117 protein-coding genes and 1 tRNA gene (2 of these 118 cut by a window edge) are annotated in these 108,726 nt (G+C 70.7%); 40 read left to right on the top strand and 78 right to left on the bottom strand.

Going from position 1 to position 108,726, the window contains the following annotated elements; translation table 11 throughout:
• Together ACZ5KW_RS06355 and ACZ5KW_RS06350 are read right to left on the bottom strand one after the other, a co-directional pair.
• On the bottom strand, window positions 1–214 hold the beginning of the coding sequence (locus ACZ5KW_RS06355; protein ID WP_464388588.1) for an FKBP-type peptidyl-prolyl cis-trans isomerase. Its footprint begins 233 nt before the window's first position; 214 of the gene's 447 nt are visible here — the first part of the coding sequence; its start codon is at window positions 212–214; the stop codon falls past the left edge of the window.
• A 145-nt stretch (window positions 215–359) separates the two neighbouring features.
• Window positions 360–713, bottom strand: coding sequence for a hypothetical protein (locus ACZ5KW_RS06350; protein WP_343778779.1), 354 nt, complete (start codon window positions 711–713; stop codon window positions 360–362).
• A gap of 83 nt (window positions 714–796) precedes the next feature.
• Between ACZ5KW_RS06350 and ACZ5KW_RS06345 the strand changes: the two genes are divergently transcribed.
• Window positions 797–1,633 carry a VOC family protein gene (locus tag ACZ5KW_RS06345; protein ID WP_343778781.1) on the top strand — a complete coding sequence of 279 codons (837 nt, stop codon included), beginning with the start codon at window positions 797–799 and terminating at the stop codon, window positions 1,631–1,633.
• A gap of 127 nt (window positions 1,634–1,760) precedes the next feature.
• Here the strand turns inward: ACZ5KW_RS06345 and ACZ5KW_RS06340 are convergent.
• Window positions 1,761–1,835 (bottom strand) — tRNA-Glu (locus ACZ5KW_RS06340).
• 158 nt (window positions 1,836–1,993) lie between these two features.
• Complete coding sequence (locus ACZ5KW_RS06335; protein ID WP_343778783.1) at window positions 1,994–3,067, bottom strand: M28 family peptidase; 1,074 nt, start codon at window positions 3,065–3,067, stop codon at window positions 1,994–1,996.
• A gap of 127 nt (window positions 3,068–3,194) precedes the next feature.
• Between ACZ5KW_RS06335 and ACZ5KW_RS06330 the strand changes: the two genes are divergently transcribed.
• The gene (locus ACZ5KW_RS06330; RefSeq protein ID WP_343778784.1) at window positions 3,195–4,295 is read left to right on the top strand and encodes a zinc-dependent metalloprotease; all 1,101 of its coding nucleotides are present in this window, start codon (window positions 3,195–3,197) and stop codon (window positions 4,293–4,295) included.
• A 28-nt stretch (window positions 4,296–4,323) separates the two neighbouring features.
• Here the strand turns inward: ACZ5KW_RS06330 and ACZ5KW_RS06325 are convergent, their stop codons facing one another.
• Window positions 4,324–4,752, bottom strand: coding sequence for an SHOCT domain-containing protein (locus ACZ5KW_RS06325; protein ID WP_343778785.1), 429 nt, complete (start codon window positions 4,750–4,752; stop codon window positions 4,324–4,326).
• Between the two features lie 126 nt (window positions 4,753–4,878).
• Here ACZ5KW_RS06325 and ACZ5KW_RS06320 point away from each other — a divergent pair, with 126 nt between their 5' ends.
• Entirely contained in the window at window positions 4,879–5,550 is a 672-nt protein-coding gene (locus tag ACZ5KW_RS06320; protein WP_343778786.1) for a non-canonical purine NTP pyrophosphatase, read from the top strand.
• Window positions 5,551–5,580: 30 nt separating this feature from the next.
• On the opposite strand, the gene ACZ5KW_RS06315 is transcribed toward ACZ5KW_RS06320, so the two are convergent.
• Complete coding sequence (locus ACZ5KW_RS06315; protein WP_343778787.1) at window positions 5,581–6,921, bottom strand: aminotransferase class III-fold pyridoxal phosphate-dependent enzyme; 1,341 nt, start codon at window positions 6,919–6,921, stop codon at window positions 5,581–5,583.
• A 113-nt stretch (window positions 6,922–7,034) separates the two neighbouring features.
• Complete coding sequence (locus tag ACZ5KW_RS06310) at window positions 7,035–7,253, bottom strand: hypothetical protein (RefSeq protein WP_343778788.1); 219 nt, start codon at window positions 7,251–7,253, stop codon at window positions 7,035–7,037.
• 245 nt (window positions 7,254–7,498) lie between these two features.
• On the opposite strand from ACZ5KW_RS06310, the gene deoC reads away from it, so the two are divergent.
• Entirely contained in the window at window positions 7,499–8,146 is a 648-nt protein-coding gene (gene deoC / locus ACZ5KW_RS06305) for a deoxyribose-phosphate aldolase (protein WP_343778789.1), read from the top strand.
• Here deoC and ACZ5KW_RS06300 read toward each other — a convergent pair.
• Together ACZ5KW_RS06300 and ACZ5KW_RS06295 are read right to left on the bottom strand one after the other, a co-directional pair.
• Window positions 8,143–10,524 (bottom strand): methyl-accepting chemotaxis protein, encoded by a 2,382-nt coding sequence (locus ACZ5KW_RS06300; protein ID WP_343778790.1) that lies wholly within the window; start codon window positions 10,522–10,524, stop codon window positions 8,143–8,145. The two genes, deoC and ACZ5KW_RS06300, sit on opposite strands and share 4 nt — an antisense overlap.
• Window positions 10,521–11,669: a BMP family lipoprotein gene (locus tag ACZ5KW_RS06295; protein WP_343778792.1), complete on the bottom strand. Its 1,149-nt coding sequence runs from the start codon at window positions 11,667–11,669 to the stop codon at window positions 10,521–10,523. The genes ACZ5KW_RS06300 and ACZ5KW_RS06295 overlap by 4 nt, the downstream gene beginning before the upstream one ends.
• Before the next feature lie 160 nt (window positions 11,670–11,829).
• Here ACZ5KW_RS06295 and ACZ5KW_RS06290 point away from each other — a divergent pair, with 160 nt between their 5' ends.
• A complete protein-coding gene (locus ACZ5KW_RS06290; protein ID WP_343778794.1) occupies window positions 11,830–12,054 on the top strand; it encodes a hypothetical protein in 225 nt (74 codons plus the stop codon).
• Between the two features lie 89 nt (window positions 12,055–12,143).
• Window positions 12,144–12,323, top strand: a complete 180-nt coding sequence (locus ACZ5KW_RS06285) for a hypothetical protein (RefSeq protein WP_343778795.1) — start codon at window positions 12,144–12,146, stop codon at window positions 12,321–12,323.
• A gap of 22 nt (window positions 12,324–12,345) precedes the next feature.
• On the opposite strand, the gene ACZ5KW_RS06280 is transcribed toward ACZ5KW_RS06285, so the two are convergent.
• The 4 genes from ACZ5KW_RS06280 to ACZ5KW_RS06265 all read right to left on the bottom strand — a co-directional run bounded on the left by ACZ5KW_RS06280 (window position 12,346) and on the right by ACZ5KW_RS06265 (window position 15,438).
• A complete protein-coding gene (locus ACZ5KW_RS06280; protein ID WP_343778796.1) occupies window positions 12,346–13,155 on the bottom strand; it encodes an ABC transporter ATP-binding protein in 810 nt (269 codons plus the stop codon).
• Window positions 13,143–13,946, bottom strand: a complete 804-nt coding sequence (locus tag ACZ5KW_RS06275) for an ABC transporter permease (protein ID WP_343778797.1) — start codon at window positions 13,944–13,946, stop codon at window positions 13,143–13,145. The genes ACZ5KW_RS06280 and ACZ5KW_RS06275 overlap by 13 nt, the downstream gene beginning before the upstream one ends.
• Entirely contained in the window at window positions 13,946–14,974 is a 1,029-nt protein-coding gene (locus tag ACZ5KW_RS06270) for an ABC transporter substrate-binding protein (RefSeq protein WP_343778799.1), read from the bottom strand. The genes ACZ5KW_RS06275 and ACZ5KW_RS06270 overlap by 1 nt, the downstream gene beginning before the upstream one ends.
• Before the next feature lie 242 nt (window positions 14,975–15,216).
• Window positions 15,217–15,438, bottom strand: coding sequence for a hypothetical protein (locus tag ACZ5KW_RS06265; RefSeq protein WP_343778801.1), 222 nt, complete (start codon window positions 15,436–15,438; stop codon window positions 15,217–15,219).
• Between the two features lie 94 nt (window positions 15,439–15,532).
• Between ACZ5KW_RS06265 and ACZ5KW_RS06260 the strand changes: the two genes are divergently transcribed.
• Both ACZ5KW_RS06260 and ACZ5KW_RS06255 read left to right on the top strand, forming a co-directional pair.
• Entirely contained in the window at window positions 15,533–16,171 is a 639-nt protein-coding gene (locus ACZ5KW_RS06260) for an IS6 family transposase (protein WP_371153062.1), read from the top strand.
• 145 nt (window positions 16,172–16,316) lie between these two features.
• Window positions 16,317–17,120: an SDR family NAD(P)-dependent oxidoreductase gene (locus ACZ5KW_RS06255; protein ID WP_343778808.1), complete on the top strand. Its 804-nt coding sequence runs from the start codon at window positions 16,317–16,319 to the stop codon at window positions 17,118–17,120.
• Window positions 17,121–17,184: 64 nt separating this feature from the next.
• On the opposite strand, the gene ACZ5KW_RS06250 is transcribed toward ACZ5KW_RS06255, so the two are convergent.
• From ACZ5KW_RS06250 to ACZ5KW_RS06240, 3 genes are all read right to left on the bottom strand, one after another.
• The gene (locus ACZ5KW_RS06250; RefSeq protein WP_343778810.1) at window positions 17,185–17,772 is read right to left on the bottom strand and encodes a PadR family transcriptional regulator; all 588 of its coding nucleotides are present in this window, start codon (window positions 17,770–17,772) and stop codon (window positions 17,185–17,187) included.
• A gap of 80 nt (window positions 17,773–17,852) precedes the next feature.
• The gene (locus ACZ5KW_RS06245; RefSeq protein WP_343778811.1) at window positions 17,853–18,695 is read right to left on the bottom strand and encodes an ABC transporter permease; all 843 of its coding nucleotides are present in this window, start codon (window positions 18,693–18,695) and stop codon (window positions 17,853–17,855) included.
• On the bottom strand, window positions 18,692–19,783 hold the full coding sequence (locus tag ACZ5KW_RS06240; RefSeq protein WP_343778813.1) for an ABC transporter ATP-binding protein: 1,092 nt from the start codon (window positions 19,781–19,783) through the stop codon (window positions 18,692–18,694). Before ACZ5KW_RS06240 ends, ACZ5KW_RS06245 begins: the two co-directional genes overlap by 4 nt.
• Window positions 19,784–19,929: 146 nt before the next feature.
• On the opposite strand from ACZ5KW_RS06240, the gene ACZ5KW_RS06235 reads away from it, so the two are divergent.
• From ACZ5KW_RS06235 to ACZ5KW_RS06225, 3 genes are all read left to right on the top strand, one after another.
• Complete coding sequence (locus ACZ5KW_RS06235) at window positions 19,930–21,519, top strand: heme-binding protein (RefSeq protein WP_343778814.1); 1,590 nt, start codon at window positions 19,930–19,932, stop codon at window positions 21,517–21,519.
• A 70-nt stretch (window positions 21,520–21,589) separates the two neighbouring features.
• Window positions 21,590–22,054, top strand: coding sequence for a universal stress protein (locus tag ACZ5KW_RS06230; RefSeq protein WP_343778815.1), 465 nt, complete (start codon window positions 21,590–21,592; stop codon window positions 22,052–22,054).
• 103 nt (window positions 22,055–22,157) lie between these two features.
• On the top strand, window positions 22,158–23,399 hold the full coding sequence (locus ACZ5KW_RS06225) for a DHH family phosphoesterase (protein WP_343778816.1): 1,242 nt from the start codon (window positions 22,158–22,160) through the stop codon (window positions 23,397–23,399).
• Between the two features lie 146 nt (window positions 23,400–23,545).
• Here ACZ5KW_RS06225 and ACZ5KW_RS06220 read toward each other — a convergent pair whose 3' ends face one another.
• The 4 genes from ACZ5KW_RS06220 to ACZ5KW_RS06205 form a co-directional block, all read right to left on the bottom strand.
• Complete coding sequence (locus ACZ5KW_RS06220; RefSeq protein WP_343778817.1) at window positions 23,546–24,448, bottom strand: DUF106 domain-containing protein; 903 nt, start codon at window positions 24,446–24,448, stop codon at window positions 23,546–23,548.
• 117 nt (window positions 24,449–24,565) lie between these two features.
• A complete protein-coding gene (locus ACZ5KW_RS06215) occupies window positions 24,566–25,189 on the bottom strand; it encodes an adenylate kinase (RefSeq protein WP_343778818.1) in 624 nt (207 codons plus the stop codon).
• 95 nt (window positions 25,190–25,284) lie between these two features.
• Window positions 25,285–25,851, bottom strand: a complete 567-nt coding sequence (locus ACZ5KW_RS06210) for a GNAT family N-acetyltransferase (protein ID WP_343778819.1) — start codon at window positions 25,849–25,851, stop codon at window positions 25,285–25,287.
• Entirely contained in the window at window positions 25,848–26,216 is a 369-nt protein-coding gene (locus ACZ5KW_RS06205) for a universal stress protein (RefSeq protein ID WP_343778820.1), read from the bottom strand. Before ACZ5KW_RS06205 ends, ACZ5KW_RS06210 begins: the two co-directional genes overlap by 4 nt.
• 93 nt (window positions 26,217–26,309) lie before the next feature.
• On the opposite strand from ACZ5KW_RS06205, the gene ACZ5KW_RS06200 reads away from it, so the two are divergent.
• Genes ACZ5KW_RS06200 through ACZ5KW_RS06190 form a run of 3 tightly spaced genes read left to right on the top strand, consistent with a single transcriptional unit; the run spans window position 26,310 to window position 29,484 of the window.
• Window positions 26,310–26,948 (top strand): IS6 family transposase, encoded by a 639-nt coding sequence (locus ACZ5KW_RS06200; RefSeq protein ID WP_371153062.1) that lies wholly within the window; start codon window positions 26,310–26,312, stop codon window positions 26,946–26,948.
• Between the two features lie 56 nt (window positions 26,949–27,004).
• The gene (locus ACZ5KW_RS06195; protein ID WP_343775256.1) at window positions 27,005–27,823 is read left to right on the top strand and encodes a DUF5806 family protein; all 819 of its coding nucleotides are present in this window, start codon (window positions 27,005–27,007) and stop codon (window positions 27,821–27,823) included.
• Entirely contained in the window at window positions 27,820–29,484 is a 1,665-nt protein-coding gene (locus tag ACZ5KW_RS06190; protein WP_343775259.1) for an ATP-binding protein, read from the top strand. Before ACZ5KW_RS06195 ends, ACZ5KW_RS06190 begins: the two co-directional genes overlap by 4 nt.
• A 52-nt stretch (window positions 29,485–29,536) precedes the next feature.
• On the opposite strand, the gene ACZ5KW_RS06185 is transcribed toward ACZ5KW_RS06190, so the two are convergent.
• The 8 genes from ACZ5KW_RS06185 to glyA form a co-directional block, all read right to left on the bottom strand.
• Entirely contained in the window at window positions 29,537–31,258 is a 1,722-nt protein-coding gene (locus ACZ5KW_RS06185) for an aldehyde ferredoxin oxidoreductase family protein (protein WP_343775262.1), read from the bottom strand.
• 75 nt (window positions 31,259–31,333) lie between these two features.
• The gene (locus ACZ5KW_RS06180; RefSeq protein WP_343775265.1) at window positions 31,334–31,753 is read right to left on the bottom strand and encodes a universal stress protein; all 420 of its coding nucleotides are present in this window, start codon (window positions 31,751–31,753) and stop codon (window positions 31,334–31,336) included.
• Between the two features lie 103 nt (window positions 31,754–31,856).
• Complete coding sequence (locus ACZ5KW_RS06175; protein WP_343775268.1) at window positions 31,857–33,026, bottom strand: inorganic phosphate transporter; 1,170 nt, start codon at window positions 33,024–33,026, stop codon at window positions 31,857–31,859.
• 140 nt (window positions 33,027–33,166) lie between these two features.
• A complete protein-coding gene (locus ACZ5KW_RS06170; protein ID WP_343775271.1) occupies window positions 33,167–33,709 on the bottom strand; it encodes a metallophosphoesterase in 543 nt (180 codons plus the stop codon).
• Between the two features lie 66 nt (window positions 33,710–33,775).
• Window positions 33,776–34,777, bottom strand: coding sequence for an ornithine cyclodeaminase family protein (locus ACZ5KW_RS06165; protein WP_343775274.1), 1,002 nt, complete (start codon window positions 34,775–34,777; stop codon window positions 33,776–33,778).
• 91 nt (window positions 34,778–34,868) lie between these two features.
• Complete coding sequence (locus tag ACZ5KW_RS06160; protein WP_343775277.1) at window positions 34,869–35,081, bottom strand: DUF8015 family protein; 213 nt, start codon at window positions 35,079–35,081, stop codon at window positions 34,869–34,871.
• A gap of 215 nt (window positions 35,082–35,296) precedes the next feature.
• Window positions 35,297–35,707 carry a DUF3054 domain-containing protein gene (locus ACZ5KW_RS06155; protein ID WP_343775280.1) on the bottom strand — a complete coding sequence of 137 codons (411 nt, stop codon included), beginning with the start codon at window positions 35,705–35,707 and terminating at the stop codon, window positions 35,297–35,299.
• Between the two features lie 101 nt (window positions 35,708–35,808).
• Window positions 35,809–37,056, bottom strand: coding sequence for a serine hydroxymethyltransferase (gene glyA, locus ACZ5KW_RS06150; protein WP_343775282.1), 1,248 nt, complete (start codon window positions 37,054–37,056; stop codon window positions 35,809–35,811).
• Window positions 37,057–37,321: 265 nt separating this feature from the next.
• Between glyA and tbsP the strand changes: the two genes are divergently transcribed.
• From tbsP to ACZ5KW_RS06125, 5 genes are all read left to right on the top strand, one after another.
• Window positions 37,322–38,149 (top strand): transcriptional regulator TbsP, encoded by an 828-nt coding sequence (gene tbsP / locus ACZ5KW_RS06145; protein ID WP_343775285.1) that lies wholly within the window; start codon window positions 37,322–37,324, stop codon window positions 38,147–38,149.
• 235 nt (window positions 38,150–38,384) lie between these two features.
• Complete coding sequence (locus tag ACZ5KW_RS06140; RefSeq protein ID WP_343775288.1) at window positions 38,385–40,076, top strand: YcaO-like family protein; 1,692 nt, start codon at window positions 38,385–38,387, stop codon at window positions 40,074–40,076.
• 99 nt (window positions 40,077–40,175) lie between these two features.
• Entirely contained in the window at window positions 40,176–40,514 is a 339-nt protein-coding gene (locus tag ACZ5KW_RS06135; RefSeq protein WP_343775290.1) for a cupin domain-containing protein, read from the top strand.
• 135 nt (window positions 40,515–40,649) lie between these two features.
• Window positions 40,650–41,927, top strand: a complete 1,278-nt coding sequence (locus ACZ5KW_RS06130; RefSeq protein ID WP_343775293.1) for an aminotransferase class V-fold PLP-dependent enzyme — start codon at window positions 40,650–40,652, stop codon at window positions 41,925–41,927.
• A 224-nt stretch (window positions 41,928–42,151) separates the two neighbouring features.
• Complete coding sequence (locus tag ACZ5KW_RS06125) at window positions 42,152–42,718, top strand: response regulator (protein WP_343775296.1); 567 nt, start codon at window positions 42,152–42,154, stop codon at window positions 42,716–42,718.
• A gap of 111 nt (window positions 42,719–42,829) precedes the next feature.
• On the opposite strand, the gene ACZ5KW_RS06120 is transcribed toward ACZ5KW_RS06125, so the two are convergent.
• Window positions 42,830–42,991 carry a DUF7331 family protein gene (locus ACZ5KW_RS06120; RefSeq protein ID WP_343775298.1) on the bottom strand — a complete coding sequence of 54 codons (162 nt, stop codon included), beginning with the start codon at window positions 42,989–42,991 and terminating at the stop codon, window positions 42,830–42,832.
• A gap of 113 nt (window positions 42,992–43,104) precedes the next feature.
• Between ACZ5KW_RS06120 and ACZ5KW_RS06115 the strand changes: the two genes are divergently transcribed.
• From ACZ5KW_RS06115 to ACZ5KW_RS06105, 3 genes are all read left to right on the top strand, one after another.
• Window positions 43,105–44,208, top strand: a complete 1,104-nt coding sequence (locus ACZ5KW_RS06115) for an NADH:flavin oxidoreductase/NADH oxidase (protein ID WP_343775300.1) — start codon at window positions 43,105–43,107, stop codon at window positions 44,206–44,208.
• Between the two features lie 95 nt (window positions 44,209–44,303).
• Window positions 44,304–45,584, top strand: coding sequence for a GNAT family N-acetyltransferase (locus ACZ5KW_RS06110; RefSeq protein WP_343775303.1), 1,281 nt, complete (start codon window positions 44,304–44,306; stop codon window positions 45,582–45,584).
• A gap of 78 nt (window positions 45,585–45,662) precedes the next feature.
• Window positions 45,663–46,547 carry a DUF7547 family protein gene (locus tag ACZ5KW_RS06105; protein ID WP_343775306.1) on the top strand — a complete coding sequence of 295 codons (885 nt, stop codon included), beginning with the start codon at window positions 45,663–45,665 and terminating at the stop codon, window positions 46,545–46,547.
• A 9-nt stretch (window positions 46,548–46,556) separates the two neighbouring features.
• On the opposite strand, the gene ACZ5KW_RS06100 is transcribed toward ACZ5KW_RS06105, so the two are convergent.
• The 7 genes from ACZ5KW_RS06100 to ACZ5KW_RS06070 all read right to left on the bottom strand — a co-directional run bounded on the left by ACZ5KW_RS06100 (window position 46,557) and on the right by ACZ5KW_RS06070 (window position 52,947).
• Window positions 46,557–47,306, bottom strand: a complete 750-nt coding sequence (locus ACZ5KW_RS06100) for a sugar phosphate isomerase/epimerase family protein (RefSeq protein WP_343775309.1) — start codon at window positions 47,304–47,306, stop codon at window positions 46,557–46,559.
• A gap of 44 nt (window positions 47,307–47,350) precedes the next feature.
• Window positions 47,351–48,424 (bottom strand): methionine synthase, encoded by a 1,074-nt coding sequence (locus ACZ5KW_RS06095; RefSeq protein ID WP_343775311.1) that lies wholly within the window; start codon window positions 48,422–48,424, stop codon window positions 47,351–47,353.
• Entirely contained in the window at window positions 48,424–49,440 is a 1,017-nt protein-coding gene (locus tag ACZ5KW_RS06090; RefSeq protein WP_343775313.1) for a 5-methyltetrahydropteroyltriglutamate--homocysteine methyltransferase, read from the bottom strand. Before ACZ5KW_RS06090 ends, ACZ5KW_RS06095 begins: the two co-directional genes overlap by 1 nt.
• 78 nt (window positions 49,441–49,518) lie before the next feature.
• On the bottom strand, window positions 49,519–50,142 hold the full coding sequence (locus tag ACZ5KW_RS06085; RefSeq protein ID WP_343775315.1) for a HemK2/MTQ2 family protein methyltransferase: 624 nt from the start codon (window positions 50,140–50,142) through the stop codon (window positions 49,519–49,521).
• A complete protein-coding gene (locus ACZ5KW_RS06080) occupies window positions 50,139–51,344 on the bottom strand; it encodes a mechanosensitive ion channel family protein (RefSeq protein WP_343775317.1) in 1,206 nt (401 codons plus the stop codon). The genes ACZ5KW_RS06085 and ACZ5KW_RS06080 overlap by 4 nt, the downstream gene beginning before the upstream one ends.
• A gap of 1 nt (window position 51,345) precedes the next feature.
• Window positions 51,346–52,245, bottom strand: coding sequence for a 16S ribosomal RNA methyltransferase A (locus tag ACZ5KW_RS06075; RefSeq protein WP_343775320.1), 900 nt, complete (start codon window positions 52,243–52,245; stop codon window positions 51,346–51,348).
• 69 nt (window positions 52,246–52,314) lie between these two features.
• Window positions 52,315–52,947 carry a DUF655 domain-containing protein gene (locus ACZ5KW_RS06070; protein ID WP_343775322.1) on the bottom strand — a complete coding sequence of 211 codons (633 nt, stop codon included), beginning with the start codon at window positions 52,945–52,947 and terminating at the stop codon, window positions 52,315–52,317.
• Between the two features lie 103 nt (window positions 52,948–53,050).
• Between ACZ5KW_RS06070 and ACZ5KW_RS06065 the strand changes: the two genes are divergently transcribed.
• Window positions 53,051–53,899, top strand: coding sequence for a hypothetical protein (locus tag ACZ5KW_RS06065; RefSeq protein ID WP_343775325.1), 849 nt, complete (start codon window positions 53,051–53,053; stop codon window positions 53,897–53,899).
• Window positions 53,857–54,573: a class I SAM-dependent methyltransferase gene (locus tag ACZ5KW_RS06060; protein ID WP_343775328.1), complete on the top strand. Its 717-nt coding sequence runs from the start codon at window positions 53,857–53,859 to the stop codon at window positions 54,571–54,573. The genes ACZ5KW_RS06065 and ACZ5KW_RS06060 overlap by 43 nt, the downstream gene beginning before the upstream one ends.
• 69 nt (window positions 54,574–54,642) lie before the next feature.
• Here the strand turns inward: ACZ5KW_RS06060 and ACZ5KW_RS06055 are convergent, their stop codons facing one another.
• Together ACZ5KW_RS06055 and ACZ5KW_RS06050 are read right to left on the bottom strand one after the other, a co-directional pair.
• Window positions 54,643–54,999, bottom strand: a complete 357-nt coding sequence (locus ACZ5KW_RS06055) for an RNA polymerase Rpb4 family protein (protein ID WP_343775331.1) — start codon at window positions 54,997–54,999, stop codon at window positions 54,643–54,645.
• A gap of 1 nt (window position 55,000) precedes the next feature.
• Window positions 55,001–55,294 (bottom strand): 50S ribosomal protein L21e, encoded by a 294-nt coding sequence (locus ACZ5KW_RS06050; RefSeq protein WP_343775334.1) that lies wholly within the window; start codon window positions 55,292–55,294, stop codon window positions 55,001–55,003.
• Between the two features lie 225 nt (window positions 55,295–55,519).
• Here ACZ5KW_RS06050 and mptA point away from each other — a divergent pair, with 225 nt between their 5' ends.
• Window positions 55,520–56,446 carry a GTP cyclohydrolase MptA gene (mptA, locus tag ACZ5KW_RS06045; protein ID WP_343775336.1) on the top strand — a complete coding sequence of 309 codons (927 nt, stop codon included), beginning with the start codon at window positions 55,520–55,522 and terminating at the stop codon, window positions 56,444–56,446.
• Window positions 56,447–56,547: 101 nt separating this feature from the next.
• Here mptA and ACZ5KW_RS06040 read toward each other — a convergent pair whose 3' ends face one another.
• The 3 genes from ACZ5KW_RS06040 to ACZ5KW_RS06030 all read right to left on the bottom strand — a co-directional run bounded on the left by ACZ5KW_RS06040 (window position 56,548) and on the right by ACZ5KW_RS06030 (window position 59,573).
• Entirely contained in the window at window positions 56,548–57,354 is an 807-nt protein-coding gene (locus ACZ5KW_RS06040) for a TrmB family transcriptional regulator (protein ID WP_343775337.1), read from the bottom strand.
• Window positions 57,355–57,512: 158 nt separating this feature from the next.
• Window positions 57,513–59,171 carry a DUF255 domain-containing protein gene (locus tag ACZ5KW_RS06035; RefSeq protein WP_343775338.1) on the bottom strand — a complete coding sequence of 553 codons (1,659 nt, stop codon included), beginning with the start codon at window positions 59,169–59,171 and terminating at the stop codon, window positions 57,513–57,515.
• Window positions 59,172–59,351: 180 nt separating this feature from the next.
• Complete coding sequence (locus ACZ5KW_RS06030; RefSeq protein ID WP_343775339.1) at window positions 59,352–59,573, bottom strand: DUF8028 family protein; 222 nt, start codon at window positions 59,571–59,573, stop codon at window positions 59,352–59,354.
• 281 nt (window positions 59,574–59,854) lie between these two features.
• Between ACZ5KW_RS06030 and ACZ5KW_RS06025 the strand changes: the two genes are divergently transcribed.
• Window positions 59,855–60,964 (top strand): asparaginase domain-containing protein, encoded by a 1,110-nt coding sequence (locus ACZ5KW_RS06025; RefSeq protein WP_343775340.1) that lies wholly within the window; start codon window positions 59,855–59,857, stop codon window positions 60,962–60,964.
• Window positions 60,965–61,063: 99 nt separating this feature from the next.
• Complete coding sequence (locus ACZ5KW_RS06020; protein ID WP_343775341.1) at window positions 61,064–62,311, top strand: hypothetical protein; 1,248 nt, start codon at window positions 61,064–61,066, stop codon at window positions 62,309–62,311.
• Window positions 62,312–62,348: 37 nt separating this feature from the next.
• On the opposite strand, the gene ACZ5KW_RS06015 is transcribed toward ACZ5KW_RS06020, so the two are convergent.
• The 9 genes from ACZ5KW_RS06015 to cheB form a co-directional block, all read right to left on the bottom strand.
• Entirely contained in the window at window positions 62,349–63,599 is a 1,251-nt protein-coding gene (locus ACZ5KW_RS06015) for an ATP-dependent ribose-1-phosphate kinase (protein WP_343775343.1), read from the bottom strand.
• Window positions 63,596–64,567, bottom strand: coding sequence for a ribose 1,5-bisphosphate isomerase (locus ACZ5KW_RS06010; RefSeq protein WP_343775344.1), 972 nt, complete (start codon window positions 64,565–64,567; stop codon window positions 63,596–63,598). Before ACZ5KW_RS06010 ends, ACZ5KW_RS06015 begins: the two co-directional genes overlap by 4 nt.
• Before the next feature lie 91 nt (window positions 64,568–64,658).
• A complete protein-coding gene (locus ACZ5KW_RS06005) occupies window positions 64,659–65,348 on the bottom strand; it encodes a class II aldolase/adducin family protein (RefSeq protein ID WP_343775345.1) in 690 nt (229 codons plus the stop codon).
• Window positions 65,345–66,058, bottom strand: coding sequence for an HAD family hydrolase (locus ACZ5KW_RS06000; RefSeq protein ID WP_343775347.1), 714 nt, complete (start codon window positions 66,056–66,058; stop codon window positions 65,345–65,347). Before ACZ5KW_RS06000 ends, ACZ5KW_RS06005 begins: the two co-directional genes overlap by 4 nt.
• Before the next feature lie 108 nt (window positions 66,059–66,166).
• Window positions 66,167–67,039, bottom strand: coding sequence for a CheF family chemotaxis protein (locus tag ACZ5KW_RS05995; protein WP_343775349.1), 873 nt, complete (start codon window positions 67,037–67,039; stop codon window positions 66,167–66,169).
• Entirely contained in the window at window positions 67,040–68,251 is a 1,212-nt protein-coding gene (locus tag ACZ5KW_RS05990) for a HEAT repeat domain-containing protein (RefSeq protein ID WP_343775352.1), read from the bottom strand.
• On the bottom strand, window positions 68,251–69,075 hold the full coding sequence (locus ACZ5KW_RS05985) for a CheR family methyltransferase (RefSeq protein ID WP_343775355.1): 825 nt from the start codon (window positions 69,073–69,075) through the stop codon (window positions 68,251–68,253). Before ACZ5KW_RS05985 ends, ACZ5KW_RS05990 begins: the two co-directional genes overlap by 1 nt.
• Complete coding sequence (locus ACZ5KW_RS05980; protein WP_343775358.1) at window positions 69,072–71,444, bottom strand: chemotaxis protein CheA; 2,373 nt, start codon at window positions 71,442–71,444, stop codon at window positions 69,072–69,074. The genes ACZ5KW_RS05985 and ACZ5KW_RS05980 overlap by 4 nt, the downstream gene beginning before the upstream one ends.
• On the bottom strand, window positions 71,444–72,538 hold the full coding sequence (gene cheB, locus ACZ5KW_RS05975; RefSeq protein ID WP_343775360.1) for a chemotaxis-specific protein-glutamate methyltransferase CheB: 1,095 nt from the start codon (window positions 72,536–72,538) through the stop codon (window positions 71,444–71,446). Before cheB ends, ACZ5KW_RS05980 begins: the two co-directional genes overlap by 1 nt.
• Before the next feature lie 102 nt (window positions 72,539–72,640).
• Between cheB and ACZ5KW_RS05970 the strand changes: the two genes are divergently transcribed.
• The 4 genes from ACZ5KW_RS05970 to ACZ5KW_RS05955 all read left to right on the top strand — a co-directional run bounded on the left by ACZ5KW_RS05970 (window position 72,641) and on the right by ACZ5KW_RS05955 (window position 74,968).
• Entirely contained in the window at window positions 72,641–73,114 is a 474-nt protein-coding gene (locus ACZ5KW_RS05970; RefSeq protein WP_343775362.1) for a chemotaxis protein CheW, read from the top strand.
• A 114-nt stretch (window positions 73,115–73,228) separates the two neighbouring features.
• Complete coding sequence (locus ACZ5KW_RS05965) at window positions 73,229–73,924, top strand: RAD55 family ATPase (RefSeq protein ID WP_343775366.1); 696 nt, start codon at window positions 73,229–73,231, stop codon at window positions 73,922–73,924.
• On the top strand, window positions 73,924–74,316 hold the full coding sequence (locus ACZ5KW_RS05960) for a hypothetical protein (RefSeq protein ID WP_343775368.1): 393 nt from the start codon (window positions 73,924–73,926) through the stop codon (window positions 74,314–74,316). The genes ACZ5KW_RS05965 and ACZ5KW_RS05960 overlap by 1 nt, the downstream gene beginning before the upstream one ends.
• 43 nt (window positions 74,317–74,359) lie before the next feature.
• Window positions 74,360–74,968, top strand: a complete 609-nt coding sequence (locus tag ACZ5KW_RS05955; protein WP_343775371.1) for a DUF7504 family protein — start codon at window positions 74,360–74,362, stop codon at window positions 74,966–74,968.
• Window positions 74,969–75,030: 62 nt separating this feature from the next.
• On the opposite strand, the gene ACZ5KW_RS05950 is transcribed toward ACZ5KW_RS05955, so the two are convergent.
• Window positions 75,031–75,621, bottom strand: coding sequence for a hypothetical protein (locus ACZ5KW_RS05950; protein ID WP_343775373.1), 591 nt, complete (start codon window positions 75,619–75,621; stop codon window positions 75,031–75,033).
• A gap of 111 nt (window positions 75,622–75,732) precedes the next feature.
• Between ACZ5KW_RS05950 and glmM the strand changes: the two genes are divergently transcribed.
• Complete coding sequence (glmM, locus tag ACZ5KW_RS05945; protein WP_343775375.1) at window positions 75,733–77,097, top strand: phosphoglucosamine mutase; 1,365 nt, start codon at window positions 75,733–75,735, stop codon at window positions 77,095–77,097.
• 177 nt (window positions 77,098–77,274) lie between these two features.
• Window positions 77,275–77,565: a hypothetical protein gene (locus ACZ5KW_RS05940; protein WP_343775377.1), complete on the top strand. Its 291-nt coding sequence runs from the start codon at window positions 77,275–77,277 to the stop codon at window positions 77,563–77,565.
• Between the two features lie 51 nt (window positions 77,566–77,616).
• Here ACZ5KW_RS05940 and ACZ5KW_RS05935 read toward each other — a convergent pair whose 3' ends face one another.
• The 8 genes from ACZ5KW_RS05935 to ACZ5KW_RS05900 all read right to left on the bottom strand — a co-directional run bounded on the left by ACZ5KW_RS05935 (window position 77,617) and on the right by ACZ5KW_RS05900 (window position 82,439).
• Window positions 77,617–78,324 (bottom strand): Sjogren's syndrome/scleroderma autoantigen 1 family protein, encoded by a 708-nt coding sequence (locus tag ACZ5KW_RS05935; RefSeq protein WP_343775380.1) that lies wholly within the window; start codon window positions 78,322–78,324, stop codon window positions 77,617–77,619.
• A gap of 83 nt (window positions 78,325–78,407) precedes the next feature.
• Complete coding sequence (gene sufU, locus ACZ5KW_RS05930) at window positions 78,408–78,830, bottom strand: Fe-S cluster assembly sulfur transfer protein SufU (RefSeq protein ID WP_343775381.1); 423 nt, start codon at window positions 78,828–78,830, stop codon at window positions 78,408–78,410.
• A gap of 85 nt (window positions 78,831–78,915) precedes the next feature.
• Window positions 78,916–79,314, bottom strand: a complete 399-nt coding sequence (locus ACZ5KW_RS05925) for a thioredoxin family protein (protein WP_343775383.1) — start codon at window positions 79,312–79,314, stop codon at window positions 78,916–78,918.
• Window positions 79,315–79,404: 90 nt separating this feature from the next.
• A complete protein-coding gene (locus tag ACZ5KW_RS05920) occupies window positions 79,405–79,656 on the bottom strand; it encodes a DUF7542 family protein (RefSeq protein WP_343775385.1) in 252 nt (83 codons plus the stop codon).
• 91 nt (window positions 79,657–79,747) lie between these two features.
• Entirely contained in the window at window positions 79,748–79,963 is a 216-nt protein-coding gene (locus tag ACZ5KW_RS05915; protein ID WP_343775387.1) for a CbaC protein, read from the bottom strand.
• Window positions 79,960–81,750: a b(o/a)3-type cytochrome-c oxidase subunit 1 gene (locus ACZ5KW_RS05910; RefSeq protein ID WP_343775389.1), complete on the bottom strand. Its 1,791-nt coding sequence runs from the start codon at window positions 81,748–81,750 to the stop codon at window positions 79,960–79,962. Before ACZ5KW_RS05910 ends, ACZ5KW_RS05915 begins: the two co-directional genes overlap by 4 nt.
• Complete coding sequence (locus ACZ5KW_RS05905; protein WP_343775392.1) at window positions 81,747–82,256, bottom strand: cytochrome c oxidase subunit II; 510 nt, start codon at window positions 82,254–82,256, stop codon at window positions 81,747–81,749. Before ACZ5KW_RS05905 ends, ACZ5KW_RS05910 begins: the two co-directional genes overlap by 4 nt.
• 6 nt (window positions 82,257–82,262) lie before the next feature.
• Window positions 82,263–82,439: a hypothetical protein gene (locus ACZ5KW_RS05900; RefSeq protein WP_343775394.1), complete on the bottom strand. Its 177-nt coding sequence runs from the start codon at window positions 82,437–82,439 to the stop codon at window positions 82,263–82,265.
• 97 nt (window positions 82,440–82,536) lie between these two features.
• Between ACZ5KW_RS05900 and ACZ5KW_RS05895 the strand changes: the two genes are divergently transcribed.
• Window positions 82,537–82,737 carry a hypothetical protein gene (locus ACZ5KW_RS05895; RefSeq protein ID WP_343775396.1) on the top strand — a complete coding sequence of 67 codons (201 nt, stop codon included), beginning with the start codon at window positions 82,537–82,539 and terminating at the stop codon, window positions 82,735–82,737.
• A 74-nt stretch (window positions 82,738–82,811) separates the two neighbouring features.
• On the top strand, window positions 82,812–85,295 hold the full coding sequence (locus tag ACZ5KW_RS05890) for a heavy metal translocating P-type ATPase (RefSeq protein ID WP_343775399.1): 2,484 nt from the start codon (window positions 82,812–82,814) through the stop codon (window positions 85,293–85,295).
• A gap of 313 nt (window positions 85,296–85,608) precedes the next feature.
• Here the strand turns inward: ACZ5KW_RS05890 and ACZ5KW_RS05885 are convergent, their stop codons facing one another.
• The 5 genes from ACZ5KW_RS05885 to ACZ5KW_RS05865 form a co-directional block, all read right to left on the bottom strand.
• Window positions 85,609–85,851 carry an Rdx family protein gene (locus ACZ5KW_RS05885; protein ID WP_343775401.1) on the bottom strand — a complete coding sequence of 81 codons (243 nt, stop codon included), beginning with the start codon at window positions 85,849–85,851 and terminating at the stop codon, window positions 85,609–85,611.
• A 57-nt stretch (window positions 85,852–85,908) separates the two neighbouring features.
• Entirely contained in the window at window positions 85,909–86,988 is a 1,080-nt protein-coding gene (locus tag ACZ5KW_RS05880) for a sensor histidine kinase (protein ID WP_343775403.1), read from the bottom strand.
• A gap of 89 nt (window positions 86,989–87,077) precedes the next feature.
• Complete coding sequence (locus ACZ5KW_RS05875) at window positions 87,078–88,481, bottom strand: heme o synthase (protein ID WP_343775406.1); 1,404 nt, start codon at window positions 88,479–88,481, stop codon at window positions 87,078–87,080.
• Between the two features lie 78 nt (window positions 88,482–88,559).
• Window positions 88,560–89,012, bottom strand: coding sequence for an FAD synthase family protein (locus ACZ5KW_RS05870; RefSeq protein ID WP_343775408.1), 453 nt, complete (start codon window positions 89,010–89,012; stop codon window positions 88,560–88,562).
• A complete protein-coding gene (locus ACZ5KW_RS05865; RefSeq protein WP_343775410.1) occupies window positions 89,009–89,524 on the bottom strand; it encodes a Mov34/MPN/PAD-1 family protein in 516 nt (171 codons plus the stop codon). The genes ACZ5KW_RS05870 and ACZ5KW_RS05865 overlap by 4 nt, the downstream gene beginning before the upstream one ends.
• Before the next feature lie 164 nt (window positions 89,525–89,688).
• Between ACZ5KW_RS05865 and ACZ5KW_RS05860 the strand changes: the two genes are divergently transcribed.
• Entirely contained in the window at window positions 89,689–91,629 is a 1,941-nt protein-coding gene (locus ACZ5KW_RS05860) for a DHH family phosphoesterase (protein ID WP_343775412.1), read from the top strand.
• Window positions 91,630–91,653: 24 nt separating this feature from the next.
• Here ACZ5KW_RS05860 and ACZ5KW_RS05855 read toward each other — a convergent pair whose 3' ends face one another.
• The gene (locus tag ACZ5KW_RS05855) at window positions 91,654–93,390 is read right to left on the bottom strand and encodes a phospholipase D-like domain-containing protein (protein WP_343775414.1); all 1,737 of its coding nucleotides are present in this window, start codon (window positions 93,388–93,390) and stop codon (window positions 91,654–91,656) included.
• 85 nt (window positions 93,391–93,475) lie between these two features.
• Window positions 93,476–94,945, bottom strand: coding sequence for a HEAT repeat domain-containing protein (locus ACZ5KW_RS05850; protein WP_343775416.1), 1,470 nt, complete (start codon window positions 94,943–94,945; stop codon window positions 93,476–93,478).
• 248 nt (window positions 94,946–95,193) lie between these two features.
• On the opposite strand from ACZ5KW_RS05850, the gene ACZ5KW_RS05845 reads away from it, so the two are divergent.
• Window positions 95,194–96,669 (top strand): MATE family efflux transporter, encoded by a 1,476-nt coding sequence (locus ACZ5KW_RS05845; protein WP_343775418.1) that lies wholly within the window; start codon window positions 95,194–95,196, stop codon window positions 96,667–96,669.
• A gap of 34 nt (window positions 96,670–96,703) precedes the next feature.
• On the opposite strand, the gene ACZ5KW_RS05840 is transcribed toward ACZ5KW_RS05845, so the two are convergent.
• The 5 genes from ACZ5KW_RS05840 to ACZ5KW_RS05820 form a co-directional block, all read right to left on the bottom strand.
• Window positions 96,704–97,255 (bottom strand): cysteine hydrolase family protein, encoded by a 552-nt coding sequence (locus ACZ5KW_RS05840; RefSeq protein WP_343775421.1) that lies wholly within the window; start codon window positions 97,253–97,255, stop codon window positions 96,704–96,706.
• Window positions 97,248–98,105, bottom strand: coding sequence for a YqcI/YcgG family protein (locus ACZ5KW_RS05835; RefSeq protein WP_343775424.1), 858 nt, complete (start codon window positions 98,103–98,105; stop codon window positions 97,248–97,250). Before ACZ5KW_RS05835 ends, ACZ5KW_RS05840 begins: the two co-directional genes overlap by 8 nt.
• Before the next feature lie 211 nt (window positions 98,106–98,316).
• Window positions 98,317–98,781 (bottom strand): hypothetical protein, encoded by a 465-nt coding sequence (locus ACZ5KW_RS05830; protein WP_343775427.1) that lies wholly within the window; start codon window positions 98,779–98,781, stop codon window positions 98,317–98,319.
• Window positions 98,782–98,880: 99 nt separating this feature from the next.
• Window positions 98,881–100,365 carry a sodium:solute symporter family protein gene (locus ACZ5KW_RS05825; protein WP_343775429.1) on the bottom strand — a complete coding sequence of 495 codons (1,485 nt, stop codon included), beginning with the start codon at window positions 100,363–100,365 and terminating at the stop codon, window positions 98,881–98,883.
• Complete coding sequence (locus ACZ5KW_RS05820; protein ID WP_343775431.1) at window positions 100,362–100,616, bottom strand: DUF3311 domain-containing protein; 255 nt, start codon at window positions 100,614–100,616, stop codon at window positions 100,362–100,364. The genes ACZ5KW_RS05825 and ACZ5KW_RS05820 overlap by 4 nt, the downstream gene beginning before the upstream one ends.
• Before the next feature lie 176 nt (window positions 100,617–100,792).
• Here ACZ5KW_RS05820 and dnaG point away from each other — a divergent pair, with 176 nt between their 5' ends.
• A complete protein-coding gene (gene dnaG, locus ACZ5KW_RS05815; protein ID WP_343775433.1) occupies window positions 100,793–102,382 on the top strand; it encodes a DNA primase DnaG in 1,590 nt (529 codons plus the stop codon).
• 39 nt (window positions 102,383–102,421) lie between these two features.
• Here the strand turns inward: dnaG and ACZ5KW_RS05810 are convergent, their stop codons facing one another.
• Window positions 102,422–103,432: an A24 family peptidase gene (locus tag ACZ5KW_RS05810; protein WP_343775435.1), complete on the bottom strand. Its 1,011-nt coding sequence runs from the start codon at window positions 103,430–103,432 to the stop codon at window positions 102,422–102,424.
• A gap of 112 nt (window positions 103,433–103,544) precedes the next feature.
• On the opposite strand from ACZ5KW_RS05810, the gene ACZ5KW_RS05805 reads away from it, so the two are divergent.
• On the top strand, window positions 103,545–104,072 hold the full coding sequence (locus ACZ5KW_RS05805; protein WP_343775437.1) for an HPP family protein: 528 nt from the start codon (window positions 103,545–103,547) through the stop codon (window positions 104,070–104,072).
• 6 nt (window positions 104,073–104,078) lie between these two features.
• On the opposite strand, the gene ACZ5KW_RS05800 is transcribed toward ACZ5KW_RS05805, so the two are convergent.
• Complete coding sequence (locus ACZ5KW_RS05800) at window positions 104,079–105,368, bottom strand: DUF6498-containing protein (RefSeq protein WP_343775439.1); 1,290 nt, start codon at window positions 105,366–105,368, stop codon at window positions 104,079–104,081.
• 103 nt (window positions 105,369–105,471) lie between these two features.
• Here ACZ5KW_RS05800 and ACZ5KW_RS05795 point away from each other — a divergent pair, with 103 nt between their 5' ends.
• Window positions 105,472–105,672: a hypothetical protein gene (locus ACZ5KW_RS05795; RefSeq protein WP_343775441.1), complete on the top strand. Its 201-nt coding sequence runs from the start codon at window positions 105,472–105,474 to the stop codon at window positions 105,670–105,672.
• Window positions 105,673–105,736: 64 nt separating this feature from the next.
• On the opposite strand, the gene ACZ5KW_RS05790 is transcribed toward ACZ5KW_RS05795, so the two are convergent.
• The 5 genes from ACZ5KW_RS05790 to gatD all read right to left on the bottom strand — a co-directional run.
• On the bottom strand, window positions 105,737–106,003 hold the full coding sequence (locus tag ACZ5KW_RS05790; protein ID WP_343775443.1) for a hypothetical protein: 267 nt from the start codon (window positions 106,001–106,003) through the stop codon (window positions 105,737–105,739).
• 77 nt (window positions 106,004–106,080) lie between these two features.
• Complete coding sequence (locus tag ACZ5KW_RS05785) at window positions 106,081–106,932, bottom strand: SDR family oxidoreductase (RefSeq protein WP_343775445.1); 852 nt, start codon at window positions 106,930–106,932, stop codon at window positions 106,081–106,083.
• A 73-nt stretch (window positions 106,933–107,005) separates the two neighbouring features.
• The gene (locus tag ACZ5KW_RS05780; protein WP_343775447.1) at window positions 107,006–107,218 is read right to left on the bottom strand and encodes a hypothetical protein; all 213 of its coding nucleotides are present in this window, start codon (window positions 107,216–107,218) and stop codon (window positions 107,006–107,008) included.
• A 55-nt stretch (window positions 107,219–107,273) separates the two neighbouring features.
• Complete coding sequence (locus ACZ5KW_RS05775) at window positions 107,274–108,383, bottom strand: GNAT family N-acetyltransferase (RefSeq protein WP_343775450.1); 1,110 nt, start codon at window positions 108,381–108,383, stop codon at window positions 107,274–107,276.
• A protein-coding gene (gene gatD, locus ACZ5KW_RS05770) for a Glu-tRNA(Gln) amidotransferase subunit GatD (RefSeq protein WP_343775453.1) crosses the window boundary here: on the bottom strand, window positions 108,380–108,726 show its end. Its footprint extends 979 nt past the window's final position; 347 of the gene's 1,326 nt are visible here — the last part of the coding sequence; the start codon falls outside the window, past its right edge; the stop codon is at window positions 108,380–108,382. The genes ACZ5KW_RS05775 and gatD overlap by 4 nt, the downstream gene beginning before the upstream one ends.

Here is a 108,726-nt window from a genome sequence, read left to right as displayed (position 1 = left end):
GGGGGATGGTCAGGGTTTCAGTCGCGCCCTCCTCGAGGCCGACGAGGCCCTCGTCGAGCCCCTCGATGATCTCTTCGTCGCCGATCTCGACCGTCAGCGGCGCGTACTCTCGGTCGGGCTGCGCCTCCGCCAGCCCGGTCTCCTCGGCGACGGACTGCCGAGAGGTGTCGAACACGGTGTCGTCGTCCAGTCGTCCGGTGTACGCAAAGGTCACGGAGTCGCCGGTTTCAATCGACATACGGGCCCGATGAGTGCCACACGGAAAGGGTGTCGTATTGAGGGCGACGAGAGACGTTCCGAGCCGCGGTGGCGTGCGCCCGCGACGACGGCCGGCCCGGTGCGATCGCGGTTCCCGGTGGTTACGCCCGTGACCCGTCGGTGTCGGGGGAGACGGTGTCCGTCGTGTCGTCCGGGGCTTCGAGGTGGACGGGATGGTGCGTGTGGCGCGCGTGAGCGGTCGCCCACCGCCGCGCGGGGCGTTCCGACAGGAACTGCTCGCCGTCGGGACAGCGCCGGCACCGAACGATCCACGGCGTCACGTCGTCCGGGAAGTGGCCGGTGTGTCGCTCGTGATCGAGCGCGAACTGTTCGACCGCGCGGTTGCCGGCGCGGAGGTCGTCTAACTCGTGATCGAGGTCCCAGTCGCGGCCGCAACGGGTACACGAGACGGTCGGAACGCCGGAGTCGTCGGGGGCGGACGGGTCGTCGGTCACGGGTCGGAGTTGCGCTCTATCCACTTGAACGCCGGTCACGACGCCCCCGAAACCGCTTTGATCGTCGGCGCGCGCTCTTCGGCATGGACCACAGGATCGATCACGTCACCGTCGCGGGGCGTGATCTCGACCGCCTCGCGGAGGCGTTCTCGGCGGCCGGACTCCCCGTCGAGTACGGTGGTCGCCACTCGAACGGTGTCACTCACATGGCGATCGTCGGCTTCCCCGACGGGAGCTACGTCGAACTCATCTCGAAGCACGCACCCGACGCGACCTCGCCGTGGTGGGAGGCGGCGATCGACGGCGACGCCGGTCCGTGTGCGTGGGCCGTCGGCGTCGACGACGTCGAGACGGCGACCGCGACGCTTCGCGACCGCGGCGTGACCGTCGACGGCCCCACGGCCTACGAGCGGGAACGCGACGACGGAACGCTCGTCGAATGGGACCTCACGTCGCTCGAGGGCGGTGACCCCGGGACTCGCCTCCCGTTCCTGATCGCGGATCGCACCCCGCGGGAACGGCGGGTACGGCCAACAGTCGATCCGGCCGCGTCCCCGCTGCGAGGGGTCGAGGCCGTCGTCGTCGGGGTCCCGGACCTCGCGACCGCAGCCGACGCGTTCGCGACCGCCTTCGACGCCCGAGAGCCGACGCGAACGGCGTGCGCTGACCTCCGCGCCGCCGTCGCCTCGTTCCCCGACCTGCCGGTGACGCTCGCGGAACCCACCGGCGACGGCTGGCTCGCCGAGCGCGTCTCCCGGACCGGCGCGTCGCCCGCCGCGTACCTCATCGGGTACGAACGCGGCGCCGACCACGCCTTGGAGACGCTCGGCACGGCCTCGATCGGCGACCGATCGGTCGCGTGGCTCCCCGTGACCCGTCCCGTCGGCCGTCCGTATATCGGGTTGGTCGCGAACGAGTGATCGGGCCGTCGCGGACGGCGCTCCCGCCGTCGCTTCGCCTCGTCGCGTCGCTTTCACCCCGTTTTCGACCTGGTATATCACCGGTCGTGGCCGGGGCTGGGACCGTGAGACTGCGGCGGCAAAAGGATGCTCCGGCTGGGATTCGAACCCAGGTCATCACCGTGAGAGGGTGATATGATTGGCCGGACTACACCACCAGAGCGCACGTCCGTTCGACGCGATTTAGGGTATGAAAGGAGATTGTAAAACAGTTCCGTTTCGACGCCGCCGTGCCCCGGTTTGTCGTGGTGAGCGGGCCGAACGCGGGCGGGAACGCAGGTGTGGCGTCGACGGCGCTCGGGCGGGTTTCGGCGGTGAGCGTCAGACCTCGACGGCGAACGGCTCCGCCCCGCCTCCGGCGTCGCCCGCCGCCGAGACGACCGCGGCGAGGAGGTCCGCGACCGCGTCGAGGTCCCCGGTGTCGATCACTTCGACCGGCGTGTGCATGTACCGGTTCGGGATCGAGACGGTGAGCGCGGGGACGCCGCTCCGGGCCGTGTAGAACGCGTCCGCGTCGGTGCCGGTGCGCGTCCCGGCCGCCTGGATCTGTACGTCGACCTCGGCGTCGGCGGCCGCGTCGCGCGCGAGGTCGACGAGGACCGGGTGGTTCGCGCTGCCGCGGCCGATCACCGGTCCGCCGCCGAGTTCGACCGGCCCGCGGCGCTCGCGGTCCACGTCGGGGTTGTCGGTCGCGTGCGTCACGTCGACCGCGACGAACGCGTCGACGGCGTCGAGGTCGGCGCCGACCATCCGCGCCCCCTGAAGGCCGACCTCTTCTTGGACCGTCGAGACCGCGTAGACCGTGGCGTCGACGCCTGCCTCGGTCGCGCGGCGGAGCCCCTCCGCGGCCGCCCACACGCCGGCCCGGTTGTCGACCCCCCGAGCCGCGATGCGGTCGCCGACCAGCTCGCGGACGCCGGTGGAGAAGGTGACCGGGTCGCCGACCTCGACGTGGTCGCGCGCCTCGGCCGCGTCGGCCGCGCCGATGTCGACGAACTGCCCGGCGACGTCCTCGTACTCCTCGTCGCCGTCGCGTAGGTGGATCGCGGTCTGCCCGACGACGCCCTGGACCGGCTCGTCGGCGTGGACCGTGACGTGCTGGCCCTTCGAGACGGTGCGGTCGGCGCCGCCGACCCGCGAGATCCGGAGGAACCCCTCGTCGAGCACGTCGCGGACCATGAACCCGATCTCGTCGGCGTGGCCGGTGACGGCGACCGTCGGCGCGTCGGGGTCGCCCTCGTGGACCGCGACGGCGTTGCCGTAGGCGTCGGTCTCCACGCGGTCCGCGAACTCGCTGACGTAGTCGGTCCAGACCCGCTGCGCGGCGGTCTCGAAGCCCGAGGGGCTCGCGGTCGAGAGGAGGTCGTCGAGGAACGCTCGGTGCGCGTCGTCCATATCTCGGGGAATCTCGGGCCGGGCAAGAAGACACCGGTGTCGACCGCGGTCGGAGTCGGCGGGAGAGAGCGGCGCTCGCGGGAGCACCCGACACAAGCGCTTTGAGGCGTCCGGCCGTCCGATCCGTATGGACATCCTCCGAAGCGTCCGCGCCGTCGCCGAGGCCGACGGACCGGGCGTCGTCGACTGGGACCGGGCCGCGGCGGCCGCGAAGGCGGGGACCGACCCCGGATCGCTCGCGCTCACCGACGCGGAACGCGCCGGCTACGCCGCGGACGTCCGGGACGCCCGGGCTCGGCTGGCCGAGGTCGCCGGGATCGAGTTCGACGTGCCCGACAGCATCGAGGTTCAGAACCGCCACCACTGGATCGACGCGAGCGTCGACACGTTCCGCCGCGTGATGGAGCCGATCGAGGCGGCCGCGGTCGGGGACGCCGGCGGCGACCTCGGCGGAGGCTCCGTCGACCCCGTCGACGCCGGCGCCGGAAGCGACTCGCTCGACGTGATGCCGGACCCCGCGTCCGGACCGCTCGGGCCCGCGCCGGGGGCGGCGATCGCACAGGACCTCTCTCGGATCGCCAACACGGGCTCGATGGCGTTCGCGCTCGGCTTCCTCGCGCGCAACGTCCTCGGCCAGTACGACCCGCTCCTCCTGGCGAACGAGCCGGACGCCGACCACGGCCTCTACTTCGTCCACCCGAACATCGTCGCGGTCGCCGCGGCGCTCGACGTGGACTACCCCCGGTTCCGTCGCTGGATCGCGTTCCACGAGGTCACCCACGCGGCCGAGTTCGGCGCGGCGCCGTGGCTGCCCGAGTACCTCGAATCGCGCGTCGAACGCGGCGTCGAGGGGATGGTCGGCGGCGGGGGCGGCGCGGCCGGCGGGCTCGACCCCGACGCCTTCGCGGAGCTTCAGGCCGCGATGACGGCGGTCGAGGGGTACGCCGAGGTGCTGATGGACCGCGCGTTCGACGAGGAGTACGACGACCTCAGGCGAAAGCTCGACGACCGGCGCGGCGGCGGCGGTCCCGTGCGCCGGCTCGCACAGCGCCTCCTCGGGCTCGGGCTCAAGCGGCAGCAGTACGAGCGCGGCGCCGCCTTCTTCCGGCACGTCGCCGACGAGCGCGGCATCGAGGCCGCCGGGGCCGTCTGGGCGGACCCGGAGCACCTGCCGACCGCAGCGGAGATCGACGACCCCGAGGCGTGGATCGTTCGCGTCGATCCCTGAGGCAGGCCTGTCGCCCCGGCGCGGACGGTCACTCCAGGTCGAACTCGCGCTCCCGGTTCCCGGTCGACTCCGCGATCCGCGACCCGTCGGAGCCGACCTCGTCGAAGCGCTCGTCGACGTCCTCGGTCGCCAGCAGGCGGTCGAGCTTCCGTTCGAACTCCGCCTCGTCGATCTCACCGGTCGCGTAGCGGTCGCGCAGCGTCGCGACGGGGCGGTCCGCGCTCGCGCCGACGGCTACCGCCCCGTCGGCCGGTTCGTCGTCGGACGCGACGAGCGGGAACCGATCGCCGAGCAGGCCGACGAGCGGGATCAGGATGAAGAACCCGGTGATGAACGTGGCGGGGATCAGCGGTCCGAGAACGGTCGGAAGGAGGACGGCGAGAAGCGCCGTAAGCCCGAACGTGAGGACCCCGATGAGTGCGATGAGCCGTTTCTTCTCGAACGTTGGGAGGGCCATACGTCACCGATGTTATCTCGTCGACAAAAACGTACTGTTGCGGTCGGTCCGCTCGGCGCGTCACCCGGACGGCGAGGACCGCCCGCGACCGACGGCTATTCGTCGCGCGCGCACCCACGCCGATCCGTGCTCAGGTACGTGACGACGAACCCGGGGAAGGTGCGCGAGGCGGAGCGGTACCTCCCGGACGGATCGGTGGAGCGGCTCGACTTCGACTACACGGAGATACAGGCCGACGAGCTCGGCCCGATCGCGGCGCGGGGCGCCCGCGAGGCGTACCGCCACGCCGACGGCCCGGTCCTCGTCGACGACGCGGGGCTGTTCGTCGAGGGGCTGGACGGCTTCCCGGGCCCGTACTCGTCGTACGTCCACGAGACGCTCGGGGTCGAGCGCGTCCAGGAAATCGCGAGCGAACTCGACGACCGCCGAGCGGCGTTCCGGTGTACGCTCGGCTACTGCGACGGCGAGGGGTTCGCCGCGAGCCCCGACCCCGTCGACCGCGCGGACCGCGACACCGCCGCCGCGGCGGGGCCGGACGCGGGCGAGTCCGACGCCGACGGAGGCGGCGACGAAGACGAGGCGGCCGACGCCGACGCGGACCCGCTCCCGGTCAAGCTGTTCGAGGGGTACGTCCCGGGCCGCATCGTCGCGCCGCGGGGCGACGGCGGATTCGGGTACGACCCGATCTTCGAACACGACGGCGAGACGTTCGCGGAGATGGACACGGACCGCAAGAACGCGGTTTCACACCGCGGCCGGGCGTTAGAGAAGTTCGCAGAGTGGTACGCGGACCGCTGAGGACGGCGACCGCGGATCGCGGCCGACGGCTCAGACCGCGTCGGCGACGGCCGCGGTCAGGAGGTCGGCGCCGAGGTCGATCTCGCGTTCGGTGACGTCGAGCGGCGGGAGGATACGGAGCACCTTGTGGCCGCACGCGAGCGTCAGGAGTCCGCGAGAGAAGGCGTTCTTCACGACGGCGTCCCGACGCTCGTTCGTGTCGAACTCGACGGCGAGCAACAGCCCCTTCCCGCGAACGTCGTCGACCGGGTCGAGGTCGGCGTCGCGAAGCGTCTCTTTGAACTGCCGGCCGCGGACGACGGCGTTCTCCATGAGGTCGGCCTCCTCGATGGCGTCGAGCGTGAGCGCGCCCTGCGCGGAGGCGATCAGGTCGCCGGCGCCCCACGTCGAGGAGAGGCGGCCGGTCTCCTCGGGGAACACGTCGTCGCGCGAGACCGTCGCCCCGACGCGGAGGCCCTTCGCGCTCGCTATCACGTCGGGCTCGTAGGCGTAGTGGTCGGAGCCCCACATCTCGCCGGTCCGGCCGACGCCCGACTGGATCTCGTCGGCGATCAGCGTGACGTCGTGTTCGTCGGTGAGCGCCGCGATCTCGTCCGTGAACGCCTCGGAGGGGAACCGGTAGCCGCCCTCGCCCTGGATCGGTTCCATGATCAGGTAGGCGATGTCGTCCGGGTGGACGTTCCCCCGCTTCGGGTCGAGCTTCTTCCGGAGCCGGGAGACGCCGTCCGCGAAGAAGCCGCACGAGCAGGTCTCGGGCGAGCAGGTCCGGTCGTCGCAGTAGGGCATCTCCATCACGCCGCTGACCTCCGGGAAGTCGCGGCGGTACACCGCCTTCGAGCGGTTGAGCGAGAGCGCGCCCAGCGTCCGTCCGTGGAACGCCCCGTCGAAGGTGATCGCGTACTTGGCGCCGTCCGACTCGTCGTAGGCGATCTTGATGGCGTTCTCGACCGCCTCCGCGCCGGAGTTCGAGAGGAAGACGGTGTTCATGCCGTAGTGCTCCGTGAGGTCCGTCAGGCGGTCCATCAGCCCGGAGGCGCCGGGGACCCCGTCGTCCGGCGTGGGGCCGCCCGCGGCGTAGAAGTCCTGCCCGGCGATCTTCAGCGGGTCGACCAGGTCGAACTCCGCGAGCCGGTCCATTATCAGCGGGTTGTTGTACCCGAGCGGCGCGGCGGCGACGTGGCTGGTGAAGTCCATGAGGACGTTGCCGTCCACGTCGGTACAGAACGGACCTTCTGCGGGGGCGGTGCGGTCCCAGACGAACTCGTAGACGTAGGTGCTCGGCGCGGCCGACTCGTGGTGGTACTCGACCCACTCGCGGGCGCGTTCGCCCGGGAGGTCGTCGACCGCAGGCGTAGCGGTGTCGCGATCCATGGGTTCCGGTGGCACGCGGGTAAAATAAGTTCAGGGCGATCGCGGAGAGATTGGATATTTCTCCAACTTCGGGTCGGCGCGTGCGATTTCGTTGCCGGACGGCGTCGGGCCCGTCACGCGCCGACGTACACGAGGCACACCCCGAACAGGACGAACCCGTATCCGACGTACTTGGTGTACCGCCGTTGTTTTCGCGCGGCTCGGTCCGGGTCTCGCTGCCACTCGCTCGGCCCGACGAAGTTACGGACCGTTTCGTTCCCCGGGAAGGCGACGTTGAGCGCGCCCCAGGCCAGGAACGCCACCCCGACCGTGAGGAGCGCGAGGTTCGTCATCGGTGGGCTCGCTTGTCGGCGGGCCAGGTTAATTCCTGTGTCGGTCGAACTCCTTCCCCCGGAACCGGAGGCCGGTGGTTCCGGCGTAGTCGTCGGATTCCACGGCCGAGCGATCGCCTCCTGGCCCGAGCGAGCGCCTCCTGGCCCGAGCGAGCGCCTCCTGGCCCGAGCGAGTGCTCTCGCGTCCCCGTCCGGGCGCGGTTCGACCCAGCACGACTTTCACGCTCGGCCGCCACCGGAGAGGCATGAACCGCGAGGAGCTCGCCGCCAGCATCGACCACACCGTCCTCGGCCCCGAGACGACCTGGGCCGACACGCGGGCCGTTCTCGACGAGGCCGCATCTCACGGGATGAACGCCTGTATCCCGCCCTGCTACGTCGAAGAGGCCGCGAGCTACGAGAGCGCGCCGGAGACGATCGCCACCGTGGTCGGGTTCCCGCACGGTCAGCACGCGCCCGAGGCCAAACGCGACGAGGCGGTCGGGGCGTGGGAGGCCGGCGCGGACGAGATAGACGTCGTGATCAACGTCGGCCGGCTGAAGGCGGGCGCCGACGGGGCCGTCGCCGACGAGCTCTCGGACGTGGTCGCGGCCGTTCCGGTCCCGGTGAAGGTGATCATCGAGACCGCCCTCCTCGACGACGCCGAGAAGCGCCGCGCCTGCGAGGCCGCGGTCGCCGCCGACGCGGACATGGTGAAGACCTCGACCGGCTTCGCAGACGGCGGCGCGACGCTCCCGGACGTCGAACTGATGAGCGAGTACCTCCCGGTGAAGGCGTCCGGCGGCGTCGGCTCCTACGAGGAAGCGGTCGACATGCTCGACGCGGGCGCGGTCCGGATCGGCGCCTCCTCCGGCGTCGCCATCGTCGAGGGACACCCCGAAAGCGGGGACTAGCGGTCGTCCGGCGACGCGTTTCGACCGTCGCCGTCGGCGGCGAGACCGTCGCCCGTCGACGAGTCGTCGGCGTCGCCGGCGTCCGGCCGGCTCGGGTCGTCGCCGGGGTCGGCGTCCTCGATCTCGTCCGGGTCCACGTCGACCTCGAAGGCGGAGACGGACGCAGAGAGCGCCTCGGCCTGTCCCCGGAGTCGGTCGGCGTTCTCCGCGATGGTGGTGACGGTCGCCGTCTGCTCCTCGGCGGCCGCGGACACCTGTTCGGACCCGGAGGCGACCTCGCCGCTCACCTCGGCGACGTCCTCGACCCCCTCGACCGCGCGCTGGGTCGACCGGGCCTGGTCCTCGGCCGCCTCGCTGATCTCCTGAACGCCGTGGTTCGTCTCCTCGACGGCGTCGACGACGGCTTCGAGCGACGACGACGCCTTCCGGACGGTGTCGGAGCCCTCGTCGATCCGCGCGTTCGTCTCGCGGATGTCGTCGACGGTCTCGTCGGCCTCCTCGCGGACGGCCTCGATCTGCGATTCGATCTCGGCGGCGGCCTCCTGCGTCTCCTCGGCGAGCTCTTTGACCTCGTCGGCGACGACCGCGAAGCCCTCGCCCGCCTCGCCGGCGCGAGCGGCCTCGATGGAGGCGTTCAGCGCGAGGATGTTCGTCTGCTCGGCCACGTCGGTGATGAACTCGACGACCTCGTCGATCTCGTCCATCCGCTCGTCGAGCGACTCCATCTGCTCGACCGCGGCCGCGGAGCGCTCCTCGATCGCGTCCATCTCGTCGAGCGCCTCGGTCGCGGCCTCGCGGCCGCCGACGCCGCGCTCCGAGGCGGCCTCGGCCGTCTCGGCGACGGACGCGGCCGACGACGCGACCTCCTCGATGCTGGCGGAGAGGTCGCTCATCTCGCTGCTCACCTCGTCGAGCCGCTCGTCTTGGCTGATCGCTCCGTCCGCGATCTCCTGGATCTGCTCGCTGACGGTCCCGCTCGCGGTCTCGACCTCGTCGGCGCCGGCCGCGAGGTCCGCGCTCGCCGAGTCGACCTCGCCGGCGAAGGCGGCGACCCGCGCGGTCGTCCGTTCGAGCTGTGCCACCATGCCGTTGAACTCCGAGGCGATCTCGCGCATCGCCTCCCGGTCAGCGTCGGGGTCCATCCGCTGGGTGAGGTCGCCGTCCGCGACCGCGCCCATCACCTCGCTGTAGTCGGCCGCGCGGGCCTCCATGTCGCGGGTGACGGCCTCGGCCTCCCGCCGCGCTTCCTCGGCCTCGTTGGCGGCGGTCTCGGCCTCGGCGATCCGCTCGCGGAGCGCGTCGCGCATCGCGCCGAAGCTCGTGAACAGGCGGCCGATCTCGTCGATCCGACCGGTCGAGAGGTCGACGTCGAGCTCTCCCGACTCGATCCGCTCCGCGCGGTCGCGGAGCCGGGCGAGCGGCACGACGGTCCGGCTCCCCAACACGACGCCGACGGCGCCCAGCGACGCGAGGGTGAGCAAGATGAGGAGTAACACGGAGTCGCCGACGTCGTTCCGGACCGCGAACGCCGTCGACTGGTCGACGCTCGTCACCGCCACCCAGTCGGTGTCGGGGACGGACGCGTACGCGAACACCCGGTCGTCGCCGATCCGACTCGCCGTCGTCGCGTTGCCCTGCCGGATCGCCGCGACTTCGTCGGCGTGTCGCTCCTCGTCGACGGTCCGGTCGATGTCGAGGACGGTCTGTCCCGCGGCGTTGAGGATCGTCGTCTCCTCGCCGGTGTCAGTGTTCTGGATCCGTTCGAGCTGCGGCTGGATCCGGGTCACGACGACGAGGTACCGGCCGTCCGCCCGCGGCACGGAGCTGGCGAACGCCATCACGGGACGGTCGTTGAGCACGGGCGACCGATAGGACCGCTCCGACCGCCAGACGCGGTCGTCCTCGCCGACCCCTTCCGGCACGTCGGCGTCGCTCCACGGGGCGTCCAACTCGCTCGGGGCGCGCCCCTCGAGCGGCCGTTCCGTACTGGCCACCACTCGGTCCTGGCTGGCGTCGACGAGGTGGATGCTGACGATGTCGTCCGAGAGGAGCTGGTCTTTCAACAGCACGTACGCCGGCGCCCGCCGGTCGGAGCGCAGGGCGTCGGCCGCCGACATCGACCGCGTTTCCGTGCTCATTCGCTCGGTCCACGAGCCGATGGCGTCGGCCTGGAGGCCGCTGGTCTCGGCCAGTTGGGCCGTCGCGTCCGACTCGACGGTCTGTTCGGTCTGGAGGTACGTGAACGCGCCGCCGGCGACGACGACCGCGGCGACGACGAGGAACGCGAGCGCGAACTTGGCGGCGTACCGGCGACGGACCGCGTCCGGGAGGAGTCCGCCGACGGCCCGCGCCAGTCGGTCGGTCGGCCCGTCAGTCATCGGTCGGACTCCTCCAGTTCGGACGGAACGGTCAGGTCGCCGCCGGTGATCCGCTCGCCGGACTCCGCGACGGCCGCGCGCACGTCGTCGGGGATGACCGGACCGAGCGACGTGCCGTAGACGAGTGCGACGCCGTCCTCGGCGAGCCCGAGCGCCGTCGTCGATCCGGTCTCGAGGGAGTCGTTGATCGTCCGCTCGGTGGCGTCGTAGACGGCGGTCCCGACGCGTTTCACCATCGAGGCTAAGATTACGTCGGCGTAGCGCGGGTTGCTCCGCGACTGGTCCGAGTCGACGCCGATCGCGTACCGGCCGTACTCCTGTGCGGCTTGGAACACGCCGAGTCCGCTGCCGCCCGCCGCGTGATACACCACGTCGGCCCCGCCTTCGTACATCTCCGCGGCGGCGGCGTAGCCGGCCTCGGGGTCGTCGAAGGCGCCGACGTACGTGGAGCGCACCGACGCGTCGGTCGGCGCGTGGTCGACCCCCGCGCGGTACCCGGCCTCGAACCGGCGGATGAGCCCCGAGTCGACGCCGCCGACGAAGCCGACGGCCCGCTCGTCCGGGCGCGTCGAGCCGGCACCCACGGAGAGGTCGCGGCCCGTCACCAGCCCGGCGAGATGGCCCGCTTGGAACGACCCCTCGTGTTCTCGGAACACGTAGTTCGCCACGTTGTCGCGGTCGACGACCGAGTCGACGATGGCGTACTGCTGGTCCGGGTACTCGCCCGCGACCGTCGAGAGCGCGTCCCCCTGGAGGAAGCCGATACAGCAGATCAGATCGTAGTCGGGGGACTCGGAGGCCGACAGCGTCGCCTGCGTGGTCTCGAAGTCCGGCATCGACGCCGGTTCCTCGTTCGAGAACGCCACGTCGTAGTCGAGCCGAGCGCGCTGGATACCCCTGTTCGCGGCGTCGTTGAACGAGCGGTCGTCGAGCCCACCGAGCGCGTATATCATGCCGACCGTCGCGCTGGCGTCGGCCGCGTCCGAGATGCCGTCCGTCTCTTCGGTCGCCGTGTCGTTCGCGTCGATCGACGCCGCCCCGGAGTTATCACCGCCGAGACAGCCTGCCGTTGCGCCCGTGAGCGCACCGCCGAGACCGACGGCGACCCGACGGCGAGAAAGCGCCTGCGTCCGCGTGTTTGTCATCTCATCGGCGTCGGCCTGAGGGAGATAAAAGCGCTCGGAGCAAATTATCAACACCAATACTGAACTCGGAAGTTCGTCGTCACGGGCCCGGGACGCCGCCGTTCCACCGGCGTGAGAATCCGCTCAGGTGGGTTTATGTTCGGAGCCCGTACGACGGGGTATGAGCCACCAATCGGGATCGCCACGCTTCGACCTCGACACGGCGTTCAAAGCGTTCGGCGCGGTCGGAATCGCCATCTCCCTCGCACTCATCGTCGCCGTGTTCGCGCTGACGGACCCGTTCGGCGAGTACGTCACGGCCTCGCCCGCCGTCTTCGGCACCCTGCTTTCCGCCGGGCTCGTCGTCGCAGTCGGCTACACGACGTACGCCCTTCGCCGCCGCTGACGACGCGTCGACCCGAGGAGTGAGGCCACCGACGAGTCACGAGGGCCGGCGCCGAGAGACATAAACCGCTCGCGGCGGGACCGGCGTACATGTCCGACGAGCCGACCGACGCGGCAGTGGAACGATTCCTCGACCGAGCGGCGGCCGCGTTCGACGACTACGACCAGGGGTACGCCGACGCGGACGCGACGCTGGCGATGTTGCGCACGCACATCGACGAACTGTCGGCAGGCGTCGAAGAGACGGACGAGACGGACGGACCCGAGTAGCCGGAACGCGCCGACCGACCGACTACGGGCCGGCGCCGATCAGCTCCCGCACGCGACCGACGTACTCCGCGAAGGTGGGGTCGCCGCGCTCGCGGGGACGTTCGGCGTCGACGTCGACGATCTCGCGGACCCGGCCGGGCTCGGCGGCCATCACGACGATCCGGTCGGCGAGCGTCACCGCCTCGGCGACGTCGTGCGTGACGAAGAGGACGGTCTTTCCGGTCGAAGCCCACACGTCGAGTAGCTCCCGCTGGAGCATCTCTCGCGTCTGGGCGTCGACCGCGCCGAACGGCTCGTCCATCAGGAGCAGGTTCGGGTCGACGGCGAGCGACCGCGCGATGGCGACCCGCTGTTTCATGCCGCCCGACAGCGACTTCGGGTAGGCGTCGCGGAACTCCGTCAGCCCGACGAGATCGAGCATCTCGTCGACTCGGCGCTCTCGCTCCACCGGCGAGCGGTCGCTCCGTTCGAGCCCGAACCCGACGTTCTCCTCGACGGTCAGCCACGGGAACAGGTGGTACTCCTGAAACACCACGCCCATCTCCGTCGTCGGGCCCGTCACCGGCGTCCCGTCGAGTAGCACCCGGCCGTCGGTCGCCTCGATCAGCCCGGCGACGATCCGGAACAGCGTCGTCTTCCCACAGCCCGAGGGGCCGACGAGACAGACGAACTCGCCGTCCGCGACCGAGAAGGACACGTCGTCGAGCGCGCGCACCGAGCCCTCCTCGCCGTCGCCGCCGTACGTCTTCCCGACCCCGTCGAGGGCGACGCTCGCCTCGGCGGGCGCGGGCGCGTCGTCCGCTCCGCCGGCGTCGCCGTTCACGCCCGCCACGCCAACACCCTCCCTTCGACCGCGCGGAACGCGACGTCGACGAGCAGGTACATCAGGCTCAACACGAGGATGTACGCGATCGCCCGGTCGACGCGCAGGTTGTTGCTGGCGCGGATGATCTCGCGACCCACGCCGGGGACGCCGAATATCTCGGAGGCGACGACGAGCATCCAACAGCGACCGAGCCCGGTCCGGATCCCGGTCATGATCCCCGGCATGGACGCCGGCAACACGATCGACCGGACCGCGTCGAGGTCGCCGCGGACGCCGAGCGTCCGCCCCACGTCGAGGAGGTCCTCGGAGACGCCCTCGACCGCGCCGTAGGCCGCGTAGAAGTTGATCCAGAAGGCGCCGACCGCGATGATGAACGCCGCCCCCCAGTCGTTGATCCCGAACCACGCGATGGCGAAGCCGATGAGCGCGAGCGGCGGGACCGGCCGCAGCGTCCGGACGAGCGGGGCGGTCACGTCGTCGAGGAGTCCGCTCCACCCGAAGGCGACGCCCGCGGCCACGCCGAGGCCGGTCCCCGCGAGGGTGCCCGGGATCCAGTGGCGGACGCTCTGGGACAGCGCCGTCGTCATGTCGCCGGAGGCGAACTCGCTCGCGAACGCCCCGGCGACCGCGACCGGCGAGGGGAGGACGAACGGGTCCTGCGTGAGCGAGACGGCGTGCCAGACGAGGAGGAAGCCGGCGATCCCCGCCACCCCGCGAGCCAGCCGTCGCCTGTCGCCGAGGCCGACGCCGGCGAACGCCGCTTCCCCGTCGACGCGCGATCCGGTTTCGGTCGCCATCAGAGCGAGTCGTACACCGCCAGGTCGAATATCTGGTCGGTCGACAGCTGTTCGTCGATCTGACCGTTACCGGCCGCGAACTCGGAGAACACCTGCGTCGCGTCCGTGATCTGGCTGGGGTCAGTGATGAAGTTCGACAGCGGGGAGTCGAGCGCCTTCCGCGCGCGGTCGACCGGCATCCCGATCCCCTCCTCGACGTGGCCCGCGGTCGCGTCCGGGTTCTCGTCGATGAACTCGGTCGCGCGGACGTGCTGTTCGAGGAACTGCGACGCTATCGGCGAGTCGCGGACCGCGTCGCTCATCAGCGTGACCGCGGCCGGCTGGCCGGGGAGCACGTCGGCGGCGGTCCGGAGCATCGTCACGGACGAGTTCTCCGCCTGCGCGATGGTCGGAACCGGCTCCATGATCGAGGTGCCGTCGATCTCGCCGTTGGCGATCGCCTGCCAGACGGAGCTCGCGCCGTTGATCTCGATGATCTCGACGCTGTCGTTCGCGGCGGGGTCGACGCCGACGTCGCGCAGCCAGTAGCGGAGCAACACGTCCGGGACGCTCCCCTGCGGGAACGTACCGAAGGTGAACGGCTCGCCCCGCTCGTCCGCCCACGCCGCGAACGCGTCGCCGCCCTGCTGTTCGAACGTCTCGTGGAACGACTCCTCGGCCATGATCCCCATCGGCTCGCGGATGTTCGCGGCGGTCACCTGCGCCGAGATACCGCGGTCGATCGCGATCATCGCGGGGACGATCCCGAACATCGCGACGTCGATGTCGCCGCCGCCGAGCGCCTGAACGATCGCCGGCCCGTTGCCGAACTCCTGGCCGGTTATCTCGGCGTCGATCTCGGAGAAATAGCCCTCGCCCTCCATCACGTACCACTGGAGGTCGGGGTAGATCGGCATGTGCGCGACCGTCACTTCGTCGATTTCACCGCCGCTGCCGCCGCCAATACAGCCCGCGAGTCCGACCGTCGCCGTACCGCCCGCAGCCGCGAGGAACGACCGCCGCGACGCTGTCCGCGTAGGTTCGTACATAGCGTGAACACGGACGCGACGGGCAACACCCCCTCGTCACCAGCAACCGAAGCGGCTTCCGATGACGGCGGAAAGAGACTATATTGCCGCGAAAGCACGTAAAACGCCCCATTTCGGCCCTTACTCAGTTCGGTGCTGTCACCGAACGACGCAAATATTGCTGTTAGGTCCTTCCGAGCGAGACCCTGCGGAGCGGTCGGTCGTCCGCGCCGGGTCACGGCTGCGCGGTCGCTCCCCTCGGGTTACGGCTGTTCGGTCGCGTCCTCGTCGAACAGCCCCAAGTCCTCGGCGACGAGGTCGGCGAGGCGGTCTTTGATCGCCGGATCGACCTCCGCGACCGACTCACCGTCGTGTTTCGTCTCGTTGTGTTTCTCGAGCGCGTCCGCGAGGTCGTCGAGGGGCACCCGGGTCTCCGTCTCGCACTCGGCGCACACAATCGGGACGGACGGCTCGTCGGTAGACATTACCCCGACGATCGCCCGTGGCGGATATATGCCTTCGGGCGTTCGATGCCGTCGCGTTAAGTTAGAGGATGAGGCGCTCGACTTCAGAGTGTCTATGGCCGAAACCGAGCGCCTCAGCGAACGTATCGCGTGGATAGACTTGTCGTTTGTGGAGCGAGATCGAACGCCGCGATGGGCGATTGAAGTAGGGATCCGCTGTCACTTGGCCGGTATGTCACTGCGAGAGGTAAGTAAGCATCTTGAACTGTTTGGGATCAAGCGGAGTCACGTCGCGATCCATAACTGGGTTCATAAGGCCGAACTACAGCCGATCTCGACCGTCTCCGAGGATCAACTCGCGGTTGACGAAAAGATGATCCGCCTCCACGGCCAGCAGTTCTGGCTGTACGGCGCGGTTGATCCGCAGACGAACGCGATCCTTCACGTGAGTCTCTATCCGACCGCAAATAAACAGACGACGCGATGGTTTCTCACCGAGCTCCACCGGCGCTATCAGCTCGATAGCGTGGAATTTCTCGTCGATGACGCAGACTATCTCGGATCAGTTCTCGCTGAAGACGGCTATCGATTTCAAGTCATTCAACATGGAAATCGGAATGTCATCGAACGTGTCTTTTGGGAAATAGAACGCCGAACATCATCGTTTGCGAATAGTTTCAGCAATGTCGCGTTAGAGACAGCTCAAAACTGGCTCGAAGCCTTCGCCGTCTACCACAATTCACGCCAAACTTAACGCGACCTTCGATGCGGGCGCGCCGTGACGACCGAACGCGTTCGGTCGGGAGCGCGGCCCCATCGTTCGTGGGCGCCCCGAACCGCCACCGTCCGGCGACGCCCCGAACCGCCACCGTCTACTAGCTTCGCGGGGAATCTCCGGTATGCGCGTTCTCGTGACGGGGGCGGCGGGCGGGATCGGCGGGGGCGTCGCGCGCTCGCTCGCGGCCGCCGGCCACGACGTTCTCGGCGTCGACCGGGACGCGGACGGGCTCGCCGCCCTACCGGAAGCGGTCGAGACCGCCGCGATCGACCTCCGTGACGAGGCCGCCGTCCGAGCGCTGCTGGCCGACCGGCCCCTCGACGCGGTCGTCTCCTGCGTCGGCGGCTACGAGATCGCGGCGGTCGAGGACACCTCGGCCGACGCGTTCCGGCGGCAGCTGGAGACGAACCTGACCGCGGTCCACGTGACGGTCGCCGCGGCGCTCCCGACGCTGCGCGAGCGCGGCGGCCGGGTGGTCGTCGTCGGCTCGATGGTCGGGTCGGTGGCGCTGCCGTACCACGGCGCGTACAGCGCGGCGAAGGCCGGACTGGACGGGTACGTCGACGCGCTCCGCAGGGAGGTCGGCCCCCGCGGAGTCGACGTGGCGCTGATCGAGCCCGGCCCCGTCCAGACCGGCTTCAACGAGCGGGCCGCCGCGGCCGCCCGCCCGGACGAGTCGGACGGCCCCTACGCGGACGCATACCGCGCGTTCGAGGGCTACTCGCCGGCGGCCACCGACCTAGAGACGGTCGTCGAGCGGGTGGTGACGGCGACGACCGCGGAGCGGCCGCGAACGCGCTACCGGGTGAGCCGCCGGGCGCGGTGGCTGCCGCGGCTCGCGCGGCTGCTCCCGGACCGACTGTACGACCGGCTCGTCCGCGCCGGACTCCCCGGCGGACTCCTGTGGCGGCTGCTCCATCGGTGAGAAACGGGGCCGGCCTCGCGACCGCTCGTCGCGGGGGCTCGGCCTGAGGGCTCCGCGTCCGTGGTCAGTCGTCCGCCGCGCCGGAGGACGGCTCCTCGGACTCCTCGGCGTCGTCCGCGACCTCCGTCTCGGGCGGGTCGGGGTCGGTCCCGTCCGCCGCGTGGAACTCCTCGGGCGAGGCGTCGATCCGCTCGAACTCGCCGAAGTCGCGCTCGTGGTGGCGGATGATCTGTTCGACCACCCACGCGCTGTACCGCTCCGAGTACGCCCAGTCGGCGTCGGCGTCGACGACCTCGAACCGGTCGTCGGTGGCGATCGCGGCGTACAGGTGATAGAAGCCGAGGACGACGTCGCCGAAGTCCCGCGCCTCGCCGCCGATCTCGGCGCGCTTCTCGGCCAGTTCCTCGCGGCCCGCGTCGGTGAGCGCGAAGTACTTCCGGTCGGGCTCCTCGGCGCGCTCGACGCGCTCGGCGACGCCCTCTTCCTCGAACTTGTAGAGGATCGGGTAGACGGAGCCGTAGGATGGCTCCCAGTGCCCGCCGCTTATCTCGGTTATCTCGCCGAGCAGCTCGTACCCGTACCGGGGGCGCTCGTCCAGCAGCTCCAACACGAGGTACGAGATCAGTCCTTTCGGCGGGCCGCTTTTCCGCATCGTCTCCACCTTTCGGGGTCGCAGTGAAAGCGTTTCGGTCACGGCGACCGGGCGGTGCGGTCGCCGGCGGTCGCAGCCGGTCAGCTCAGGTCCGCGCGTCGGAATCCGAGGTACCCCACGAGGAGCGGCACCGCTGCCCACGCGACCATGACGGCGAGGAACGTGACCGGAGAGAGGTACGCCGGCGACGGGCCGCCGACCGCCGTCCCCGCGCCGCCGTCGCCCAGCAGCGCCCGCTGGACGAGCGCGTTGTAGGCTCCGGTGGGGCTGAGACCCCGCACGAGCAGGAACCAAGCGGGGACGCCGGCATCGGGGAGCCGACCGGTGACCAGCAGGTGGACGCCGTTCGGAGCCAGGTCCCAGAGGAGCGTCAGGCCGAGATACGCCGTGATCGCGAGCGTCATCGCCCGGGCGCGGGTCTCCGAGAGGGCCGAGATCCCGACCGCGATGCCGAGGAACGAGACCGCGAGCAGCACCGTCAGCGCCGTCGTCACGAGGAACGCGACGAGCGGGAGTCGGCCGTAGAGAACCGCCGTGATCGCTCCCGAGATCGCGAACCCGGACGCGATCCCGGCGGCGACCGCGGCGCCCCGCCCGAGGAACTTCCCGACGAGCACCTCGCCCCGCGACGGCGGGAGCCCGAGCAGCACTTTCAGGCTGCCGGACTCCCGCTCGCCGGCGATCGAGAGGTACGCCGCGATCAGCGCCATGATCGGCACGAGGAGCCCGGCGAACTGCGACGCGCCGCCGATGGCCGCCTCCGGCCCCCCGCTCACGCCCGCCGCTGGGACGAGCAGCGGGAGCGCCGCCGACAGCGACGTCATCACGGCGATGACCGCGACGATCCCCCAGACCACCCGCGACCGGAGCGCGTCGCCGAACTCCTTGCGCGCGATCGTCAGCCGGATCCCGCTCGGCGTCATCGCTGCTCCTCCGCGGCCTCGGCGTCCGCTTCTTCGGCGTCCGCTTCGTCGGCACGCGACGCGCCAGCGCCGGAGCTCTCGGCGCTCCGCGCGTTCCGACCCGTCGACGATCCCCCGGTATAGGCGCTGAACAGGTCCTCCAACGAGGACTCCTCGATCGCCACGTCGAGGACCGCGGCCCCGTCGTCCCGGACACGGTCGATGACGTCGACCTTCGCCGCGGCGTCGCCGACCCGGACCCGGACCGTTCGGCCGTCGACCGCGACGTCCTCGACGCCGGCGAGCTCGCCGAGCGTCAGCCGGTCGGGGACGGCGTCGACCGTGAGCGTCACCGTCGATCCGGTGTCGAGCGCCTCGCGGAGCCCCGCGATGGTGTCGACGGCGACGAGCCGGCCGCGGTCGAGGATCGCCACGCGGTCGCAGACGGCCTCGACCTGACTGAGGATGTGACTGGAGAAGAACACCGTCTTCCCCCGGTCGGCGTGACCGCGAGCGATCTCCCGAACGAGGCGGACGCCGTTCGGGTCGAGTCCAGACGACGGCTCGTCGAGGATCAGCACGTCGGGGTCGCCGACGAGGGCGATCGCGAGCGCCAGCCGCTGGGTCATCCCCTTGGAGTAGCCGTCGACGGGGCGGTCGGCGGCCGCGACCTCGAGGCCGACGCGGTCGAGCAGGTCGTCGACGTCGTCGTCCGCGCCCTTCAACGCGATCGCGTACTCCAGGTTCTTGCGCCCGGTGAGCCGCTCGTAGAGCCCGTACCCGTCCGGGAGGATGCCGACCCGCTCGTGGACCGCGCGCGTCTCCTCCTGCGCGTCGCGGCCGAGGACGCTCGCGCTCCCGGCGGACGGGCGGACGTAGTCCATGATCACGTCGATCGTCGTGGACTTCCCGGCGCCGTTCGGACCGAGGAAGCCGAATATCTCGCCGGCGTACACGGTCAGATCGAGGTCGTCGACCGCGAGCACGTCGTCGCCGTAGCGTTTCGTCAGTCCGGTCGTCCGAACCGCAACCGGTCGGTCGTCCGTCGGTCCGGTCGCGTCGTCGGCCGGCGCCGAGGTGTCGCGGTTGGGAGGGCCTTCGGCGGGCATACCGCCCGTGACGGGAGGCCCGTACAAAACTCTGTGCGAGCGGAACGTCCGGACCGCACGCCCGGCGCGCAGGGACCGGACGCGGCGGGTTTCCGCTCGTCGGGACGACCCGCAAGCCCCTAAGTCGCGGGGCCCCAACTCGGCGTATGGTCGAGGCTCCACAGACCGCCGAAGGGTGGTTCTCGCTACACGACTTCCGCTCGATAGACTGGGACGCGTGGCGCGAGGCGCCGGAACGCGAGCGACGGCGAGCGATCGAGGAGGGCGAGGCCTTCCTGAAACACCGCGAACTGGTCGCCGACGCCGACGCGGGCGAGTCCGCGCTGTTCTCGGTGCTCGGTCACAAGGCCGACCTCCTCTTTTTGCACTTCCGGCCGTCGCTCGACGACCTCTCCGGCATCGAGCGCCGCTTCGAGGACACCGCGCTCGCGAAGTTCACCGAACGCGAGACCTCCTACGTCTCCGTCACCGAGGTGTCGGGATACGTCTCGGACGACTACTTCGAGGAGGGCGCGGACGCCGTCGACGAGGGGCTGCGTCGGTACATCGAGGGGAAGCTGAAACCCGAGATTCCCGACGACGAGTACGTCAGCTTCTACCCGATGAGCAAGCGCCGCGGCGAGGAACACAACTGGTACGACCTCGACTTCGAGGAGCGCGCCGACCTGATGGCGGGCCACGGCGAGGTCGGCAAGGAGTACGCCGGGAAGATCAAGCAGGTGATCGCCTCCTCCGTCGGCTTCGACGACCACGAGTGGGGGGTCACGCTGTTCGGCGCGGACCCGACCGACATCAAGGACATCGTCTACGAGATGCGGTTCGATCCCGCCTCCTCCCGGTACGGCGAGTTCGGCGACTTCTACGTCGGGCGCCGGTTCCCCCCGAGCGACCTCGACGCGTTCCTCGGCGGCGAGACGGTCCCGACCGGCCGCGTCCCCGAGACCGACAGCGCCGGTCACCCCCGCGGCGAGGGCGGCCACCACGGCGAGGGCGGCCATCACGGCGACGACGGACACGGCCACGGCGAGGGCGAGGGACACGCGGGCGCGGGCGGCGGCCCCGCACACGGCGACCACCCCCACGGCGAAGAGGCCGGCGGCGAGGGCGACCACCCCCACGGCGAGGACGACGGCGACGACGCGGGCGGCCGCGACGAGGACATCCGCGGCGAGCTGGCCGACCTCGACATCTACGCCGGGAAGCCCCACGGCGAGGACGTGTACGCCACGGTGCTGTACAGCGAGGCCGACGTCGACGAGCTATTCGACGAGGTGCAGGGGCTCCGCGCGAACTTCGACCACTACGGCACTCACGTCAAGACCGCGGTGTACGAGGGGCGCCACACCGACCGCGCCGCCGTCGTCTCCATCTGGGACACCGCCTCGGCGGCCGAGACGGCCGGGGGCTTCCTCTCTGAGCTGCCGGACATCGTCGCGCGCGCCGGCGAGGAGTCCGGGTTCGGCACGATGGGGATGTTCTATACCGTCAAGCCGGACTACCAGACCGAGTTCGTCGACACGTTCGACGATGTCGGCGACCTGCTCGCTGAGATGGACGGCCACGTCGAGACGGACCTGATGGTGAACACCGAAGACGAGAACGACATGTTCATCGCGAGCCAGTGGAACGCCAAGGAGGACGCGATGGGCTTCTTCCGGTCCGACGAGTTCTCCGAGACCGTCCAGTGGGGCCGCGACGTGCTCGCCGACCGGCCGCGACACGTGTTCCTGGCGTAGGTCGGGGCGCCGCCCCGCGGTCTCCTCCCGACCGCCGGGTTTTAGGTGTCGTTGCGGCGAACGGGTGGCCATGTTCGACACCATCGTGGTCGCGACCGACGGCTCCGACAGCGTTCAGCGGGCCGTCTCGGCCGCGGTCGACGTCGCGGCGCGGTTCGAGGCCGAGGTCCACGCGGTGTACGTCGTCGACGCCGGCGAGGTCGAGTCGTCGCCGGACACGGTCCGCGACGACCTCCGCGACGCCTTGGACGACGAGGGGCAGGACGCGCTCGACCGCGTGAGCGACGCGGCACGCGAGCGCGACGCGGCCCTCGACGTCACCGTCGAGGTCCGCGAGGGGCGGCCGGCCTCGGAGATAGACGCCTACGCCCGGTCGGTCGACGCCGACTTGGTCGCCATGGGCACCCGCGGCCGCCACGGCGAGAACCGCTTCCTCATCGGCTCGGTCGCCGAGCGCGTCGTCCGGACCTGCCCGGTCCCGGTGTTGACCGTGCGACAGCTGACCGACGAGGACCCGCGGCGGACGACGGTCTGAGGGGTGCGGTCGACGCCGGCGCGAGCGACCCGGCACCCGCACGCCGCTCGCCGACACCGCGCGGGAACGGCGGAGTTTTCCGGCTGCCGGACGGGTCGACGGTATGGACGACGACCTCATCGACGCGGGGGACGCCCCCCGATCGCGGTACACGAAACTGCCGGGGAAGGGCTTCTTCTACCCCGACTCGTTAGACGACGAGCGCGCGGAGCGCCGGGCCGAGGAGACGGTCGAGGGCAGCGAGGCGGTCGTGATCGCCGACGGCGACGCGGACGGGCTCGCCTGCGCGGCGATGATCCGCGAGGCGTACGACGCCGCGCTCGACGTCGAGCCCTTCGAGGACGCCATCGCGGCGCGGCTCGCCGCGGACGGGGACGACGCGGCCGAGGGGAACGAGGAGGGCGACGACGATGACGGCGCTGACCCGACCGCCGACGCCCACGCGGAGTCGCCGGTCGGACTGCTCTCCGCGGGCCCGTACTCCATCGACACCGCGCTCGAACGCGTCGCCGCCTACGCCGACGACGGGATCGATCTCTTCGTCTGTGACCTCTGTCCCGACGACTACGAGTGGATCGCGGAGCCGCTGGAGGCGCTCGCGGAGTCGACGGCGGCGATCCGGTGGTTCGACCACCACCAGTGGGACGACGAGACCGCCGCCGCGGTCCGCGACGCGGGCGTGGACCTCGTCGTGGGCGACTCCGACGAGGAGTGTACCGCCGACGTGACGCTCCGCTCGCTCGACCACGACTTCGACGACCGCTGGACCGAACTGGCCGCGGTCACGCGCGACCACGACCTCTGGATCAAGGAGGACCCGCGCTCTGAGGACCTCGCGGACTACTCCTACTGGGCCGGCGCAGAGGAGTACGCGGCCGTGATCGGCGCGTACGGCGTCGACCTCCCGGAAGCGGTGCGGTCATTCGTCGACGAGCGCCGCGTCGAGAAGGAGGCGCGCATCGACCTGGCGATCGACCGCGCGGTGACCCACGAGGTCGGCGACTGGCGCGTCGCGGTCACCTACGGCCGCTGCTCGCAGAACGAGGTCGCGGAGGGGCTCCGCGAGGCGGGCGCCGACGCCGCCGTGATCGTCAAGCCCGCCGGCTCCGCGTCGATCCGCGGGTCCGACGACTTCCGGCACGCCCACGAGGTCGCCGGGAAGGTGAACGGCGGCGGCCACCCCCAGGCGGCGGGCTGTAAGCCCGACATCTACGACGACATGCTCGATTACGCCCACCACTGGAGCACCGAGGGAGAGGCGTGTAAACGCGTCATCCTCGCGGCGTTCGAGGCGGTCGCCGCGGAGGTCGACGCCGCGGACGACGGCGACGACCCGGCCGCGTAAGGCGTTTCAGAGCGGTTCTCTCCGTCCGACCGGCCCGAGCGGTTTCTCCGTCCGACTGGCCCGGGCGCTGGCGGCGTCTCTACGACGGTCGGCCCGGTACGGTCAGCGTACAGCGGGACTGACGGCGAGAAAAGGCGCGTCGGCGTCTACGAACTCGACGGCGACATCTCGATGTTGAGGCTCTTCTGGACCAGCTGCGTGAACGCCATCGAGCACAGGAAGTACCAGAGGATCCACATCTGGATCGGGCCCACGATCCCCGTGTCCCACGTGACGCTGCCGGCGAGCGGCACGACGAGTTCCTGGGCGGCGACGGCGGGGTACGCCGCGTCGGACCCGCGGTAGCCGATCACCCAGAACATCCAGAGGAACGCCGGGATGGTGAGGAACATGATCCAGACCATCGGGCGGAACTGCTCTTTGAACATGCCGAGCTGATCGCCCATCGCCTCCATCTGCTCTTCTTGGATCTCGTCGAGCGCCTCGTCGTCGTCGTTCTTCTCGGCCTCCTTGCGGCGCTCCTGAATGTCTTTCATCCGGTCTTGGTACATGCTCATCTTCTCCATGTCCATGAGCCCGGCGCGCAGCAGCGTCGAGTACAGGCCCGTTCCGAGCGCGATGACCATGATCACCACGTAGAAGGGCACCACGTTCAGGAGCGGTCCGAGGACCACGTCGATGCCACCGGCGATCGCGTTCCGGACCGGGGTGACCGCGTAGCCGACGAAGGCGCCGAGCGTCGCCACGCCGGCGAGTTTGTCCCACTTCGACCAGCTGGTCGTCTCGGGCGTCTCGACGTCGCTCCCGTCGGAGTCGTCTTCGAGACCGGCCTCTATCTCGTCTCGATCGGCCAGCGCGAAGCCCTCCTCGCCGTCGACGAGGATCTCCTTCTCGATGAGGCGGCCCCACTGGCCGCTCGTGATCTCGTCGCGAACGTCGACCCAGCGCACCTCGCCGTCGCTGGCGTTATCGAGAACGACTTCGATGGCGTCCCGCATCTCGCCGTCCTCGCGGACGAGCGAGCGGACTCGCCGTTCGACTTTGCTCATTAGCGGTCGATTGGCGGTCGACGGTTAAGAACCTTGTAGGATCGCCGGCCGGGTGCGGTCGGGGGGCGACCGCTCGGTTCGGCGGACCGCTCGGTTCGGCGGCGCCGCGTTTCCGCCTCAGTTCTCGACGACGTCGCCGATGCGGTCGAACACCGCGTCGGGGGTCGCCTCGCCGTCGACCTCGACGAGCACGCCCTCGTCGCGGAAGTGGTCGATGACGGGTTCGGTGTTGTCGTAGAACACTTCGAGGCGCTCGCGGGCGGTCTCCTCGGTGTCGTCCTCGCGCTGGACCAGTTCGCCGCCGCACTCGTCGCAGACGCCCTCTTCTTCGGGCGGCTGGAAGTCGACGTGGAAGTTCGCGCCGCAGTCGTCACAGACGCGGCGGCCGGTGAGTCGGTCGACGAGGACCTCCTCGTCGACGTCGAGGAGGATCACGGCGTCGAGGTCCGTGATCTCCGAGAGGTACTCGGCCTGCTCGATGTTGCGCGGATAGCCGTCGAGGACGAATCCGTCGGCGTCGGCCAGCGCGGCCTCGACGATCTCGTTGACGACCGGGTCGGGCACGAGTTCGCCCGCGTCCATGAACGACTTGGGCGTCCCGTACTCCGTCTCCATCTCCTTGTTGGCGCGGAGCGCGTCGCCGGTCGTGACGTGTTCGATCCCGTACTCGGCGGCGAGTTTCTTGCTCTGTGTGCCCTTGCCGGCGCCGGGCGCCCCGAGGAGTAGAATTCGATGACTCATACCGGAGCGGTCGCCCGCCGCGCGTAAAGTCTTGAAGATTCCGGCGAGCGCTACTCGCCGTCCGCAGCCGGTCCGTCGGCGGCGGCGTTCGCGAACTATTCGCCGTCGTCGTCGCCCGCCGCCTCGTCGTCGGAGCGGAGCCGCAGGCCCATCTCCAGTTCGAAGCTCTCGGCGTCGGAGGTCTCGAAGCCGATCTTCTTGTACAGCGAGACGGCCGCGCGGTTCCAGCGCTCGACCGTGAGCCACACCTTCGCGACGCCGTTCGCCTGCCCGTGTCCGAGCAGGCCGCGGATGAGGCGCGTGCCGATCCCGGCGCGCTGGTACGTCTGATGGACGAAGATCGCTAGCTCGTAGGCGTCGCCGTCGGGGACGAGCGTCGCGTGGCCGGCCGCCTCCTCGCCGCACCACGCGACCACGTTGTAGCAGTCGGCTTCGAGGATCGCGTCCAGCCACTCCCGGATCCGGTCTTCGCCGCCGGGCGGGATACCCTGTGCGCGGTCGGCCGGATCGAAGTCGTCGTACATCCCGACGAGCGCCTCGTGAGCCTCCTCGGACCCCTCGTACGGTCGGATCTCGATCTCGCGGTCCTCGCGGTCGGTGAACGCGGTCGGCGGCGGCGGGAACTCGTCGGCCACCACGTCCGGGTACCTTCGGTCGTTCATCTGACCAGCGTGACCGAGGTCTTGGCGTTCAACAGGACGAACTCCGCGATCGGCCCGATGGTGATCTTCCCCATCGGGCTCGTGTGACCGCCGCCGAGGACGATCTCCTCGAAGTCCTCGGTCTCCGCGATCTCGATCAGCCGGCTGCCGGGGTCGCCCTCGACCCGTCGCACCTCGGCGTCGATCCCAGCCTCCGCGGCCGCGTCCTCGGCGCGCTCGACGACCGCCGCCGGCGACACCGAGGAGTCCTCGTTGTCCACCACGGCGATCGTCACGTCGTCGTTCGCGACCGCCGCGCGCTCCACCGTCCGGTCGAGCGCGCGGAACGAGTCGTCGCTGCCGCCGATCCCGCAGAGCACCTTCATGCCACACCCGTCCACGCGACGGTACAAAAGTTGATCTCCGCGCCGGCCCGTCGCGTTAAGTTAGAGGATGAGGCGCTCGACTTCAGAGTGTCTATGGCCGAAACCGAGCGCCTCAGCGAACGTATCGCGTGGATAGACTTGTCGTTTGTGGAGCGAGATCGAACGCCGCGATGGGCGATTGAAGTAGGGATCCGCTGTCACTTGGCCGGTATGTCACTGCGAGAGGTAAGTAAGCATCTTGAACTGTTTGGGATCAAGCGGAGTCACGTCGCGATCCATAACTGGGTTCATAAGGCCGAACTACAGCCGATCTCGACCGTCTCCGAGGATCAACTCGCGGTTGACGAAAAGATGATCCGCCTCCACGGCCAGCAGTTCTGGCTGTACGGCGCGGTTGATCCGCAGACGAACGCGATCCTTCACGTGAGTCTCTATCCGACCGCAAATAAACAGACGACGCGATGGTTTCTCACCGAGCTCCACCGGCGCTATCAGCTCGATAGCGTGGAATTTCTCGTCGATGACGCAGACTATCTCGGATCAGTTCTCGCTGAAGACGGCTATCGATTTCAAGTCATTCAACATGGAAATCGGAATGTCATCGAACGTGTCTTTTGGGAAATAGAACGCCGAACATCATCGTTTGCGAATAGTTTCAGCAATGTCGCGTTAGAGACAGCTCAAAACTGGCTCGAAGCCTTCGCCGTCTACCACAATTCACGCCAAACTTAACGCGACCCGCCGGCCACCACCGACAACACTTTTGCCCGCCCGGGAGTCGCTGACGTATGAGCGATCACACCGGTCCGTCGACCGACGAGGCCGGCGAAACCGGCGACTCCGCCGCGGACCGGTCGCCTCCGGAGAGCGGCGACGCGGAGGGCGACGAGGGGTCCGGGGGCCGGCCGGAGGGCGAGACGGACGGACCGGGCGAGACGGACGGACCGGGCGAGACGGACGGACCGGGCGAGACGGACGAACAGGACGAACCGAACGAGACGCCGGCTGCCGCGGATCGAGACGCGTCGGCCGACGACACGGAGGCGGGCGAAGCGACCGGCGAGGGCGACGGGGACGTGCCGCGAGACGTCCGCAAGTACGAGCGGTTCACGAAGATGGACGGGGCGCGCTACGAGCGCGTCAACGAGTTCCTCCGCGACCGGACGTACATCACGGCCCGCGAGTGGGCCATCGCTCGACTCTGTGCCGATTTCCGGACGGAGACGGGCGTCGAGATGACGAAGATCGGCGAGAACCTCCCCGAACTGGTCCCGTTCATGACGGACACGTACACGCCGCAGGCGGTCAACCAGGCCCGCTACTCCTTCGAGGAGAAGGTGACGAAGGCGGGCGCGACGTTCCTCTACGGCGCGATGTCCGGCTTCTTCACCGCCGAGGACTTAGACGAGATGATGTACGAGGTGACGGAGGTCGCGAAGTTCCTCCTCGAAGTCGAGGGCGTCGACCTCGCGGTCGCCGACGAGTTGGAGGCCGAAGACAAGATCAGCGAGGTGATGCGCGACGTGCGCGCTTCGTCGGCCGACCTCCGCGGGGAGGAGGTCCGGTGTCCCGAGTGCGGGCACGTTCACAGCCCGGCAGAAGAGTGACCGTGGACCAGTTTCCCAAGGCGCTCGACGCGACGCCGGACCCGACCCTCGTCGTCGACAGCGAGGGCGTCGTGCGGGCCGGAACGCCGAGCGTCGAGTCGGTGTTCGAACTCGATCCGGACGAGCTCACCGGCACCGCGGTCGCAGACGTGTTTCACGACCCGGACGAGTTGGAGTGGGAGGAAGCCGCGTCGGTGACGCCGTTCCAGCCCGACGGCGACGAGAGCGACGTGGCGGTCGAAGACGACTTCGGCAGCGACGAGACGGCGGTCGACGACTCCCGTCACGACGTGGCGGCGCTGATCGACGCCGTGCGCGCCGGCGAGGCGCGGTCGCTGGCCGACGGGTTCGAACTCGCCGTGCGCCGCGGCGACGGCGTGTTGGTGCCGGTTCGAGTCAGCGTGGGGCCCTTCGAGCTCGACGGCGACGCGTACGCGGTCGTCACCGCCATCGACGTCTCGAACGAGTGGACGCGGCAGTTGGCGCTCCAGCGCCGCACTGAGACGCTCGAATCCCTCCACGAGGCGACGCGGGAGCTGCTGAAGACGACCGAGAGAGAGGCGGCGGCCGAGGCGGCGGTGACGTACGTCGACGACGTGCTCGGCCATCCGATCGTCGCGATCTGGCTGTACGACGAGGAGACCGACGCGCTCGAACCGGCCGTCTGGACCGACACCGCCGAGGCGGTCGTCGGCGACCACCCGACCTTCGACGCCGACGACCAGAGCATCACGTGGGACGTGTTCGAGAGCGGGGAGCCGACCTACGTGCCGGACGTCAGCGCCGACCCCGACCACTACAAAGACGACGCGACGATCCGGAGCGAGCTCGTCGTCCCGCTCGGTCGGTACGGAGTGTTGAACGTCGGCTCGACGGAGCCCGACGCCTTCGACGACTCCGATCTGGCCGTGGCGCGCATCTGGGCGGCGACGGTGACGATGGTGTTCGTCCGCATCGAGCGGGAGCGACAGCTCCGGCGGCGCGAGGCGGAGGTGGCCCGCGAGCGCGACCGCTTAGAGGAGTTCGCCAGCCTCGTGAGCCACGACCTGCGGAGCCCGCTCAACGTCGCCGCCGGGAACCTCGAGATCGTCACGGCTCGGCTCGCACAGCAGTCGGTCGACGTCGACGAACTCGACGCCGTCGAGCGCTCGCTCGACCGAATGGACGCGCTCATCGAGGACCTGCTGGCGCTGGCGCGACAGGGCGCCGGCATCGACGAGACCGAGTCGGTCCCGCTGGCCGACCTCGCCGCGGAGTGCTGGGGGACCGTCGACACCGCCGACGCGACGATCGCGGTCGAGACGGACGCCGTGGTCGCCGCGGACCGGAGCCGGCTGCGGCAGGCGCTGGAGAACCTCTTCGTCAACGCGGTCACCCACGCGGGCCCGGACGTCGCCGTCACGGTCGGCGCGCTCCCGGACGGCGACGGCTTCTACGTCGCGGACGACGGCCCCGGGATCGACCCCGCGGACCGCGAGGAGGTGTTCGAGGCGGGCATGACGTCGGACCCGGAGGGGACCGGCTTCGGGCTGAAGATCGTCGCCGAGGTCGCCGAGGCGCACGGCTGGACGATCGAACTCACCGAAAGCGAGAGCGGCGGCGCCCGGTTCGAGTTCCGCGGCGCCGACATCGAGTCGAGCGGTTCCGAACGAGACGAGTAGGCGATCGGCGCGTCCCCGGCGGGCGGGCGATCGGCGCGTCCCCGGCGGGCGGTCAGTCGTCGGCCGTCGCCTGCCCCGCCGCGTCGAGACCGTCGCCGTGGTCGGGGACGGTGCCGTCGTCGTTCCAGCCGCGGATCGCGTAGTACTCCGAGAGCGCCGCGTCGAACCCCTCGATCGCCTCCGCGTACGGGAGGGTGTCGTCCGAGCGGTCGAAGCCGCGGGCGTTGTTGAACGCGCGCTCCAACTCGACGATCCGGGCGCCGAGCGACTGGAGGTCGTCGTAATGGGCGTCGAGGAGGGCGGCGAGGCGGTCGTCGGTGACGGTCCCCCGCGAGAACTTGCAGACGACCGCCGAGTCGAGGACCGCGTTGCGGTTCTCCTTTTCGACCAGCTTCGGCGGCTTCCCGTCGAGTCCCGTCGGGTCGAGGGCGTCGTCGGGGTCGACGAGCGGGTACTCGTAGGGGTAAAACTCCCCGTACATGTGGTCCGCGCCGCGGTTCGCGGTCGCGAACGCGAGGCCCTGGCCGTTGAGCGCGCGGCCGTCGTGGCCGGAGAACTCCATCCCCTTCACCGTCCAGTCCTCGGCGCCGAACTCCTCGCTGGCGCGGTGAACGCCCTCCGCGAGCTTGTCGCCGACCCCCTCGCGGTAGGCGATCTGCTCGACGAGCGAGCGGACGAGCCCCGCGTTGCCGAACTCGTCTTCGCTCTCTAGGAACATCGAGACGACGTCGCCACAGGAGATGGTGTCCATCCCGAGCTCGTCGCACAGCTCGTTCGCGCGCATCACGTCGACCACGTCGTCGACGCCCGCGTTCGAGCCGAACGCCATCACCGTCTCGAACTCCGGCCCCTCCGTCTCGACGCCCGTCTCCTCGTCGCGGGTCGGGAGCTTACAGGCGAACGCGCAGCTCGAACAGGTCCCCTTCTTGTACTTCTTCTCCTCGACCCGGTCGCCGGAGATGCCCTCGACGCCCTCGAAGGAGGTCTCGGCGAAGTAGTACGACGGGAGCGCGTCCACCTCGTTGGCGAGCTCCGTCACGCTCGTCGTCCCCTGCCGTTTCATTATCGAGTCGGAGGTGGCTGCCTCGCGGTGGACCTCGCCCGCCTCGTCGGGCCAGTCGACGTCGACACCGGCGTCCGCCTCGCCGTCGAAGGTCAGCGCCTTCACGCCCTTCGACCCGAGGACGGCGCCCAGCCCGCCGCGCCCGAACGCCCGCGTGTCGGAGGTCATGACCGACGCGAACCGCACCTCGTTCTCGCCCGCGGGACCGACGCAGGCGACGTGTTCCGGTTCGAGGTCGTGGCTCTCGGCGAAGCGGTCGGAGACGGCCGACACCTCGGCCTGTTCGAGGTCGGGCACCTCCTCGAAGGTCACGTCGGGCTCGCCGTCCTGACCGACCTCGCGGACGTGGACCGCGAGCAGCTCGTCGCTCGCGCCGACCAGCTCGACCGCGGCGTACCCCGCGCCCGTGAAGTTCCGCGAGAGGAACCCGCCCGCGTTCGACGACAGCAGGCCGTTCGTGAGCGGCGAGAGGCCCGTGGCGGCCATCCGACCGGTGTAGGAGGTCGCCGAGTACTGCATCGGCCCGGTCGAGAGGTAGAGCCGGTTCTCCGGGCCGAGCGGGTCGGCGTCGAACGGGATCCGGTCGTACGCGAGCGACGTGTTGAGCCCGCGACCGCCGAGGAACGACGCGAGCCGGTCGCCGATCGGCGTCGTCGACGCGGTCCGCTCCGTCAGGTCGATCGTGAGGAGCGGCCCCTGTGCGTGTCTCATGGGCGTACGGAGCGAGCGCGCGGCGATAAAACTCGGGGTGAGATCGCGGTCGACGTGGCCGCGGGCGACGGCGGCCTACCTGACCACCGTCACCGGCGCCGCCGATCGCCGAACGATCTTCTCCGCGACGTTGCCGACGAGCAGCCGGTCGGCGAGGCTGCCGCCGTGGCTTCCGACGACGACCGCGTCGAAGTCGTCGGTCATGTTCAGCACCGCTCGGGCGGGGTGACCGACCCGAACGACCGTCTCGATCTCGCGGTCGGACTCGGCCGCGATCTCGCGAGCGCGGTCGAACAGGTCGCTCGCCGCTTCTTGCGCGGCGGCTTGCGGATCGTCGGCGAGCGCGATCCCGGTCGCACGACCCATCATCGATGACGGCTCACCGACGACGTGGAGTACGGTGATCGCGGCGTCCCGGTGTACCTCGAGCGCGTACCGGAGCGCCCGCTCCGCCATCTCCGAGCCGTCCATCGGGACCAGCACGCTAGAGATCATACGATATCTACGCGTCAGGCGAGTATGAAACCAGGTGGTCGGTGATTCTGTGGTGTCCCGAGCACGTTCCGAGATGGTAGCGTAGGGATGTCGGCGACGAGAATCAACCGACGAACGGCACGAAGAGGAAGAACCCGTACGAGAGCAGCAAGGCCACCGACGGGCCGATTATCCACATCGAGACGTACTTCAGGATCGCTCGCGGGTTGAACAGGTTACCGGCGTTGAGCGCCGCTTCCGACTCCGGTTGGCCGATGGGATTCGTCGTGTCGCCGTTCGAGGCGGTGATCGCGCCCGTCGATATCTCCGCGTCCGAGCGGCCCGTCACCACGTCGCTGACCCTGACGGGACGCGTGGCCCGCCCCCATCCGAGCCCGACGATCGTCATCACCATCGCCATCACGAGGCTTATCGGGATTCCCGCGTACGAGAGCGCGGTCGTGATCGTGGCGGCGGTCGTCATCACGATGAGCGCGGCCAACAGCGGAATGTCGCTCAGTTCCGTTCCGACCGACTCCATCGTCCGACGCGCGATCGTGAACCCGCCGACTCCGATCGCGACGGTCGCGAGAGCGATCGCGTTCACTTCGCCGACCGCGCCGCTGCTCACGAGCGGTGCGACCGCGTTCGGAACGTTGCTCGCGCCGGCACTGAACGCCATATAACAGCCGATGGTCAACACGAGCGCCGTAGTGGCGAACTCCCGTCGGTCCGTGTTCGGTCCGTACGCGGGACGCGGGACCGGACCGCTTCGGTCGAGGACCAGAAGCGGTCCGTCGGAGACTCTGATCGAATACCGTCGGTCGAGCTCGGGATAGACGTAGCGCCCGATCACCGCGCCGATCCATAGTCCGATGATCGGGGTGACGATCCACCACGAGACGATCGAGCCGATGGTTTCGTAATTGAGCGTTTCGGTTGCGAGCCCGAGTCCGGCGATAGACGCGACCGTCGTCATCGAGGTCGGGACGGGGACGCCGAAGACGTTCGCGATGAGGATGCCGAGACCGATGAAAAACAGCACGCCGACCCCGGCTTCGAGCGTTATCGGGATCGTGATGATGTCTCCCGCGAGCGTGTCCATGACGTTTCGTCCGACCGTGATCCCGCCGAGAAACACGAAGAACGTCATCAACGCGGCGGCCGCGGTCTTCGAGAGGATGCGCGCGCCGACCGCCGGTCCCCACGCGATGCCGGTCGACGACCCGCCGATATTGAATCCGACGAACAACGACGCTGCGACGCCCGCAAAAAGGACGAGACCGATAGCCATGGTCGGTAATCACCGGTAGTAGGAATAAGCACACCGATGCGACCGTAATAATATGAATAAGTTATGACGCGCCGCCGCGCGGTACGCCGCTCGTGAAACGTTCGACCCGGTCTACGAGGCGGCCCCGGGTCGAACCGCGTTCAGCCGTCGAGGAGGTGGTGTGTCACCGCCTCGGCCCCGGACGCGGCGGTGTCGAGCGTCGCGACCCGGAAGGAGTCGTCGGCGCCCTCGACCGGGATCGGGAGCCCGCCCGGGTTCACGCGGACGGTCCCGTCGCGCGCCTCGACGCCGTGGGCGTGGGTGTGGCCGTGGAACACGTAGTCGTAGTCGCCGCAGTCGACGAGCGCGTCGACGAGCATCTCGCTCGTCCCGTGCGTGACCGCGACGTCGACCCTGTCGGTCCCGGTCGCCTCGCTCCCCGCCACGCCGTCGAACGAGAGGTGACCGGCCTCCCCGTGGTAGGTGCCGAACGAGTCGACGGTCGACTCGACCGCCCACTCGCCGTCGTTGTTCCCGCGGACGGCGTGGAACGCGAAGCCGGCGTCGAACGGCGTCACGGAGAAGGGCGCGACGAAGTCGCCGCAGTGGACGACGGCGTCGACGCCCTCGCGCTCGAACAGCGAGACGGCAGCCTCGACGGCGGCCAGGTCGTCGTGGGTGTCGGAGACGATGCCGATCAGCATACCCGTCGGGACGGGAGCGGGCCACTTCAACCTGCGCTCGGAGGCGCGTGGCGCGCGGCCCGCCGCCTACTCCCCGGTCAGCGCCTCGCTCGCGGGGGCGAAGTCGATGGTTTTCCCCCGGCCCGCGTCGGCGGCGCGCTCGTAGAGCATGTGCGCGGCCGCGACCGTCTCGATCCCCGTCCCCCCGGAGTCGAAGACGGTCACCTCGTCGTCGCCCGTCCGACCGGGGTGGTCGCCCGCGACGACCTCCCCCAGATCGGCCGTTATGCCCGTCTCCTCGTCGACGAGGCCCGCGTCGACCGCGGCGATGAACGAGCCGGCGTCCTGCGTCGCCCGCGCCCGGAGGTCGGGGACGTACGTGGCCCGCGCGACGAGCTCCGGAGGCAATTCGTTCTTCGTCGGATCGTACTGCCCCATCGCGGTGACGTGCGTCCCGGGCCCGACGTCGGCGTCGGCGATCACGGGGTCGCTCGCGGTCGTCGCCGTGATAACCACGTCCGCGTCGTCGAGGGCGTCAGTCGCGCTCGCGACCGCCGACACGTCGGCCGCGAGCCGGCCGTCGAACGACGCCGCGAACGCCTCGCGGTTCTCGGCGGTCGGCGAGAAGACGCGGACCGACTCGAACTCGCGGACGGTCGCGGTCGTCGCCAACTGGCCGCGCGCCTGCGCGCCGCTGCCGATCACGGCGAGTTCGGTCGCGTCGTCGCGGGCGAGCGCATCCACCGCGACCGCGCCCGCGGCGCCCGTCTTGAACGGGTTCATCGACGCGCCGTCGAGCAGCGCGAGCGGTTCGCCGGAGTCGGCGTCGAAAAGCGGCGTCATGAACCACGCGTCCTCCGCGCCGAAGCCGGCCGAGTAGGCGTACCCGCCCATCGCGCCCGTCTCCGGGAGGACGGCGGCGTAGTTGGTGAACATCCCCGGCGGGTCGCGGTTGAGCAGCTTCGTCCGCGGCTCGGCGGGCGCGCCCTCGCCGATCTGGCGGTAGGCGTCGCGCACGGCGGCTACGTAGTCCGCCGGCACCGCGAGGTCGTCGACGTCGGCGCTCGATAGGAACAGGGCGTCGGTCATACCCGGCCCCTCGGGGCGCGGGGACTAAACGGTACAGGACGCGGCGGTCGGTGCGGGAGACACCGCGCCGGCCCGTCGCGCGACCCGATCGTCAGTCGGCGGCGCTTCCGCCCGACCGCTCCGCGGGCGCGCCGTCGGTGACTGGAGTTCGGACGAACATCGCGTGAGCCGTCACCGCGGCCGCGGCGACGGCGCCGACGGGAAGCGCCGCGGACGGCGACAGTCCGATCAGGGTGAGGAGGCCGGTCACACCGATCAGCGCCGCCGGGATGAGCCCGAGGACGTAGTCGTAGTATCCAGTCATGTGTGCGTTGAATACTAGTGGAAATTCGATATTAAATCTTTCTCTGGGTTCGGCGTGATCACTTGCGATAGGACAGCAATAGTACCCATAACTTATGAGCGGATCACCGTCCCCGGAGACGGTCGAGCGGAGCGGACGCGAACGGAGTGGAGCGGTCGAGCGAGTGGCGGAGGAAAGACGGCGCGGCTTCGAAACGGGAACGAGAACGCGAAGCGCTACCGGACGCGGAAGTACAGGGCCCGCCAGCCGCCGAGCGCGACCGATCCCAACACGAGCATGACGGCCGCGAAGGCCAGCTCCGCGCCGCCGCGGAAGACGAACGCGCGGAGCCCGAGCCCGACGAGCGCGGCTGGGATCCACGACCGAACGACGAGCGGCACCGACGACTTGGCGGTCTCGACCGCGCCCGCGGAGTAGGCGCCGACGAGCGGCGCGACGGCGACCCACGCGATCAGGAAGGGCGCGAACACGCCGGGGAGGTACAGCGGATTGGCGGTCAGGAACTCGACGGTCTGATGGTTGAGCGTCCCGACGGTCAGGAGGACCACCAACGCGATCAGGTCGCCGACGACCAGCGGGACGGCGCCGCGGTCGAGGCGGTTAGCGAGAAACGACGGAGCGTCCATACCGACCCGTGGGACCCGCCCCCACTTTTACGCACGGATCTGTCCCGCGGCACGGCAGGGGTGTCGATCGCGGCCGGCGAGAGCAGGGCCCCGTCAGGCGGTCACTCGTACAGCGGGTTCGCCTCGCAGAGTTCGACGACGCGCTCGCCGACCTCGTAGATGACGTCCTCGCTGTCGACGTCGTCGACGACGCGGAAGATCAGGTCGCCGACCTCCTCGATGTCGTCGGCGCCGAATCCGCGCGTGGTGAGCGCGGCGGTCCCGGCGCGGATCCCCGAGGGGTCGAACGGCGACCGCGTCTCGCCCGGCACCGTGTTCCCGTTGAGGACGATGTTCGCGGCCGCGAGCGCGTCCTCGGCGTCCCCGCCCGAGAGGTCGGGGTGCGAGTCGCGCAGGTCGGCGAGCACGAGGTGGTTGTCGGTCCCCCCGGAGACTAAGGAGAGCCCGTGGCCCTTGAGCGTCTCGGCGAGCACCTCGGCGTTGTCGACGACCTGCTGGGCGTACTCGTCGAACGCGGGGTCGAGCGCCTCCTTGAAGCCGACGGCCTTGCCGGCGACGTTGTGCATCAGCGGCCCGCCCTGCCCGCCGGGGAAGACGGCGCTGTCGATGTCGTCGGCGAACTCCTCGTCGCACATCACGATCCCGCCGCGGCCGGCGCGGATCGTCTTGTGGGTCGAGCCGGTGACGAAGTCGGCGACGCCGACCGGCGAGGGGTGGACGCCGGCGGCGACGAGCCCGGTGATGTGGGCGATGTCCGCGAGGTGGTACGCGTCGACGGCGTCGGCCGCGGCCTGAATGCGCTCCCACTCGACGGTGCGCGGGTACGCGGAGTAGCCCGAGACGATGATGTCGGGATCGAACGACTCGGCCGCCTCGTGGAGCCCCTCGTAGTCGATGTAGCCGGTCTCGGTGTCGACCTCGTACTGCTCGACCTCGTACATCTGCCCGGTGAAATTCGCGGGGTGGCCGTGCGAGAGGTGCCCGCCGTGGTTCAGCTCCAGCGAGAGGATCTTGTCGCCGGGCTCTAACACCGAGTAGTACACGGCCTGGTTCGCCTGCGTGCCCGAGTGCGGCTGGACGTTGACGTGGTCCGCGCCCCACAGCTCCTTCGCCCGCTCGATGGCCAGCTCCTCGACCTCGTCGGCGTACTCGCAGCCGGCGTAGTAGCGGGACCCCGGATAGCCCTCGGCGTACTTGTTGGTGAGGACGCTCCCCTGCGCCTCCAGTACCGCCTCGCTCACGTGGTTCTCGCTCGCGATCATCGCCAGCGTCTCCTCCTGTCTGTCGCGTTCGCCGGCCAGCGCGTCGGCGACCGCCGGGTCGACCTCCCGGACGTGCTCGTTGTCCATGTATGAACGCGGGTGCGATCGCGCATTAATCCTTCCGTCGCGGTCGAGAGCGGGATTCGCCGCGCTCGTTCGAGCCGCCGCCGTGACCGGGGAACCGGCGGTCAGGCCGCCCTCGCGGTCCCCGAATCGGAGCGCCCGCGATCCGATCAATCGGAGATGAGTCTGATCTCCGGTTTTCGGCGTCGTGAGGCCCCCTACGTAAGTTGTTGGATCTTCAAATCCCGTTAATATTAAATACGCAACTGGCTTTTATACCGAGAGACATATGGTGTCGAATTTACTCGCGGCCGACGTCGAGGCGGCGCTCGAAGCGGCGTTCGCCGGGGACGACGACGAGCTCCTCGTCGTCGACCCCTCGGCGGAGACGATCGTATCGCTGGTCGAGACCGCGGTCGGGCGCGACGAGCTGCCGGCGCTGTCGATGCTCGCCGACGAACGCACCCTCAAGGACGTGTTAGACGACTTCGTCGTCGCGTCCCGCGCCGCCGACCTCATCGCCGACGGCGACCTGGACCTCCGAGTGCTCGACGGCGCCGTGGACAACGCGCTGTTCGTCTCGCCGTCCCGCGTCGTCGCGCTCGTGAGCGCCGGGGACGGCGTCGCCGCGCTCTCGACCGACGACGGCGACTTCGTCGACGAGGTGTACGACAACCACCGGAGCGCGTTCGACGACGCGGAGCCGTACGCGCTCCGCACGCCGGCTATCAGCCGGGTCCGCGAGACGATGGAGGCCGAGATCGGCGACGAGGCACGCGCTGACTTCGACGCCGTCCTCGAGGCGGTCGAGCGGGGCCGCGACGACGGCGTCGACCTCGACGAGGTGACCGTCTCCCTGCTCGTCGCCGCGAAGAACGACGTGCTCCTCTACGACATCTCGAAGTGGGGCGAAGACGTCGGCATCGCGTCGAAGGCGACGTTCTCGCGGACCAAGACGCGCCTCGAAGACCTCGGGATCATCGACACCGAGAAGGTCCCCATCGACGTCGGCCGCCCGCGGCTCCGCCTGAAGCTGGGCGACGAGCGCCTCCGCGGCGTCGACGCCGAGGAACTGGCCGCCGCGGCCGCCGAGATGATGGCCGCGACCCCGGCCTGACCCCGCGGCCGGCTGACTCCGCGGCCCGCCTGAATCCGCCCCGTCGTTCGCGCTGCGCCGCCGCGTCTGCCGCCGCCCGCTCTCTCTCACTGCTCTCTCCGTTGTTCGCTTCCTCGCGGTCGCCGCGTTCCCGTCGGTCGTGACCGCCGCGTTTCGCCCGCCGCGGCCAGACCGGAGGCGTCTGCGCGCGTCGCGGACCCGCGGCTTTTTTTCAGCGCCTCGCGTCGACTGTGGCATGGACATCGGACTTGTCGGCGACGGCCCCGCGGTCGAGGCGGCCGCGGCGGCGCTCGACGACGTCGAGGTGAACGCGATGCCAGTCGAGGCCGACCTCCTCGACGGGTTCGACCTGGCGGTGGTCGTCGACACCGCCGGGTCGGCGGCGTTCGCGACCGCGAACGAGCTGCTCGACCGGTGGGTCGCCGTCGAGGTCGGCGGACTCGGCGGCGTCCCCCTCGAGGACCTCGACGCCGCGGTGACGGTGTTCGACGACGCCTGTCACGACTGCCTGCGCGCTCGCGTCGAGAGCGGCGACCCCGATCCGGTCGACGCGCCGACGGGGCGCCGGTCGGCGGTGCGCTACGCCGGCGCGCTGGCCGGGCGACGGGCGATCCGGCTCCTCGCCGGCGACGCGGTGGCGGACACCGTCGTCGAGGTGCCGGGCGGAGAGCGGACGCTGCTGCCCGTGCCGGGGTGCGGCTGCGGTGCGGATCCGGGCGACGCGCTCCCGCGCGAGCACGTCGAGCGAGGGCTCGACGACGCGATCGGCCGCGCGGAGCGCGCCGTCGACCCCCGTCTCGGCGCGCTGAGCGAGGTCGGCGAACAGGAGTCGTTCCCGGTGCCGTACTACGTGGCTCGGATCGCGGACACGACGCCGTTCTCGGACGCCGACGCGGCCGACTTCGGCGGGGGCGCCGCCGCGGGCTGGGACGCCGCGTTCATGAAGGCGCTCGGCGAGGGGTTAGAGCGGTACGCCGCCGGCGTCTACCGGGCGGCGTCGTTCACGCGCGCACCGGCGTCGAACGTCCCGAGCCCGGTGACGCCGGAGGCGTTCGTCCGCCCCGACGGCGCCGAGGCGTACGACCGCGACGACCGGCTGCCGTGGGTCCGCGGCGAGCGCCTCGCGACGGGCGAGCCGGCGAGCCTCCCGGCGGAGTTCGTCCACTTCCCGCCGCCGGAGCGCCGGTACCGGCCGCCGATCACCACCGGGCTCGGGCTCGGGAGCTCCGGGCCCGACGCCGCGCTCTCGGGGCTGTACGAGACCGTCGAGCGCGACGCGACGATGACGAGCTGGTACTCCACGACGGAGCCGCTCGGCCTGGACGTCGACGACCCGGGGTTCGCCGAGTTGGAGAAGCGGGCGCGGGCGGAGTCGCTGTCGGTGACGCCGCTGCTCGTCACGACCGACGTGGACGTGCCCGTCGTCGCGGTCGCGGTCGAGCGCGAGGGGGACTGGCCGCGGTTCGCCGCGGGGTCGGGCGCCGACCTCGACCCGGCGGCCGCGGCCCGGAGCGCCCTCGCCGAGGCGCTCCAGAACTGGACCGAACTCCGCTCGATGGGCCGAGAGACGGCCGACGAGCAGGGCGCGGCGATCGGCCACCACGCGGACCGGCCGAGCGAGACGGCGGCGTTCTTCGACCCGGACGCGACCGTCTCGACGGAGGGGGTCGGCGAGCCGGACCTGTCCGGGGAGGCGGAGCTCGACGCCGTCGTCGACCGCGTCGAGCGCGTCGGCCTCGACCCGTACGTCGCGCGAGTGACCACGCGCGACCTCGCGACGCTGGGCTTCGAGGCGGTGCGCGTGCTCGTGCCCGGCGCACAGCCGCTTTTCACCGGCGACCCGTTCTTCGGCGACCGCGCCAGCGAGGTGCCGCGGTCGATGGGGTTCGAGCCCGCGCTCGACCGGCCGTACCACCCGTTCCCCTGAGTCGGGCGGGTCCGAGCGGGGAGACCTCGCAACGCCGCGTCCACGTTCCGGACTGCCCGCTCCCGCGGATTTAGGTGTCTCCGGGTCGGCGGAGGTCGTATGGACGTCGTACCGGACGCGGACGCGGAGTCGGCCGAGGCGGTCGACGGCGTGTTCCTCACGCAGGGGGCCGTCGGCGAGGAGACGAGCATCCAGCGGTTCGAGATCGAACCGGGCGAGACGGTGCCCGAACACGACCACCCGCACGAGCAGATCGGGACCATCACCGAAGGCGCGGTGACGTTCGTCGTCGACGGCGAAGAGCGGGTCGTCGAGGCGGGCGACACCTACGTGATCCCGGGCGACGAGCCCCACGCGGCGGCGAACCGCGGCGACGAGACGGCCGTCGGCTACGACATCTTCTCGCCGCCGCGGGCGAACCCGGACTGGCAGGAGTAGCGGGGCGGCCGGACCCGAACCGAAGGTGCGAGCGGGGCGATCGAGGAACCGTCGTCGCGGGCCGCGTCCGTCCGCGACACGGGCAAGACGTACCGGACCGAAGGTGTGTTAGTGCTCGGGGCCCGATAGCCTGTAATGGGAGTCCAAGAACAGTACCCGTTCGACGTGGAAGCGCTCCGCGCCGACTTCCCGATCCTCGATCGGAAGGTCGGCGGGGACCCGGAGACGCCGGGCGAAGGCGCGGACGACGACACGCCGCTCGTCTACCTCGACAACGCCGCGACCTCGCACACGCCCGACCCGGTCGTCGACGCGATTTCGGACTACTACCGCGGTTACAACGCCAACGTTCACCGCGGGATCCACCAGCTGAGCCAGGAGGCGTCGGTCGCCTACGAGGAGGCCCACGACACGGTCGCCGACTTCATCGGCGCCGAGGGGCGCGAGGAGATCGTCTTCACGAAGAACACGACGGAGGCGATGAACCTCGTGGCCTACGCCTGGGGGCTCGAAGAGCTCGGCCCCGGCGACAACGTCGTCCTCTCGGAGATGGAACACCACGCGTCGCTCGTCACCTGGCAGCAGATCGGCAAGCGGACGGGCGCCGACGTGCGCTTCATCGACGTCACCGACGAGGGGCGACTCGACATGGACGACGCCGCGACGCTCATCGACGACGACACGGAGATGGTGTCGGTCGTCCACGTCTCGAACACGCTCGGCACTGTGAACCCGATCGGCGAACTGGCCGACATGGCGCACGACCGCGACGCGCTGATCTTCGCCGACGCCGCGCAGTCGGTCCCGACGCGACCGGTCGACGTCGAGGACCTCGGCGTCGACTTCCTCGCCTTCTCCGGCCACAAGATGTGCGGGCCGACCGGGATCGGCGCCCTGTACGGCCGAGAGGAGGTCTTAGACGACATGCAGCCGTACCTCTACGGCGGCGACATGATCCGGCGGGTCTCCTTCGAGGACTCCACGTGGGAGGACCTCCCGTGGAAGTTCGAGGCCGGAACGCCCTCGATCGCACAGGGGATCGCCTTCGCGGCCGCGGTCGAGTACCTCGAGGAGATCGGCATGGACCGGGTCGAAGCGCACGAGGACCTGCTGACGGCGTACGCCTACGACGAGCTCGAGGCGCTCGGCGGGGTCGAGATCTACGGGCCGCCGGGCGACGACCGCGGCGGGCTCGTCGCGTTCAACGTCGACGGCGTCCACGCGCACGACCTCTCCAGCATCCTCAACGACTACGGCGTCGCGATCCGCGCCGGCGACCACTGTACGCAGCCGCTCCACGACGAACTGGGTATCGCCGCCTCCGCGCGGGCCTCGTTTTACGTCTACAACACCGTCGAGGAGGTCGACGCGCTCGTCGACGCCGTCCGCGAAGCGCGCGACCTGTTCGCGTAGGCGGCCTCGCGGCGTCCGCGCGAGGCCGATGCGCGCCGTCGCAAAAATATCCGATTCACGTCTTGCGATCGCTCGGTAGTATTACCCGACAATCGTCGTCTTGAGGCGTGAGAACGGTGATCGCGGAATTATTATGTTCGGCCCGCGCAAATAACGGACGAAGAATAATCACAGCGCCTGTCGCCCGTCGTCTCTCGTCGAGCCGTCGCCGCTGTACGCCACGAATGACCGATTCAACCCAACGGCCTGACCCAGCCCCCGACGACACCGCAGCCGACCGCTCCGAGACGCCCGACGAGGAGCCGATCACCGTGCTCCTCGTCGAGCCCAACCCCGGCTGTGCCGAGCTCTTCGCGGCGTTCGCGGCGCGGGCCGACGGACGGTTTCGGGTGAACGCAGTCGAGCGGCTGCCGGACGCGCTCGACGCGGTCGCGGCCGGTGTCGAGCGAGGCGACGAGTGGGTCGCGGTCGACTGCGTCGTCGCCGAACACCGGCTCCAGCAGGGGTCGGGCGTCGAGCTCGCGGCGCGGCTCCGAGAGCGGGGCGACGACGTCCCGGTCGTGTTCCACACGACGTGTCCGAGCGACGACGCGGAGGCGGCGGCCTTCGAGGCCGGGGCGGACGCGTACTTCGAGAAGGGCGCCGGGCGCGGGCGCTACGTCGCGCTGCTCGATCGCGTGCGGTCGCTCGTCGAGGAGCGCGGGGTCCGCGATCGGCGCCCGAGGTCGGAGGTCGCCGCGCGGCCCGACGCGCTCGGAAGGACGGGAGCGGCGCTCCGTTCGGAGGAGTGACGACGGGACGGCGCGCGGAGCCGCGAAGGCGACACGGCGCGCGGAGCCGCGAAGGCTACGCGTCGCTCGGAGAGTGACGGCAGAGGGGTCAGTCGTGGCCCGGTCGGCGAGTTACCGTTCGAGGTCGACCGTGAGGTCGGTCGCGATCCACGCGTCGGTGTTGCCCTGTTCCGCGAAGACGGTCCGCTCTTGAGAACAGCGGGTCGCGGCGACGGTCGGCCGTTCGTCGGCCGCCGGTTCGGCGTCCCGCTCGATCCGGTCTCCCGTTGTCATTACCGGTCCGTCAGGGGCCGGTGGTGTTATAGATTTCGGTCGGCCTAAACCAGCGGCGGCGATCCGGGCAGGGGATCGGAGGGCCTTACGTCGCGGCGGTCGTTCGGCGAGCCGTGACCGATACACTGTTCACGCCGCTTACGCTGCGCGACACGGAGTTCCGAAACCGCGTAATGCTCTCGCCCATGTGCCAGTACTCCGCGGACGACGGGCTGGCGAACGACTGGCATCAGGTCCACCTCGGCGCTCGGGCCGCGGGAGGCGCCGGCGTCGTCATCACGGAAGCGACCGCCGTCGAGCCCCGCGGCCGGATCACGCCCGACTGTCTCGGTATCTGGTCCGACGAGCACGCCGAGGCGCTCGAGCCGGTCGTCGACTTCGTCGCGTCGCAGGGCGCGACGCCGGGGATCCAGCTGGCTCACGCCGGGCGGAAGGCGTCCCACCACCCGCCGGCCGAGGGCAGCGGTCCGATTCCGGCGGACCGCAAGCGGGGCTGGGAGACCGTCTCCGCGACCGACGAACCGTACCCGAGCGGCGACCGGAGCGAGTCGGGGGATCCGGCCGCGACCCGTCGACTGGACGCCGAGGGGATCGACGAGGTGATCGCCGCGTTCGCGGCCGCCGCGGAGCGCGCACGCGACGTCGGCTTCGAGGTCGCGGAGGTCCACGCCGCCCACGGCTACCTGCTCCACCAGTTTCTCTCGCCGGTCACCAACGACCGCGACGACGCCTACGGCGGGAACTTCGAGAACCGCGCCCGTCTCCTGCGGGAGGTCGTCGAGGCCGTCCGCGAGGTCTGGCCCGACGGCAAGCCCGTCTTCGTCCGCATCTCCGCGACGGACTGGCTCCCCGACCGCGACTCGTGGGACGTCGACGACTCGGTGCGGCTGGCCCCGCTCCTCGCCGAGGCCGGCGCCGACCTGATCGACGTCTCCGGCGGCGGGATCCACCCCGACCAGCAGCTCCCGAGCGCCGGCCCGGGCTACCAGGTGCCGTACGCCGAGGCGATTCGCGAGGGGGCCGACGTGCCCGTCGCCGCCGTCGGCGGAATCACGGAGCCGACCCACGCCGACGCCCTCGTCAGGAACGAGCGCGCCGACCTCGTCGCGCTCGGTCGAGAGATGCTCCGGCACCCCCACTGGCCGCTGGAGGCCGCCCACGAGCTCGACGCGGACGTCGAGTGGCCCGTCCAGTACCGCCGCGGGCAGTTCGAGTGAACGGCTCGGTCATCCCGTCCGCCGTCGCCCCGACCGCGTGAGAACCCCACGCAGGCGCCGGGAAGACTTATCGGGCTCGCCGGTGGCGACCGCGTATGGACGGTCTCGACTACCGACCCTTCCCGGAGGAGCGCGACGACGAGTTCAGCGCGTTCATGCGGTACGCCTTCTCGCCCGAGGACGGGCCCTACGACCCCGAAGCCGACGACGACGACCGCGAACACCTCGCCGAGTACCGCGGGCTCTTCGACGGGGACGACCCCGTCGCGGTGTGTGGGCACCACGACTTCACGCTCCGCGTTCGGGGCCGCGACCGCGACGCGGCCGGCCTCTCGGCGGTCGCCTCCCCGCCCGAACACCGGCGGCAGGGGCACATCGCTCGTCTCCTCAGCGAGTCGCTGACCGAGTACCGGGAAGACGGGGTGTCCCTCTCGGTGCTGTGGCCCTTCGAACACGCCTTCTACCGACGGTACGGCTGGGGGACCGTGAGCCGGTTCCGGTGGCTGAAGGCGCCGCCCGAGCAGTTGGCGTTCGCGGCCGCCGGAGCGGACGCTCCGGGCGGTAATTCCGGTGAGGCGGGCCACTTCCGACGGCTCGACGCCGACGACCACGACGCGGCCGCCGAACTGCTGGCCGCGACCGCCGAGCGCTACGACTTCACGATGGCGCGGACCGAGGCGTGGTGGCGCGAGCGGACCCTCCGCGGGTGGAAGACCGACCCGTTCGTCTACGGCTTCGAGCGCGACGGCGTGCTCCGCGCGCTGCTGTCGTACACGTTCGAGGAGCGCGACGACGGCGACGGGACGGAGATGGTCGTCTCCGACGCCGCGGTCGCCGACCCCGCCGAGTGGGACCAGATCTTCCGTTTCTGCCGGGACCACGACTCGCAGGTCGAACGCGTCCGGCTCCGACTCCCCGTCGACGTGAGCGTCCTCGACCGCGTCGAGGACCCGCGCGCGGTGACCGAGGAGGTCCGAGCCGGCCCCATGTTCCGGCTCGTGGACGCCGCCGACGCGCTCGCCGAGTTGGCGCCCGACCCCGATCTCGACGCCGCGTTCACGCTCGCGGTCGAGGACCCGCTCGTCGACTGGCACGACCGACCGATCCGGGTCGAGGTCGCGGACGGCGAGGTCGACGCCGAGCGCGTGGACGCTGCCGACGCCGACACCGGCGGCGACGAACGGCAGGACCCCACCGACGCCGACGTGACCGCGGACATCGACGCGCTCTCGCAGCTGTACGCCGGGTATCGAAGCGTCGGCGAGCTCCGCGCGAACGCCGCGCTCGACGTCGACGCCGCGGCCGCCGAGACGCTCGCGGCCGACCTCGCGGCCCTCTTCCCGCCGCGGCGGACGTTCCTCCGAGAAGGGTTCTGAGCGGTCGCCGGGAGGCGGCGGTCGGTCGGAGGCGGGGCGCTGCCGGGCTTTTTACGCGCTCGCGCCGTAGCGGGCGGTATGAGTTCCCGCGACCGACGCGACGACGACCTCGAGGAGCGGCTCGACGAGCTCGAGGACGTGCTCGGCGAGCTTCGCGCCGACCTCCGAGAGACCGAACGCGACCGCCGCGGTCCCCCGCGGCCGCCCCGTCTCTCGGAGCTGGTCCGGTTCACCGAACAGTACACGATCCCGACGATCATCGCCCTGCTGGAGACGACGATCAAGTCCCTCGAACTGCTTCGGGGGACCCTCCGGCTCGCCGACCCCGGCCGGAGCGTCGCCGAGGGGGCAGAGGGCGCGGGGGACCGCCTCTCTGAGGTCCGGGACGGTGCGACCGCCGGCCTCTCGCGATCGCTCTCGGAGCTCCGGACCGCGCTGTCGGAGGCCGACCTCCCCGAGGAGGCCGCCTCGCGCTCGATCATCGCCGACGCCCGCGACCTCACCGCGGAGATCGAGTCCCGCATCGACGAGGGGCGTCGAGAGGCGGACGCGGCGCGAGACCGCCGCTCGGGGACGGAGCGGAGCGCGGACCGGGACGGCGGAAAGCGACGAGACGCGGCGCAGTCGACCGAGGACGGCGCGAGCCCGGTCCGGATCGACGTGACCGAACCCGGCGAGGACGCCGACGCGGAGTCGCCGGACGCCGACGGCGACGCCGAGACCGACGCCCCGGAGGTCGACGTCGAGTCCGAGTTGGAGTCGATAAAGAAACAGATGGACGACGACCGGACGGCGGCCGCGGACGCGGCGGACGCGGCGGAGGAGGCGCCGGCAGACGCCGATCCGGCAGCGGACGAGGACGCGACTGCGGCCAGTCAGGACGGCACGGACGACACCGAAGCGGACAGTTCGGACGACACGGACCACGCCGACGACGAACACCGCGACGACCCGGCGAACTGATCGGCGGCGTCAGAAGGACGCGCCGAAGCGGTCGGAGACGCGCTCGGCGGAGTCGCGGAGCAGCGTCGCGTCGTCGGTGAAGACTTCCAGCGCGACGGTGCCGTCGAAGTCGGCGAGTTCGGACGCGACGAGGTCGTAGTCGACCTCGCCGGCCCCGATCGGAACGTGCGTGTCGCCGCGGCGCCGCACGTCGTGACAGTGGAGGTGCGAGACGCGGTCGCCGTGGTCCCGGAGGAACCGCCCGATCGCCTTGTTGCCGCCCTCCATGTACGCGTGGCCGACGTCGAAACAGACCGGCGTGTCGGTCTCGCGCGCCATCTCGCCGAGGACGGAGAGCTGGAGCCCGGCGTGTTGGTGGCCGACGTTCTCGACGACGACCTCGACCCCGGCTTCGCGGCCGGCGTCGGCGACGCGTCGAAGCTGGTCGGCCGCCGTCTCCCGGAAGTCCACGTCGTCGCGGTCGGCGGAGGTGGCGTGGAGGACCGCCTTCTCCGCGCCGAGGTCCCCGGCCGCTTCCAGGAGCCGGCGCTGGTAGTCGACGATGGCGTCGTTCACCTCGGGGACGTATGTCGCCAGCCGCTGGCTGTACGGGAGGTGGACGAGCAGGTCGCGGCCGGCGAGCGCGTCGGTCAGTCGTCGGGGATCGATCTCGCCCGGGACGAGCGTCGGCTCGCCGACGCCGAGTTCACAGAAGTCGAACCGCGTCGACGACGCCGCTAAGCGGTCGAGGTCGTCGCCGACCGTGAGGCCGAGGTCCATGTCGGCAGTGCGGTCGGCGCGCGCTTATAAATGGCGTCGCCGCCTCAGTCGTCGGCGAGCGGGTTATCGAGGTCGATCTCGCCGGCGTCGATCTCGGCTTCGACCTCGCGGACCGCGGTCACCATGTTCTCCATCTTCCCGTACGCGATGTCGCGGGGGAGCAGCTTCAGCCCGCAGTCGGGCGAGATCGTGAGCTTCTCCGGCGGGACGACGCGCAGGCCCTGTCGGATGTTCTCTTTGATATCCTCGACGGGCTCGATCTCCGCGGTGTGCGCGTCGACGACGCCGAGCGCGAGGTCGGGCTCGAACTCGGGGTCGGTGAACGTGGGTATCTGCTCGAAGTCGCCGTTCGAGAGCTCCACGTCGAACTCGTCGATGGGGTAGTCGTTGATCTCGGGGTACACCCGCGAATAATCGCCGTAACAGACGTGGAGGCCGATCCGGACGTCCTCGTCGATGCCCGAGACGATGCGTTCGAGCGCCTCGCCGACGATGGCGTGGTCCTCCGGCGTCGTCGCCAGCGCGGGCTCGTCGATCTGGATGTAGCGCGCGCCGGCCTCGACCAGCTTCTCGACCTCCTCGTTGACCAGGTCCGCGAGGTCGTAGACGAGCTCCTCGGTGGAGGGGTACGCCTCGTTGAACGCCCAGAAGCCGAGGGTGTACGGCCCCGTGATCGGGACCTTCACCGGGCGCTCGGCGACCGACGAGGTGAATTCGAACTCGTCGACGAGCCACGGTTCGTCGTACTCGACCTCCTCGACCACGCTCGGCTTGTCGAAGTAGTTGTGGCCCCACACCTTCACGGGCCCGTTGAACTCGTAGCCGTCGATGCGGTCGGCGAAGAACTCCACCATCTCGTTGCGGCGCATCTCGCCGTCGACGACCGTGTCGAGCCCGGCGCGCTCGTGTTCGTGGGTGATGAGCCGACAGGCGTCGTCGTGGGCCTCTTCGAGGTCCGACTCGTCGAACTTCGAGTCGGGGTCGTCGACGAGCTCGTCCGCGCGGTTCAGCCACTTCGGCTTCGGGTACGAGCCGACGACGGTCGTCAGCAGGAACGCGTCGTTCGGGTGGTCGTGCGGGCGGAACTGGTCGCGGTTCGCGTCTGGGTTTCGGACCATCAGTCGAGCACCTCCGCGGCGGCGGCGAGCGCGTTCAGCTTCGCGCGGTACTTGTTTTCGGGCAGGTAGAACAGCTCGGTGTTCGGCGTGAGGTAGGTCCGGTCGAAGCCCTCCAACGGGATCTGCGACTCGAACCACTCGACGCGCTCGGCGACCGTCTCCGGCTCCTCGACGAGCGTGTTCTGTCCGTCGACGAGACCGAGCGAGAGCGAGTCGGTCGAGCCGAACTCCTGAACGTTGTAGACGGTGTCGTCGCGGTCGCCGGCGACCAGGTCGAGGCCGAGCGCGTCCGCTCCGGCCTCGTCGACGAGGTGGGCGTACAGCTTCTCGCCGAGCGCGCCGTAGAACGTCTGGACGACCACGTCGGCGTCGGTGGCGTCGGCGACCGTCGCGATGGCGTCCGTCGCGGTCGACTCGTCGCCCTCGGCGGGCGGGTTCGTGACGAGCGAGGGCTCCAAGAGGAACAGCGTCTCGTGGGACGGGAACGCCTCGACCTCGCCGGCGAGGAACTCCGCGACCGCCGCCTGGAACTCGGCCGCGTCGCCGTAGTGGTCGTCCGTCGCGAGGTCGGCGAGCGAGTACGGGCCGGGGAGCGTCGCCGCGAGCGACGCGTCCGCGGCGCCGTCGGCGTCCGCGAGCAGGTCGGCCGCGTCGGACAGTTCACCGGCCACGTCGCCCGAGAAGCCGAGGTCGTCGACGACGCGCGGGTCGCGGTAGAAGTTGTTGTTATCGTAGTATCGGACGATTCCACCGGTCTCGACGGCGTCGCTGACGGTTAAGGGGTGTGCGATCATGTCGTCCCAGCGACCCTGCCCCTCGGATATCAGGTCGAGGCCGGCGTCGAGTTGGTGGCCGACGTACGCCTCGCGCACCTCGTCGTACTCCGCGACGATCGCCGCGCTCTCGTCGCCGCTCAGGAGGTCACCCTTCTGGTGGCCCTTCAGGTCGGAGAGCGTCTCTTTCGCTCCGTCCGGGAGCGGGTACAACCCCGGCGTGGCCGCGACTCGTTCGGTCATTACCCGTGGTTCGATATACCGCCGTATAATATTTGCTAATGCGGATTATGTCCGGAGGTAATTCGGCTGCGGTCCGGGCTACGCCCGCCGCAGCGCCAGCACGGTGAGCGTCTCGAAGGGGAACGACTCCTCGACGACCGGCTCGGCCGCGAATCCGGCGTCCGCCACCAGCTCCAGCACCTCGTCGTACCCGGTGAGCGAGGAGACGAGCAGGAGGACGACCCCGTCGGGCGCCAGGACGCGCCCGACGTCGTCGAGGAACGGATCGATGAGTTCGCGGCCGGACTCGCCGCCCGAGAGCGCGTGCTCCATCCAGTCGTCCCACTCGTTGTCCGGGTCCGTCGGGAGGTACGGCGGGTTGAAACACACCGTGTCGAACGCGTCCGCTCGGAACGGGGAGAGCAGGTCCGCGACGATCCCCTCGACGCCGCGCTCGCGGGCCTGGCGCGCCGCGTGCGGGTTGAGGTCGCTGCCGACGGTGTCGAGCCCCCGCTCGTCGGCGATCCGTCGGGCGACCCATCCCGAACCCGTGCCGACCTCCAGCACGCGACCGTGCGCCTCCGCGACGGCCGCCTCGGCGAGCAGACCGGAGTCCTCGGCGGGCTGGTAGACGACGGCGTCGTCGAGGCCGCGTCGCTCCGCGAGGCCGTCCGCCGACTCCCCGTCGTCAGACTCCCCGTCGTCCGGCTCGGCGTCGTTCATCGGTCCGACCCCTCGGCGTCGTCCGCGGTCGAACCGGACTCCGCCCCCGACTCGCCGGTCGCGTCCTGTCCCTCCCCGTCACCGCGGGAACCGCCACGCTTCGCGGCCCGGTCCTCCACGGAGGCGTCGAGCCGCGGCCCGGAGGCGTCGTCCGTGCGGGCGGAGAGCGTCTGCTGCGGGAACGGGATGACGATCCCGTCGTCTTCGAGCGCGCGCTTCATGGCGCTCATCGCGGCCGTCTGGGTCCGCCAGCGCTTGCGCATGCTGGGGTTGCGGATCCAGTAGCGGAGCCCCAACACGACCGCCGAATCGTCGAAGCGCTTCGTCACGGCGTTCGGCTCGGGCATCTCGCCCACGTCGTCGAGGCCGGCGACCGCCTCCTCGACGACCGCGATCGCGCGGTCGACGTCGGTCTCGTAGTCGATCCCGACCTCGACTTCGATCCGCAGGCGGTTCCGCCGGGAGCGGTCGACGATCGAGCCCGAACGGACGGTGTCGTTCGGCATCGTGATCACCTCGCCGTCGAACGAGCGGAGCCGTGTACTCATGATCGATATCTCGGTGACCGTTCCCTCGTGGTCGCCGATCTCGACCCAGTCGCCGACCTCGAACGGTCGGGAGAACATCAGCACGAAGCCGGCCAACACCGCGCCGAGCGTCTGTCTCGCCGCCATGCCGACCACGATCCCGAGGAACCCCGCGCCGACGAGGAGGCTCCCGACGTTGTCGGTGAACAGCCCGACGACCGCGATCAGCGCCGACGTGTACACCGTCAGCTGCGTGAGCCGGAGGATGACCTCCTGCTGGTGGTCGGAGATCGACGCGCTCTCCGCGCCGATCTCGCGGATGAGACCGCCGAGGAAGTCGGTGAGCGCGTAGGCGGTCGCGAGGAGGATCACGCTCAACACGACGTTCGACAGCTGGTCGGCGCTCAACGCCGACTGGGCGGTCTCGAGGAGGGCGCCGCTCCGGTCCCACACCGCGATCAGCGCGATCGCGCCGAGCGCGGTGGCGACCCCGACGGCCGCCGACAGGAGCAACCGCTGCGTGGAGGAGAGGTCATCGTCGCGTCGCTTCAGCCACCGGGTGAGGTATCGCACCGCCAGCACGGTGACGACGACGGCCACCGAGGCGGCGAACCGCTGGAGGTTGCTCGTGAGGGCGCGCTGGAGCTCCGTCACGAGGCCGATCCAGCCGGTCATCTCACACCTCCGTCGGCGACCCGTGCTCGCGGGCCAACTCTGCCAGCGCGGCGAACGCCGGGGGGTCTAGCGTTCCGGGGCGACGCCCGAGTAGGTCCTCGTCGGCCGCGTCGACGACCGCCTCAGGCTCGTCGAGGCCGGAGATGTGTCCGGTGTTCCGCACCGCGTTCCGGACCGTCTTGCGACGCTGGGTGAAAAGCGCCTTCACGAACCGGAGGAAGAACGCCTCGTCGCCGACGACGTAGTCGGGGTCGCGGGGGGTACACCGCACCACCGCGCTCTCGACCGCCGGCTGGGGGTCGAACGCCTCCTTCGGGACGCGCTCGACGATCTCCACGTCGGCGTAGTGTTGCGCCGACACCGAGAGCCGGCCGTACTCCGATTCGCCGGCCGACGCGACCATGCGCTCGGCGAACTCGGCCTGGAACATCAACACGAGCGGCTTCTTCTCGGGGAGCAGTCGGAACGCGATCTCGGAGGAGACGCCGTACGGGAGGTTGGCGACGCAGGCGGTGAACGGCGGGAGGTCGACGTCGAGCGCGTCGCCCTCGACCACGTCGAGGAGCCCCGCGTCCAGCGCCGTCGCGAACTCCTCGCGGAGGAAGTCGGCGAAGTCGCGGTCGCGCTCGACGACGGTGACGCGGCCGGGATCGGGCCCCGCGTCGGCGGTTACCGCCGCCAGCAGGCGGTCAGTGAGGGCGCCCGCGCCGCCGCCGATCTCCAGCAGGTGACCGGCGTCGGCGTCGTCCGGGAGGTAGCCGGGGATGCGGTCGAGGACCCGGTCGTCGACGAGGAAGTGCTGGTCGCGGTCGGGGTCCGCGCGCGTGCCGGCCCGCCTGGCGAGCGCGTCGGGGTCGCGCCGCCCGTACGCGGCGCCCTCACCCGTCGATGAGTCGGTCATGGCCGGGGTACACGCGGTGTTCGGGTAAAAGTCTCGTTTCGGGGTCGATCCGCCGCCGATCCGGTCGACTCACTCCTCGCGACCGACGAACGTCCGGTACTTCAGGTCGTCCTCGCGGATCTCCTCGACGATCCGTTCGAGTATCACTTCCCGCGGTCGGTGGAGTCCGGCGATGCGCTCTTCAACGTCGTCGAAGCTCTCGAAGGGCCCGCGCTTCCGCTCGTCTAACAGGTCGTTCCGGAGCTTCTTGCCGATCCCCGGCAGCAGGTTCAGCTGGTGGAGCCGGAGCGTGATCGGCCCGGCCTCGTTGTAGAATTCGACGAACCGCCCCTCGTCGGCAGCGACGACGTCCTCGACGGCGTACTCGACCTCCGCCGCCGCGTTCCGCGTGAGGTCGTCGAACGACACCTCGCGGTAGCGACCGACCGCGGGGCCGTCGAGCGCGATCCGGTCGCCGACCGATGCGTCGGAGTCGTCGTCGAGGGCGAGCTCGTACAGCGCGAACGAGGCGTCCCCGAGCCCGTACGCCACCGGCGACTTGCGTGACTGCGGGCGATCGTCGTCGGGCCGCCCGTTCGGCAGCACGTCGAGCAGGACGGCGGTGGGACCGGCGTCGTCGACCCCGTTCGCTCCGGCGTCCGCGGCGCCCTCACCCCCGTCTCGGTCGTTGCCCGGCGTCTCGTCGCCGTCGGCGTGGCTCATGTATCGTTTAACGCTCCGAGCGGTGAAAAAACCGCTGCCGGGACGGACCACGCCCGCGACCGGCGACGCCCGGATTCAAGAGCGTTGAGTGCCACGTGATACCATGGCAGAACCCGACCCGGAGGAGCTGGTTCGACTCGTCGAGGCGTTCCCGGGGGGCGCCCCCGAGGCGGACGCGGGGCCGCTGGCGACGGCGGACGCGGAGCGCGGGGACGCGGGCGGTCGGACGGCCGACGGACGGACCGACGCGAGCGACGCCGCGCGGGTCGACGACCTGCTCGACGGCGCGTACGGTGCGCTGACGCGAGAGTGGCTCCCCGAGCTCCGTCGGCGCGTCGCGGCGCACGCGGACGGCGACTGCCTCCGCGAGCGGGTGCTCGAACACGTCGAGGCGGTCCCGTCGTTCCGGCTCTCGGACGGGCCGACGATCCTGACCGAGCGGCGCGAGGCGCTCGCGGAGGCCGCGGCGCTGCGCGACGACGTCCGCGAGATCGCGGAGTGGTACGGAACCCTGCGGTCGCGGCTGGAGGGCGACCGGGCGTCGCTGACGCGGGGCGAGCGACTGCTCCACGACTTCGGGTACGCGCTGGCGTACGGGCTGTTCCTCGGGGCGTCCTCGCCGGGGGCGGTCGTCCGCCGGCTGCGGCTCGCGTACCGGCTCGTCGGGGTGGACATCGACGACACGGCCTCCGAGGCGGGCGTCGAGCGCACGACGTTCACCTGTCCGTACCGGAACGTCGCGGCCGGGACCCGCGGCGATCGATGGGTGTGCCACGAGAAGCTCGACCGCGTCGACGACGGGTACGTGTCGTACCTCGCGGAACGGGGTATCGCCTACCAGCGGCCGCGCGGCTGTCCTGGCACGGAGCAGTGTCAGTCGACGGTCGCTCGGGACGGCCCGGAGCAGTGGTGGCCGAAGACCCCGCCCGCGGCCGTGGGCGCCGACCGGTGACCGACGACGGAACGGCGGCCTGCGACCCGGAGCGCCTGCGGCGAGTCCGCCGCAGCTACGACGCTTGGGCGCGAGTCTACGACTGGTTCGCGCGGGCCACGGCGTCCGTCGGCGGCGTCCGGGCCGCCTGCGTCCGCGGGCTGGACCTCGCGCCCGGCGACACCGTCGTCGAGTTCGGCTGCGGTCCCGGCGTCAACCTCCCCGCGCTGCGGGAGGCCGTCGGTCCGACGGGGCGGGTCGTCGGCGTCGACGTCTCCACCCGGATGCTCGACCGGGCGGCGGCCCTCGTCGAGCGCCGCGGGTGGGAGAACGTCTCGCTCGTCGAGGGCGACGCCGAGCGCCCGCCGGTCGCGGCCGCCGACGGCGTCCTCGCGACCTTCGTCACGTCGCTGTTCCCCGACTCGTACGCGGTCGTGCGCCGCTGGTGCGCCCTCGCCGACGCCGTCGTCGTCGCCGCCTTCGCGCCCGAGGGGAGCCGCCCGGCGAACGCGGCGCTTCGGGCGTTCGTTCGACTGAACGGCCGGCTCTTCGACGCGCGAACGGGCGACCCGCTGGCGCTGTTGGCCGAGCGGACCGCCGCCGCGCGGCGCGCGCTCGACGACGCCACGACCGTCCGCGAGGGACAGCGCCGGCTGTTCGGGACCATCGTCATCGAGGCGGGACGCGACTCCTGAGCCGGCGGGCCGCCGGCCGGACGGGAATGGTGGAAAGCGGAACGTGAGGAAGGCGCCGTCGGGCCGCGTTCAGGCGTACTTCGCGACGACGTCGAGAATCTCGTCGAGCTCCTCGCCGTCGAGCGAGTAGCGCTCCTGGGCGAACACCGAGCGGAGCTCCGTGCGGTCCTCGGGGAGGAGGTCCGTGATCTTCACCGCGGTCGGCAGGTCGATCTGCTCCAGTTCGGTGAGCTCCTCGACGAGCTCTCGCGACTCGTCGGCGTCGAGCTTCGCGAACCGGTTGACGTGCTCGATCGCTCGCGCCAGCTCGTAGCGGAGGTCGCGCTCCTCGTCGGCCGCGCGCTCGTCTTCGATCTCCACGAGGATCTCCTTCGCCTCGGAGGTGGTGACGTACTCCTCGTCGAGCTTCTCTTTGAAGATCGTCATCTCAGTTCTGCTGCGCCCGCATGTGGGCGGCGGTGACGATGAGCGTCTTCGTCTTGCCGCCGTCCGAGATCTCGACTTTGAACGCCGATCCCTGTTTGCCGACGACGGTGCCGGTTCGGCCGTCGAAGCGGGGGTGGAAGCGGCCCTTCGGGACGCTCGGGTCGATCTTGAGGTGGACCTGCGACCCCTCGTCGAACTCCTGGATCGCTCGCTGCGGCGGCGAGGTACCGCGGTCGCGGGGTTTGTTCGAGAGCTTGTCGCGGGTCGCCTTCTGAGGCCCATTGGAACTCGGCATGGTCTTGGGATACGTTCCGCAGCCGCCGTTATAAATCGTGCGTTACGACCCGCTGCGCGTGGCTCCGTCACACACGCGCAGCGGGCGAGAACGCGAGGGGATGGGAACGCGAGCGGATGGGGACATCGGGCAGGGCTCGCGCGCGCTCGGCCGGCGCGTGCGACTACCAGACGCACCTCCCCCTTCCGAAAGGGCTAATCCTGCGAACTCCCTAACGTATTCGTAATGAGCCATCAGCTGCCGGACGTACAGGCGTCGGCCCCCGACGTCACCGTCGGGCTCTCGCAGGTCGGCGTTACCGGCGTGGAGAAACTCGTCAAACTGGCGCGCGGCGACAAGCGACCGATCGTTCTCATGGCGGAGTTCGAGGTGTTCGTCGACCTCCCGAGCGGCCGGAAGGGGATCGACATGTCGCGGAACCTCGCGACCGTCGACGAGATTCTCGAAGACATCACTCGCGACGAGGCGTACCGCGTCGAGGACGTCTGCGGCGACGCGGCGGAGCGACTCTTAGAGAAACACGAGTACACGACCACCGCCGAGGTGTCGATGTCGGCCGAGCTCGTCACTCGCGAGAACACGCCGGCGTCCGATATCGAGACCCAGAGCACGGCGACGATCGTCGCCAGCGCCACCGCCACCGAGAACGGCACGCGCGAGGAGATCGGCGCCGAGGTGACGGGGATGACGGTGTGTCCCTGCTCGCAGGGCATGAGCGAGTCGCGGGCCCGAGACAAGCTCGCCGAGCTCGGCGTCGACGAGGAGACGACCGAGGAGTTCTTAGACGCCGTCCCGCAGCCGGGCCACTCCCAGCGCGGCCACGCGACGCTGACGATCACGACCGACGGTCACCCGGACGTCGACCTCCGGGACGTGATCGACATCGCCCGCGACTCGATGAGCGCGCGCATCTACAACATGGCGAAGCGGCCCGACGAGGACCACATGACCTACGAGGCCCACGCGGACGCGAAGTTCGTCGAGGACTGCGTCCGGGCGCTCGCGGAGGGGACCGTCGACGAGTTCGGTCACCTCCCGGACGACGCCGTGATCCACATGAAACAGTCGAACGACGAGTCGATCCACCAGCACAACGCCCACGCCGAGCGCGAGGTCACCATGGGCGACCTCCGCGGCGAGCTCGGTCGCTAGGTGGCTGGTCGGTCCGACTCGCGTCGCACCCCTTCTGGTCGCGGTCGCTTCGGTCGCCGGTCGCTTCGGTCGCCGGTCGCTTCGGTCGCCGTCCGGTCGCGTCAGTCGAACGCGAGCGGCTCCGACTCCGACCACCGCGGCTCGAACTGCTGTTTCACGCTCGTCGCGAACTCGACGTCTTTCACGTCGATCATGGCGAACGGCTCGTCCGCCGACAGCGGGTGCGGGACCTCGATGCACACCTCGATCTCGTCGAACACGTTGAACGTCCCCTCGACGCCGGGGGCCGTCCTGACCTCGAAGCCGTCCATGTCGGTCAGCTCCGACGTGTACCGGCGGCCGACGCTCCGCGGGAGCTCGTCGACCGTCGTCGGCGACAGCAACACTCGTATCTCGACGCCGCGTTCGAGCGCGGACTCCAGTTCCGCGGTCACGCGCTCGCCGATCGTGCCGAGGTCGAAGCCTGTCGCGGGGGCGCCCGCAACCACGACGACCCGTCGCTCGGCCGCGGAGATCCGCTCTAAGAGGAGGTCGGTCGCCTCCTCCGCGCCGACGGCCGCGGTCCAGAACTGCCCGTCGACCGGCTCGCCGGCGTCGAGCTCCGACGAGAGGTCGTCGACCACCGACTCGTACTGCTCGGCCTGCGTCTGGAGCTCTCGCTTCTTCTCGTCGAGGAGGCGCTCGAGCGCGGCGTCCGGTTCGACCGCGACGTACTTCTTCGGCCGGCTGGCGGCCTGACTGCGCACGAGGTTGTGCTGTTCCAAGCTGTTGAGCACGTCGTAGATGCGCCCCATCGGAACCTCGCTGGCCCGAGACAGGTCCTTCGCCGTGGTCGGCCCCGTCCTGAGGAGCGCGCGGTACGCTCGGGCCTCGTACTCGGAGAGCCCCAGATCGCGGAGAGATGCCATACCCGGGGATGCCGCGGCATCCGTATAAACACGTCGCCCGTTTACGATCCGGACCGGAGCGCGGGAGCGCGCCGGACACCGCGCTGGGTCGTTTCGGCGATCCCGCGGTGGATTCGACGCAGTCCCGGTAACGCGCCCGATCAACCCGACGGCAGGCGTTAGCTCAGCACCTCGCCGACCTGATCCATCAACTCGTCGGGGGTTTCCGCCGGTTCGGAGGCGTCGTCGCCGGCGAAGACGACCGCGGTTCCCGACGGGACCGACCGGGGGAGAGAGCCGTCGGCGTCGTCGGCGTTCGGGACGACCACCTTCTCGTGGTCGGCGACCCGCCACGCGGCGCGGTGGAGGTCGCTTCCGGGGTCGGCGCCGACCCCGATGACGGTCGTGCCGCGGCGCAGCCGACCGACGAGGCTCCCGTAGCCGGCCACCTGGACGCCCAGCCGCTCGGTGGCGCCGGCGAACGCCTCGGCCGTCTCCCGCGCGACCTCGCGGTAGCGGTCCTCGCCGGTGAACGCGGCCAGGTCGGCGAGCGCCGTCGCCATCTCGACGTTGGCGTCGAGCGGGCGGAACGACCGGTCGAGCAGTCCCGGCCCCGAGCGCGGCCCGTCGACGAACGACCCGTCGACGCGGAGCCGACCGATCGCTCGGTCGGCGACGGCGCGGGCGACATCGATCCCCTCGCCGCGGACCCCGGCGGCGCGGACGTACGCCTCGACCACGCGGGCGGCGTCCTCCAGCAGGTCGGACTCGCCGGCCTCGTCGCTGCCGCGATAGTGCGTCACCTCGCCGCTGTCGGCGTCGATCAGGTCGCGTTCGAGCCCGTCGAGTATCCGGTCGGCGTACCCCCGGGCGCGCTCGTCGTCGGTGTAGGCGGTCACCGCGAGCAGGGCGTCCGCGGCGAGCGCGTTGCCGCCGGCGAAGACCGTCAGGTCGCGGCGCGGCTCGTCCAAGTCGGCGCGCTCCTCGGCGGGCGCCGCGTAGTACGCGCGACCGAGTCCGGGCCCGAGGCTCCCGCCGACGCCGTAGCCGGTCCAGAGGTCGTCGGTGAGGAACTCGACGGCGTCGAGCGCGGGGTCGAGGTACGCCTCGTCGCCGGTGTGGAGGAACGCGTTCGCGAACGCCCGCGTCACCGCGGCGTTCGTGTCGAGCGGCTTCTCGTAGGCCACGTCGCCCCAGTCGCTCGTGCCGGCGTACCGGAAGAAGCCGCCGTCGACGTCGTCGGTGAGGTGGTCGCGGACCGCGTCGAGCGTCCGGAGCGCGCGGTTCCGGTCCCGCTTCAGCGCGAACTCGACGGTGCGGGGCAGCGGGAACTTCGCGTCGGTCCCCCAGCCGGCGTAGTCGTCGTCGTACTTCACCTCCACCTGACCCGCCAGGTGGCTCTCTATCTCGTCGGTCAACTCGCCGCGGGGCGGCAGGTCGGCGTTGAGCGCGCGCGGGACGCGCCCGGCGTCGCGGCCCTTCTCGGTCCACATCGACCGGACGGACTCGAGGACCTGTCGCATCCCGTCGACGTCGAGGTAGCCCGCGCCCGTGAGCAGTTCTCCCTCGGGAGTCAGGAAGGCGGTCGTCGGGAACCCGCCCATGTTGTACCGCTCGCGGACCCGCGGGTGGCGGTCCACGTCGACGCGGACGGGGACGAACCCCTCGTTGACGTTGGCGGCGATGCGCGGCTCCGCGTAGGTGATCGCGTCCATCTCGTGACAGCCCTCGCACCACGTGGCCGACAGCGAGAGCAGCACCGGGCAGTCGCGCTCGTCGGCCTCGGCGAACGCCTCTGGGCCCCAGTCGCGCCACTCGACGCGGGTCTCGTCGCTCATACCCGCAGTCGGACCGGGGCGTGGGTAAGCGCTTCGAGAGCGGAAGGCGCGGAGCGAGCACTAGGGGATCGAAGCCGGAGGAGACGGGCGGAGAGAACGGACGCAGGAGGGCGGGAGGGCGTCGCGCCGGTGTCCGAGCGACGCGTCGGCGTTCGGACGAGCGATTCGGCGTTCGGACCGTCAGCGCTTGTGGTCGTGACCGAGCGCGAGCGCGAGGGCGTTCGCGAACAGCAGGGCGACGAACAGCCGCCCGGTACCGTCGTCGAGACCGGAGTACAGCAGGACGGGGTAGGTGGCCGGGATGGCGATCGCCGCCCAGAAGGCGGCGGCCTTGACGGTGCCGGTCATCAGTCCGGCGAGTCGTTCGCCGGAGGCGATCTGCGTCGGAGCGGGGGTTGACATGGACGCTTCTCCGTACGACGGGACCCCACATATACCCCGACGAGGGTTCGCCGAATTTCACCTCGTTTCTCGTTCGATCGAGACGTTTTAAAACCGATTCAGAGCAACTCTAATCGTTTATCGCGTTCTCTAACCCTTTGTTTCGCGATCGACACCGATCGCCCCCGCCAGGACCGATCCGCCCGCTCCGGACCGGTTCGATCGCTTCGGACCGACGAACCCGAGGCCGACCGACTGCCGCGTCACCAACCGCTTTGTCCGTCCGGGGGCGAAGTGAGGGTATGACCGAGACCGCTCGATCCGACCGACGCGACGACCGGAGAGACGGCGACCGTTCGGCGGCGCGCACCGACGGCGGCCGGCCGACGGTGGCCGTCGTCGCCTGCGGCGGCACCATCGCCTCCGAGCCGAGCGACGGCGGCGCGGCGCCCGAGAAGACCGGCGCCGACCTCGTCGAGGCGGTGCCGGCCGCGGCCGACCACGCGCGGGTGACGACCAGAGAGGTGTGTTCACAGCCCGGGTTCGACGTCCGGTGGGGCGACGTGCTCGCGACCGCCGACGCCGTTCGCGACGCGGTCGGCGAAGGGGAGGTCGGAGGCGACAGCGGCGGGACGGCGGAGGGATCGGGCGACGCGGACGGGGTCGTCGTCACCCACGGGACGGACACCCTCGCGGACACCGCGTTCGCGCTCGACCTCCTCACGGACCTCGACGCGCCGGTCGTCGTGACGGGGGCGCAGCGACGGCTCGACGAGCCGTCCAGCGACGTGCCGGCGAACCTCGCGCTCGCCGTGCGGGCGGCCGCGGACGACCGGTTCGCGGCGGGCGTCCACGTCGCGTTCGACGACGAACTGCACGCCGCCCGCGACGCCGTGAAGGGCCACAGCAACGCGCTGTCGACGATGACCTCGCCGGGGTCGGGGCCGGTCGCGACGTTCACCCGGGCCGCGTCGAGGGTCCTCCGCGCACCCGAACGCGGCGTCTCGGTCGAGCCCCTCACGGACGCGATCGAGGGCCCGGCGGACGTGCCGGAGGTCCCCGTTATCCACTCGGGGACCGGCGTCGGCGCGGGCGCGTTCGAACGCGCGCTCGACGCGGATGTCGGTGGGGTCGTCGTCGAGGGGACCGGCCTCGGAAACGTCACCGGCGCGCTCGGAGACGCGCTCGGCGAGGCGGTCGAGTCCGTTCCGGTCGTCGTCGCCGGCCGCCCGCCCGCCGGGCCGACGGAGCCGGTGTACGGGACCCCGGGCGGCGCCGTCACGCTCGCGGACCACGGGGTGACGTTCGCGGGCGACCTGCCGGCCGCGAAGGCGCGCGTCGCGCTCGCGCTCGGCCTCGCAGCCGACCTCGACCGAGACGGGATCGAGGCGCTGTTCGCGCCGCCGGCGTGAGGGCCGGGGACACCCCCGATTTCGTCGGCGATCGCGATGGGTGAGACGCGCGTTTTCGTTTACACGAGGGCCTTATGCGTCGACCGCGTGCCCGGAAGCATGAGCGACCTCACGCGACGAGCGGCCTGCTACGGGATCGGCACCGGAAGCGTCGTCGCGCTCGCCGGGTGTACCGAGGCCGGGGGGCCGGCCACGGGCAGAGACGGGAGCGACGGCACCGACGGGAGCGGCACCGACGGAAACGGAACCGACGGCGGCGACGGCGACGACGATGACGACGGCGGCGACGAGCACTCGTTCGTCGTCCAGCAGACCGGTGCGGCCCTCTCGGGGGCCAGTTGGAAACGGACGGAACGGCTGGGGTTCTGTGCGCTTTTCACCGCGGACGACGATCCCTCGTGGCTGCTCGCCGAGGCGCCCGAGGAAGCGGAGGAGTTCGTCGCCGAGACCGACTTCGCGGAGTCGGTGCTCTGTTACGTCGAGTCGGTCGGGCCGAACACCTGCTACGACGAGATCACGTTCGACGGGGCCGGCGTCGAGGACGGGACCTTCGTCGCGGACGCGACGGTGCTGGGACCCGGCGACGACGACGTGGCCTGCGGCGAAGCGATCACGTACTCGGGTGCGTTCGTCCGGGTCACCGGCGGGCCGCTCCCCGACGCGGCGCGGCTCTCGATCACCGACGGCTGGGGTGAGACTGGCACGCTCCGAAGCGACGACGGTATTCTCGACCCCGAGCGACTCCGCGGCGGGATTCGCCCCGACGGGGAGCCGTCGAGTCTGCCGGCGTCGTTCGACTGCGACGCCGACGGTTTCGAGCGACATCCGCAGCTGTACGAGGGCGGCGTCAACTGGGGTAGCGGCGGGGGAATCGGTTCGGACGGCGACGGAGACGACGGCTCACTCGCGCTCCGGGTCGTGACCGACTTCGGCGACGCCACCGGAGACGAGCCGACGGACGCCGCCGGGAGCGGAGGCGACGGCGACGCGGACGACCTCACCGTCGCCCGCGGGGACCGGTTCCGGATCGAACTGACGAACGTCTCGGGCGACGCGGCGTCCGTCGGCAGTCGGGCGAAGTACAACCTAGAGCTCCGGACAGAAGGCGGCTGGACCGAGCTCCGCGGCACCGACGGCGACCCCGGCGTCGGGTACAACGACCTGGCGATCGCCGTTCCGCCGGGCGGGACGCTGGAGTGGGAGTTCGAGATGACCGAGACTGGACTCGTCGAGGACGGCCCGCGCGCGGACGCCTTCCGGGTCTGTCCGGACCTCGTTCCCGGTCGGTATCGGTTCGTCTTCTTCGGCGCCGACGACCTCGCGGTGGCGTTCGACTACGAGGGGTAAGGCCGGGCGTTCGGGGCGCGGCAGTGCGGCGGTCGCGTCAGGCCCGTACTTCGATCAGCAGGTCGGTCTCCGGCGACTCGCCCATCGTCTCGCGGACGCGGTCCCACGAGAGGTCGGTGCGCGCGGTCACCGACTCGGTCGCGACGGCCCCGCAGGCGTTGCCGACGAGAAGCGGTACCTGATAGTCGCGGGGGTCGTGTGAGAAGCCGTCACCGGTGATCTCCGGCTCCCGCAGCGCGGCCGCGAGGAACCCGGCGGCGAAGGCGTCGCCGGCGCCGGTCGTGTCGACCGGCTCGACGTCGAACCCCGGGTGCGAGACGCTGCCGTGCGGCGTCCGGACCGTCGCGCCCTCGTCGCCGAGCTTGATCGCGACCACGCGGTCGTCGGGCTCCCACGGGTCGATGTCGGTGGCGTTCGCGAGCGCCTCGGCCTCGCGGTCGTTGAGGAACAGCACGTCGGTGGCGTGGAGCGCCGCGTCGAACTCGCGGTCGGCGACGCGGCGACCGGGGTCGAAGCTCCGGGTGGCATCGACCTCGCCCGCTGCGGTCGCGAGCGCCGCCGCGGTCGCCGGCTGCTGGCCGGTGAGGTGGAGGTGGTCGGCGGCCGCCAGCGTGTCTCGGTCGAGCCCGGCGGCCGAGAAGGACTCGTTTGCGCCGTCGTTGGCGAGCATGAGCAGTTCCCCGTCCCCGTCGACGATCACGTACTTCACCGAGGTGGGCTCGGCGGCGTCGACGAGCACCTGCCCGGGGTCGACGCCGGCCTTCGACAGCTCGCGCAGCGCCAGCGCGCCCGACTCGTCGCCGCCGACGCTGCCGTAGACGACCGACTGCCCGCCCAGATCGACCAGCCCGACCGCGACGTTCGCGGCGCTGCCGCCGCCGGACTGTTCGAGCCGCTCGATCCGGGTCTCGCCGTCGGCCTCCGGGAGCTGATCGACGTGGATCGTGACGTCCCAGTTGATGTGGCCCGCGGCGATCACCTTCGGAACGCGGTCGGAGTCGCCCGGCGTCAGGTCCGGGTCGCGGTCGACCGCCGGGTCGACGCCTCCGGCATCGCCGTCGCGAGTGCCGCCGTCCCGGTCGGCGGATTCAGAGTCGGTAGCCTCCGAACGGGGGTCCGCAGGGTCGGAATCGCTCGCGTCGTCGGCCGAGGCGGCCTCCGAGTCGCGCCCGTCGCTCGGGGCGTCGCCCTCCCAGTCGTCGACCTCGCGGTCCCACTCGGCGACCGTCTCGTCCCAGTCGTCGACGCCGCCGTCGTCGGGCTCGGACGCGTCGTCGCGTCCGCTCATGGTTCCGCCCAGGGCTCGGCGGCGCCCTCGCCGAACAGCTCCCGCATCAGCGTCACGATGCTCTCGGGCGGGAACTGCCCCTGCTCGGTGACGATCGCGTCCATGTACCGCGGCGGCGTCACGTCGAAGGCCGGGTTCTCGACGGTGATCTCGCCGATCGCCTCGCGTTCCTCCGACTCGATCACCTCCGCTTCCGAGCGCATCTCGATCTCGACGGTGTGGCCCGTCAGCGTCTCCGGGTGGAGCTTGATCGTCTGGGCCGCGGTCATGATGGGGACCCCGCGCTCGCGGGCGTTGACGGCGAGTCCCGACGTGCCGATCTTGTTGATGACGCCGCCGTCCGCGGCGATCGAGTCGGCGCCGACGACGACGTGGTCGACCTCGTCGAGGTAGCGCCGCGCCGCGGAGTCGACGATCAGCGTCACCGGGACGCCGATGTCGCGGAGCTGTTCGGCGGTGATGTGCCCCTGCTGGCGCGGGCGCGTCTCCTTGACGACCGCCGAGATCGACTTCCCCTGCTCGACGGCCGCCTCGATACACGCGAGCGCGTCCGTCGAGTGACAGTGGGTCATCACCGTGTCGCCGTCGGCGAGGCGGTTCGCGCCCACCTGTCCGAGGTCCTCCTGCGCGCGGTCGAGCTGGCGGACGAACGCCTCGCTCGCGTCGACGACGCTGTCGCGGAGCGCGTCGACCGAGTCCCCCTCCATCCGCTGGAGGACGTACCGGAGCGCGTTCGGCAGCGAGACGGCCGTCGGCCGCGTCTCGCGGAGCGTCCGACCGGCAGCGCGCAGCGACGCGCGGAACGCCTCGGGGTCGCTCGCGGTCGGCTCCGCGTCGGCCGCCGCCTCGGCCTGGTCCGCCAGGGCCTCGGCGGCCGCGGAGGCGATGGTAGCCGCGCCTCGGATCTCCATCGTCGCGATCGACTCCGCGGTCTCGCCGACCGCCGGCGCCGGATCGGTGTCTGTCATACCGATCCCGTGACCCGCCCGGTATTTATAAAACCGGCTCCGCGTCCGGGAGGCGAGGCGCGTCGGCGTGAGCGGTGGCGGACCGCCGGGATCAGTCGTCGTCGCCCGGCTGTTGGCCGTAGCTCTCGAACCGCTCCTCGACGGTCGCCAGCTGCTCGTCGGTGAGGACGGTCGGCTCGCCGACGGCGGACGCGCGCAGGTAGAGCCGACAGAGGTCCTCGACGTGGCGGGTGTTCTCGACGGCCGTCCCGACATCGGGGCCGGTGACGACGAGCCCGTGGCTCGCGAGGATGGCTGCGTCGGAGTCCGCCTCGGCCATCGCAGCGACGACGTTCGCGGCCAGCTCCTCGGTGCCGTACGGCGCGTAGTCGGCCAGCGGGACCTCTCGCCCCACGGCCGCGATCATGTAGTGGACCGGCGGGAGCTTCCGGCCGAGCGTCGCCATCGTCGTCGCCCACGGCGAGTGGGTGTGGACGATGGCGCCCGGTCGGTCGTGTTTGTAGATGCCCGTGTGCATCGGCACCTCGCTGGAGGGCGCCATCCGCCCGGCCAGCCGCTCGCCGTCGAGCGAGACGACCGGCACGTCGGCGGCGTCGAAGGAGTCGTAGGGCACGCCGGTGGGCGTGACCGCGACGCGGTCGCCGTCGCGGACGCTCAGGTTTCCGGTCCGGGCCGGCGTCAGGTCCGCCAGCGCGGGTGCGTACTCGACGACCGCCTCGCGTGCCTCGCGCAGGAGGTCCGAGTTCGCGCCCGGGTCGGCGTCGGCGCCGTCGCGGGTCACGTCGCCACCTCCGTCACGTCGGCGAGGGCGTCGAGCCGGTGGTCAGGGGAGCGGTCGCCGTCGAGGGCCGCCGCGGGCGGGGCGTCGCCGTCGGCGACGAAAAGCGCCGTGTCCATCCCGACCGCGTTCCCGCCGACCACGTCGGCGTCGACGTTGTCGCCGACCATCAGCGTCTCGCTGGGCCGGCGGTCGAGCGTCGACAGCGCGGTCGTGAACGGGAGCGCGCTCGGCTTCTCGCGGCCCACCTCCTCGGAGGTGACGAGGAGGTCCACCCGGTCGTCGATCCCCAGGCTCGCCAGCTTGCGCAGTTGGACCCGCGTCGTGAGGTTCGTCACCACGGCGACCGCGACGCCCTCGGCGGCGAGCCGGTCGAACGCGGCCTCGACGCCGTCACACAGCGACATGGCCGCGACGTAGCCGTCCCAGTAGGCGTCGCCGGCCGCCAGCGCGGTCGCGGCGTCGCGCTCGCCGGCGTGGCGGCGCAACCCCCGCTTGAAGTAGATGTGACGGTCGTGGGAGGCGGCGGTGGTTCGCGTCTCCCGTTTCGCCGCCCGTCGCCCGGTCGCGTACAGGTCGTCGAACGACTCGCGGTCCAGATCGTACCCCCGCTCGCGGAGCGCGGCGAGCGCGGCCCGCTTGCCCGCCTCGTTACAGGGGGCGTACGGATACAGCGTGTTGTCGAGGTCGAAACACACCGCCTCGTAGCTCATGGCCGGACTCCGCGCGGCACCGACTTAAGCGTGGTTCGACGCGGCCGCGAACCAGCACGGAACGGCCCGTTCGGGGACCACCCGCAGGCCTCGTACCCGCCGGACCCGCTACTGCTCGTTCATCGCTTCGCTGGCGATGTTGCGTCCGCGGGAGTTCAGCGCGACCTCCCGGCGGATCCGGACCTCCTCGACGACTTCGAGGTCGACGAGCCGCTCGAACGTCTCCTCGACGTCGTCGACGTCCATGCCGAGGAAGGCGGGAATCTCGAACGGCGAGACGCCGGAGTACAGCGCCATCAACACCTCGCGGTCGCGGCTGGAGAGGTCGACGTTCGTCGAGCTCCGCTCTTCGCCCTTGCGGAGCCACGACTCGACGAACCGCATCCGGTTCGGGTCGCCGGCGACGTGGGTCTCGATGCTCGTCCCCTCGTCGTCGGTGTGTGACACCTCGATGACGGGCTTTTTCTCGCCGTTCACGGTGCGTTTCGCGGCGTCGAGGCCGCTGATGTCGTCGAGGTCGAACTTCACGAAGGCGCCGCGCTCCAAGGCGGCGTTGAGCCCGTTCTCGTCGATCTTCACGCGGGCCTGCTCCCACTCGGTGTCCTGAACGACCCCGCCCTCGATGGCCGGGTGTTTCGCCATCACCGTCTTCTGGTCGAGCAGCGCGCGGTAGACGTCGCGCTCGAACGGCTCGTGGTCGGAGGCGGCGACGAGTAACACCTGCTCGCCCAGGTCGAAACTCACGTAGTTGGAGACGCGCGCGACCGACTGGTTCGCGTCGTGGCGACCGCCGAGCCGTTCGAGCTTCGACAGCGGGACGGTGCGCTTACCGTCGTTGCCGGCGAGGATGAGTCGCCGGTTCGACAGCAGCACGCGCCCCGGAGTCCACGAGACGTCGCTCACCTTGCGGCCTTCGCGGACCGCGACCGCGAACTTGGCCTGCGTGTCGGTGATCTTGTACTCGCTGTCCTTCTGAGCCATTTACCGGCCCCCCGCGCGCAGCTTCGAGACGGCCGAGAACACGCGCTTTCTGACGGCCTGACTGTCGTCGTCGGCGTACTCTTCGAGTCGGTTGAGCGTCTCCTGTCCGCCGATCTGCCCGAGGACGAACACCGCTTTCGCGCGGGCCTCCTCGGGGTGTTGCGGACCGAGCTTGTCCAGCAGTCGGTCCTCGACGACCGGGCCGCCGAGGCTCTTCAGGCTCGTGGCCGCGAACTGGGCGGTCTGCGGGTCGTCGTCGGCGAGCGCGTCCGCGAGGGCCTCGACCGCAAGCGACGCGTCCGGGTCCGCGACCCGACCGAGGATCCACGCCGCGTTCCGGCGCTGGCGGCTCTGTTGCCCGTCGGTGAGGATCTCGACGAGCGGCTCGACGACGGTGGCGTCGTCGGCCGCCTTCAGCTCCGAGACGACCTGGTCGCGGACCGCGTGGCTCTGCTGGGTCGGGACGTTCGAGAGCAGTTCGATGACGGAGTACACCGCCGCGTTGCGAACGACGGCGCTCTCGTCGCCGAGCGCCCGCGCCAGCGGTTCGACCGGTTCCGGGTTACTCGCCTTCCCGAGCGCGCCGGCCGCGATGCGTCGGATCGACTCGTCGCCGTCGTCGAGCAGGTCCAGAAGCGGCGAGAGGGCCTCGTCTGTCCCGATGGTTCCGAGCGCGTTCGCCGCCGCGCGGCGGACCCGCGGGTCGTCGTCGAGCCGGTCCCGCAGTCCGGGGATCGCCCGCGGGTCGGCGAAGGTCCCGCAGGCCTGAGCCGCGCGCAGGCGGACTCGCGGGTCGTCGTCCTCGAGCGCCTTGACGAGCGCCTGAAGTCCGCTCGCGTCGTCGAGCCGGCCGAGCGCGTTCGCCGCGGCCATGCGGAGTTCCGGTCGGTCGGCCTCCAGCGCCCGCGCGAACTTGCGAGCGGTGACCCACTCCGCCTCGGAGCCGCTGCCGCCACCGGTGAGCTCCTCGAGGAGCTGTTCGAGCGCCCCCTCGCCGACTTCGTCGAGCGCGTCGATCGCGGCCCCGCGGACCTCCGGATCGTCGTCGGACGTGGCGGCGCGCAACAGCCCGTCGACCGTGGCCTGCTCGCCGCCGTCGGCGACGTCGCCGAGGAACTCCGTGGCACGCTTTCGGACCGCCGCGCTGTCGCTGTCGAGCGCGTCTCGGAGACGCTCCGTGTTCCCCTCCCGAGCGTGCTGGTACAGCGACATCAGCGCCTCCGGAACACCCGCCGCCGCTTGTCGATCGGTTCGTAGCGGTCCGACCGGTTCGGGGGGACGCTCTCGGTCATTCCGAGCACTAAGACGCCGTCCTCGGCGAGCGACGCCTCCAGCGTGTCGAACAGCGCGGCCTTGTGGTCGACGTCGATGTATATCAGCAGGTTCCGACACAACACCACGTCGAAGGGGTCTCGCGCGCCGTCGCTGATCAGGTCGTGGGTCTCGAAGTCGACGAGCCGCTGGACCGCCGGCCTGACCTGAAACGTGTCCTCGTCGCGCTCGACGTAGCGGTCGGGATCGGCGAGGGGTTCGAGCTCCTCGGCGATGTCGGTCGTCCGCGTCGTGTGGTACTCGCCGTTCCGGGCGCTGTCGAGCGCCTCCTCGCTGATGTCGGAGCCGAGCACCTCGAGGCGAGACTCGTCGATCTCGGGGTCGTCACAGGCCAGCATCGCGACGGAGTACGGCTCGCGGCCGTCCGCCGACGGCGCCGACCAGACGCGAACGCGCCGCTGGTTCGCGGTCCGCTCGCGCAACACGTCGCGGAGGACGTCCCACATCTCCGGGTTGCGGAAGAACTCCGTCACGTTGATCGTGAGCGCGTCCATCAGCGCCTGCCGCTCCTCGGCGTCCTCCCGGAGGATCCGCTCGTACTCGGCGTGCGACTCCGTGTCTCGCCGCCGCATCCGCGCCGTGATCCGCCGGTCGAGGTACGACTCGTTGTAGTACCCCGGCTCGAACGCGACCGTGTCGTCGATCTGTCTGAGGACGCCCTCGAAGGCGGCGTCCTCGCCGTTCCGGTCCGTCGATCGGCTCATAGGCTCACCACGTCGAGGACGGCCACGACGTCCCCGTCGCCGAGGACGGCCGTGCCGCTGAGGCCGGGCGTCCCCGAGAGGGGGCCGTCGAGCGGTTTGACCACCACTTCCTCCTGGTCGAGGACCGCGTCGCAGTGGAGCGCGACCTGTCTGGTCTCCTCGCGGATCCGCACCAGCATCCCCTGATCGCCCTCGTCTCCGGCGTCGCCGCCGAGACCGTCGTCGCCGGCCTCGGCCGCGCCGGGTCCGCCCCCAGCGGCGTCGACACCCTCCTCGACGGTGACTCCTCCGTCGGGGGCGTGCGTTGCCGGCGCCGACGCTTCGGCCGCGGACGCTTCGGCCGCCGTCGAGTCGATCTCGCCGAGGCGCTCGTTCAGCCTGACGACCGGGTAGAGGTCGTCCTCGTGTCGGACGACCTCGTCGCCGTGGACCTCCTCGATGTCGTCGGCGCGGGCGACCTCCGCGATCGACTTGATCGGGATTCCGTACTCGGTGCCGCCCACGTCGACGAACATCACCTTCACGATGGCGACGGTGACGGGGAGCCGGAAGCGGACCGTGCTCCCCTCACCGGGCTCGCTGTCGATCGAGACCGAGCCGTCGAGGTCGCGAGCGGTCGTCCGGACCACGTCCATCCCGACGCCGCGGCCGGAGACGTCGGTGACCTCCTCCGCGGTCGAGAAGCCGGGGTGGAAGACGAGGTCGTACACCTCGTCGTCCTCCATCGCCTCGACCGCCTCGCGGCTCTTGACGTCCTCGGCGACCGCCTTGTCCCGGAGCTGGTCGGGATCGAGCCCCGCGCCGTCGTCCGCGACTTCGATGATGACGTGGTCGCGCTCGCGCTCGGCCGTGAGCGACACGTGGCCGGTCGGGTCCTTGCCGGCCGCCTCGCGCTCCGCCGGCGACTCGATACCGTGGTCGACCGCGTTCCGCAGGACGTGGACGAGCGGGTCGCGCATCTCCGTGAGGATCGTGCGGTCCAACTCGACGTCGTCGCCCTCGATCTCGAAGTCGATCCGCTTGTCGAGGTCGCGCGAGATGTCGCGCACGAGCCGCGGGAACGAGTCGGACACCTGCGAGAACGGGATGAGCCGCATGTCCATCGCCGTGTCCTGGAGACTGGAGGCGAGCTTGTCGAGCTCGTCTAAGGCGTCGGACTCCGCGTCCGTCCCCTCTATCTCGCGGCGGAGCTTGATCCGGCTCGTCACCAGCTGCTCGACGAGCCCGTACAGCTCGTCGACCTGGTCCACGTCGACGCGGATCGATTTGATCTCGTCGCCGGACTTGGAGTCGGATCCCCCGGACGGCGAACCGGAATCGTCGGTTCCGGAGTCGTCGGTTCCGGAGTCCGCCCCCTCGGGCTCGGAGTCCGCCTCGTCGGTCGAGTCCGTCGGGTCGGGATCCCCGGACTCGTCGGGGGACGGCTCGGGGTCGGCGGGCTCGAACTCGTCCGCGGTTTCGTCGCCTGCGGCCTCTGAGTCGCTCGATTCGGCCTCTGAGTCGCTCGATTCAGCTTTCGAGTCGCTCGACTCGCCGACCGCGACCGCCGTCACCGACTCGACCTGCGTGAGCGCCCGGAGCCCCTCGCCGACGACGTCGGGGTCGGCGCCGCCGACGAAGGCGTCGAACCGCTCGTCGTACTCGCCGTCCTCCAACGCCTCGGGGGACGGGTCGGTCTCGTGGCCGTCGAACTGCTCGTCGAGCGCCTGGAGGACGAGCGCCGCGTCGACCCCCGCCATCTGCGCGTCGCCGATGTTCACGTCGGCGTACGTGACCGGCTCCGGAAGGTCGCCGGCGGCCGCCGGCGGCTCCGGCACCGAGATGTCGGGCGCGCCCTCGTCGCTCTCCTCGTCGTCCTCGGCGCCCCCCTCTTCGCCCTCGGCCGCGCCGGCCGCGTCGGCGGCCGTCGAGTCGTCGCGTTCCGACGCCTCGCTCCCGCTTTCCGACGCCGCGCTCGCGTCGCTTCCGGAGTCGCCCTCGTCGCCGCCGACGGTCCCGTGTTCCTCCATCTCGCGTAGCCGCGATTCGAGGTCCGACGGGTCGGTCGACACCTCGCCGGTGTCGGCGATCTCCGAGACCATCGCCTCGACGGCGTCGACGCCCTCGAAGAGGAGGTCCATCAGCTCGGGGTTCACTTCGCGGTCGCCCTGCCGGACCGCGTCCAGCAGGTCCTCCAGGGCGTGTCCGAAGTCGGAGACGTCCTCGTACCCCATCGCCGCGGCGTTGCCCTTCAGGGTGTGGGCGACGCGGAACACGTCGTCCATCGCCTCGGCGTCCTCCGGGTCGGCCTCCAAGGCGAGCAGCGCGTTGTTGAGGTCGGTGATCCCGTCTTCGGCCTCCGCGACGAACGCGGCGCGGTGGGAGTCCATCAGGCCTCACCCCCGACTATCGCGCCGGCGACGTCGTCGAGGTCGTGTACCTCGTCGACGCCGCCCGTCTCGACGGCGCGTTTGGGCATCCCGTAGATGACGCAGGTGTCCTCGCTCTGTGCGAGGGTGCGCGCCCCGGCGTCGGCCATCGCGCGGATCCCGTCCGCGGCGTCCGACCCCATTCCGGTCAACACGACGCCGACGAGCGGGTCGTCGATCACCTCGGCGGCCGACCGCATCGTCACGTCGGCCGCGGGGGTGACGGTGTGAGAGTCGTCGTCCTCGTCGAGTTTGACCCGGAGCCGCCCCGAGCGGTAGCTGTCGATCAGCGTGTGGCTCCCGCCGCGGGCGACCAGCGCCTCGCCGGCCCCGATCCGCGCGCCGTCGCTCGCCTCCCGCACGTCGTACGCGGAGGCGGCGTCGAGCCGGTCCGCGAACCGCGACGTGAACGCCTCGGGCATGTGCTGGACTATCACCACGCGACAGTCGCCCATCGGTAACGCCGACAGCACGCGCTCGACCGCGTTCGGACCGCCGGTGGACGCGGCGATGACAACGGTCAGCGGCCCGTCGAGGTGGGGGGTACCGGCGTCGGAGTCGGACCCCGTCGGGCGCGACCGAGTCGAACCCGGATCGTCGCGATCGCGGGTCGCCGCGTCGAGGTCGGCGTCCGCGACCGATCGGACGGCCTCGACGAGTCGATCGGACTCTCGAGAGACGCCGGTCGACACCTCGCCGCCCGGTTTCGCGAAGAAGTCGACCGCCCCGCGATCGAGCGCCTCGAACGTGACCTCGGCGCCCTCGTCGGTGTGTGCCGACAGCATCAACACCGGTGTCGGGGTCTCGTCCATCAACCGCTCGACGGCTTCGAGCCCGCCCATTCCGGGCATTTCGACGTCCATCGTCACGACGTCGGGGCGCGTCTCGGCGACCACCGAGAGCGCCTCTTCTCCGTCCCCCGCCTCGCCGACGACCGCGACCCCGGCATCGCTTAAGAGATCGCTTATCAGCCCCCGCATGAACGGGGAGTCGTCGACGACCACCACCCGCGGCGACCCGTCCCGACCGCCGCGCCGATCCGTCGTCCTGCTCATATCCCACAGCGGGCCCAGAATCAGCATAAATCCACGGACCCAGTAATCACCCCTGATAATTCAGGGGACACGATTATTTGTCGGTTCGCCGCAGGTGTCGACATGGCAGCCACAGAGGCGGACGCCGAACCGACCAAGGTGTTGGAGTTCGGCCTGGGCGACGGGACGTACTGTCTGGACATCGGCGTCATCGACGAGATCGTCGACGCGGGCGAGCTCACGCGAATTCCGAACTCGCCGGACCACGTGGAGGGCGTGATGGACCTGCGCGGGCGGACGACGACGATCGTCGACCCGAAGACCCTGTTCGACATCGACGAGGAGGGCCCGCGAGAGCGGATCGTCGTGTTCGACGACGGCGAGATCGACGAGGGCGGAACGGTCGGCTGGATGGTCGACGAGGTGTTCCAGGTCCGCGACGTCTCTCCGGAGGACGTCGACCAGAGCACGACCGTCGAAGACGAGGGCGTTCGCGGCATCGTCAAGTCCGACGACCGGTTCGTCGTGTGGGTCTCGCCGGACGTCGACGAGGAGCTCGCGACCGAGCTGGAGGACGTCGAGGCCGCGGAGGCGTAGGCGGGCGCGCCGTCCGAGGGCAGCGCGGGGCATCGGCTCGACGCAGGGCGATCGGTTCTCACCCGTGAGAACCGGGTGCCAACGCTTATCAGCCGTCTAATGGGTTACGTACGTATGCGCGTCTCAAGCGGCGTCCCGGGGTTCGACGCCCTCGTCGACGGCGGCCTCCCCGAGGACCGCCTGTACGTGGTCAGCGGTCCGCCCGGGAGCGGCAAAACGACATTCTGCTCGCAGTTCGCGGCACAGGGCGCCCGGAACGGCGAGGACGTGCTGTACATCAGCATGCACGAGACCAAAGAGGGGATCCGCGAGGACATGAGCGGCTACGACTTCGGGTTCGACCGCGCGCTCGACTCCGACCGGGTCACCTTCCTCGACTCCTTCTCGTCGGACGGGAGACGGTTCTTCGGGCTCCCCGGCGACCGCCGCGACCGCTCCGGCGTCACCAACCGGCTCACGGGGTTCATCAACTCCCGCGACATCGACCGGGTCGTCTTCGACTCGACGATGCTGTTGCGGTTCCTCCTCGACGACGACGAGGACACGATGATCCAACTGCTCTCGTCGCTGAAGCGGACCGACGCGACGACGCTCCTCATCTCCGAGATGACCGACCCGAGCGCCTACTCGGAGGAGCACTACCTCGCGCACGGCGTCGTCTTCATGCACAACTACCTCGAAGACGAGGGGATGCGACGCGGCGTACAGGTGCTGAAGATGCGCGGCACGGACGTCGACACCGACATCCAGGACGTGGAGTTCACCGATAGCGGACTCCGTGTCGGCTCGGCGGTAACGGTGACGCACTGATGTACGACCGCACGTTCGGGACGGAGTGGGACGACCTCTCCCGCGAGGAAGCCATCGAGCGCGCGTTCGCGCTCGGGGTCGCCGCCGGCGTCGATAGCCCGCGCCCGCAGGAGCTGGACCGGGTGCTGGAGGCGTTCCCGGGCGCGTACGACCAGAGCATCGTCGAGTTGGCGTACGACGAGGGGCGGACGAAGGCGCTGGAGGCGAGAGCGGAGCGCGACGACCCAGACGACGAGGCGGTGTGGGCCTCGCTCGTCGACGGGGTCGGGGCGCCGCGTGAAGTGCCCGTTCCCGCCGCGTTACCCGGTGCGATACGCGAACTGACACTTACTGACGGACCGCGGGAGGGTCCGCCGTCTTCGCTAGACCTCCCCTCCATGCTTCGAAAGTGATCCCTCGGAAGGGTTTTACCCGACACTCTCTCACACTGGACATATGACCGTGCTTCCCGACGCTGTCCGCGGTGCCGACAGCGTCCTCATCAGCGGTCCACCGATGAGCGGGAAGTACGACCTGTTCAATCGGTTGCTCGGGACGTGGTCCGACGGCCCGGTCGTGATCTCGACGGGACGGACCGCCGAGAAGGTCCGCGGCGACTACGAGGAGCTCACGGGGCGGGACGGCGACGACGTGATCGTCATCGACTGCGTCACTCACGAGCAGGGCGACAAGCGCGACGACACGCCGATGACGAAGTACGTCGGCAGCGCGGGGAACCTCACCGACATCGGGATCAAGTTCACCGACATCGTCGAGTCCTCCGCCGGCCGCGACCGCGCGGTCGGCATCTACTCGCTGTCCCAACTGCTGATGTACTGGGACCCCGAGCGAATCTATCGGTTCACCCGCGTGATGACCTCACAGACCTCCGGCGAGGGGTGGCCGTTCGTCGGCGTCGTCGGCTCGACCGCCCACGACGAGCAGGTGGTCCACACCCTCCACGAGCCGTTCGAGATCGTCTTAGAGACCCGGGTCGACGACGACTCGCGTGAGTTCCGCGTCCGCGGTCGCGTCGGCCAGCCCTCCGACTGGCAGTCGTTCTAACCGAGTCACCGCCCGCGAGTCGTTCGCCCGCAGGTCGTCCGCCCGCGAACCGTCCGCCGGACTCACCCGACCAGTTCGAACTCCGCGCCGATCGGCGGGGCGTCGACGATCCCCCAGTACACGAACCGGTAGGTTCCGGGCCCGAGCTCCGGACACACGGTCAGATCGACGCCGTCGACCGCGTCCGCGATCCCGGCTTCCGTCAGCGTGAGGTTCCAGGAGTACGCCGAGCTCGTGTCGATCGACTCCTCGGTACGGGGCAGTTCGACCGCCTCGCCGGTCGTCGAGCCGCGGACGTCGAGCCACCCCGCCTCCGTCTCGCGCTGGATGGAGTATGCGAGCTCGCCGAGAGTGGGCGCGGGGGCGTCGCCCGTGTTCCGGAGGACGACCCGGAGCGACTGGCCGTACGTCTCCGTCAGTCCCTCCGTGGACAGCTCCAGGCTGGTCTCGTCCGTCTCGACGACGGTCTGTGCGACCGACGCGTCGAACGGTCGATCGAGGCGGACGAACCCGTCGTCGTCACAGGTCAGCGTCGCCGGCGTTCCCTCGGGACCCTGCGGTCCCTCGCCAGCGGCGAAATCGAGACACCCGGCGGTCGCGGCCGAGAGCGTGAACGCGGCCCCGGCGAGCGCGTCGCGTCGCGTGTGGTCCATACGATTGGAACGGGCGCCACCGGCATGAACCGCACGCGTCGGCGCGGCCCGACCCGCTCACACCGGGGTCGCTTCGGAACCGCTTTCCCGTCGGCCGGCGCATGGCTCCCCATGGAGCTGTTCGGATCCAGCGGCATCCGCGGGGTCGCGTTGCGGTACCTCACGCCCGCGCTGGTCCTCGACATCGCGAAGGCGGCCGGGACGGTGTGGGACGCCGACCGCGTCGCCGTCGCTCGCGACACCCGGACCACCGGCGAGCTGTTCGCGAACGCGGCCGCGAGCGGCCTCGCCGCGGTCGGCTGCGACGTCGATCGGCTGGGCGTCGTCCCCACGCCCGCGGTCGGCAACTACTGCGAGGCGACCGGCGTGCCCTGCGTCCTCGTCACCGCTTCCCACAACCCGCCGGAGTTCAACGGGATCAAGCTCGTCGGCGACGACGGCGTGGAGCTGTCGGTCGACGTGTTAGAGCGGATCGAGCGGCGGGTGCTCGACGACGAGTACGACCACGCGGACTGGCGGGCCGCGGGCGAGACGACGCCGATAGAGGGAGTCGTCGACGACTACGCCGACCAGCTGATCGCCGCGGTCGACCGCGAGTCGATCGCCGACGCCGACCTCACCGTCGCGGTGGACCCGGGCCACGGTGCCGCGTCCGTCGCCGCGCCCCGGATCTACCGCGAACTCGGCTGCGAGGTGCTGACCGTGAACGCGACGCCGGACGGCCACTTCCCCGGCCGCGACTCGGAGCCCGTTCCGGAGAACCTGGAAGCGCTCTCGCGGCTGGTCGCGACCTCGGACGCAGACGTCGGGGTCGCCCACGACGGCGACGCGGACCGAGCGGTGTTCGTCGGCGAGGACGGGTCGTTCGTCGACGGCGACACCTCCTTCGCCGCGATGGCGGACGCCTGCCTCGAACCCGGCGACGCGGTCGTCAGCGCGGTCAACGTCTCCCAGCGGCTCGTCGACGTCTGCGCCGCCAACGGCGCGGACCTGGAGCTGACCCCCATCGGCGCCACGAACATCATCACTCGGACCCGAGAGCTTCACGACGAGGGGACGAACGTCCCCATCGCCGGCGAGGGGAACGGCGGGGTGTTCTTCCCGCCGTACCGGCTCTCGCGCGACGGGGCGTACATCGGCGCTCGCTTCCTCGAACTGCTCGCGGCCGCCGACGGCGCACCCGTCAGCGAGGTCGTCGCGCCGTACGCCGACTACCACTTCGTGCGGGCGAACGTCGAGTACGAGGACGACGACGAGCGCGACGAGATGCTCTCGGCGGCTCGGGCGCACGTCGAGACCGCCGATGCCGAGCCGAACACGACCGACGGCTACCGGCTCGACTACGGCGACGCGTGGGTGCTCGTCCGACCCTCGGGCACCGAGCCGAAGATCCGCATCTACGCGGAGTCGGCCGACGCCGAGCGCGCGGAGCGGCTGGCGACGGACATGCGCGTGGCCGTCGAGAGCGGGCGATAGACGGGACGCGGTCGCCCCTTCTGCCGGCGCGATAGACAGAAGTTCGGCAGCGACGCCGATGGACGCCGCCGTTCCGGGGAGCCTTCCCAGAGGAGTCTACGTCGCTCGAACGGTGATGACAGATCTCGTATGGGTACCGGTAGTAATATATTAACTCGATGTGTAGTAATAATCGAGATGGCCGCCACACCCCCCGACGTCGAACCCCGCACCGACTCCTGCAGCACGACCGCCTCGACGGAGCTACTCACCGTCCTCGAAAGCGACACGCGGACCGTCACCGGCGCCGTGGCCGCCGGGACCGTGACCGTCGCGGAGTTGGAACGGTTCGCCGACCGCGTCGAACGCGGCGAGGTCGACGGATTAGACGGCGTCGACGCCGTGATCAGGATCGTTGGCTCGCTGCTGTCCGACGACGCGCCGAAGTGGGAAAAGATGGAGCCGGCCGGTTCGCCGGTGCGAGTGTAAACCGGCGTCGAGTCGTCGGGAAGCAGCCTTCGCGTCTGTTGTGGTCGGCGGTTAGCCGTCGAGCGCCGCGAGCGTCTCGGCCGCCTCGCGCGCGGCTTCGAGGTGGTCGCGGGCGCGTCGAGGGTCGTCGGTCTCCTCGGCGGCGCGAGCGAACTTGTTCAGGGTGCGCGTCAGCGACGCGCGAGCGGCCGCGACGCCCTCGACGTCGCTCCCGGACCGCGACGGCGTCGGCCGCGACTCCGCGGGTCGCTGCGGCTCGGCGGCCCGTGACGCGGACTGCGGCGACGCTCCGGTCGACGACGGCGCCTCCGGGGTCCCGGTCGCGCCGCGGTCGGCGCCCGGGGGGTTCGGCTCCGCTCGCCCCCCGCCGGCGGTGTCCGCCGGCGTCGTCGCGCCCGCGTCGACCGCGCCCGCGTCGACCGCGCCCTCGGACGGGTTCGCGTCGGCCCCGGCATCGACGCGCGGGGGCGCGTCAGAGCCGGTCGCAGTTCCGTCGGTCGCGGTGCCGTCAGTTGCGGGGGCGGCGTCGCCGCCAGCGCGTGCCGCGTTCCCGGCCTCGTTCCCACAGGAGGGGCAGAACTCGCGGCCGTCGTGTCGGAATATCGGGTCGCCGCAGTCCTCGCAGTGACGGTTCGTCATCGTCGCGCCCTTCAACAGGAGCTCGGACATCCGTTGGGTGTGTTCGCGCTTCTCTTCGTCGTCCGCGAGCTTTTCGCGGAGCTTCTCGCGTTCCGCTTCCTTGTCGAAGCCGTCGCTCATGGGCGGGTGAACGTGGTTCGCGGGCAAAAGTCCGGTGGGCTCGGGACGAGCGGCCGGAGTCGACGGCCGCCGAACGGGAGGCGCTACTCCTCGGTGATCGTGCGGTCGTCGGGATCGAGTTCGCTGCGGTGGATCTTCGCGCCGTCCTGTGCCACCTGCCGGCCGAGCACCGCGCACTTCACGCGCATCGGCGAGATGTCGACGCCGAGCATCTCCGTGACGTCGTCGGTGTCGAGGTCGTCCAGTTCGTCGACGGAGATGCCGTGGAGCCGCTCGGAGAGCATGCTCGCGGAGGCCATCGAGATGGCGCAGCCGTCACCGGTGAAGCGGACCGCCTCGACGGTCTCTTCGTCGTCGTCGAGTCGAACGTCCATCCGGATCGTGTCGCCGCACGAGGGGTTCTCACCGACGTGGGTGTAGTCCGGGTCCTCGAGCTCCCCGTAGTTGCGCGGGTTCTTGTAGTGGTCGAGAATCTGCTGCCGGTACATGTCCGAGCCCAGTCCCATGTTAGTTCCGAGTACGCCGTTCCGGCTCAAAAGGGTTCCGTCGAGAGGGACGGACCGGTCCGTTCGACGGCGGCTCGCGGCGATCTCAGGGCGCGTGCTCGTCGATCCACGCCGCGAGGTCGTCGCCCGGAACGAACCCGTCGGCCCGCCGCGCAACCGGCTCGCCGTCGACGAAGAGGACGAAAAGCGGGACGCTCCGGACGTCGAACCGCTCGACGAGCGGCGGGTCGTCGCGGGGGTTAACGAGGCCGACCGCGACGTCGGCCGCGACGCCGCGCGCGACGTTGCCGAGCACCGGCTCCATGCTCGCGCAGATGCCGCAGCCGTCGGTGTAGAACTCCACGAGCGCGACCGGCGCGTCGTCGACGAAGGCGTCGAGGGCGTCCTCGTCGGCCAGCGAGACCGGTCGCCCCGGCGCCGTCGACCGGTTCGCGTCCGCGGGCCCGGCCGTGTCGGCGCCGTCGGACACAGTATTGGATTCCATATACATTATTGGGCGCGTCGGGGTATAAATCCTCGCGTCGGTCGCCGATCGCGCGAAACGCCGCTGTCCGGGGCTACACGCCGACCGGGGCTACGACTCCGGCTCCGGCGGGTCGGGGTCGACGAGCGGGGAGTCGTCGTTCACGCACTCGGGACGGCCACAGACGCCGGCGTCCGCGCCGGCCCGCGAGACGCCCGCGTCGAGGGACTCGATCTCCCACGTGACGTCGTGTCCGGTCGTCGACTCGTGCTCGTCGACGGCGGTTCGGGCGTCGCGGAGCCTGTCGTGGGCCGTCGCGAACGGGCAGTCGCGGCACCGAACCGTGACGCGCGTCTCGTCCATACCCCGTCTTGCGCTGTACAGTCATAACCGTCGCGGTCGCCAGAAGGAGCGCGGTCGCCAGAAGGAGCGCGGACCGAGGCCGGGAGGCGGCTTACGCCGGCTTATCGCGCTCGGGGTCGGTCCGCCAGCCGCCCGTCAGGGTGATGAGCCAGACCGTGACGCCGGCGAGCGCGAAGACGGCCGCCATGTACGGGATCAGCGGCAGCTCGACGCCGAGGAAGTCGAGGACCGTCCGGAACTCGTAGACGATCACGCCGAAGACCGCGAGCGTCACCAGCAGGCCGCCGCGGCTGATGTCGACGCTCATCGGATCACCTCGACGACCGAGGCCGAGGCGTCGGCGACCGTGCCGAACGCCGCGGTCGCGACGTTCGCGAGCGCGTCGAGGACCGGCGAGAGCCACACGGGATACGTGCCGACGCCGGGGCCGAGCAGTCCGCCGCGCTGGACGATCGCCGCGATCGGGAGCGCGTACGCGAGGACGACTAAGACGACCGCGATACTCACCCACAGCCGGAGGTTATCGAGCACCTTCGGGGCGTCTTCCGCGCCGGAGACCGGGTTCGGAAGCGGCTCCGCGAGCCCGGAGACCTTCGGGTTCCCCATCGTCAACGCGAGGTTCCCGAGGAAGAGGATCGTCGAGACGAAAAGCAGCGTCCCGCCGATCGCGATCTGGATGTTAAGCTCCTCGAACCCGCCGAACATCGTCGGGTAGTCGAACCCGGAGTACTCCGGTTCGGCGGTCCGCCGCGGGACACCGAGCAGTCCCTGCGCGTGCATCGCGTTCGACATCAGCGCCATGCCGATGAACCAGAGCACGACCTGGAACAGCCCGATCTGGCTGCTGTAGATCGGCTTGTTGCTGATCTGCGGCCAGATCCAGTAGGTCCCGGCCATCATCGTCAGCGCGACCGCGGTCCCGACGGTGAGGTGGAAGTGTCCGGGGACCCACAGCGTGTTGTGGATCAGGTAGTTGATGTTCATCCCCGCGTTGACCATGCCTGAGAAGCCGCCGGCGGCGAACATCAGGCCGGCGAGCATCATGCCGGTGAACTCCGGCTTCCGCCACGGGAGGTTCGTGAGCCAGCCCAGCAGTCCGGTGCCGCCGTTCTTGCGGGCGCCGTACTCCACGCTCGCGACGACGGTGAACGCGGTGAGCAGGCTCGGCAACAGGAGGAACATCGTGTTCGTCATCGAGATGAACTTGAACCCCTCCGCGATCCCCGGATCGAGGTACTGGTGGTGGATCCCGACCGGCGTCGAGAGCAGGACGAAGAGCACGAACACCACCCGAGCCAGCGGGTCGCTGAACAGCCGACCGCCGGCGATCTTCGGCAGCACCGTGTACCAGAGCATGTACGCCGGCATCAGCCAGAAGTAGACGACCGGGTGACCGAAGAACCAGAACAGCGTCCGAGTGAGCGTCGGGTTCACCTGGTCGATCAGGCCGAGCGACCACGGGAGCAGGAACAACAGCACGGAGGCCGCCACGGCGGACGTGGCGATGTACCACATCGTCATCGTCGTCAACACCATGAACGTCTGGAGCGGGATCCGTTCGTCGGGGTGGTCGCTCCGCCACGCGAGGAACGTCCGGAACCAGTCCGCACCGGCGATCCACGTGCCGACGATGAACACCACGAGTCCCGTGTAAAACAGGGGATGCGCCTGAAGCGGCGCGTAGAAGGTGAACAGCACGTCCGCGCTCATGTCGATCGAGTCGACGAACCCGGCGAGGATCGAGACTCCGGTGAGCGTCATACCGGCCGCCATCAGTCCGTACCACGTCCACGTGATCTTGATGTTCAACAGCGGCCGGTCCAGACTGCGCGTCAGCGCCCAAGTGAACAGCCCGACGAGGAAGAAGATCGTGAAGCTGATCACCATGAACACGCCGTGGGCAGTGAGAACGGTGTAGTAGTCCGTCGAGGGGATGATCCGGGCGACGTCGGTCCGGTGGAGCGTCTGGATGATCCCGAAGATGGCGCCGAGGAACAGGGCGAAGAAGGCGCTCAGGAAGGCCGCGCGAACGACGCGGGCCTCGTCGGGGAACTTATCGACGAACGTCGGCTCGGACTCGATGGCGTTGCTCACGCCGAGTCACCCCCTCGGTTCTCGAACTCCGACTGACTGACGACGTGTATCTTGCCCTCCATGACGTGGTGTCCGGCCCCGCAGTACTCGTTACAGATGAGGCCGTACTCCTGTGGCTCCTCGACTTTGACCGTTATCTCGGAAACCTCGCCGGGAACGACCATCGCGTTCGCGTTCGTGCCGGCGACCTCGAACCCGTGGATCACGTCGGCGGAGGTGATATAGAACGTCACGGTGCTGTTCGCCGGCACGACGATCGGATCGGGCTGGAAGCCGAACTGGCGGGCGACGACGTACGCCTCGTACTCGTTCTCGCCCACCTGCTCGACGCGAGGCTCCGAGAACCGCTCGTCCTCGTCGAGCGCCGTCGGGTCGATGGTCGGCTGCGTGTCGGCGACCATCGCCACGCCGGGGCCGACCGCGCCGTACGTCACGGTGCCGATGAGGGCGAGGATCAACCCGATCGAAAGCGCGAGCCAGAGCTTCTCGTAGGCGTGTATGTGCACGTCTGATCACCCCACGACGACGAGATCCCGTCCGAGAAACTCCACGTAGTAGATGTACACCCACGCGAGTACGAGGATCACGAAGTAGATTCCGATGAGCGTGAGCGTGCCGATCGGGTCGAACTCCTCTCCGTCACCGCCCACGTCGTCGGTACCAGCGTGTGCGGTCTCGCTTCGAGCCATACCAGCGGTTACAACCGTCGTGATATATACGATCTATTTGTTCCCAACTCGTGGGAACTTTGCCCCTATCTATGACGACCCGAGGCGTACTGAGCCTATGAAGCTCTCGTTACAGCAGGCCGTACTCCTCGTCCTCGGCGGGCTCGTTCCCGCGTTGGTGTTCATCGCCGACAGGGCGGAGTTCGTCGTGGCGGTAACGCTGATAAACGTCCTGCTCATCTGGGTGAGCCTCCGAATCGCGACCGGCGGCAGCGTGCCGGGGATCAGCGGCGACGAGGCGGAGCCGGACCGGGCGTAATCGACGCGGACGCGCCGAGAAACCGCCGGACTCGGTCCGCGAACCATCCAGTGCGGCGCCGGACGCAACCACACATGTCACACTGTACGCTCTGTGATCTCCCGGTCGGGGACGACCCGCACGTCGCCCCCGACGTCGACGGCGAGTTCTGCTGTCGGGGGTGTCTCGCCGTCGCGCGCTCGCTCGACGACGTGGACGACCTCGACGCGCTCGACGAGCGACGACCGGACGCGACGCCCGACGACGAGTTCGACGGCGAGACGACGTTCCTCCACGTCGACGGGATGCACTGCGCGACCTGCGAGTCGTTCCTCGAGATGACCGCGGGCGAACAGGAGGGGGTCGCGGCCGCGGAGGCGAGCTACGCGACCGACACGATCCGGGTCGACTACGACCCCGACGCCGTGAGCGCCGAGGACCTCCCCGACCGGCTCTCGGTCGCCGGCTACACCGCGAGCGACCGCGCCGACCCCGAGCCGGAGTCCGACGACGTGGCGGTCGTGCGGTTCCTGATCGGCGGCGGGTTCTTCGGGATGATGGCGATGCTGTGGTACGTCCTCTTCCTGTATCCCACCTACTTCGGCTACGACCCGATCCTCGATCTGGGCGGGGTCAGCGGGACCTACCTCTTCGCGCAGATATGGGTGTTCACCTCCATCGTCCTGTTTTACACCGGGTACCCGATCCTCCGCGGGGCGTACGTCAGCCTGCGGGCGCGACAGCCGAACATGGACCTGTTGGTGTCGCTCGCGGCCGGGAGCTCCTACGCCTACAGCACGCTCGCGCTCCTGCTCGGCCGGACCGACCTCTACTTCGACGTGACCATCGCCGTGATACTGGTCGTCACCGCCGGCAACCACTACGAGTCGGTCATCAAGCGCCGGGCGACCGGATTACTCTCCGACCTGACGACGGCCGAGGATCGGACCGTGCGGACGGAGGCGGGCGAGACCGTCGCCGCCGACGCCGTCGCCCCCGGCGACCGGCTCCTCGTGCGGCCGGGCGAGCGCGTTCCCTTCGACGGGACCGTCGCGGAGGGGACCGCCGCGGTCGACGAGGCGCTCGTCACGGGCGAGTCGCTGCCGGCGACGAAGCGCGAGGGCGACGCGGTCCGCGGCGGCACCGTCGTCACCGACGCGCCGGTCGTCGTCGAGGTGGGCGAGGACGCGACGAGCACGCTCGACACCCTCGTGCGGCTGCTGTGGGAGATCCAGAGCTCCCGGTCGGGCGTCCAGCGGCTCGTCGACAGGCTGGCGACGGTGTTCGTCCCGCTGGTGCTCGCGGTCGCGGTCGTCGGGGCCGTCGCCACCCTCGCGCTCGGGTCGGCGCCGGTCGACGCGGCGCTCGTCGGGCTCACGGTGCTCATCGTCTCGTGTCCGTGCGCGCTCGGGCTCGCGACCCCGCTCGCGGTCGCCGCCGGAATCCGCGACGCCGCCGAGCGCGGCATCGTCATCGTCTCGGACGCCGTCTTCGAGGAGGCCGCCGCGGTCGACACGGTCGTCCTCGACAAGACCGGGACGCTCACCGACGGCGAGATGCGACTGCTCGACGCGACCGGCGACGGGGAGACGCCCGTCGACCGCGTCCGCGAGCGCGCGGCCGCCGTCGAGCGCGCCTCGGTCCACCCGGTGGCCGAGGCGATCGTTTCCGGCGTGTCGGGCGACGAGACGGGCCGAGGCGAGGAGGGACGGACGGAGGGCGGAGCCGCCGCGGCCGACGGCGGTTCGATCGGCGAAGCGGTCGGGGAGGCCGGAGGGGAAGTCGACGGCGGGACGGAGGAAGACCCCGAAGGCGGGCCCGACGCGCTCGCCGGCCCGGCCGCGACCGACGTCGACGTCGTCGACCGGGGAGTCGCCGGCCGCGTCGACGGCGACGAGGTCGTCGTCGGCCACCGGTCGCTGTTCGACGAGCGCGGCTGGACGGTCCCCGACCGACTCCGCGAGGTCGCCGCGACCGCCCGAGACCGCGGGAACGTCCCCGTCTACGTCGGTTGGGGCGGTCGGGCGCGCGGGGTCCTCACCGTCGGCGACGAGGTGCGCGAGGGGTGGGAGTCGGTCGTCGCCGACCTCGACGCGGACGGGCGGCGCGTGGTGGTGCTCACCGGCGACGCGCCCGCGGCCGCGAGGGGGTTCGCGGACCACCCCGCCATCGACGAGGTGTTCGCCGAGGTGCCGCCGGAAGCGAAGGCGGAGACGGTCCGCCGGCTCGGCGCCGACGGGTCGGTCGCGATGGTCGGCGACGGGAGCAACGACGCGCCGGCGCTCGCCGCGGCCGACCTCGGCGTCTCCGTCGCCTCCGGGACCGACCTCGCGGCCGACGCCGCCGACGCGGTGCTGCTGGAGGACCGGCTCTCGGCGGTCCCGGAGCTGTTCGCCGTCACGCGCGGCACCAACCGGCGGCTGAAACAGAACCTCGGCTGGGCGTTCTGCTACAACGCGGTCGCCATCCCGCTGGCGCTGACCGGCGCGCTCAACCCCCTGCTGGCCGCGCTCGCGATGGCGTCAAGCAGCCTCCTGGTGGTGACCAACTCCGCGCGCGCCGTCTATAGGGACGACTGAGGCGCGACGCCGCGGACTAGACGGTTCGGAAATGAAAGGTGGCGCGTGCCGACGAGCGGCCGGTAGGCTGCGAGTCGCACGCGCGAGGGAGTCGCTGGCGCCGTTGGCGCCAGCGACGAGGCTGGGGAGGTGAGAGGTGCGGTGCTTGTGCGGTCGGGTGGGGAGGTGAAAGATGCGGTGCTGTGCGGTCGGGTGGGGCTTTGGAGTAGTTCGTCGTCGATCCGTCACCGACGATCTATGAGCTAGCGGCCGGAGCTTTGGCGGGCTTCACCGCTGATCCGTTGACAACCGGCTATAAACAAACGACCGCGTATTACGCCGCTGCGCCGACGTACGGCTTGATCGCGCGGACGATGGCGTCGACGTCGTACTCGTCTTCCGTCTTGTCGAAGACGACCTCGCCGTCGGCGCGGACGACGAACACGCCGTCGTCGCCGGTCACCAGCGCGACCTCGTCGACGCCCTCGCCGAACTGCTTGAGGATCGCCTCGGAGACGTCTTGCGCGCGGTTCAACATGCCGCAGGGGACGCAGTACTCGATTTCGACGCGTGTCATGCGTCCCCCGGTTCGTGCCGAATGAACTTAAATAGAAGCGCGTACGCTCGCTGACCCCTACGACCGACGGTCGACGCCGCTGATCTCGAACCGCGTGCCGCCGTCCGGTCCGTCGCCGATCCGGAGTTCCCACCCGTGTGCCTCGACGATCCGATCCACGATCGCGAGGCCGAATCCGGTCCCGTCGGCCGACGAAGTGAATCCGGTCTCAAGAACTCGCTCGAAGTCCTCCCCCGGGATGCCGACGCCGTCGTCCTCGACGTAGAACCCGTCCTCGCCGAGCGGACCCACACGGACGGTCACGTCGCTGCCGCCGTGTTCGATCGCGTTCCGAAAGAGGTTCTCGAGGACGTGCGACAGCCGGTCGCGGTCGGCTCGCACCGTCAGCGGCCCGTCTACGCTGAGCGTCGCGTCCGCCGTGTCCACGCGCGACCAGCACTCGCGGACGCAGTCGTCGAGGTCGACGTCGTCGGTGTCGTCGACGATCTTCCCCTCGCGGGCGAGCGTCAGCGTCTCCTCGACTATCTCGTCCATCCGGTCGAGAGCCGGCTCGACCACGGCCAGGTGTTCGTCGTCCGGGTGCGCTCGCTTGGCGAGATCGAGCCGACCCTGCGCGACGTTGAGGGGGTTCCGGAGGTCGTGTGAGACGACGCTCGCGAACTCCTCGAGGCGGTCCCGCTCGCGGCGGAGTTCGGCCTCCCGGACGCGGCTCCGTTCCGCCGTGACCTCGCGTTCGATCGCCCTCGCCTCGAACAGCCCGATGAGCAGCCCGATACCCCCGCCGAAGCCGATCGCCCAGCGGATCCAGCCGAACACCTGAAACGCGGATTCGATCGGGAGCGTCGCCATGAATCCGACGTTGACGAGGAGGTACACCGACGCGCCCCCGAGCCACCAGCGGTTGATCCGCCGGTACCGAGGGGTAGAGAGTTCGGACCGCGGGACCCAGTAAATGACGTAGCCCACACCGAGCACGACCACTATCGAGGAGGCGAACCCGACCCAGTAACCACCCGGGACGGGAGTGGCTCCGGCGGAGACGATCGCGGCCTCGGCGAGGAGGAGGACGGAGAGTACGACGCTGAGCCCCCAAACGGGCCACAGCTTACGTCCGGCCGCACTCGACGTTATGTCCATTCAGTTATGCGAACTCGTTCACGAGTCCATATAAACCACGCACTTCGAGGTGTCAGCGGTGATATCACGGGACCGCGCGGCGAACGGTCTCAGACGACCAGCGCGTCGAAGACGACCGCGAACAGGAGTAGGCCGAGGTAGGCGTTCGAGGCGTGGAACGCGCGGAACGCCGCGTCCTCGGTCTGTTCGTAGTGGAGGCGGACGACCGCCCAGAGGAAGACGGCTCCGACGCCGACGCCGACGACCGCGTACAGCGCGCCGAGGGGGTCCGCCGCCGCCGCGAGCGCGACCGCGGCGACCAGCGTGGCGCCGAGGTACCAGAGGATGTGTCGGCGGGTCGCGGTCTCGCCGCGGACGACGGGCATCATCGGGAAGCCGCCGCGCTCGTAGTCGTCTTTGTACGCTAACGCGAGGTTGTAGAAGTGCGCGGGCGTCCACAGGAAGATCACCGCTGCGAGCAGCAGGCCGCCGCCGCCGACCTCGCCCGTGACCGCGGCCCAGCCGATGAGCGCCGGGAGCGCGCCGGCCGCGCCGCCGATGACCGTGTTCTGGACCGTGTTGGGCTTCAAAACGAGCGTGTACACGACGCTGTAGAACACGATCGCGACGAGGCCGAGCCCGGCCGTCAGGGGGTTCACCGTCCAGAACAGTCCGAGCGAGACGAGCGTGAGGAGTCCGCCGAACGCGAAGGCGTTCCGGACGGGGACGAGGTCGGTGGCGAGCGGCCGGTCGCTGGTCCGCTGCATGCGCTTGTCCACGTCGCGTTCGAGGACGTGGTTGAAGGTCCCGGAGGCGCCGATCGAGAGCGCGCCGCCGGCGAGCGTCGCCGCCACAACCCGGGGCGTGAAGCCGTCGCCGCCCGCTAGCGCCATCGCGGCCGCGGCGACGAGACAGAGGAGCCACATCAGTCGCGGCTTCATCAGCCGGAAGTACGCCGCCGCGGTCGCCTTCAGGCGCGGGAGCGTCGCGGACGGGATATCGGGCTCCGGGGCGTCCTCGATCGGCGGGAGGTCGTCGGTCCCGGGCTCGAAGTCGTCCGGCGCGTCGGCCGCGTCGCCGGTCTCGGCCTCCAGCCACCACGCGAGCGCGGCGAGGACGGCTCCGAAGATGCCGATCCCGAGCAGGAGGTGCGCCGAGCCGAGCGCGGCCGGGAGGTCCCCGAGGGCGACGAGCGCGCCGACGCCGGCCTGCGCGGGGTAGACGACGAGGGCGACGAGGAGCGCCGCGCGGACCCGGCGGTCGGCGCCGTCGCGCCAGGCGAGCGCGGCGGAGAGGGCGACGAGGACACCGACGACGACCGCGACGACGCGGTGCCCGAGGGCGATCCAGCCCTCGGTCGCCGTCGGGAGGGCGGCGCCGTTCCCGCAGGCCGGCCAGCCGCCGCAGGCGGTCGCGGCCTCCGTCAGGGAAGTGGTCGCCCCGACGACGACGAGGAGGTACACGCCCATCGCGGCCGCGGCCAACACCGCGGGGAATCTGTCTGGGAGCGTCACGTGGCGTCGGATACGGAACGAATGCATATAGGTTCCGCGCTTCGGGGGAACGGACCGGGGCCGAACCGGCCGGAGCGGTCAGTCCCGCTCGGGGGCCGAACCGCCGCCTCGTTCCCGGACGATCCGGTCGACGATGTCGCCGCTGGAGAGCAGTTCGTCCTCGTATTTCGGCTCTCGGCCGGAGGCGCGCTCGACCCGACAGTCGATGCCGCGGGCGTCGAGGGCCGCGGCGATGTCGGCCTCGTCGTGGTGCTGATCGAAGCCCAACACGATCACGTCCGGTTCGAGCCGCTCGATGGGGACGAACACGTCCTCCGGGTCGCCGAGGTGGGCCTCGTCGACCGCGTCGAGCGCCGCGACCATGTCGCGACGCTGGCGGCCGCAGAGCACCGGGGCGGGCTTGTGCGTGACGTTCGGCCGGCGCGCGACGATGGCGTGGAGTTCGTCGCCGTACGTCGCCGCGTCCTCCAGGTAGTGAACGTGGCCGGGGTGCAAGAGGTCGAAGGTCCCCTGCGCGACGACCCGCGTCATCGGAACCACGAGAGGAAGCCGCCGTCGTCGCGGTCAGCGAGCTCTCGGTCGATGTCCTCCTGCGTGAAATCGAAGAAGTGCTCGTCCGGTACCTCCACGTCGAGCACGTCGAGGGTCGTCTGCCGGCCCTCGTTGTCGAACGCCTTCCAGTCGCCCCAGCCGTAGGGCGCGCCCACGATGATGTGGACCTTCCCCTGCCCGAAGGTGGCGAGGTCGGCGTCGCTCGGGCGGAGGGCGCCGTTCGGGTGCGAGTGGACGGACCCGACCGCGCGCATGTCGTTCGGCTTCATGTGGGTGCGGACGCTGGCGCTCGTCGGGCTCGACTCCGTCCCCGGGATGACGAGCACGTCGGTTATCACCTGCCCGTCCCGGTCGAGGTCCAGCTTCCGGGCGTCGTCCGCGCGGAGGAAGCCCATGTACTCGTTGGGGTGGGTCTCCTCGCTCGCCTCGAGCACGAAGTCCAGGGCCTCTCGGGCGATACCGAGGAGCTCGTCCGAGCGGAACAGTCGCATGAACGAGATAAGTCGCCGTCGCCTCATAGGGGTTCCGGACCGTGAGACGCGGCGGCGCCGACCGCCGCGAAATCCGACCGCGGCCGCGGTCCGACGGCGGGAGCGTCGGCGCTCCGAGCGCCGAGAGAACAGGCTTAACTCCGCCCCTCGCGGATGATATTCCCATGAGCGAAAACACCGCCGGGGATTCCGGCACGCGGGGCGATTCGAGCCCCGAACTCGACGCCAATGGGGCGGAGGGGGCGACCGGCGAGGTCGTCTACGATCTGGCACCGGACTGCACGCTCGAAGACGCCGAGGTCGACGCCCTCTACCACGCCGAGGTCAACGGCGTCGTCGACTACGGCGTCTTCGTGGACCTCTCCGACGCCGTGAGCGGTCTCGTTCACGAGTCGAACCTCGACGGCGAGTACGCGGTCGGCGACCGGCTCGTCGTCCGCCTCACCGAGGTGAAAGAGAACGGCGACGTGGCGTTCGACGACGTGACCCCCGACGACTACCGGACCGAGACCGTCGCCCACGAACCGACCGTCTCCCGGGTGCGCGGACTCACCCCGGGCGACGAGGTGACCGTCGAGGGCGAAGTCGTTCAGGCGAAACAGACCGGCGGGCCGACGATATTCGCCGTCGCGGACGCCTCGGGCGTCCTCTCCTGTGCCGCCTTCGAGTCGGCCGGCGTCCGGGCGTACCCGGAGGTCGAGGTCGGCGACATGGTCCACGTCTCGGGAACGATCGAGAGCCGCGAGAACGCGCTCCAGCTGGAAGTCGACTCGCTGGCGCGGCTGCCCGACGAGCGCGCCGCCGAGGCCCGGTCGCGCTACGAGGACGCCCTCGACGAGCGCGCCGCCCCGGCCGACGTCGACCCGCTCGTCGAGTGGGAGGCGTTCGAGCCGATCCACGAGGACCTCCGCGAACTCGCGCGGCTGATCCGGCGGACCGTCCTCGCCGGCCGGCCGATGCGCGTCCGTCACCACGCGGACGGCGACGGCATGTGCGCCGCGATTCCGGTCCAGCTCGCCGTCGAGAACTTCGTCGAGCAGGTCCACGAGGACGCCGACGCGCCGCGACACCTGTTCAAGCGGCTCCCGAGCAAGGCGCCCTACTACGAGATGGAAGACGTGACCCGCGACCTGAACTTCGCGCTGGAAGGGCGCGCCCGCCACGGGCAGAAGCTCCCCTTCCTGCTAATGGTAGACAACGGGTCGACCGAGGAGGACGTGCCGGCCTACGAGAACCTCGCGCACTACGACATCCCCATCGCGGCCGTCGACCACCACCATCCCGATCCGGAGGCCGTGGAGCCGCTGCTCGACGCCCACGTCAACCCCTACCTCCACGGCGAGGACTACCGGGTCACCACCGGGATGATGTGCGTTGAGCTCGCCCGCCTCATCGACCCGTCGCTCACCGAGGAGCTCGAACACGTGCCGGCGGTCGCCGGCCTGTCCGACCGCTCGAAGGCGGAGGCGATGGACGACTACGTCGCGCTGGCCGAGGGGGCCGGGTACGACGAGTCCGACCTCCTCGACATCGGCGAGGCGCTCGACTACGCCGCCCACTGGCTCCGCTACTCCGAGGGGAAGACGCTGGTCAACGACGCCCTGAACGTCGGCTGTGACGACGAACAGCGACACGAGGAGCTCGTCGAGTTCCTCTCCGAGCGCGCCGAGCGCGACGTGGACCGCCAGCTCGACGCCGTCGACGACCACGTGGAACACGAGCGGCTCGCCTCCGGGGCGCACCTCTACCGGATCGACTTAGACGAGTACGCTCACCGGTTCACCTACCCCGCGCCGGGGAAGACGACCGGCGAGCTCCACGACGCCCGCGTGAAGGAGACGGGCGACCCCGTCATCACCATCGGCTACGGTCCGGACTTCTGCGTGCTCCGGTCCGACGGCGTGCGGCTCGACATCCCGAACATGGTGACCGAGCTGAACGACGAGCTGCCCGAGGCCGGCGTCTCCGGCGGCGGTCACCTGGTCGTCGGCTCGATCAAGTTCGTGAAGGGCCGCCGGAGCGAGGTCATCGAGGCGCTCGTCGAGAAGATGGCGAGCGCCGAGATCGACGAGGCGCTCTCGTCGACCATCGCGCTCGACGACTGACCGCGCCGCCCGGTCGGCTCGCTTTCACTCGAACGCGATCGCCCGCCGAGCGACGACTCCGGCTCCCGCGAGCGCGACGGCGAACCCGACGACGAGTCCGACCGGCAGGTGAACGCCGCCGCCGCGCCAGTCGGCCGCGTACGCGCGAGCGTAGAAGTCGGCGACGGACTCGCTCTCGACCGCGAGTAACACCTCTCTGTTCTCCGTCCGCGCGCTCGGGTTCCAGTTGAGGCTCCCGACGACCGCCGTGTCGTCGACGACGAGCCCCTTCGCGTGGACCTTCCCGTAGCGGCCGCGCGGCGCGGCGAGGTCGACCGCGATCGGTTCGGCGGAGAGGTTCTCCGCCAGCGCACGGTTCGCCTCGTAGTCGTACCACGCGTCCGAGAGCAACAGGTGGACGTCGACCCCGCGGTCGGCCGCCCGACGGAGCGCGCGGACGATCCGGTCGTCCGGACCGCCCACGCGCGGCACGATGGCCAACACCCGCTCGTCGGCCGCGTCGATACGGGCGACGATCCGGTCGGCGGCGTTGCCGGGCGCGGTCAGCACGGTCACGTTCGCCGCCGTCGGGTCCGTCGGCGCCGCGAACCGCGTCGGGTACGAGCCGTTCGCCCGGCCGCCGTCGTGGAACTCGGTGTCGGCGCGAAACCCGCGCCACGGGCGGGCGTCGTGCGCCGCGAAGTCGTTCCGGAACAGCGCGGCGAGGTCGTCGGCGACGGTCGCGTTCCGCTCGGCGCCGCCGGGCCCGACGAGCACGCCCCAGCCGCGGTTGCTCCGGCCGCCCGTGCCGGACCGCTTCCAGTTCTCGGTGAGCACGACGGCGCGGTCGTCCGCCACCGCGTACTTCGGGTGGTGGAAGCGGAACCGCTCGGCGGCGCCGTCGAGGACCCGCACGTCGACCCCGGCGGCCGTCAGCCCGTCGAGCAGCCGCGCGCTCGGGGCGGGGAACCCGCCGACCGGCGACCCCTCAATCAGCACGCGCACGTCGACCCCGCGGTCGGCGGCGACGACGAGCGCGGCCGCGACCCGCTCCGACGTCAGCGTGTAGCCGGCGACGTAGAGGCGGTCGTCCGCGGTCCGGAGGGGTTCGATCGGAACCCCGGGGCTGTCGGGGAGGACGAACGGCGTCACGGCGGCGTCCTCGGTCGACCGGGGCGAGCGCGGTCGGTAGCCGCGCGGTCGCCACTCGCCCCAGTCGGCGCGCCAGCGGTGCGCCTCCCAAGCCCGGTCGTAGGCGACGACGTCGACGACGCTCCCGTTCCGTCGGAGTTCGATTCGGTCCCCGGAGGCCGACAGCGGAAAGTAGTCGCCGAGGCGGCGGACCGAGCGCGCGTCGGTCGCGCCGACGCCCGTCCCGGCGAACGCGAGGATGGACTTGGTCCAGTTCGGGTCCGCCGAGAGAACTACCGTGCCGCTCGCGTTCGCCGGAATCGCGGCGTCGTAGTAGCCGTCGGAGAGCGACCAGTTCCCCCGTTCGGGCAGGGAGACGACGAGGTACTCGCCGCGGTTCTCCTCGGTCGTCGGGTTCGGGTACAGTTCGACGATCCGCGGCTCGCCGGCGGCGTCGGGCGGAACCGATTCGTTCGGCGAGGCCACTCCGGCCGTCGACGGGGCCTCGGTCGGCACGACCGAACCGCCGCCGGCGACCGCGATCGGAGGGAGGGCGAGGGTTCCCGCCGCGATCAGCAGGACGAGCACCGCCGTGCGGAACGGACGGCGGACCGCGACATCGGACGAGCGACGCGGACGACTGGACGACACGGAGAGCGTGGCTCCGACATCGCACAAAAGGGTTCGCGGTCGGCGTGGAGGGAGATCCGTCGCGGTCGGGAAGGGAGAGCGCCGGTCAGGCAGTCGCCGCGGGTTCGGCCTCGTCGAGCGCGCGCTGCGCCTTCTCGCCCTCGGTCGAGACGATAAAGGAGTGTTCGTCGGCGTGGCCGGCGACGGCCTCGAGCGCCTCGCGGGTGCCGATCTGGCGGAGCGCCCAGCCGGCGGCGGCGCGGACGTCGTCGGACGGGTCGTCTTCGAGCGCGTCGGTGAGCGGCGCGACGGCGCGAGTGTCGCCGATCAGTCCGAGCGCGCGGGCGGCGTGGGGCCGGACCAGGTCCTCGGTGTCGCCGTCGGGGTCGAGCTGGTCGGCGAGGGGCTGGACGGCCTCCGCGGCGCCGATCTCGCCGAGCGCCTTGAACACGACCTTCTGGAGCTGCGGGTTCGAGTCCTCCGGCACGTACTCGACGAGCGTCTCGGTCGCCTCCGCGGCGGCCATCTTCCCGAGGATCCGGATCGCGGGCTGGCTGCGCTTCTCGGCGCGGCCGAGCATCTCCTCGACCGACGCCTCGGTTTTCCCGCGTTTGCCCATCCGCTCGAACGCCTCCAGGCAGTGGCGCTCCATGAAGTCCGACTGGAGCGAGTCGAGCGCGAGGAGGATCATGTCGACGTTGCCGCGCGCCTCGTGTTCCTTCAGGGCGGCCCACTCGACGGGGAAGTCCTTGTAGTGGCCGAGCACGTCGTAGTACCCCTGCGCTCGGAGCTGTTCGTGAGTTTCGAGGTCGTCCCACTCCTCGGCGTCGTCGAGGCCGGCCTCCAGGTCGTCGGTCGCGTCAAGCAGCGCGGCGATCACGTCGGCGTCAGCGTCCGCGTCTAAGTCGGCGTCGGCGACCGCGCCGGCGGCGGCGTCGAGCGCCGAGACGAGCCGATCGATCGGAACGGCCTCGGTCGCCGCGGCCGGCTCGTCGTCGGCCGACTCCGCGGTTTCGGACTCGTCGTCCGCCGGCTCGTCCAGCGCGTCGTCGGCGTCTTCGAGGCGGTCGGCGGCGTCCGCGGCGTCGGACTCGACCGCGTCGGCGGCCGCGTCGAGGAAGGCCCGGACCGCGTCGGCGACGTCGTCGTGGCCGGCCGCGGTCCACTCGGTGTCGCCGATCGTTCCGGCGGCGGTCTCGACGGCGTCCACGACGTCGTCGCCGTAGGGGCCGCGGGCCTCGTCGACGCCCTCGCGGAGCTCCTCGACGCGGGCTTCGAGGTCGCCGCGGGGGTCGTCGGCGTCCTCGTCGTCCTCGTCGGGCTCGGGGAGGTCGGCCTCCTCGATGGCGTCCGCCGCGTCGTCTAAGAGCGCCTCCACGTCGTCGAGGTCGGCCTCCGTCTCGGCCGCGTCGAGCCGGTCCGCGATCTCGTCGAGGTACTCGTTCAGGGATTCCTCGGTCACGTCCTCGGGGAGCGTCGGGGCGGCCGTCTCCGCCTGCCCGCCGGCGTCCCCGCCGTCGTCCGCGGCGTCGGCCCCGTCGTCGGCCTCGGCCGGGTCGTCGTCGCCGTTGCTCATATACCACAAACTCCGCGGTAGTCCATTAAGAGGTTTCCCTTCGCGGGCGGCGGGCGGCCGCGTACGAGGCCGGAAGACAGCGTCCTGTGGGAAGCGGGCGACGGGAGCACGCCCCGAACGCTCGACGCGGACACCGCGCGAACCGCGGGACGCGGGCGTCCCGAGAGACGAGTGAGGGCGCTCACCGCGGGAGTTGTGTTCACGACCAGCACGCTTTTATTACCGCCGCCTAATACCGGAACGATTCGATGTTCGACGTCGACCGCGAGGCGCTCACCGACGGCCCCGTCGGGCGAGTGTTGCTCGTCCTCGCCGCGCCGCTCGTGGCCCAGAACCTCGTGTACGTCGCCAACGCGCTGATCGACACGTTCTGGCTCGGGCGGGTCGGCGAGGACGCGGTCGCGGCCGTCGGCCTCAGCCTCCCGATCCAGTCACTGCTCGGCGCGACGGTCGTGGTCGGCGCGGTCGGCACCCAGATCATCGTCGCGCAGCGCGCCGGCGAGGACGACGAGGCGGGCGCGCGGCGCGTGGCGGTCAACGGCGCCCTCGTCGCGCTCGCGGTGACGGCGGCGGTCGCGCTCCCTGTGGTCGTCTACGCCGAGGAGCTGGTCGCGCTCCTCGGGGCCGACCCCGCGCTCGCCGGCACGACCGCCACGTACCTCGCGATCGTGATCGCCGTCCTCCCCGTCGGCGCGGTCGGGGACACCGTCGAGAACTGCTTCACCGCGTACGGCGACACTCGGGCGGTGTTCCACGTGAGCCTCGTCAGCGTCCTCGTCAACCTCGTCGCCGCCCCGACGCTGATCTTCGGCGTCGGTCCCGCCCCGGAGCTCGGCGTCGCCGGCGCCGCGCTCGGCACCGTTTTGGCCGGCGTCGCGGGCCTCCTGTGGATCCTCGGGTACGCGGCGGGGATCGGCCGCGACACCTTCCGACTCACGCGGGACGCGCTCGCGTTCGACGCCGACACCGTCCGCGAGGTCGTCTCGGTCGGCCTCCCGCTCGGCGGGCAGCGCGGCGTGAGCGAGTTAGTCCGGGTGTTCGTCGTCGGTCTCGTGGCTATCGCCGGCGGCGCGCCGGGCGTCGCCGCGTACACGGTCGGCGCGCGAGTCGCGACGCTCGCCGTCGTCCCGGCGCTCGGGATCCAGCAGGCGGCCCAGTCGATGATCGGGCAGAACCTCGGCGCCGGCGCACCCGCGCGCGCTCGGCGGACGACGACCGTCGGCACCGCGCAGGTGGTCGTCGGCTTCCTCGCGCTCGGCGCCGTTCAGTTCCTGTTCGCCGGCGGTATCGCCGACCTGCTCGCGCCAGACCTCTCCGCGACCGGGCGGGACCTCGCGGTGACGTACCTCCGAATTCTCGGCGCCACCTACTGGGCGCTCGGCGGCACGTACACGCTGCTTGCCGGCTTCAACGGCGCCTCTCGAACGCGGACCTCCTTCGTCGCCGACCTGATCAAGTACTGGGCGATCCGGTTCCCCGTCGCGGTCGCGGCCGTCCCGGTCGCGACGACGTTCGGCGCGCTCGGCGTCACCGTGGCGCCCGGGCTGGGCTGGGGCGTCGAGGCCGTCTTCTGGGCCGTCGCGGTCTCGAACGTCGCCGGCTTCGCCGGGCTGGGCGGGTACTTCCTGTACACGACGCGACGCGGCATGTTCGCGAACGCCGCCGAGCGCGCGAGCGGCGGCGGAGGCGGGAGCGGAGCCGCGGAGGCGGCGGACGGCGACTGACCGGGCGATCCGGATCGCGGAGGGCTACTCGCGGTCAGCGCTCGCCGAGCAGGTCGTCGCTCTCGACGACCGTCGCGAACTCGCCGTTCAGGTGGGCGAGCGCGACGCGGTGGGAGGTCTCCGGGCCGATCCGCTCGCCGTCGGGGGCCTCGCGGGCGTGCGTCGCGGTCGCGTCGGAGACGAGTCGCACGTCGTAGCCGCGGTTCTCGGCCTCGCGGGTCGTGGTCGAGACGCAGTGATCGGTGGTGAGCCCGCAGACGACGAGCGACTCGTGGCCCGCCTCGCGGAGCCACGCGTCGAGCCCGCTGTCGAGGAACGCGCCGTTGACCGACTTCTCGAAGGTGGCCTCGCCGTCGAGGGGCGCGGTCGCCGGTTTCCACGCGAAGCCGGGGGCGTCCGGGCGCAGCGGCGAGTCCGGTTCGGTCGAGGCGTGTCGCACGTGCGCGACCGGTCGGCCGTCGGCGCGCCAGCGGTCGAGGAGCGCCGCGGCGACCGCCTCGGCGCCGGGGTTGTTGCGCTCGCCCCACCCCGGCTCGTCGAAGCCGGTCTGGAAGTCGATCAGGAGGAGGACGGCGTCGTCAGTCATCGCCCAGCCCCTCGGTGTGGGTCGCGTCGGGGTCGCTCGCGAACCGGCGCCACGCGCCCGGTTCGAGCAGGGGAGCCGGCGCCTTCGGGTGGTCGCGGGTCGGGTCGAGCGGACAGGCGTCCGGGCTCGCGGCGGCGTCCTCGCGGAACAGGTACTGCTTCCACTCGCGGTCGCCCTCGGCGCCCCAGTCGCCGAGGTCGGCGTGGGGGCAGACGCCGTCGTAGTCGCTCATCCGGCCGCGGATGGTCTCGCGGGCCTGCTCGCCCGCGTCGGTGTCGGCGGTGAGCCCCTCGAACACCGCTCGCGGCTGGAAGGTGATCTCTAGCCCGACCGGCGAGTATCGGCTCTTCCGGTCGTCGTAGAACGGAGCGCGCGAGGTCGGGAACAGCGGTTCGCCGCCGAAACAGAACTCCCAGCGCGGCGTGTCCGGGTCCGTGGGAATGTCCTCGGGCCACGGCTCGGGGTCGTGGACGTGGAGGAACTCCAAGACGTGCCAGAGGCGCTCGTGGTAGTGCGCCTCGCCGCGGTCGCCTTCGGGCGGCTTGAAGAAGACGGCGAGCGGCGCGCGGTCGGCGTGGTCCTCGTAGGTGTCGAGGTACTCGAGGAGCGTGTCGCGCAGGCGCAACAGCGCGGCCGGGTCCGTCGTCGACTCGCAGGCGGCGTACAGCAGGTCGCCCTCGCGCTCGACCTCGATGCCGAAGTAACAGGGGAACGGCGAGCCGTCGCGCTCGCCGAGCATCGACTCGCGGAAGGTCCGGTAGTGGTCTCGGAGCCACGCCGGCGCGTCGTCGAGCCGACCGCGGAGCGTCTCTTGGTCCAACAGCACGCCCTCGGTCCCTGGCTCGTTCATACGATGAGTCGGGGATAGACCGGCTTTTGGCTTTCGCCGATACCCGTGCGGTCGGAACGACGGAGACGAGTATTTCGCGGTGATTGACCGGTAACGGAGAGGGATCGTCAGCCGTGCTGATCGATGTCATCGACCGTGCTGATCGATGTTATCGCCCGCGCTGATCGAAGCCGTCGACGGCAACCCGTCAGTCGCTGTCAGCGGACCGAACTCAGAGGAAGAACCCCTTGAAGAAGTTGACCACGGCCCACTTGACGCCCTCGACGACCTGTCCGTCCTCGCCGCTGATCACGATGTCGTCGTTGGCGACGGCGTCGCGGAACGCGGCCGCGGGATTGTCGGCCGCGGCGATACCGGCCAGCGTCGCGCGGTCGGTCGTTATCTTCCGGACGGCGTCCTCGCTACGGCTGTCTTCGAGCGCGGTGATGCGGTTCCGATCGTCCATGGTGAGCGAGTACACCGCCTCGGAGTCGCCGTCCTGAATGTAGACGTTGGTCGTTCCGGCGAGGTTGATCGGTCCGAGGTCGACGGCGTCCGCGTTCGCGTTGTACGCCGGGACCATCTCTTCGAGCGATTCGTACAGGTCGTCGCCGTCGTCGGTCTGGGCGACCGCACCGCCGGCCAGCGCGCTCACGAGGAGGATGGCGGCGACGAAGATGAGAGAAATGCGTGTCATAGTATTCCTGAACATATGACGCGTTCTAAGTATAAAATATAGACGTATGTGGATCAAGTACAGATTACCGATGGTAGTCGAGCAATACCGGGGCGGGACTCAGTCGCTCGCGACCGCGAACCGCGAGGCGTCGCCCTCCTCGGACGGCGCGGTGAGCAGCGAGACGCCGACGGTGAGGAGCGCCGAAAGCGCCATCAGCCCGAGCGCCACGTCCCACCCGCCGGCGACGGTGCGGGGCAGCGTCGGGACGGCGTCGACGACCGCCGAGAGCACCACGGCGAGGTACACGACCTGCGGGACAGCGACGCCGACGATCATTCCCGTGCGCGTCGTCCGCTGCCAGTAGAGCGCGGATATCACCGGGAGCGCGAGGAGCGCGAATCCGGCGAAGGCGGTACCACCGACCTCGATCAGCGTCCCGGGGCGGAACAGGCTCGCGACGAACGCGAGCGCCGCGAACGCCGCCACGCCGACCCGTGCGACCCACGCCTCGCGCCGATCGGAGGCGTCGGCGTTCACCACGGGCCGGTACAGGTCGCGGGTGAAGTACGACGACCCCGAGAGCAGCATCGAGTCCGACGAGGACATCATCGCGGCCATCGCGCCGGCGATGACGAGCGCGGTGAACCACGCGGGCGCGTACTCGTTCAGCACGACCGGCAGCACGTTGGCGCCCTCGGGCACCTGGATGGGGGTCCCGGCCGCCCACGCGCCGAGCATGAACGCGGGGAGGAACAGCAGGAGGACGAGGACGGGCCAGAGCGCGAACGACCGCTTCAGCGTCGCGGCCGACTTCGCGACGAAGAACCGCTGGTTGATCTGGGGGAACATCGTCACGCCGAACGCGATGGTGATCGCGGTCGAGATGATGAACCCGGGCGTGTACGCCCCGCCGCCGAAGCTCCCGAACTCGGGCCGGGCGGCCAGCATCCCCTCGGTCGCGGCGCCGACGCCGCCGAGCGCCGAGACGACCCACGCGGCGGCGATCCAGACGACGGAGAGCATGAACAGCCCCTGGAGCGTGTCCGTCCACGCCACGCCGCGGAGGCCGGCGACCGTGACGTAGAGGATCATGAACCCGGTGATCAGCGCCGCGCCGCCCCAGTAGGGAACCGCGCCGTCGGTGAGCCCCACGAGCGCCTCGCCGGCGCCCATCTGCTGGAGCATCACGTACGGGAACAGCCAGAGGAGGCTCACGCCCGCGACCAGCGCGCGCAACCCGGTCGAGCCGAACCGGTCGCCGAGCATCTCGCCGAGCGTCACGTAGCCGTTGCGGGCGCCGATGAGCCACTGCTTGTAGCCGATCACGTACCACAGCACGGCGAACAGCACGCCGTCGAGGGTGCCCATCACGATCAGCCACTCCGGACCGGCCCGGTACGCCAGGTTCGGCCCGCCGAAGAACGTGAACGCGGACAGCAGGGTGGCGAACGTCGTGAACAACAGCACGAGCGTGCCGATCGACCGGCTCGCGAGGTAGTAGTCCTCCGCGGTCGTCTCCGAGACGCGGTATGCGACGAGGCCGAGCGCGAGCGCGACGGCGAGGTAGCCGACGACGATGCCGAGCGAGAGGCCGAGCGTCACGGCCGATCACCCTCCAGGTCGGCGGTCGCGCCGGAACCGGGGCGCTGGCCCATCCCGCGCTCCCACGCGCCGCTCCGGACGAACAGCGCGAACAGGACCGTACACAGGCCGAGCCAGGCCACGTGCCACCAGATCCACACCGGCAGCCCCGCGACGACGCGGTCGACGCCCCACAGCGGCCACGGGACGGCGAACGCGACCAGTATTGCGAACGTCGGTATCCAGACGAGATCGCTCCGTAAACGCGTCATGTAACGTAGTAGAATATCTATAGACACTAGTCAGTATCGAATAGATTCGATAGACATAATTGGAGAATATTTTTCTTCAATGAACGCCGACGGAGGGCGTGGCGATAGCTATTTTCCCCGAGGGACGAAACGTAACGTGGGCGGCTTCTGCCGCCCGATATCACCATTCACCCATCATGAAAGACACAGAAAAATACCTGATACACGCCACCATCGCGGCCGACGGCGTCGTTGAGCGCAGCGACGTCGTCGGCGCGGTGTTCGGGCAAACGGAGGGGTTACTCGGGGACGAGCTGGACCTCCGGGACCTCCAGGAGTCCTCGCGCGTCGGTCGGATCGACGTCTCGGTCGAGTCCGAGAACGGCCAGTCGTTCGGCGAAGTCACCGTCGCGTCGAGCCTCGACAAGGTCGAGACCGCCATTCTGGCGGCCGCCTTGGAGACGATCGACCGGATCGGTCCCTGTCACGCCTCCGTGGAGATAACGAGCATCGAAGACGTGCGGGCGGCCAAGCGCCGCGAAGTCGTCGAGCGCGCCAAGGAGCTGGTCGCCGGCGGCTTCGACGAGACCAGCCTCGCCAGCAGCGACGTGTTAGACGAGGTCCGCGACGCCGCGCGCGTCGAGGGCATCGTCGACTACCGGGGGCTCCCCGCGGGACCGCGCGTCGGCGACTCCGACGCCGTGATCGTCGTCGAGGGCCGTGCGGACGTGCTGACGCTGCTCGACTGCGGGATCAAAAACGCCGTCGCGGTCGAGGGCACGAACGTCCCCGAGGCGGTCGCCGACCTCACCGAGTCGCGGACGGTCACCGCGTTCCTCGACGGCGACCGTGGCGGCGAGCTCATCCTCCGCGAGCTCTCGCAGGTCGGCGAGGTCGACTACGTCGCGTTCGCGCCGCCCGGCGAGTCCGTCGAGGACCTCGGCCGCGACGCCGTCTTCGAGGCGCTCCGCGGGAAGGTCCCGTACGCCAGCCTCGCGGACGCCGCCGACCTCCGAGCGGCCGCGAGCGACGAGGAGGCCGACGACGGAACGGACGCGAGGGACGCGACCGCGGGCGACGGGAGCGTCCGCCCGGGGCACGCGAACGGCGACGACGAGTCCGGCGACGACGGCCGGGGCGGCTCGGTCGCCCGCGTGGGCGACGGGGGAGCGGTTCCGACCGATCCCTCGGCGACCGAACCGAGCGGGACCCCGGGTCCCGCGGCCGAGTCGACGGCCGTCGACTCGACGGACGAACCCGCCGAATCAGCCGACCCCGAGGCACCGTCGGCCGACGAGCCCGAACCGGAACCGATCGACGAATCGGAGTCGGAACCGACCGACGGCGAGTCCGGATCGAGCGCGGTGAGCGACTCGACGACGGGAGACGACGGGTCGAGCGTGGACTCCGCCGGCTCGAACGACGAATCGAGCGCGGCGCCGGGTAGCGAGTCCGAAGGCGACGGAGCCGCCGACGCCGACGAGCCGCGATCGATCGGGGCGCACGTCCGCGAGGTCGTCGACGGCGGGACCGGACGCGCTCGGTTCCTCGGCGACGAGTTCGAGGTCCTCGACGAGGTCGACGCCGCGGACGCGTTCGACGCGCTGGACGGCGCCGGGACCGCGCCGCACGCGGTCGTCGTCGACGGGACCGTCGATCAGCGGCTGCTCGACGTGGCGGCCCAGCGCGGGGTCGGGCGGCTGGTCGGCCGCGACCTCGGCGAGTTCGTGAAACGGCCCGTCGGAACGCGCGTCCTCGCCGCCGCGGACATCGGGCCCGAAAACTGAGTCGGGGCGGCGAGCCCGACCGCCGCGGCCCGCCGCTACTCAGACCAGTCCGACGGCGCCGAGCAGCGCGAACAGCGCGTCGCCGTACGAGAGGGAGACGACGAGTCCGACGGCCATCGGGACGACGAACGGCATGCCCGGCGAGACCAGCACGCGGTCCTCGCTGGCGACGACGTCGAGGCCGTCGCGGAGCGTCGCGGCGTCGGTGCCGTAGGCGCCGTGGTCGATGTCGCCGAGGAAGCGCTCGGCCGCCCAGGGGTCGTCGAACTCTCGACGAGAGCCGGGCTTTCCGTCCGCGTCGCCGCCGGTCCGGGCGTCGACCGCGGTTCCGCCGTCGGTCCGCGGGCCGACGTGGGTCCCGCCGTCGGTCGGATCGAACGTCTCGCCGACCGAGTCGGGGTCGGAGAGTCCGTCGGGGTCGCCTCGCAGGTCCGCCAGCGCGAGGCCCCGCCAGCGGAGGTACATCCGGAGCGCGTCCAGATCGAGGCCGTTCCGGGTCGGCCCGTCCGGGTCCTCGAACAGTCGACCGTGTCGGTCGGGCAGCGAGTCGGTCGCGACCGGCCGCGCGAAGAACATGTTCGACGAGACCTCGCCGCGGACGAGGTTGAGCGCGGCGAGGCCGACCGGGTAGGCGAGGCCGATCAGCACCGTGTTCGTGAGGATCGTCAGGGAGAACACGCCGATGTCGGTGTCGACGAGCGGGAAGAGGAGACCGCCGACTTCGTAGGTCGGGAACGTCGGGAAAAGCACCGCGAGCGCGATCATCGCCTTGGCGTCGGCGCCGCCGAACGCGCCGAGGTACCAGAAGGCGTACCCGAGCGGCGCGACGAACAGGAGGCTGATCGCCGCCCGGACGAGGAATATCCGCCCGTCGAACCCCGCGAACGGCCACAGCGAGACGGCCTCGGCGAGGAGGAGGACCGCACCGAGCAGGTACAGCGGCGGCCACAGTCGGTTCGGGAGGCGCCGGGTCCGGACGTCCCGGAGCGCCGCCCACGCGAACACGGGGACGACGAGCAGTCGGAGGACGTCCGGCAGCGTCGCGAACATGTCTCCACGGCCGACGGCGCCCGCATTAGGCGTTCGGGTTCGGGTATCGCGATCGATATTTTCTCGGCTAGTTCGCCGGGGCTTTTGTGGGTCGACCGCCGACCCGGTCGCAATGCGCCGTCGCCTCGGCACGAGCCTCTACGCGGGGCTGTTGTTCACCGTCCTCGGCACCGTCGCGTGGGCGACCGGTCGGCCGTTCGTCTTTCCCAGCCTCGGCCCGTCGGCGTTCGTCCTCGCGTTCGACCGGCGGAGCGAGCGCGAGCGGGCCGTCCGCGTGGTCGGAAGCCACCTCATCGGAGGGCTCGCGGGGATCGTCGCGTGGACGGTCGTCGCGGACGGGGCCGCGCTGACGGCCACGCTCACCGCGTTCTCCCCCGCGGGCCTCCGGCTGACCGCGAGCGCGGTCGTCTCGCTCGTGGCGACCAGCTGGGCGATGATCGCGACCGGGACGGTCCACCCCCCGGCGTGTGCCACGACGCTCATCGTGTCGCTCGGGCTCCTCTCGACGCCGGCCGAGGTGGCGATCATCGTCGCGAGCGTGACCGTCCTCGTCGCCTTCCACGCCGGCATCATCCTCGCGTTCAAGCGGCTCGCGGGAGACACGCACCCCCTGTACGGTCGGGACGACGCGCGCGACTGATCGCGGTCACTCGTCGGGTCGGTCCGGCGCCCGCTCGAAGACGTCGAGGAGCGGTTCCGAGTCGGCGAGCCCCGGAATGCGGTACTCGTCGTCGCGGAGTTCGATCACGACGGTCTCGGTTCCGAGCCGCCGGTCGAGCCGACCGCGTTCCACCCGGAGGCCCGTCTCGTCCCACGGCTCGACCCGCCACAGGTCGACGCCGAACGGCCGGTCCCGGGCGACGAGCGCGTCGTCGCCGACGCGGTACGTGACCAGCCCGTACCGGAGTTCGTGGTCGAGCGCGGCGAGGGCGAGCGGGAGCGCGACCGCGACGGCGAGGAGGGCGGCGACGGTTCCCCACTCGCCGCCGAGCGCGAACAGCGCGGCGCCGAGCGCGGGGAGGGCGGCTAAGTACCACAGTCCGGGGTGACCGAGCGGCGTCGTCAACGCTCCCGCGAGGCGAGCGCGGCGGGGCTGGCGGACGGTCCGGACCGCCCCCGCGAGCGAACCGTCGGCCGGCTGCGGGGCGGGCGGCTCGTGGGAGAACCCCAGATCGAGTGCCGACGACTCGTCGAACGCGGCCAGCCGGTCGCCGTACAGGCTCGCGAGGTCGAAGGCGAACTTCACCGCGACGATGCCGAGCAGGAGGGGGAGCCCGATCGCGTCCGGGTCGAGCGCGGAGATCGGCGTGTCGTCCTCCAGCGTTCCCGCGGCGACGATCGTGACGGTGAACAGCGCGCCGAGGAAGATCGCCGCACCCTGAGCGAACACCCCTTGAATCGCCGTCTGGGCGCTGTGGTCGCGGTACTCGCCGCGACCGAAGTACTCGACGAGCGTCGTGACCCCCTCTCCGACGAAGACGGCGATCACCGCGAGCGTCACGGTGTCGAGCGCCTCGGGCGCCAGCCCGCCGTCGGCGACGACGCCGACCGTGAGCGTGCCGACGACCGTCCAGACGACCGCGAGGATCGGCGCGGCGACCGGGAGGACGAGCAGCGACGAGAGCCGGACCTCGACGCCGGTCCACGGGACCGACAGCCCGACCCGTCGCTGCGCGAGCGGACCGAGGACCAGCCCCTGACGGTCGATTTCGGACGGGCGGCCGGCGAACAGCGCGCGGACGAGCGCCCACCCGGAGGCGATCCCGAGTTCGAACCAGTAGAGCGTCATCAGCGCCGCGGCGTTCCAGCCGAGCGAGACGACGCCGACGAGCGGGAGCAGGGTGGCGAGCGCCACAGAGAGGGCGCGCGGCCGGCGACCGCGAGCGAGGCCGCGACCGAGCGCACGCAGCCGAGCGGGCGAGCGGGCGGAGGGCATCCGTCGGTCGTTCCGGGTCGCTACACATAAGCGGTCTGGAACCTCGAGAGCCGTCCGGCGACGGGGGGAAAGAAAGTTGTCGCTCGCGGACCGACGCGTGAGTATGCGGAGAGGGTCCGGTCTCGGGTGGCTCGCGGTCGTCGCGATCCTCGTCGTCGCCGTCGTTATCGCACTCGCCGTCGCCGCGGTGACCGTCCAGTTCCTCGGGGGCGCGCGGCTGGGCGCCTACCGCACCCTCGCCGGCGTCGGCGGGGTCGGCGCCGGGATCGTGGGACTCGGACTTGCGGCGTACGCCTTCGACTGAGCGGAGCGGGGGCGGGCCCGGATTCGGGCGCGAGAGCTCGTTCGCGGTTCGTGACTGCCGTGAATCAGGCTCCGCCGCCGCCGTAGCTCCCGGCCTCGGCCTCCGTCTCCCGTTCGCGGCGCCGTCTGTCGGAGTCCTCGCTCCGCTCCGAGGGGGACTCTCGGTGCTGGCCCCACCGGTACAGCACGTACGTCGCGCCCGCGGCGGCGACGCCGGCGGCGTGGTTCACGTACGGGAGGCCGACGGCGTAGCCGACCGCGGTGAAGAGCGCGGTCGCGACCGTCGCGGCGACGATCCAACGGGACACCCAGGGCTCTCCGTCACTGGCCATGGCGACACGTGGCGACGGCCGGGGACAAATGCTTTCGGCCGCTTCGAACGAGAGGCCTCGGCGACGGCCGCGAGGGGTCAGGCCTCGCGTTCGAACGAGGGGTCGAACATCTGCGCCGACATCGGCACCGGGTCGCCGTCGGTGAGGTTGTACGCGGAGAAGTCGGTGACGCCCGCCTCGCGGAGCAGGTCCTCGTCGTAGAAGCTGTTACCCGTACACGCCGCCGGATCGCGGGAGAGGATTTCGAGCACCGCGTCGGAGACGATCTCCGGGGTGCGCCAGTCGTCTTCGGTCCCGAGGCCGAAGTAACGGGTCGCGCGGGTGTCGACGGCGGTCACCGGCCAGAACGTGTTACAGCCGACGCCCTCGCCGGCCAGCTCCTCGGCGAGCGAGAGCGTGATGAACGACATCCCGAGCTTCGACCACGCGTACGGCGCCTTGCCGGGCGAGCGGTCGGTCACGACCGGCGGGGAGTTCGACAGGAGCCACGCCTCGTCGAGGTCGGCGAGGTGATCGGCGAACTCGTGCGCGACGAGGTGGGTCCCGCGGACGTTCACGTCGGTGAGGAGGTCGAACCGGTCGCCCGACAGGTCGGCGACGTTCGCCAGCTGGATGGCGCTCGCGTTGTTGATGACGATGTCCACCTCGCCGAAGTGATCGATCGCCTCCTCGACGACCGCCTCGACGCGGTCCTCGTCGCGGAGGTCGAGTTCGAGCGCGAGCGCCTCGGGGCCGCGGTCGCGGACCTCGCGGGCCGTCTGCTCGATCGACCCCGCGAGTTCGGAGTCGTCGTCGTCCGTCGTCTTCCCCGTCGAGACGACGTTACAGCCGTGGTCGGCGAGCGCGAGCGCGAGCTGCTTTCCGATGCCGCGAGTCGTGCCGGTGATAAAGGCCGTCGATCCCGAGAGATCGGGTGCCGCAGGTGCCATGGTCCTCATTCGGAGACCCGCGGTATAATTCTCGGTGTCGGGACCGCGGGACGACGGCGGCGACCCGGGCGGCTCAGCGCGCCGGTCCGACGTCGCGGTGGAGGTACATGTAGAGGAGGACGGGGACGATGGCGAAGACGACGGTCGCGACCGCCCACCCGAGCGCGTGTCGGCTGCCGCGGGCCTTGGCGTCGCGGTAGATCCAGACGGCGACGGCGAGGACGATCCCGTAGACCACGAGCGTGAGCGGGAGCGACCACGGGAGCGCGACGCCGAAGAGGCTCATGGCAGTCGGGTTCGGCTCTACCGCCGTGAGCCCTTCGATCGGGACCGGAGGCGGCTCACTCGCCGCCGGTCAGGTCCGCGCGCATCACGAAGTCGGGCTCGCCCGCGACGGCGACGCGGTTCGCGCCGGTGTCGCTCACGTGCTCGACCGTCTCGGGGATGAGCACGCGGGCGTCGTCGGCGTCGACGCTCCCGGCGTCGGCCGCGACCGCGTCGTACAGCGTTCCCGCGGCGTCGACGTCGCGCCACGCGGCGACGCCGTAGGTCGCGGTCCGGACCGTCTCCCCGTCGGCCTCTCGCTCCGACACGCGGGTGCGGACCGCGAAGCCGACGAACGCGTCCGCGTCGGCGACCCCGATCAGCCGCCCGTCGGCGGCCGCGGTCGCCAGCCGCTCGCGGGTGAGTTCAGAGCAGGCCCACGACTCGTTCGGGTCGAGCGCGAGCCCACGCAGGTGGTCGCGGGCGTCGCTGTCGGTCCAGAACGCCCACGCCGCGTTCGGGTCGGCGTCGCCGACTGGCGTCGGGTCGGCGTCGCTCGCTCCTGCCGTGTCGTCGACGCCCGCGTCCGGTTCCGGCTCCGCGAACCGGAACTCCGTCTCGGGCTCGAAGCCGACCGCGCGCGACTGCCCGAGCCCCATGACGTTCCACGAGAACACCATGTTGCGACAGACGGTCGCCCCGCGCTCCCGGCCCCAGTCGAGCGCGGCCTCCGAGAGCGCGGTCCCGACGCCGTGGCCGCGGGCGGCGGGGTCGACGCGGATCCCCTGCCCCCACGCCTCCCACTCGGAGAGCGAGACGGCCTGGATACAGCCGACGACAGCCTCGGGCTCGCCGGCCGCGGCGGCGCCGGTCCCGTCGCCCTCGGCGAGGGTGTCGTCCGCCTCTCGTCCGTCGAGGCCGGCGGCGTCGACCGCCTCGGCCGGGAGCGTCGCGACGAACGTGCCGCGGTCGGGGTCGTCCGACTCGGCCCAGTCGGCGAAGACGCGCGGGATGTAGTCCTCGTGGCGCTCGCCCCACGTGTCGCCGGTGAACGCCGCGACCGCGTCGGCGTCCGCCGGGCGGGCCTCGCGGACGACGACCCCGACATCGCGACCGGAGGGCGCGGCGTCGGGGGTCGCGGCGGCCTCGTCGCCCGAGTCGCTCCCCTCCTCGCCCGACCCGCTCATCGCCACGGCTGCGACTCCGCCGTCAGCTCGCCGGCGAGGTCGCGGCGCATCGCGTCGGCCGGGTCCGACCGGTTCGCGAGCGCCCACATCAGCTTCACCTTCGCGGTCCCCGGGAGGGTGTCGCCCGCCTCGACGACGCCGGCGTCGAGCAGGTCGCGGCCGGTGTCGTACACGCGGTCGCAGACCCGCCCCTCGAGACACTGGCTCGTCATCGCGACGACGGTCCCGCCGTCGACGAGTTCCTCGATCCGCGGGATCAGGTCCGTGTGGACGTGGCCGAGCCCGGTGCCCTCGATCACGACGCCGTCCTTGTCGTCGAGGTAGTCCCACGCGGCGGGGTCCA

It is taken from the genome of Halorubrum ejinorense (assembly GCF_055389685.1).
The sequence above is the reverse complement of the archived record's forward strand: the minus strand, read 5'-3'. Positions and strand labels throughout refer to the sequence as shown.

Coding starts and splice junctions, on each gene's coding strand:
- ACZ5KW_RS06195 (WP_343775256.1), top strand. CDS start 27,005: ATGAGCGATCACACCGGTCCGTCGACCGACGAGGCCGGCGAAACCGGC.
- ACZ5KW_RS06015 (WP_343775343.1), bottom strand. CDS start 63,599: ATGAGCGGACGCGACGACGCGTCCGAGCCCGACGACGGCGGCGTCGAC.
- ACZ5KW_RS05890 (WP_343775399.1), top strand. CDS start 82,812: ATGTCACACTGTACGCTCTGTGATCTCCCGGTCGGGGACGACCCGCAC.
- ACZ5KW_RS06120 (WP_343775298.1), bottom strand. CDS start 42,991: ATGACAACGGGAGACCGGATCGAGCGGGACGCCGAACCGGCGGCCGAC.
- ACZ5KW_RS06235 (WP_343778814.1), top strand. CDS start 19,930: ATGGTCGAGGCTCCACAGACCGCCGAAGGGTGGTTCTCGCTACACGAC.
- ACZ5KW_RS05970 (WP_343775362.1), top strand. CDS start 72,641: ATGGCAGCCACAGAGGCGGACGCCGAACCGACCAAGGTGTTGGAGTTC.
- ACZ5KW_RS06250 (WP_343778810.1), bottom strand. CDS start 17,772: ATGCGGAAAAGCGGCCCGCCGAAAGGACTGATCTCGTACCTCGTGTTG.
- ACZ5KW_RS05775 (WP_343775450.1), bottom strand. CDS start 108,383: ATGAGCGGGTCGGGCGAGGAGGGGAGCGACTCGGGCGACGAGGCCGCC.
- ACZ5KW_RS06090 (WP_343775313.1), bottom strand. CDS start 49,440: ATGACCGAACGAGTCGCGGCCACGCCGGGGTTGTACCCGCTCCCGGAC.
- ACZ5KW_RS05835 (WP_343775424.1), bottom strand. CDS start 98,105: ATGAACGAGCCAGGGACCGAGGGCGTGCTGTTGGACCAAGAGACGCTC.
- ACZ5KW_RS06270 (WP_343778799.1), bottom strand. CDS start 14,974: ATGTACGAACCTACGCGGACAGCGTCGCGGCGGTCGTTCCTCGCGGCT.
- ACZ5KW_RS05960 (WP_343775368.1), top strand. CDS start 73,924: ATGTACGACCGCACGTTCGGGACGGAGTGGGACGACCTCTCCCGCGAG.
- ACZ5KW_RS06310 (WP_343778788.1), bottom strand. CDS start 7,253: ATGACGAACCTCGCGCTCCTCACGGTCGGGGTGGCGTTCCTGGCCTGG.
- mptA (WP_343775336.1), top strand. CDS start 55,520: ATGAGCCATCAGCTGCCGGACGTACAGGCGTCGGCCCCCGACGTCACC.
- ACZ5KW_RS06130 (WP_343775293.1), top strand. CDS start 40,650: ATGGGAGTCCAAGAACAGTACCCGTTCGACGTGGAAGCGCTCCGCGCC.
- ACZ5KW_RS06185 (WP_343775262.1), bottom strand. CDS start 31,258: ATGAGACACGCACAGGGGCCGCTCCTCACGATCGACCTGACGGAGCGG.
- ACZ5KW_RS06100 (WP_343775309.1), bottom strand. CDS start 47,306: ATGGACCTCGGCCTCACGGTCGGCGACGACCTCGACCGCTTAGCGGCG.
- ACZ5KW_RS05980 (WP_343775358.1), bottom strand. CDS start 71,444: ATGGACTCCCACCGCGCCGCGTTCGTCGCGGAGGCCGAAGACGGGATC.
- ACZ5KW_RS06040 (WP_343775337.1), bottom strand. CDS start 57,354: ATGGCATCTCTCCGCGATCTGGGGCTCTCCGAGTACGAGGCCCGAGCG.
- ACZ5KW_RS05965 (WP_343775366.1), top strand. CDS start 73,229: ATGCGCGTCTCAAGCGGCGTCCCGGGGTTCGACGCCCTCGTCGACGGC.
- ACZ5KW_RS05820 (WP_343775431.1), bottom strand. CDS start 100,616: ATGACGCGTTTACGGAGCGATCTCGTCTGGATACCGACGTTCGCAATA.
- ACZ5KW_RS05805 (WP_343775437.1), top strand. CDS start 103,545: ATGCGCCGTCGCCTCGGCACGAGCCTCTACGCGGGGCTGTTGTTCACC.
- ACZ5KW_RS05920 (WP_343775385.1), bottom strand. CDS start 79,656: ATGGACGAGACGCGCGTCACGGTTCGGTGCCGCGACTGCCCGTTCGCG.
- ACZ5KW_RS06125 (WP_343775296.1), top strand. CDS start 42,152: ATGACCGATTCAACCCAACGGCCTGACCCAGCCCCCGACGACACCGCA.
- ACZ5KW_RS06200 (WP_371153062.1), top strand. CDS start 26,310: ATGGCCGAAACCGAGCGCCTCAGCGAACGTATCGCGTGGATAGACTTG.
- ACZ5KW_RS06155 (WP_343775280.1), bottom strand. CDS start 35,707: ATGGACGCTCCGTCGTTTCTCGCTAACCGCCTCGACCGCGGCGCCGTC.
- ACZ5KW_RS05865 (WP_343775410.1), bottom strand. CDS start 89,524: ATGCGACTGTTCCGCTCGGACGAGCTCCTCGGTATCGCCCGAGAGGCC.
- ACZ5KW_RS06290 (WP_343778794.1), top strand. CDS start 11,830: ATGAGCCACCAATCGGGATCGCCACGCTTCGACCTCGACACGGCGTTC.
- ACZ5KW_RS06240 (WP_343778813.1), bottom strand. CDS start 19,783: ATGCCCGCCGAAGGCCCTCCCAACCGCGACACCTCGGCGCCGGCCGAC.
- ACZ5KW_RS06160 (WP_343775277.1), bottom strand. CDS start 35,081: ATGACTGGATACTACGACTACGTCCTCGGGCTCATCCCGGCGGCGCTG.
- ACZ5KW_RS06245 (WP_343778811.1), bottom strand. CDS start 18,695: ATGACGCCGAGCGGGATCCGGCTGACGATCGCGCGCAAGGAGTTCGGC.
- ACZ5KW_RS06265 (WP_343778801.1), bottom strand. CDS start 15,438: ATGTCTACCGACGAGCCGTCCGTCCCGATTGTGTGCGCCGAGTGCGAG.
- ACZ5KW_RS05935 (WP_343775380.1), bottom strand. CDS start 78,324: ATGAGCGACGGCTTCGACAAGGAAGCGGAACGCGAGAAGCTCCGCGAA.
- ACZ5KW_RS05895 (WP_343775396.1), top strand. CDS start 82,537: ATGAAGCTCTCGTTACAGCAGGCCGTACTCCTCGTCCTCGGCGGGCTC.
- ACZ5KW_RS05925 (WP_343775383.1), bottom strand. CDS start 79,314: ATGGAATCCAATACTGTGTCCGACGGCGCCGACACGGCCGGGCCCGCG.
- ACZ5KW_RS06315 (WP_343778787.1), bottom strand. CDS start 6,921: ATGGATCGCGACACCGCTACGCCTGCGGTCGACGACCTCCCGGGCGAA.
- ACZ5KW_RS06325 (WP_343778785.1), bottom strand. CDS start 4,752: ATGGCCCTCCCAACGTTCGAGAAGAAACGGCTCATCGCACTCATCGGG.
- ACZ5KW_RS06165 (WP_343775274.1), bottom strand. CDS start 34,777: ATGACCGACGCCCTGTTCCTATCGAGCGCCGACGTCGACGACCTCGCG.
- ACZ5KW_RS06050 (WP_343775334.1), bottom strand. CDS start 55,294: ATGCCGAGTTCCAATGGGCCTCAGAAGGCGACCCGCGACAAGCTCTCG.
- dnaG (WP_343775433.1), top strand. CDS start 100,793: ATGAAAGACACAGAAAAATACCTGATACACGCCACCATCGCGGCCGAC.
- ACZ5KW_RS05850 (WP_343775416.1), bottom strand. CDS start 94,945: ATGAGCAACGGCGACGACGACCCGGCCGAGGCCGACGACGGGGCCGAC.
- ACZ5KW_RS06140 (WP_343775288.1), top strand. CDS start 38,385: ATGGACATCGGACTTGTCGGCGACGGCCCCGCGGTCGAGGCGGCCGCG.
- tbsP (WP_343775285.1), top strand. CDS start 37,322: ATGGTGTCGAATTTACTCGCGGCCGACGTCGAGGCGGCGCTCGAAGCG.
- ACZ5KW_RS06220 (WP_343778817.1), bottom strand. CDS start 24,448: ATGAGCAAAGTCGAACGGCGAGTCCGCTCGCTCGTCCGCGAGGACGGC.
- ACZ5KW_RS05780 (WP_343775447.1), bottom strand. CDS start 107,218: ATGAGCCTCTTCGGCGTCGCGCTCCCGTGGTCGCTCCCGCTCACGCTC.
- ACZ5KW_RS05985 (WP_343775355.1), bottom strand. CDS start 69,075: ATGAGCCGATCGACGGACCGGAACGGCGAGGACGCCGCCTTCGAGGGC.
- ACZ5KW_RS06175 (WP_343775268.1), bottom strand. CDS start 33,026: ATGGCTATCGGTCTCGTCCTTTTTGCGGGCGTCGCAGCGTCGTTGTTC.
- ACZ5KW_RS06345 (WP_343778781.1), top strand. CDS start 797: ATGGACCACAGGATCGATCACGTCACCGTCGCGGGGCGTGATCTCGAC.
- ACZ5KW_RS06095 (WP_343775311.1), bottom strand. CDS start 48,424: ATGGTCCGAAACCCAGACGCGAACCGCGACCAGTTCCGCCCGCACGAC.
- sufU (WP_343775381.1), bottom strand. CDS start 78,830: ATGGGACTGGGCTCGGACATGTACCGGCAGCAGATTCTCGACCACTAC.
- ACZ5KW_RS05830 (WP_343775427.1), bottom strand. CDS start 98,781: ATGACACGCATTTCTCTCATCTTCGTCGCCGCCATCCTCCTCGTGAGC.
- ACZ5KW_RS05800 (WP_343775439.1), bottom strand. CDS start 105,368: ATGCCCTCCGCCCGCTCGCCCGCTCGGCTGCGTGCGCTCGGTCGCGGC.
- ACZ5KW_RS05995 (WP_343775349.1), bottom strand. CDS start 67,039: ATGGCTCAGAAGGACAGCGAGTACAAGATCACCGACACGCAGGCCAAG.
- ACZ5KW_RS05955 (WP_343775371.1), top strand. CDS start 74,360: ATGACCGTGCTTCCCGACGCTGTCCGCGGTGCCGACAGCGTCCTCATC.
- ACZ5KW_RS05790 (WP_343775443.1), bottom strand. CDS start 106,003: ATGGCCAGTGACGGAGAGCCCTGGGTGTCCCGTTGGATCGTCGCCGCG.
- ACZ5KW_RS06070 (WP_343775322.1), bottom strand. CDS start 52,947: ATGAGCCACGCCGACGGCGACGAGACGCCGGGCAACGACCGAGACGGG.
- ACZ5KW_RS05795 (WP_343775441.1), top strand. CDS start 105,472: ATGCGGAGAGGGTCCGGTCTCGGGTGGCTCGCGGTCGTCGCGATCCTC.
- ACZ5KW_RS05860 (WP_343775412.1), top strand. CDS start 89,689: ATGAGCGAAAACACCGCCGGGGATTCCGGCACGCGGGGCGATTCGAGC.
- ACZ5KW_RS06035 (WP_343775338.1), bottom strand. CDS start 59,171: ATGAGCGACGAGACCCGCGTCGAGTGGCGCGACTGGGGCCCAGAGGCG.
- ACZ5KW_RS06295 (WP_343778792.1), bottom strand. CDS start 11,669: ATGACAAACACGCGGACGCAGGCGCTTTCTCGCCGTCGGGTCGCCGTC.
- ACZ5KW_RS06335 (WP_343778783.1), bottom strand. CDS start 3,067: ATGGACGACGCGCACCGAGCGTTCCTCGACGACCTCCTCTCGACCGCG.
- ACZ5KW_RS06260 (WP_371153062.1), top strand. CDS start 15,533: ATGGCCGAAACCGAGCGCCTCAGCGAACGTATCGCGTGGATAGACTTG.
- ACZ5KW_RS06300 (WP_343778790.1), bottom strand. CDS start 10,524: ATGACTGACGGGCCGACCGACCGACTGGCGCGGGCCGTCGGCGGACTC.
- ACZ5KW_RS06170 (WP_343775271.1), bottom strand. CDS start 33,709: ATGCTGATCGGCATCGTCTCCGACACCCACGACGACCTGGCCGCCGTC.
- glmM (WP_343775375.1), top strand. CDS start 75,733: ATGGAGCTGTTCGGATCCAGCGGCATCCGCGGGGTCGCGTTGCGGTAC.
- ACZ5KW_RS05845 (WP_343775418.1), top strand. CDS start 95,194: ATGTTCGACGTCGACCGCGAGGCGCTCACCGACGGCCCCGTCGGGCGA.
- ACZ5KW_RS06025 (WP_343775340.1), top strand. CDS start 59,855: ATGACCGAGACCGCTCGATCCGACCGACGCGACGACCGGAGAGACGGC.
- ACZ5KW_RS06065 (WP_343775325.1), top strand. CDS start 53,051: ATGGCAGAACCCGACCCGGAGGAGCTGGTTCGACTCGTCGAGGCGTTC.
- ACZ5KW_RS06075 (WP_343775320.1), bottom strand. CDS start 52,245: ATGACCGACTCATCGACGGGTGAGGGCGCCGCGTACGGGCGGCGCGAC.
- ACZ5KW_RS05870 (WP_343775408.1), bottom strand. CDS start 89,012: ATGACGCGGGTCGTCGCGCAGGGGACCTTCGACCTCTTGCACCCCGGC.
- ACZ5KW_RS06110 (WP_343775303.1), top strand. CDS start 44,304: ATGGACGGTCTCGACTACCGACCCTTCCCGGAGGAGCGCGACGACGAG.
- ACZ5KW_RS06255 (WP_343778808.1), top strand. CDS start 16,317: ATGCGCGTTCTCGTGACGGGGGCGGCGGGCGGGATCGGCGGGGGCGTC.
- ACZ5KW_RS05880 (WP_343775403.1), bottom strand. CDS start 86,988: ATGGACATAACGTCGAGTGCGGCCGGACGTAAGCTGTGGCCCGTTTGG.
- ACZ5KW_RS06330 (WP_343778784.1), top strand. CDS start 3,195: ATGGACATCCTCCGAAGCGTCCGCGCCGTCGCCGAGGCCGACGGACCG.
- cheB (WP_343775360.1), bottom strand. CDS start 72,538: ATGAGCAGGACGACGGATCGGCGCGGCGGTCGGGACGGGTCGCCGCGG.
- ACZ5KW_RS06275 (WP_343778797.1), bottom strand. CDS start 13,946: ATGGCGACCGAAACCGGATCGCGCGTCGACGGGGAAGCGGCGTTCGCC.
- ACZ5KW_RS06000 (WP_343775347.1), bottom strand. CDS start 66,058: ATGAGCTACGAGGCGGTGTGTTTCGACCTCGACAACACGCTGTATCCG.
- ACZ5KW_RS05840 (WP_343775421.1), bottom strand. CDS start 97,255: ATGACTGACGACGCCGTCCTCCTCCTGATCGACTTCCAGACCGGCTTC.
- ACZ5KW_RS06210 (WP_343778819.1), bottom strand. CDS start 25,851: ATGAACGACCGAAGGTACCCGGACGTGGTGGCCGACGAGTTCCCGCCG.
- ACZ5KW_RS05915 (WP_343775387.1), bottom strand. CDS start 79,963: ATGAGCGTCGACATCAGCCGCGGCGGCCTGCTGGTGACGCTCGCGGTC.
- ACZ5KW_RS05940 (WP_343775377.1), top strand. CDS start 77,275: ATGGCCGCCACACCCCCCGACGTCGAACCCCGCACCGACTCCTGCAGC.
- ACZ5KW_RS05950 (WP_343775373.1), bottom strand. CDS start 75,621: ATGGACCACACGCGACGCGACGCGCTCGCCGGGGCCGCGTTCACGCTC.
- ACZ5KW_RS06055 (WP_343775331.1), bottom strand. CDS start 54,999: ATGACGATCTTCAAAGAGAAGCTCGACGAGGAGTACGTCACCACCTCC.
- ACZ5KW_RS06215 (WP_343778818.1), bottom strand. CDS start 25,189: ATGAGTCATCGAATTCTACTCCTCGGGGCGCCCGGCGCCGGCAAGGGC.
- ACZ5KW_RS06085 (WP_343775315.1), bottom strand. CDS start 50,142: ATGAACGACGCCGAGCCGGACGACGGGGAGTCTGACGACGGGGAGTCG.
- deoC (WP_343778789.1), top strand. CDS start 7,499: ATGAACCGCGAGGAGCTCGCCGCCAGCATCGACCACACCGTCCTCGGC.
- ACZ5KW_RS06010 (WP_343775344.1), bottom strand. CDS start 64,567: ATGACAGACACCGATCCGGCGCCGGCGGTCGGCGAGACCGCGGAGTCG.
- ACZ5KW_RS05810 (WP_343775435.1), bottom strand. CDS start 103,432: ATGTTCGCGACGCTGCCGGACGTCCTCCGACTGCTCGTCGTCCCCGTG.
- ACZ5KW_RS06285 (WP_343778795.1), top strand. CDS start 12,144: ATGTCCGACGAGCCGACCGACGCGGCAGTGGAACGATTCCTCGACCGA.
- ACZ5KW_RS06020 (WP_343775341.1), top strand. CDS start 61,064: ATGAGCGACCTCACGCGACGAGCGGCCTGCTACGGGATCGGCACCGGA.
- ACZ5KW_RS06080 (WP_343775317.1), bottom strand. CDS start 51,344: ATGACCGGCTGGATCGGCCTCGTGACGGAGCTCCAGCGCGCCCTCACG.
- ACZ5KW_RS06030 (WP_343775339.1), bottom strand. CDS start 59,573: ATGTCAACCCCCGCTCCGACGCAGATCGCCTCCGGCGAACGACTCGCC.
- ACZ5KW_RS05900 (WP_343775394.1), bottom strand. CDS start 82,439: ATGGCTCGAAGCGAGACCGCACACGCTGGTACCGACGACGTGGGCGGT.
- glyA (WP_343775282.1), bottom strand. CDS start 37,056: ATGGACAACGAGCACGTCCGGGAGGTCGACCCGGCGGTCGCCGACGCG.
- ACZ5KW_RS05785 (WP_343775445.1), bottom strand. CDS start 106,932: ATGGCACCTGCGGCACCCGATCTCTCGGGATCGACGGCCTTTATCACC.
- ACZ5KW_RS05990 (WP_343775352.1), bottom strand. CDS start 68,251: ATGTCGCTGTACCAGCACGCTCGGGAGGGGAACACGGAGCGTCTCCGA.
- ACZ5KW_RS06205 (WP_343778820.1), bottom strand. CDS start 26,216: ATGAAGGTGCTCTGCGGGATCGGCGGCAGCGACGACTCGTTCCGCGCG.
- ACZ5KW_RS06230 (WP_343778815.1), top strand. CDS start 21,590: ATGTTCGACACCATCGTGGTCGCGACCGACGGCTCCGACAGCGTTCAG.
- ACZ5KW_RS05885 (WP_343775401.1), bottom strand. CDS start 85,851: ATGACACGCGTCGAAATCGAGTACTGCGTCCCCTGCGGCATGTTGAAC.
- ACZ5KW_RS06105 (WP_343775306.1), top strand. CDS start 45,663: ATGAGTTCCCGCGACCGACGCGACGACGACCTCGAGGAGCGGCTCGAC.
- ACZ5KW_RS06180 (WP_343775265.1), bottom strand. CDS start 31,753: ATGATCTCTAGCGTGCTGGTCCCGATGGACGGCTCGGAGATGGCGGAG.
- ACZ5KW_RS06135 (WP_343775290.1), top strand. CDS start 40,176: ATGGACGTCGTACCGGACGCGGACGCGGAGTCGGCCGAGGCGGTCGAC.
- ACZ5KW_RS06225 (WP_343778816.1), top strand. CDS start 22,158: ATGGACGACGACCTCATCGACGCGGGGGACGCCCCCCGATCGCGGTAC.